Source organism: Bartonella tribocorum (genome assembly GCF_002777915.1).
Classification (GTDB): domain Bacteria; phylum Pseudomonadota; class Alphaproteobacteria; order Rhizobiales; family Rhizobiaceae; genus Bartonella; species Bartonella tribocorum_A.
Map to the genome: position 1 here is coordinate 57,672 of NZ_NJGE01000003.1, position 100,667 is coordinate 158,338.

Below are 100,667 nucleotides of genomic sequence, written 5' to 3' on the forward strand. Positions count from 1 at the left end.
CTATCCGATCAATACCCTGATTTAAAACATGAGATAAAAGAGCAAGATATGATTTCATAGGGCTATTATGTCCGATTCTTTTCATTATAGAAAATAAAAACTGTAAAATCCCTATAAACATAATTCAAATCTTTTTCCAAAAACATCTTACACAAGAAATTATCATGATCTGACTAAAATTTTGATGTAAAAGATAAAATACTATAGACAGCTTCTAAGAAAATAACATAGAGGGATAATGAACGAAAATGGATGAACGTGAAATGAAGGAAGCGAATATGGAAAAACAAGAAGCTTTAGCACCACATGATACAAGAAAACGTATCTGGGCTATTGTGTCCAGTGCATCAGGTAATCTAGTAGAATGGTATGATTTTTATGTCTATTCTTTTACATCCATTTACTTTGCATCACAATTTTTTCCCTCAGACGGCGATGTCGTTGCACAACTTTTAAAGGCCGCTGGTGTCTTTGCTATTGGTTTTCTTATGCGCCCAATCGGTGGGTGGCTCTTTGGGTTTATTGCTGACCGCTATGGACGTAAACGCTCAATGCTTATTTCTGTTTTTATGATGTGTGGAGGTTCTTTCTTAATCGCCATACTTCCTACTTATGAAACGATAGGAATGGCAGCAGCAATTCTTTTGCTTTTACTCCGAATGCTTCAAGGACTTTCTGTCGGGGGTGAATATGGTACGACAGCCACTTATATGAGCGAAATTGCCCTCAAAAACCGCCGTGGATTTTTTAGCTCTTTTCAATATACCACATTAATCGGTGGACAACTTCTAGCCAGTCTCGTTATATTTATTCTCGCCCTTTATCTCACAGAGGATCAACTAAAAGCGTGGGGATGGCGTATTCCATTTGCCATTGGTGGATGCGGCGCAATTGTTGCAATTTACCTCCGCCGCACACTTCATGAAACAACCACAGAAGAAAATCGTTCTAAAAAGCAAGCTGGTAGTCTTTTAGAGCTGCTACGCAATCACAGGAAAGCTTTTTTTCTAGTTGTTGGCTTTACAGCAGGGGGATCGCTCACATTTTATACCTATACAACTTATATGCAAAAGTATCTGATCACAACCACCGGCTTTGACAAACATACTGCAACAACAATCATGACAGTTGCACTGTTTGTTTTCATGTTACTTCAACCTGCATTTGGTTTTATGGCTGATAAAATTGGAACAAGAACTTCACTCCTTATTTGGAGTGTTTTGTCTATTATCTTTACAATTCCTGGACTTCATGTGATTGGTAATACTGATAAAACATGGATTGCTCTATCAGTCATTATTGGAATGCTATGCATTATGAGCTTTTATACGTCCATCTCTGGTATTGTAAAATCAGAAATGTTTCCCGCTTCAGTGCGAGCAACAGGTGTTGGACTCTCTTATGCTATTGCCAATGCAGTGTTTGGTGGTTCTGCTGAATACGTAGCACTTGGATTAAAAGATCTTGGACACGGATCTATCTTCTATTTTTATATAACTGGCATGATGATTATTGCATTCGTTGCAGTTCTCTTGATGCCCGATGCTCGCAAAAAAGGATATTTACAAGGGGACAACATTCATTAACTTTTGGTGTTAAAAAAGCCCAGTATTCTGGGCTTTTTTTATATCTGTTCTACAAAAATTAAAGTTTACAATTTTTTATTTTTATCCTTTCAAATACTCTAAAGAAGAAATTTTCTCTCCTGTATAGATCGCTTATCACAATAAACGGCTTTATATCGTTATGAAGAGATACTTCTTGAGCTGAATTGAGTTCACTGAAGCTAAGAAGCATTTGTTTTATTTTAATATTTCTATTCCTCATCAAAATCGAAGCCAAACGATCATCTTTCAAGAAATTTTATCAATAATAAATGACACATTATCTCATGCTTTTGTTTAATACGTTCTTTAGTAGCCCAACATACAAAACAAAGCCCCATGAAAAATAGAAAATACCACTATGTTATGAATTCTTGCACTTTTTGAAGAAATATTTCTCAAATATACTCAAGCCCATTTCACGATAGCCCCCATGAATGGCATAATGATAAAGCGCATATACAGTATAAATATTACACAACACATTGATTTATAATAATATATCTAGCATCATTCAACTTTAACTAAAACCCTGTGGAGCGTAGGATTTTCCATTTCAAGTTTGTTTTATGTTGAATCAATCAAAACCATTCGCTGACACATTACAAGTAAGGGAAAAGCCATGCGGATAAAACTGTACGAGAAAAGCCTAAAAATACCCCTTATGAACCGTTTCAATAGCTCAAAGACTGCGTAACATTGTAAACCACAATCTTTAGCTTAATAAAAATGCAAAACACGCTATCATTATCCTATTTGTTAGCGCTATACTATTTATAGCGCCCTTAATTTTTCATACTCCCTTGATATTTAAGATGATTCATAAAAAGATTTTACACATACATCAATCTCGCATGTAATCGGCAGTAACGCCATTTTACGAAACAAGATCAAGCCTATAAAACAAAGAATATCATATCCTCGCAAACGCTCTCGTATGCAAATAATTCACAATGAAACAAAAAAACAATCTTTCCTTAAAAGATAACCAAAAGCACACGATTTATGCAATACACCATAAGTTCAAAACAGTATTGATCACTCGAGAGAAAATCTTACACGAAAACCTCTGAACTTTAAGTTGCAAGTTCATTCTTTTACCATTTCAAGTTTTTAGGCTATACAAAAGGATATAATCATAAAATAAAATTCTATTTTATGCTTACCAAAAGTATAATTTAAGTTATGCTCCATACAATAATTCAATCAAAATTTAATTTATTTATTCACTGATAATATAAAAATAACATATATTAATATAAATATTATTTATGTTGTTTCATTAAAAATAAAATACCTTAAAAAATTAAAAGTATCACAAGTTTTATTAAAGTGTGTTCCTAATAAATTATCATGATACAATTGCATTTTTATGCTATACATTGTCAACAAATTTAACAAACAGAAAATTTATTTATCTAAAAGGGGAATACTTCATGAATAACCAAGCAACTTTAGATCCACATGATACAAGGAAACGTATTTTTGCTATCATATCCAGTGCATCAGGAAATCTCGTAGAATGGTATGACTTTTATGCTTATTCCTTTGCATCGGTTTATTTTGCATCACAATTTTTTCCTGAAGATGAAGATATTGTTACACAACTGTTAAAAACTGCAGGAATATTTTTTATTGGCTTTCTTATGCGTCCAATTGGAGCATGGCTCTTTGGCTTCATTGCTGATCGCTATGGACGTAAACGCTCAATGCTTATTTCTATTTTTATGATGTGTGGAGGTTCTTTTCTCATTGCTATACTTCCTACCTATAAAACCTTAGGAATAACAGCAGCATTTCTTCTCCTTTTAGTCCGTATGTTTCAAGGACTCTCCGTTGGCGGTGAATATGGTACAGCAGCTACTTATATGAGCGAAGTTGCCCCTAAAAATCGTCGTGGGCTCTTTGCTTCTTTTCAATATGCAACAACGATCTCAGGTCAACTTCTCGCAAGTTTTATAATATTTATTTTAGCCATTTACCTTAACGAAGATCAGTTAAAAGCGTGGGGATGGCGTATTCCTTTTGTCATTGGTGGCTTTGGAGCAATCGTTTCAATTTATCTTCGAAGCTTGCTTCATGAAACAACAACCCTCAAAAGCCGCTCTGAACAACACGCCGGTAGTCTTAGGGAGCTTTTTCGCAATCATAAAAAAGCATTCTTTTTAGTTGTTGGTTTTACAGCGGGTGGATCACTCACATTTTATACATATACCACTTACATGCAAAAATATCTTATCACAACCACTGGCTTTGATAAACAAACTGCAACAACGATAATGACGGCTGCCCTCTTTATTTTTGTGTTATTCCAACCCCTTTTAGGTTCTCTCGCCGATAAAATTGGAGCAAGAGCTTCACTCATTATTTGGAGTGTCTTATCCATTATCTGCACCATTCCTGTGCTTAAAATGATTGGAAATGCTCATAATCCATGGACAGCGCTCTTCATCATTATTGGAATACTCTGTGTTATGAGTTTTTATACATCTATCGCAGGTATCATAAAAGCAGAATTATTCCCTGCTTCAATCCGAGCAATTGGTGTTGGATTTGCTTTTGCCATCGGTAATGCACTCTTTGGCGGTTCTGCTGAATATGTAGCACTTGGACTAAAAAATATGGGATACGAATCTGTTTTCTTTTTTTATATCGTTGGAATGATGATTATTGCCTTCATATCTATTCTCCTTATGCCTGATATAGATAAAGGAGGATATCTCGATAAAGACCACCTTCATTAAATTTATTGACTGGAAAAAAGCCCAAGAAATTGGGCTTTTTTATCATTATTTACCCAACAACTTAATTTTTTATATTAAAACCCATTTCGTTATCGTACTTTCAACGATGAAGCTAACTCTCAATAATGAAAAATTACAGAATACCTTCTATGATTTTCAAGGGTCATTCTTATAACATATTGATTTAATTATTATTTACTGTTTTATATATCAAATAAAAAACCTCAACACCGCAAAATCTCCTCATTTTCACCCTTTTATATAAGCCCCCTCACAACGATACCTCTTGCAATGCATAAGAAGAATTAGTCTATGGGTAAAATTATTTAATAAATTAATAAAATTACATATCTATGAATTATTTAAAGTAAAAATTTAGTTTATTTTTGTAAACAATTTATAATTAATGATTTATCGTAATAAAAGTTGGATATATACAATAAAAATTTCATTGAATATTGTTAAAAGAACTTTATAATTTATTTTATACATTATTATAACATAATATAAATATTAAAAACATTAATAAAGCTATATATAATATATAATAAACAGCTAAAATTTAAAAAATATTATTTTAAATATTTTTCATAAAAAATAACTATTATACACTTGAATTTTTCTGAAAATCGTAAAGAATTAAGTTTAGAAAATATGGATAATAAATCCACAAGGGGAACAACTCATGGAAAATGGAACAATTTCAGCATCACAGGATGCAAGAAAACGCGTTTTTGCTATTATAGCAAGCGCATCAGGAAATCTCGTAGAATGGTATGATTTTTACGTTTACTCATTTGCATCGATTTATTTTGCATCACAATTTTTTCCTTCAGATGGTGATACGATTACGCCACTGTTGAAAACAGCGGGGGTATTTTTTATTGGCTTTCTTATGCGCCCTATTGGCGCTTGGTTTTTAGGATTTGTCGCCGATCGTTATGGACGTAAACGCTCAATGCTTGTATCCATTTTTATGATGTGTGGTGGCTCTTTTTTCATTGCCATACTTCCCACCTATGAAACCTTGGGAATAACATCAGCGATCCTTCTCCTTTTAGCGCGAATGATGCAAGGCCTTTCAGCGGGGGGTGAATACGGTACAGCAGCCACTTATATGAGTGAAGTTGCCTTAAAAAAGCATCGTGGGCTTTTTGCTTCTTTTCAATCAGCCACCCTTATTACAGGTCAGCTTCTTGCCAGTTTCATTATATTTATTCTAGCATCTTATCTTTCTGAAGATCAGTTAAAAGCATGGGGATGGCGTATTCCTTTTGTGATTGGTGGGTTTGGAGCACTCATTGCGATTTATCTACGTCGTGCCCTCCACGAAACAACCACGAAAGAAAGCCGCTCTCACAAACACTCTGGTAGTCTTAAGGAACTTCTCACCAAACATACAAAAGCCGTTGTCGTGATTGCCTGCTTTGCATCAGGAGGATCACTCACATTTTACACCTTTACGACTTATATGCAGAAATATCTGATCACAACCACCGGCTTTGATAAACATACAGCCACAACGATTATGACAGCTGTACTATTTATCTTCATCCTGTTCCAACCCATAGCAGGTATCATCGCCGATAAAATTGGAACAAAAACTTTACTCATCATTTGGAGTATACTTTCTGCCATCTTTACCTTCCCTGGACTTTGGATAATCGGTAACACCCATAGTATATGGGTTGCTGTATGCGTTATTATTGGCTTGCTCTTTATTATGAGCATGTATACATCTATCTCTGGTGTGGTAAAATCAGCTATGTTCCCAGCTTCAGTACGGGCATTAGGCGTTAGCATCTCTCATGCCATTGGTAATGCCTTATTTGGCGGTTCTGCTGAATACGTCGCGCTTGGACTAAAGAAGTATGGTCATGAATCACTCTTTTACTTTTACATAACCATCGTGATGATCATGGCTTTCATTGCGCTTCTTTTTGTTCCAAGTATGCGTAAGGGAGGATATCTCCAAGACGATGAAAAACATTAACACACTCTATAAACATAAACAAAAAGCCCAAGAAATTGGGCTTTTTTATCATTATCGTAAATTTTTAATAGTGTCTAAATTTTATGAAGTGCATTGAGTTCCTTAGCGACTAAATAATAAAAAGTTATACGACTTTTTCGACGCTCTCCAGCCATCATCTGAGCAACTTTTGAAACCGCCATTTTAGCACTCTGCTCATCAGCTTCTAAAACATCTTGAACCCATTTTTCAACACGTTCTAACTCTTTTGGATCCGATGTCGCAACAAGTGCTGCATCCTGCTTTTTCATCACCAAAGCTAAACGATGCTCAAGTCGTTCAACGGCTGCTGCATCGGGGTTTGAATCATAGTGTTTAATATCTGCTAGAGTATTTGTCATTTTGCATCATCTCCTCTCCAAAAATGAACGGCTGCACTTTACAGCCGCCTCATATAGCTCCATAAATAATTAGAGGATTAAAAATATTAACAACCCCCCCTTTTCCTAAGACTGTTCTTCATCTATATTTAAAGGGCTGGCTTTCCAGCTATGGTAATAAATGGACGGTGAAATAAACCTATTGGACCCGGGGGCGGTACCCGGCGCCTCCACCAAAGTATAAACAACCAAAATTATATTTTGGTGGGGGCGAAATAGGATCGACAAGGGTGTAAAGATCGCTCTTTTACTCGGCATTGTACCACCGTTATCGGGCTAAATGAGTAGTTGCAAATGACAACTATGCGGAAGCACGTCTCGCTGCTTAAGGCAGTGTGAATGTTTCAAATTGACTCTTAAACCGTCGCAGGTTTAAGCGGGGTTGGAAGGCACCTGGCAACAGAAGCCTTCACTTTTTAAAATGTTATTGTTTGATCTTTCAGACATTATCAGACATTATTTTTCGTGTTTTTTCGATTCAATGAGGTAGCTCGTAGACAAAATACTGCTCGTTTTTAAATGAATTCTCTTACACAATATCAATAGACCCATTCTGCTACGTGAAATAAAAGGAATAAACTTCGATGGTTAAAGATCAAATCCGTTACGATATTCTCGTTCAGGATGCGCTTCGTGGAGTTATCCGTAAAGTTTTATCGGAAGTTGCTAAAGCAGGACTTCCAGGAAATCATCACTTTTTTATAACTTTTTTTACAAATGCTCTAGGCGTTAAAATTTCTTCTCGGCTAAAAAATCGCTATCCTGAACAAATGACGATCGTCTTGCAACATCAGTTTAGGGATCTCAGTGTTTCAGAAACAGCCTTCGAAGTAACCCTTTCTTTCAGGGAAATTACCGAAAAACTTGTAATTCCTTTTACTTCCATTCAAGTCTTTTACGATCCTGTAGCAGCGTTTGAAGCAGCATTTGATCTCCCTTCAAAACTTCCCTCTGTAGAAAATGAAGATTCAGAAGATACCCCTTCTGCACCCATCACTCTATCAAACAAACAAAAAAAAGAAAATACGCCCACAAAAGAACAAAATCTCACGACCAACAAAGAACCTTTAAATAACGATACAAAACAAAGTGCTGATGTTGTCTCTTTAGATTCTTTTCGGAAGAAATAAATTTTCTCATGACTGAACCAATAAATCTTCGCCAATTTCGAAAACAAAAAAAGCGTGCAGAAAAAGCGCTTCATGCTGAAGAAAATCGCTATCGTTTTGGACGAACAAAAACTGAAAAGCTTTTCGAGCAACAAAAATCTTTCAAAACGCAAAGATTTCTCGATCAAAATCGTTTACGAAACGACGAATAAAAGGGAAAAAATGAACGAACGTAATTCTATTGATTGGTCAAAAGTCACGCCACAAAAGATATCTGTTCGTGTTGATGGACACGCAACAAGTGTCTCTTTAGAACCACCATTTTTAGATATTCTTAAAGATATAGCCCGCAAAAAAGGACAATCTTTAGCTTTTATCATCACTGACATTGATAGCCAAAGACCTCAACAAGTCAATCTTTCAGCCTCGCTACGCGTTTACGCCCTTCAAAGTATTCTGACAAAACGTCTTTAATACTTGCTTTTGTTGTAACATCTCTCGTTCAATTAAGATTGTAGCTTTTAAAAGAAAAGTTTTTTAAACCTAGCACTTTAATAAAAAAAAGATTACAAAAAAGGTATAATGAATAATTTTTCCGATCACATACCTTTCTTTGAAGAGGATACCCCCCCAACCCATGATGAGAAAAACTCTGGGACTTCTTTCCCTGTTCTCAAAGAGAAAAAATCATATAGCAGAGACTATTTAGAACAACTTAATCCAGAACAACAGCAAGCTGTTATGAATACTGAGGGACCTCTTTTAGTTCTTGCCGGTGCTGGTACTGGAAAGACACGCGTTTTAACGACCCGTATTTCTCACATTCTGCGCTCTGGACTTGCCTCTCCTCAACAAATACTTGCTGTCACTTTTACCAATAAAGCAGCCCGTGAAATGAAAATACGTATTGGTGAACTCATTGGTGAAGTTGTTGAAGGGATGCCTTGGCTTGGCACTTTTCATTCCACTGGTGCTAAAATTTTACGCCGCCATGCAGAGCTTGTTGATTTAAAAAGAAACTTTACAATTCTCGATAGCGATGATGTTCTTCGACTTTTAAAACAGCTTATTCAAGCTGAAGGCTTAGACGATAAGCGTTGGCCCGCACGAAACCTTGCCATGATGATTGATTCTTGGAAAAACCAAGGACTTTCACCAGGACATATCTCAAAAAGTGAGGCGCATTCCTTTGGCAACGGCATGGGACGCGAACTTTATCGCAGTTATCAAAATCGATTAAAAGATCTTAATGCTTGTGATTTTGGCGATCTTCTGCTTCATTCTATCTCTATCTTCCAACACAATCCAGATATTCTTCGCGAATACCATTCTCAATTTCGCTATATTCTTGTTGATGAATATCAAGATACAAATACAGCACAATATCTTTGGCTTCGCCTTTTGGCACAACATCCTCAAGGCCAAAATGTTAATCTTTGCTGTGTTGGCGATGATGATCAATCTATTTATGGATGGCGTGGTGCAAAAGTTGAGAATATATTACGATTTGAAAAAGATTTTCCTTCCGCCAAAATTATTCGTCTAGAACGCAATTATCGCTCAACATCCCATATTCTTAAAGCCGCCTCCCATCTGATTGCTCATAATGAAGAAAGGCTCGGCAAAGTCCTTTTTTCTGCTCAAATAAAGAGTGAGGAAGAAAAAGTCAAAATTCATTCAGCATGGGATTCGGCAGAAGAAGCACGAGCAATCGGAGAAGAAATCGAACGCGCCCAACAAAGCGGTCATGCATTAAATCATATGGCTATATTAGTACGTGCATCATTTCAAATGCGTGAATTTGAAGATCGCTTTGTAACACTTGGCCTTAACTATCGAGTCATTGGTGGTCCTCGTTTTTATGAGCGAATGGAAATACGTGATGCTATGGCTTATTTACGTGTTGTTGTCCACCCTGCTGATGATTTAGCTTTTGAGCGTATTATTAATACACCTAAACGCGGCATAGGAGATGCAACGCTGCGCATTCTTTATGAGAGTGCGCGCGCACGTTCTGTTTCTCTTTTTTCCGCTGCCGCTGATATCATTGAAACAGATGAGCTAAAACCTAAGGCACGCAGTGCTTTAAGAAGCCTTATTGAAAATTTCCGCCGCTGGCAAAATATGCTGCAATGTACGCCCCATAGAGAGCTTGCCGAGATCATCCTTGACGATTCTGGTTATACAGCCATGTGGTTAGAAGATCGCTCACCAGAAGCACCCACACGACTAGAGAACCTTAAAGAAATGATCCGTTCCATAGAACAATTTGAAAATCTTCAAAGCTTTTTAGAACATGTTGCACTGGTTATGGAAACAGAAAATAATGAAAACATGGATGCAGTCAACATCATGACACTTCATTCTGCTAAAGGGCTTGAATTTGAAACAGTTTTTCTTCCAGGCTGGGAAGAAGGGCTCTTTCCCCACCAACGCTCATTAGATGAAGGGGGACGCTCAGGCTTAGAAGAAGAACGGCGTCTTGCTTATGTGGGACTTACAAGAGCAAAAAAACATCTACATATATGGTTTGTCTCCAACCGCAGAGTTCACGGACTTTGGCAATCTGCTCTTCCCTCCCGTTTTCTAGATGAATTACCAGCAGAACATATAGAAGCCATAGCCATGGAAACATCTTATGGTGGTTATGGAAAATCCTCCTTTCAACATCATGATTTCTTTTATCATGACTATGCAACACCAAGACAAAGGCATGCACAAAAAAACAAAAATATTGAAGGGAAAGTTATCGCTCAATCAGTCTCTGAAGCACCATCAAATTTTGCAATCAATGATCGAATTTTTCACATAAAATTTGGTTATGGTCATATTACAGCGATAGATGATCATAAATTGACAATAATGTTTGAAAAAGCTGGAGAAAAGCGTGTACTGGATAATTTTGTAGACAAAGCTTAACAAAAAACAATCTATTTTTTCAAAAGACCATTTTATTCTGAATGTCCTTTCCATTTGCCAACAAAAGCTTCAATGGGTAAATTTTGCATATCAGGTAATGCGTTGTAAATTTTATCAAGCGGCCAATCCCACCAAGCCATATCTAAAAGATCTTCTATCACAGTATTGGGAAAACGCATCCGCAATTTCTTAGCAGGAACCCCAACAACAATCGTATAAGGCATAACATCTTTTGTTATAACAGCATTGGCTCCAATAATTGCCCCATGCCCAACTGTCACCCCAGGCATAATAACCGCTCCATGCCCAATCCACACATCATGTCCAATGATAACACGTTTTTCACACCGCCTTTCACGAAAAGAACGATCGAGTGCCCTATAACGAAAATATTCGTTGGGACGATAGGTTATTTTATGGGTTGAAACACGCTCCATGGGATGCTCCAACGCATTCATTCGCACATGCGACGCAATAGAACAAAAACGCCCAATATCACTATAAATAGCCTCACTGTTATGTTCTAAATAAGAAAAATCCCCAACAGTTACATCCCGCAAAATCACCCGCTCATTAATTTCCACATAGCGCCCTAATTTACAACCATGCAATCGCGCCGTCGTATGAATACGCGGTTTACTTTCATGGAATCGAAGATCGTTTTCAATATTCATAATATTGTCTTCCATCAATTGTTTTATCAAGAAATATGAAAAGACATACCAACCAAACCCACAAAATCAACCATGAAACAAACATTGCAAAACAAACCAGCCAATGCTAGAATTTTTGGGCACTTTTAAGAAAGACAAGTTATGAAAAATGTAATCCGCATCTTCAGCTTAACAGTTATATTTCTTGGGGGGATTTTTATTTATGATACATTGATAAATAAACCTTTAGGGGATGACTTTACTCTCACCGATTCAAATGGACAAACTGTTACCCAAGCTGATGTTCGCAGTAAACCTTCAATTATTTTCTTCGGTTTTACGATGTGCCCTGAAATCTGTCCTACGACATTAATGAATCTTGATCGATGGCTTACAGCCCTTGGACCAAAAGCGGATAAATTAGGAAAATGGTTTGTGACTGTTGATCCTGAACGAGACTCACCGGAAGCGCTTCATGAATATCTCAGTAATTTTACTAACAAAATTATTGGGATCAGCGGAGATCCTGAAAAAGTTCATAAAATGGTTGATTCCTTTAATATCTTTGCTGAAAAAGTGCCTAATACAGATGGAAATTACACTTATAATCATACAGCAGCAATTTTTTTGCTCAAAAAAGGTGGCAAACTAGCTGGTATTATTCCTTATGACCCCAAAGAAGACGATAATGAATTAAAAGACGAAATTGCTATTGAACGACTCAAAAAACTTGTCTCAAACTAAATAAAAAGCCGATTATAAAGAAAGAACAAGATGTCACAGCAGATTCGCCTCTATTATACTGCTTTAAAGAATGAAGCAGAACGATTTTACGCCCTTATAGAGACAGCTTTTGACGAAGAAGGGTATCCTTTGGCTCTCGTAGAAATAGATGACAAGAATGCTGTCTATGAGCTTTCTCTGTATATTGATCAAGATAATCAAGAGCGTGTTTCGAAACGTTTTGCACAAATCCTTTCTATAGATCCTGATAAAATTAACCGTGAAATTTTGCCCAATATTGACTGGGTACAAAAAAGTCTAGAAGGACTAAAACCAGTCCATGCCGGCCCTTTTTTCCTTCATGGAAATCATAACCGAAATGCCATTCCTGCAAATGTTCTCCCTATTGAAATTGATGCAAATCAAGCTTTTGGAACTGGACATCATGGAACAACTGCGGGTTGTTTGGAAATGATTGCCAAAATAATGCAACATGAAAATCCAAAAAATGCCCTTGATCTTGGAACAGGCAGTGGGGTCTTAGCCATTGGCATAGCAAAGCTTAAACCCATTGCTATACTTGCATCTGATATTGATCCAATCGCTATCAAAGTTGCTCAACACAACATTGCGCTCAATGGCGTAGAAAAATATATTACGGCAATTACAGCAACAGGTTTTGCCCATGATGAAATTGCATCACGTGCACCCTTTGATCTCATCATTGCTAATATCCTTGCCAATCCACTTATTGAACTTGCACCAGAAATGGCTCAACTCCTTCAAAAAGGTGGATCACTTGTACTCTCTGGAATTCTTGAAGAACAACACGATTCTGTATTGAAAGCTTATGTAAAACAGGGGCTGAAACACATTGAAACATACCACCGTCAAGAATGGGTTACGATACATCTTAAATAAATAAAAAGGACGTTGTTATGTATCAATCTTTTGAAACAACAACAAACCCCACCCATGCCTTCGGGCGTATTTCCTCTCTTCGTAAAGAACTCGATCGTCTTGGGCTCGATGGTTTTCTGGTTCCACGCAGCGATGAACATCAAGGAGAATATGTTCCCCCTCATGCTCAACGCCTGAGCTGGCTTACTGGCTTTACTGGATCAGCAGGGATCGCTCTTATTTTAAAAAATAAAGCGATTATCTTTACAGATGGACGCTATAAACTCCAAGTTCGCCAACAAACTGATCCTCATATTTTTGAATATGAAGATCTTATAACGTGTCCTCCCTCACAATGGCTTGAAAAAAATGGAAAACAGCTTTCTATTGGCTTTGATCCATGGCTCCACACCATTGCCGCTACAGATGCATTGAGAAAATCCTTAGAAATAAAAACAGCTGGAAAGCTGATCGCAGTTCAACAAAACCTCGTTGACCTTATTTGGCATGATCAACCACCATCACCACAATCTGCTTTATCGATTCATCCTCTTCAATATGCAGGATGGGAGAGTGATGAAAAACTATCTTTAATTCGCAAAGACATACACCAAGCCTGTGCAGATGTTTTTATTTTTACAGATCCCTCTTCTATTGCATGGATATTCAATATACGTGGCAATGACGTTTCCAATACACCTTTTTCTCTTTGTTTTGCCCTGATACCCATAGAAGAAACACCAGCCTTATTCATTGATAGCAAAAAGCTTGGTGTAGAACAAAAACAATATCTGGAACGGTATGCAAAATTATATGAACCAGAACAATTTATTGTAAAGATCAAAGATTATAATCAAAAAGGTATGATTTTTGCCTTAGATCCACAGTTAACATGCGAAAAGTTACGCACTGTACTTGAAGAGGATGGAAAATTTTTTATCACACTAACTGACCCTGCTGCTCTACCCCGTGCCATTAAAAATAACACGGAATTGGAAGGTGCGCGGGAAGCACATCTATGCGATGGTGTTGCTCTTACCCGTTTTTTTGCTTGGTTAGACAAACAAACACCAGGCACAATCAATGAAATTTCTGCTGCTCAGAAATTAGAAGAATTTCGCATAAATACGGCAGAAAATATGGGAAAAAAACTTGAAGATCTCTCTTTTGATACAATCTCAGCAGCAGGTGCAAATGGAGCGATCATCCATTACCGTGTAACAAATGAAACCAATAAACAACTCAAAGCTGGTGAACTTTACCTTGTGGATTCAGGTGGACAATACCGTGATGGCACCACAGATGTCACACGTACGGTAGCAATTGGGAATATTGGAGAAGAAGAAAAACGCTGTTTTACTCTGGTTCTTAAAGGCATGATTGCTCTTTCAACCGCTTGCTTTCCAAAAGGAACACGCGGACAAGATATTGATGTTCTAGCGCGCATTGCCTTGTGGAAAGCCGGTTTTGATTACGCCCATGGCACGGGGCATGGTGTTGGTTCTTATCTCTCTGTTCATGAAGGACCACAAAATATTTCATGTAGAGGATGCCAAGAACTCATCCCTGGAATGATTGTTTCTAATGAACCTGGATATTATCGTGAAGGTGCTTTTGGTATTCGTATTGAAAATTTACTCATTGTAAAACCAGCACAAAGAATTGCTGATGGAGAAAAAGAAATGCTCTCGTTTGAAACACTCACGAATTGCCCCATTGATCGAAGGCTCATCCTCTCAGAGCTTTTGACACAAGAAGAGCAACAATGGCTCAATGATTATCATGCGCGTGTTTATCAGATGAATGCACCCTACCTTAATGAAGAAGAAAAGGAATGGGCGAAAGAAGCAACAATGCCCCTTTAAGTAAAAAGCACAAAAATATTTTTTAACGCTTTCTAACACGCACACCCCTGCTTTTTTCCAAGCAAAAATGTGCACTGAACACGAGGAAATCTTCAAAACATTTCCTCATTAGCTTATTATCTTGATAAGGAAATTTATCTTGATAACACAATATTTTACAGCATAAAAAAATAATTATAAATGAACTTTCAAAACCAATAAATTGCATCTAATGAGAAAAATAAAGACGAGCATATTCTTCATGCTTGAGGGTCATCTCCCTAAACATTATGTTCCTCAATCAGTTGTAGCCAAGCCTCTTCATCGATAACCTCAACACCTAATTCTTGTGCTTTAGTCAATTTTGATCCCGCTCCAGGTCCTGCAACAAGAAGATCTGTTTTTTTAGAAAGTGAACCAGATGTTTTGGCCCCTAATCGCTCTGCCAATGCTTTTGCTTCATCGCGTGACATATGCGCTAAAGTTCCTGTAAAAACAATTGTCTTCTCCGCTATTGGTGAAGATGCTGCCAAAGCAGGCTCCTCATCGAGAGGGGTTACTTCTTCAAGCAAAACAGCCAAAACCTCACGATTATGTGCTTCTTGATAAAAATCAATAATTGCGCTGCCTACCTGTGGTCCAATTCCTTCGATATTGGTAAGCTCTATCCAAGCTTCATTGCCTTCTTTATTATCCTGCTCACATGGCATAAGTGCTTCCATCGCCGCAGTTTCAAAGGCTGTATAATTTTGATAAGCTCGTGCAAGGCGACGTGCATTCACCTCTCCAACATGACGAATTCCCAATGCAAACAAAAAACGGCTTAAAGGAATTTCGCGGCGAGCATTAATGGCATCATACAATTTCCGAACTGAAACAGTCCCAAACCCTTCCATATTTTCCAAACGTATCAAAGACTTTTCCTGGCGCCGTTCTAAAGTAAAAATATCGGCTGGTGTATGAATACAAAGTGCCTCATCTTGAACATGGAAAAAAAACTCCACCTGTTTTTTACCCAAGCCCTCAATATCAAAAGCATTGCGCGCAACAAAATGACGAATACGCTCAATCGCCTGTGCAGGACAAATAAGCCCACCTGTACATCGACGCACAGCTTCTCCCACTTCACGAACAGCATGGCTGCCACAAGCAGGGCAGAGATGAGGAAAAACAAAAGCAGAAGAGTCTTTTGGGCGTTTTTCCAAAATAATATCAACAATTTGAGGAATGACATCACCAGCCCGTTGTATAATCACCGTATCGCCTATACGAATATCGCGCCCTTCACGAATGAGTTCTCCTTTATGACCAATTCCCTTAATATAATCCTCATTATGCAAACTGGCATTGGTCACCACCACCCCACCAACAGTAATAGGCGTAAGACGTGCAACAGGCGTCAAAGCTCCCGTACGACCGACTTGAATGTCAATAGCTTCCAAAAGCGCTATCGCTTTTTCTGCTGGAAATTTATGCGCTATTGCCCAACGCGGTGAACGAGAAACAAACCCCAAGCGCTTTTGGAGCATCAAATCATTAACCTTATAAACAATACCATCAATATCATAGTTTAAAGAATGACGACGTTCTTCGATATCACGATAATAGGAAATAATTTCTTCTATTGTCTTAAAAACTTTTGTCAATGGATTGATAATAAAGCCATATTCTTTGAGCTTTTTCATCATCTCCATTTGACTTTCTGCAAATATTTCACTCACTTCACCACAAGCATAAGCAAAAAATTGCAGCTTTCTACTAGCAGTTATCCGCGAATCCAGTTGACGGAGTGAACCAGCCGCAGCATTTCTAGGATTAGCAAAAGTTAATTTTCCTCCTTCCTGTTGACTCCTATTAAGTACTTGGAAATCTTCCCGTCCCATATAAACTTCACCACGTACCTCAAGAATATCAGGAATTTTGCCTTGCAAAACTTTTGGAATATCAACAATTGTTCGAGCATTCGCCGTCACATTTTCACCAACAGTTCCATCCCCTCGCGTTGCTGCACGCACAAGCCGCCCCTTTTCATAACGCAAAGACAACGACAAACCATCAATTTTTGGCTCTGCTGTTATTTCCAACACTTGTGTTTCTGGAAGCCGTAAAAAACGACGAATACGCTCAACAAATTCAGTAACATCTGCAGCATTAAAAGCATTATCAAGTGAAAGCATAGGCTGTGCATGAACAGATTTTTCAAACTTTTCTGAAACCGATGCTCCAATTTTATGTGAAGGAGAATCTATGCGAACAAGTTCAGGAAAGAGCGCTTCAATTTCTGCATTACGACGACGTAAAGCATCGTATTCTGCATCAGAAATTTCAGGCTGATCGTCACGATTGTAAAGCACATCATGACGTGCAATCTCTTTTGCCAACCACTCTAATTCACTTTCTGCTTCAACTACCGTGAGGTTTTTAATTCCGTCCTTGTTCATAAAATCTATTCCAAATGGTGGGCTATAGCCATAAAAATCTCAACTCTTTCATCATGAAGTGAATTCAAATGAAAGCATGCTCGTCAATCTTTTTACCTTTTTCCAATGATGACTAGGCAAGAAGCTTCTGAGCAGCAGCCCGTGCTTCTTCAGTAATCTGTTCTCCTGCCAACATACGAGCAATTTCTTCTGCACGCTCATGCTCTTCCATTTTATGAATAGCCGTAACAAAGCGCCCTTTATCGTCACTCTCAATCTTTGAAATAAGAAAATGATTATGCGCTTTTGACGCGACTTGGGGGGCATGTGTAATAGCAAAAACCTGAATCTTTTCCGACAAACGCTGCAACCGCTGCCCAATAGCTGCAGCAACAGCGCCCCCAGCGCCTGTATCAATTTCATCAAAAATCAGCGTGGGAGCAGATCCACGATCAGATAACACAACCTTTAATGCTAGTAAAAAACGAGATAATTCACCGCCAGAAGCCACACTCAGCATGGGACCAGCCCGTGTTCCAGGATTTGTTCGAACCCAATATTCAATACGATCACACCCCTCTGCATTTCGCCTTTCAACATCAGTCTGCATTTCAACAATAAATTCTGCCTTTTCTAACTTCAATGCTGGCAATTCAGCCATAACACTTTCAGATAAATGCTTTGCTGTTTCTCGACGCTTTATCGTTAAGACTTCTGCCAATGTATCATAATTTTTCTTTGCCTGCTCTGCCTCATCTTCAAAACGTGTCAACGTGTTCTGAGCCTCTTCAAAATCCGTAAGTTCAGCATCCATTTTATCGCGCAACTGAACCAATTCATCTGCACAGACCTGATATTTACGAGCAAAACCACGAAGCGTAAAAAGGCGTTCTTCTATCCGTTCCAATTCATCAGGTTCAAAATCCAATGCCCGCATTGCCGCCTCAATTCCCTCCTGTGCTGTTGCAAGAGCATGCAATGCATCATCGATAGATTTCACCACAGGAGCAATCAGCTCCTCTGCCTCAGGAATTTTCCGCTCCAAGCGCCTTACCAAATTAGAAAGCACCGGAATTGGCGATTTTTGACCACTTAAAAGATCATCCGCTTCTTTAATATCCGTCGCTATTTTTTCTAATTTAAGCATATCTGAACGGCGAAGAGAAAGGGCATCTTCTTCACCAACTTGAACATCAAGCTTTTCAAGTTCTTGCACACACGCACGCAGATAATCCATCTCACGCGTTGCATTTTCTACTTTAAGACGCTGTTGTTGCAAACGCTCTTCACATTCATGCCATACCCGATAACACTGGCGCAAATTTTCTACTTCATCTTCAAGCCCGCCAAAAGCATCTAATAATTGGCGATGTGCAGCAACATCAACAAGCGCACGATCATCATGCTGTCCATGAATTTCAACCAACTGACGGCCAACACTCCGCATCAAGGAAACACTAGCCACCTGATCATTAATAAAGACACGACTGCGCCCATCACTTGATTGCACACGCCGTAAAATGATATCGCCTTCCTCATCAAGACCATTCTCACGAATAAGCTGACGTGCAGGATGTGAAATAGGGACATCAAAAACAGCCGTAACCTGCCCACGGTCAGTACCATGACGCACAAGCGAAGCATCCCCCCGCCCTCCAAGGGCAAGCGACAAAGCATCAAGGAGAATAGATTTTCCCGCCCCTGTTTCACCAGTTAAAACCGTCAACCCCGCCGCAAAATGAATATCGAGCGTTTCGATCAAAACAATATTATGAATCGAAAGCTGTATCAGCATAGAGAATCAACGTACCCTCTTCTTATCACCACCTAAAGCATTTGAGATCCAAGAAGATTTATGCTCATGTGGCACTATTTTATTCTTCTGCAAGAGATTATAAGAAAATTTATACCACTCACTTTTGGGATAATTACGTCCTAAAATAGCTGCTGCCGTCTGTGCTTCCGCCGTTAAACCGAGAGCAAGATTAACTTCTGTTAAACGGAAAAGCGCTTCTTCAATTTGATTTGTATCGGAATACTCTTCAACGACGGTGCGAAACCGTCTACTTGCAGCAAGATAGCGCCGCCCCTCTTCATAATAACGGCCAATCTGCATTTCTTTACCAGCCAACTGTTCGCGCCCGAAACGTATTTTATCCTTAGCATCCTTGACATATTCAGAATTCGGATAACGCTCTATAAGGAGCTGCATCGCAGCAATAGCACGTTTCGTATCACGTTGATCACGCGTAACATCAGGAATCCGACGGAAAGAAGAAAGACCAATGATATAGTACGCATAAGCCGAGTCAGTAGACCCTGGATAAAGAGTAATATAGCGTTGAGCCATACTAATTGCATCATCATACTTTCCAAGTCGATAATTTGTAAAAGCACCCATGACTAAAGATTTACGGCCCCAATCTGTATAAGCGTACTGTTTTTCAATTTTCAAAAACTTTTTCGCTGCGTCTGCAAGCCGCCCACTCTCAAGGCTAGCAAGCCCCTGATTATAGAGAACATCTGGTGGATCTATTTTCAAAACATAAGCAGATGGATCAAGGGTATTTTTCTCTTTAAAGAGACATCCCGCTAACACACAAGTGCTTCCTAAAAGCACCACCCCCAATATCCTGCGTACAACATTAGATTTTCTATATGCTATATTTCTAATGCACACATGAGATTTTTTCATAGTCTTTCCAGCCTCCAGAGAATATCACCTTGTAGCAAAAATAATTTGTTAAAAGTTTTTATACCATATCACTTTAAAATGCACATAACCAATTTAGCAGTTTAGGTCAATCATCCCCTTAAAAATCAAATAAATGATAAAAAAGCCTTGCCAATTTTCTTTTATTCTTTCCCTAAAGAGCTTTTTTCATAATATGATTCGTCTGCCAAAACAGCTTTCACCAATTGTGCATTAATTCTATGTCCACTACAATAAGAGCGAAATAATCCAATAAAAGGGCTCCCAAGCAAAGCAGTATCACCAATCGCATCAAGCATCTTGTGCCGAACACATTCATTTTCCCAATAAGGACCATCAGAATTTAAAATTTTGTCATTCAAACCGATAACAAGAGAATTTTCCAAAGAAGCACCTCTCGCCTTTCCCAAAAGCCGCAATTTTTCTACGTCTTTGATAAAACCAAAAGTGCGTGCGCGTGACAAATCATCTCGAAATCCTTGGCTGGTAAGATCAAAACAGAAATGTTGCTTACCAATAGCAGAAGAAGGAAAAGAGATCGTTACATCAAAACGACGCCCATCAAATGGCAAGAACTCTGCAAAACCATGAGCTCCTTCAACCCGCAACGGCTTTTTTATAATGAAATAAGAACGGTATGCATTTTGCTGGATAATGCCAGCATCTTCAAAAGCTTGGCAATATTGCCATGCAGAACCATCTAAAATAGGGATCTCATTCTGCGACACTTCAATAACAAGATTGTCCAAATTATAAGCAGCAATAGCTGCCATCAAGTGTTCAATTGTTTCAACCCCTACCTGTCCATCTCCAAGCATGGTTGATAACTCGGTTTCTCCCATTTGTGATGCATGGGCTTGAAACATTTTCTCTGTTCCGTCTAATCCAAAACGTTTAAAAAGAATACCACATCCAACATCAGCTGGATAAATCTTTACCATTGACAAACAGCCACTATGAACGCCAACGCCCTTAAATGTTACTGCTTTTTTAAGAGTCGACTGATATTTCGGTACCAAGTTCATCATATTATTTTATTGCATTTCTTTTACACATTTTAATAAAACTTATAAAACCATTAGAAAAATATTCATAGTAAATAATAAAAAAAACCGCTTAATATAAGCGGTTTTTAAAAAACAAAGTATTTTATCCAAAACAATAGTGTATTTTACTTCATAATTTCTGACCTATCGTAACAAAAATCATAAAATTTCTTACTTTGCCTCATTTTTTATCAATTAATTTGCCTGACGACGTAAAAACGCCGGTATTTCTAACTGATCTTCTTCACTGATAAAAGTACGCTGATCTTGTGGAACCTGAGGATGCAATTCACCAGAACGGCGTGGAACATAAACAGAAGCATCTTGAGAAAGCGCCTGAGAATTTTTATTATAAACGTGAGACTCTTGCTGCTGTGACGATCTCACAGCAGGTTCCAACCTCGCTTCTGGCTCTGCTTCCTCACGATGTGTCAAGCTCTGTTTCAAACGCTGCCAAAGGTTACGAGGACTTTGATCAGCCACAGATGCTCTTTGACCTTGTCCGTGAGCAACAGGAGGAAAATCCTTTAACTCAGGCATACGCATTGGAGAGCGCGCCTGCATCTGTTGCATTTGTTTTGGTTGCACTGGCTTTTCTTTTTGCTTCACGATCCCTGTCATCTCATCAAGATCATCAAGAACATGCGCTGTTGCTTCCATGCTCACAGGAGCCGACATAGTTTGTTGAGAAGCTCGGCTTACTTGCATACGTGGACCATTTGATATCTGATCCTGCACAGTATTTGAACCATAAGCAACCGTTTTTGTCGCATTTCGTGTCATCATTGCCTCTGCAGGCTGCGCAAAAATTTGACTTTTAGGACGAAACTGTTCTCCTGTTGGCTTCCCCTTTTCTATTTCAAGTGATTCGATGACTTCTACCATTGATTCAGAACGCAAAGGCGATGACTGAACATGAAAAGAACTGTTTGGTGTTCCAGAATCATTCTTGCGTATTGAAGAGGTTGGTCTTTGAAGCTGAGACTGAGAGGACTGAACCACATTACTAACCTCACGATCAATACCGGTAGCAACCACGGATACACGAATAACACCTTCCAATGACTCATCATCAATGGCCCCAAAGATCACATTCGCATCAGCATCTACTTCTTCACGAATACGATTAGCAGCTTCATCCACCTCAAAGAGCGTCATATCACGCCCCCCCGTAATAGAAATCAATAAACCACGTGCTCCACGCATAGAGGTATCATCCAACAATGGGTTAGCAATAGCAGCTTCAGCAGCCGCCAAAGCACGCCCTTCACCAGATGCTTCCCCCGTTCCCATCATAGCTCGGCCCATTTCGTGCATAACAGAACGAACATCAGCAAAATCGAGGTTAATCAAGCCCTCTTTAATCATCAAATCCGTAATAGAAGCAACACCAGAATAAAGCACTTGGTCAGCCATAGCAAAAGCATCAGCAAATGTTGTCTTATCATTTGCAATACGGAAAAGATTTTGATTAGGAATAACAATCAATGTATCAACAGACTTTTGTAATTCTTCAATACCAGCCTCTGCCGTTTTCATACGACGAGCCCCTTCAAACTGAAATGGCTTTGTCACAACACCAACGGTCAAAATACCCTTTTCACGCGCCGCGCGAGCAACAACGGGAGCAGCGCCTGTTCCAGTTCCGCCCCCCATACCAGCAGTAATAAAAACCATATGAGAGTCTGCAAGATGATCGATAATTTCATCAATACATTCTTCTGCCGCTGCTTGTCCAACTTCTGGTAAAGCCCCAGCACCCAAACCTTCTGTGACAGCTGCACCAAGCTGAATAACACGTTCAGCCTTTGACATAGCCAAAGCCTGTGCATCCGTATTTGCAACAACAAAGTCAACTCCTTGAAGACCAGCATTAATCATATTATTCACGGCATTCCCGCCACCACCTCCAACACCAAAAACGGTAATGCGTGGCTTCAATTCCGCGATATCTGGCCGATGCAGATTAATCGTCATTTTCTTTTCCTTCTCATAAGACACCGCAAGCCAAAGCGATGAAATTTATCCAACTAGACTTAACTAAAAACTCTCACGCAACCACTGACCAACACGCTGAAAATATCCACGTGTGCCCATCGATAAATGATTTCCTGCCACTTGCATTGTTTTTTCTTCAAAACCCACCACTTGCGGATAAATTAACAACCCAACAGCAGATGTAAACGCCGCCCCTTTTGCAAGAGAAGGAAGCCTCGAAATACCTAAAGGCCGCCCGATACGAACATTTCTTCCTAATATAGTACGTGCCATTTCCGGCAATCCCGTTAACTGGCTTGCTCCCCCAGTTAAAATAACACGCTTACCAATGATATGACCAAAACCAGACCGATTTAGACAATCACGGACCATTTCTAAAATTTCTTCAATACGTGCACGAATGATGCGCCCAAGAAGCGCACGAGGATACTGGGTTTCACGCTGATCATTCCCAATTTCCGCTACATTAATCATTTGCCGCTCATCAGCACTTGTTAAAAGTGCTGAACCATAAACAACTTTTAAACGTTCCGACTCTTCTAGAGACATAGAAAATCCACGCGCAACATCAAGAGTAACATGATGCCCCCCAACAGCAAGAGCATCCGCATGGACAAACTTTCCCTCAAAAAACACTGAGACCGTTGTTGTGCCACCGCCAAAATCAATACATGCAGCCCCTAAATGCGCCTCATCATTCATCAAGACAGCAAGACCACTTGCAAAGGGTGTAGCAACCATTGCTTCAACACTCAAATGTGCACGATTAATGCAAGTTTCTAAATTACGCAAAGAGGCTGTTTCTGCTGTTAGCACATGCACATCAACACCAAATATTTCCCCTGCCATTCCGACAGGATCAGAAATTCCTTTGTCTCCATCCAAAACATAGGAAACCGGAACTGAGTGCATGACATGACGTTCAGCATCAAAAGCTTTACGCGAAACATCTGAAAAAGCCATACGCATATCACGCTTGGTGACTTCACGACCGTTTAAATGAACCTTTCCATGAATCAAAGCACTTTGTAATCGACTTGAAGAAAAATTCACAATGACTGAATCCACCACCAAACCAGCCATTTTTTCTGCCGCATCAACAGCCAAGCGTATTGATTGTTCTGCGGCAAACATATCCATGACAACACCAGATTTAATACCGCGTGAACGCTGTACGCCAAAGCCTAGAATTTCCATAGAATGTGTACGCCCATGTAAATAGTGCGCATGCTTTAAAGGACGCAAACAGGCAATAAGACAAACAATCTTACTTGAGCCGACATCAAGAACCGTTAAAAAACGTGTCTTACGTCCCCCCCGATGATGTGATCTGAGCAACATCATGGGTTTCCTGCCTTTCGTGCCTTTAAAATACGTTCTTCTTCTGCGACACTCGCATCATAACGCTCCAACGTTTCATCGGATAAAGAAACAGTAATTCGATCAGCAAGACGTAAATCAACCCTGAGAATATCGCGCGATAAAAGATCTTGCATTGTACCGGACGAAACAAGAGAGGAAAGCCTTTCAAGAGCACCATTTTCAGGCAACATAACGCGCATTTCATTATCCAAGATAAGATCCCAACGCCGATCCCCTACCCGCACAAAAGCGCGAACACGATCATACACTTGCCGATAGACTGACAGCGCTTGAATAAATCCTTTCGCTGCATTTTGCGCACCCTGCCCAACCACAAGAGGCAAACCCCGAACAATTTCTCCTTTAAAGGGTACAATAACGCGCCCTGTATTATCAATGATATCCATTATACTATCATGTTGCCAAATAGCATAAGGTTCACGCTCCACAATAGAAATACGCAGTCTATTGGGATAAATCTTCTGAACATTCGCCGATTGAACCCAAGCTTGTTTTTCCAAAAGAGAACGGGCCCTTTCAACATCAAAAGTGAATATAGAGGGAGCAACATCAAGTTTTAAAATTTTCAAAATATCCTGCTTTGCCAATCGCTTATTCCCAGTGATATCGACATCAACGACCACAAAACCACTATCCGATATGATCGTATTTACGATCACAGCCATCTGACCACTTGATGAAAGTCCATAAAAAGCCGTAACAAAGAAAAACCATACAACAGCAAAAGAACCGAAATGACGTGGAATATGAATATTGACAAAAACAAACTCAAACATAAACCGAAGAAAACGACGATAAAGACGTGGCAAAGCCGGCACTGAAAGCACCTCCATCGGAACATTTGTTTTATTAACATTCAACGCATACATGATGCGTCCTCCACCATCCATTGAACAATATCGCCGTAAGTACGGCCGCTCGCTTTTGCAATATCAGGAAGAAGAGACGTCGATGTCATACCGGGTTGCGTATTAATTTCAAGCCAAACCAATTCTCCTGTTTTCTCATCAAAACGAAAATCAGAACGACTAACACCTCGACACCCTATCGCCTGATGGGCTGCTAAAGACATTCTTTGCACACTTTGGTAAATATTTAGTGAAAGTTGTGCAGGACAAATGTGAAAAGAACCACCCGTTTTATATTTTGCATCATAATCGTAGAATGGAAAGTGTTGATCGGGAAGAATTTCGCACACGTCTAGCACTTCATTCCCTAAAACAGCACAAGTCAATTCACGACCAGCAATATATTTTTCAACCATCACCTCATCTGCATATCCCCACTCAGCTCCCCCAATATTATGCGGCGGTACAACTTCATTTTCCTGGACAATGACAACACCAAAGCTTGAACCTTCACACACAGGTTTAATGACATAAGGAGGCTCCATGGGATGCACTTTCCCAACATCAAAGCGGTTCATAATACGAGAAGGAGCAACACAAACCCCAACACTTGCAACAATAATTTTCGCACGTCCCTTATCCATGGCCAAAGCAGATGCCATCACACCAGAATGGGTATAAGGAATTTTTAAATATTCAAGAATCCCCTGAATCCGACCATCCTCACCAAATGGACCATGCAATGCATTGAAGGCAACATCGGGCTGCAATTGTTCAAGAACAGAAGCAATATGCCCATCAACGTCCACGCGACTTACGCGATACCCCTGCATCTCAAGAGCATCAGCACAAGCTTCCCCTGAAGATAAACTTACAGACCGTTCAGAAGAAAAACCTCCCATTAACACAGCTATATGTTTATCTTTCATAATAAATCACCCTCTTTCGCATACTATATCTAGTCTATATAGAAAACACCGGCACCACATACAGGAAAAACGAAGTTTATCCTTGCGAATCAATAACCTAGCATTTTGCATAATGAATCAGACTCAAAAGCTTGATGCAAGAGATTCTTTGTTAATTTATTGATTCTTAATAGAATTTTTTTATTATCTCTTTGAAATGACTCAATTTTTTATTAACACTTTTTTAGTGAACAATAAATCAATGAAATGGATTAAAAGGAGAGACACTTCGACCTTGCTCAAATTGACCGATACGCTCTATTTCCCATTGTAAAAGGTGAGCTGAATGTGCAAAAACACGCGCACGCACTGTTTCGCCCAATGCTTCAAGATCATATCCTGTTGCTTGCCCTGTATTAATCATAAAATTACAGTGCATTTCACTCATTTGAGCACCCCCAATCCGTAAACCACGACACCCTGCTTCATCAATCACGCGCCATGCGGATGTATCTTTAGGATTTTTGAAAGTTGATCCCCCTGTCTTTTCGCGAATAGGTTGCACTGTTTCTCTGTGGAGGGCAACTTCATCCATAGCAGCACGAATAGCATCTTTATTACTGGGTTCCCCTTCCAATAAAGCAGCCGTAAAAATAAAATCTTCAGGAATATCACAATGGCGATAGGAATACTGCATATCTTTCAAACTCAAGATATGACGTTGTCCTTTGCGATCCAGCGCATAGACCTCAACAACACGCGCAGCGGTTTCAACACCATTCGCACCCGCATTCATTTTGAGAGCCCCGCCAAGACCACCTGGAATACCATGATAAAAATGAAACCCTGCAATTTCCGCCTTTAACGCAGCAGCAGCTAAATGTTTATCTGCCGTACCAGCACCAACTAAAAAGCCCTTTGGAGAAACTTGCTGCACTTGCCCAAAATTTTTTGGAGAGAGACGAATTACAACCCCAGGAACGCCCCCATCACGCACCAGAAGATTAGAACCAATACCTACAATTGTTACAGGAACAGTTTCAGGCAAATTGTGAAGAAAGAGAGCCAAATCTTCTTCATCAACAGGTTGATAAAAAAGCTCTGCCAACCCGCCTGTGCGAAACCATGTCACCTTACGCATCTCAACATTAGGGGTAAGCTTACCTCTGACATTACCCAACAACGGTTGCAATTGCGCCAATAGCGCCTCACCATCAATATGCTGAAAATTTATCATGACCATCAAGTCCCAATAACTGATGCGGCAACGCACAAGCCCATTGTGTGATATTTCCAGCACCAAGAAAAACAACATAATCCTCTGTCTGAGCAAACTTTGAGACAAGAGACACAACATCTTCCAGACTGTGTATCAAGCGCACATCACGATGACCAGCCATTTTAATATGCTCTACCAATTCTTGTGAACCAAACCCTACGATAGGCTCTTCACCAGCCGCATAAACGGGGGTAATCAACACTGTATCTGCATCATTAAAACAAGCAGCAAAATCATCAAATAAATGATACAAACGCGAATAACGATGGGGTTGTGCAATAGCAATGATACGCCCCTTTGCACTCTCACGTGCCGCACGCAAAACAGCCTTTATTTCAACAGGATGATGTCCATAATCATCAAATATTTCAATGCCACGCCAACTTCCTGTTCGCGTAAAACGCCGTTTTACGCCACCAAATTCTGCTAAACCCTTCTTTATCAATTCATTTGAAATTCCAAGTTCATGCGCAATAGCTATTGCTGCTGTTGCATTGGCAACATTATGCTGTCCTGCCATGGGCAAAAGCAAATTTTTTAACTCAATCTTTCTTCCTGTCTTGCGTGAACGAATAAGAACATCAAAATACGTTTTTTGACCATCCATCGAAAGGTTAAGAAAACGAACATCCGCTTGTGGATTTGCACCATAAGTAATCACCCAACGATCATCAATACGACCCGCCAATGACTGAACCTCTGGATGATCAAGACACAAAACAGCAAAACCATAAAAAGGAACATTTTCTACGAATTGCCGAAAAGCTGCGCGGACAGCATCAAAACTTCCATAATGATCCAAATGCTCAGCATCAATATTGGTAATAACAGCAATATCAGCAGGCAGCTTTAAAAATGTACCATCGCTTTCATCGGCTTCAACAATCATCCAATCGCCCTCTCCTGTACGAGAATTCGTACCATAAGCATTAATAATACCGCCATTAATCACCACTGGATCAAAATGACCAGCATCAAGAAGCGCTGCGACCATTGATGTGGTCGTTGTTTTACCATGTGTACCACCCACCGCAATTGCGCGCCGAAATCGCATCAGTTCCGCAAGCATTTCTGCACGTCTGACAAGTGGCAAATGTCTTTCTTTTGCAGCAATATACTCAGGATTTGTTTTTTTAACGGCAGTAGAAAAAACAACAACCTCTGCATTCCCTAAATTGTCAGCACAATGGCCTATATGAACATTAATTCCTTTTCTCCGCAAACGCTCAACATTTGCACTCTCAACTTGATCGGACCCTTGAACTTTATAGCCAAGATTATAAAAAACCTCTGCAATTCCACTCATGCCAATCCCACCGATTCCAATAAAATGGATAACACCTATATCAAGTGGCATTTTCATCAAAAAGCTCCTCTTTTATATCTGATATTGATCGCCCCTCAATCAAAGCTTCAGCCATATCCGCAAGGCAACAAGTTGCATGAGGTTTTCCAACTTTTTTCGCAGCAAGCGCTTGTTTTTCCAACAAGTGCGGAACACAACAGGCTTGCGTTAAAAGAGCCGCAAGTTTTTGTGCACTTAAATCCTTTTCTGATATAATTTGCGCCGCCCCCACACGCGCAAGAAGGGCAGCATTAGCAGCCTGATCATGATCCAAAGCATGGGGATAAGGAATAAGAAAAGCAGGTCTACCAATCACCGCTATCTCACAAACCGATGAAGCACCAGCGCGCGACAAGATCAAATGGGCATATGCCATACGTTCAGCCATATCATCAAAGAAAGAAGCAACTTCAGCTTGCACACCCATATCACGATAAGTTTTAATCAACTCTCCAGCATCACCACGAACTTGCTGTACAATTCGTAAGCGTCTACGGTTCTGATCATCGAGTAAAGCAATCGCTTCTGGAACAATGTGTGAAAAAAAAGAAGCCCCTTGGCTACCCCCAAAAATCAAAAAATTAAATGGCTCTTCCCCCACAGAAGAATGATAAGGAATTTCAACCGCCTTCAACACAGCCTCACGCACAGGATTCCCCGTCAAAAGCGTTTTATGGGCATAAGCACCATGTAGTGACAACAAACCACCAGCGATTGCACGCACAAAAATTGCCAACATCCGATTGGCACGTCCCATAACAGCATTTTGCTCATGAATAAATGTTATACGTCGCATTAAGGCCGCAATAAAAAGAGGAGGAAAACTTGGATACCCCCCAAAACCACCAACCAGAACAGGACGTAATTTATAAAATAATGCCAACGATTGCCCCATACCCCTGAGCAAAGACCAAAACGTTTTTATCAAAGCAAAAGGATGGCGTCGTGTAAATGTTGCCGATGAAACGATATGTGTATGCTCTTCATCAAAGCTGCGTACAAAAGATCGTGCTCTTTCATCTGTTATCAAATGAACATCATATCCACGCTGCCTTAATTCAACAGCAAGTGCTTCAGCAGGAAAAAGATGTCCACCTGTCCCACCCGCCGCCAAAACAATAACTTTTTTATCATTCATAAGGCGTATCCAAAACAGAAGAAGAAAAAGCTGAAAGACGCGCTTCTGGCCAACGACGTGTTAAACTGAGTAAAATTCCCATTGAAAACGCAATTGCCACCATTGATGAACCACCATAAGAAATAAACGGCAATGTCATGCCTTTAGGAGGGATTAAGTGAAGATTTACGGCCATATTAATAGCTGATTGAAACCCAATCATCATGGCTATGCCCGTAATACCAAGACGTATAAAGGAATCACGTGTATTCATAGCTATATACAATGAACGCATAACGATAAAGCCAAAAAGCATCATAATGAATAAACAAAGAATAATACCATATTCTTCAGCAGCAACAGAAAATACAAAATCTGTATGGCTATCAGGAATAATACGTTTTACTGTTCCTTCTCCCGGACCTTGCCCAAACCAACCACCATTCAAAATAGCCTCACGTCCGACATCCACTTGAAAGGTATCTCCTTCCCCTGTCAAAAAACCATTGATACGATCGCGCACATGAGGCAGAAAAAGATAAGCTAAAACAATTCCTACAACGCCCAAAATGAGAAAGAAAAAAATAACCGTAAGCGGCACACCAGCAATAAAAAACAGCCCCCCCCATGTTGCACTTATTAAAATTGTTTGTCCAATATCAGGCTGTAAAACCAGAAGAACACAACAAATGGCATAAAGAAGAGTTGCCAACATGTAACCTGGAATTCCCCTCCTTCGTAACTGTTCTGAAAAAAGCCAAGCAGACATCACCACAAAAGCCGGCTTCATAAACTCTGAAGCTTGTACAGAAAAACCAAAGAGCAAAATCCACCGCCGTGCTCCCTTTAATTCAGGCCCCCAAAATAAGGTTGCAACCATAAGAGCAAGCGTTACAATGAGCAAAAGAGCACATAAACGACGAATATTAGGAAGCGAAAAAAAAGAAATGGTAACCATCACAAAAAAGGCTGAAATGCTAAAAATGATATGCCAGCGAACAAAATAAAAACTATCAGCAATTCCGATTTTTTTTGCAATAGTGGGGCTAGCTGCAAAGGACAGCATAATGCCAATCCCCATTAAAATTAAACAAGCTGCAAAGATAGAGCGATCAATCGTCCACCACCAATTCGCAATGGGGTCTCTATCTGCACGCGTAATCATTTATATCCACCTTATCCGTTTTATAAATTGTCTCAAAGTGATAAGGTTCCCCAACCTGTTTAACAAACACTTTAAAAACTAAATTACACAAAAAAAGATTCCGGAGTCTTAACGCGAAAATATTTTTTTATAATTGATGCTTCTTTTTATTGTAACTGCATCACCAAAGAGACAAATGCTTCGCCGCGCACCTCATAATTTTTAAATTGATCATAACTTGCACAAGCAGGTGACAAAAGAACCACCACCTCCTTTGCCTTGCAATGCATAGCATCAATGGTCGCTTCACGCACCGCATTCTCCAAAGTTAAACTCATTGAAAAAGGAAAAGCAGAACCAATAATGCGTGCAAATTCTTCCGCGGCACTCCCTATTAAATAGGCTTTACGAATTTTAGGAAAAAATTCTCTAAGAGACTCAATTCCTCCCTTTTTTGCTTGTCCTCCAACAATCCAAAAAATATCATTAAAGGCGCAAAGTGCAGGCGCTGTTGCATCTGCATTCGTCGCCTTGCTATCATTGATAAACAACACTGCTCCCATTTTACGGACCTGCTGCATACGGTGGGGCAATCCTTTATAGCTTGCCAAATGCTTGTTTAGAGAGGGATCGGTTATTTTTAAAGCCTGTAACGTTGCCAAGGACATAAGCGCATTTTGCGCATTATGACCTCCACGCAAAGCAGCCATGGAAGCAAGATCTGCAAGCATATGTCGCTGTCCTTGACGAACAGAAAAGAGCTTGGTCCCCTCTGCATAAAAACCATTTTCCACAAAATGATCTTTGGAAATTGCCTCAATTTTATGCCCCTCGTGAAGCAATTGTTGATACAAAATCTCACAAGCTGCATCATCAACTGAAATAAAAGCCTGAGAAGCCTGAGCAACCAGCTGCTTTTTGGTTTGCACATAACGGGCAAAACTCCCATGGCGATCAATATGATCAGGGGTCAAATTCAATAAAAGTCCAATGGTTGGCTGAAGAGAGGGAGTAAGATCAATTTGAAACGACGAACATTCAATGACATAAATACGTTTTTTAACAAAGGGCTTAAGCGTCAGTATCGCCTGTCCAATATTTCCCCCCATCTGCACATCATAGCCCATTTTTTCCAACAAATGGGTAAGCAAAGCCGTTGTTGTCGACTTTCCATTCGTCCCTGTAATCGCAATGAAAGGAACATCCTCATCACAAAAACCAGAATGCTGTAAAAAATGATGGCGCGCACGAACAAATAATTCAATATCACCGATAATCTCTATATTTTTTTCTCGCGCTTTTTCAACAACCCAATGGGGTTGAGGATAATTTAAAGGAACTCCAGGTGCGAGAATCAGAGCAACAAATTCTGACCAATCCTCATCATGAAGATCTCTTGTTGGAATATTTTTCTCAAAAGCTGCTTGCACGCTTGCAGAATTATCATCCCACGCCACCACTTGCGCACCGCCACACATCAATGCTTGTGCCGTTGCTAATCCAGACGTTCCTAATCCAAACAGAGCAACTTTTTGACCTTTATAACACGCAACAGAAATCAAAATCTCACCGCAATTTAAGTGTTGAAAGACCAATGAGAGCAAGAACAATTGAAATAATCCAGAAGCGTATCACCACTTGGCTTTCAGTCCAGCCTTTTTTCTCAAAATGATGATGGATTGGTGCCATAAGAAACACGCGTTTCCTCGTCAATTTGAAATAACCAACCTGAATAACGACCGAAAAAGCTTCCACAACAAAAAGCCCACCAATAAGAACCAAAACGATTTCATGCTTCGTAGAAACCGCAACAGTCCCCAATAATCCTCCAAGAGCCAACGAGCCAGTATCCCCCATAAAAATAGCAGCCGGTGGTGCATTAAACCATAAAAAGCCAAGCCCTGCCCCAACCACAGCCCCCAATAAAACAGCCAGTTCACCTGTTCCCGATACATAGTGTATCTGGAGATAATCAGCAAAATTCATATTACCACACAGATAAGCAATCAGAGCAAAAGATAAGGCTGCAACCATCACAGGAACAATAGCAAGCCCATCAAGTCCATCCGTCAAATTAACCGCATTCCCCGTTGCGACAATAACAAAAGCAGAAAAAGGAATGAAAAACCAACCCAAATGGATAAGATAATCTTTCAAAAAAGGCAAAGCGAATCCAGATGAGCCAACCTGCAGAATGACAAAAGCAGCAATTGCTGCAACAAAAAACTCCAAGCTTAACCGTGCTTTCCCAGAAAATCCTTTGTCTGTTTGTTTTGTGACCTTAAGATAATCGTCATAAAATCCAATAGCCCCAAAAGAAAGCATCACTAAGAGCGATACCCAAAAATAAATATTGGATAAATTACACCACAAAAATGCCGATACAACAATGCCGGTTAAAATCATCAATCCACCCATTGTAGGTGTTCCAGCCTTTTTAAAATGTGTCTGAGGACCATCGGCACGAATCGGTTGCCCTTTGCCCTGACGCAATTTAAGAGAAGCAATGATGCTAGGTCCAAACAAAAAAACAATGAGCCCCGAGGTCAGCATCGCTGCTATCGTGCGAAAAGTAATGTAGCGGAAAACATTCACACCTGGAAGCCAATCACTAAACGAAGAAAAAAACAGCATCATGGGACAAAAAACCTCTAAAAACTAGTCAAGAAACCGCTTTATAGTGATCCAGCAATGCAGTCACAATATTTGATGAACAAAGGCTATTGGATGATTTAATCATAAGCAGATCCCCAGGAGAAATTTCTACCAAAAGAAGCGGTAAAATTTTCTCTATATTTTCAGCATAATGAACCTTAACATCAGAAGATAAATCATCGACTAAAGATTTCATCATCTCACCAAATAAAAAAACGGGATTAGCACCAGAAAGGCGGATTGGCTTTATTAAATCACGATGAAGCTTTTCGCTATACTCCCCTAACTCTAACATATCCCCTAAAACAGCAATTCGCCGCCCTTTCTCTCCTACTGGTCCTGTAGCAAGAAGTTCAAGAGCAGCACGCATAGAAGCAGGATTAGCATTATAACTTTCATCAATGAGATAAAATTCACCTCCATTTGGTAAAGACAATCGATAACGAACACCCCGCCCCTTTTGAGAAGAAAAATGGCTCAAAGAAAGAAAAACAGGCTCTAGCTCAACCCCCATAGCATCACAAGCCGCAATAACCCCTAAACTATTTTGCACAATATGGCGCCCCGGAGCTCCAATTTGGACCTCCCTATCCCCTCCTCTAATACGCACCATCATAGAAGAACGATCGGTTAAAAGATGTATATCCTGCGCCTGATAATCAGCATTTGCACTTTCACCAAAGCTTAAAATCTTTTTCACACCGCATTGCTTTGCTTTTTCAACGAGACAAGAAAAAAAAGCACTATCCGCATTTAAAATAGCAATACCTTCCTCATCCAATCCTTCAAAAATTTCAGCTTTTGCCTCTGCTATTTCTTCAAGATCTTTGAAAAAACCCATATGTCCTGCACAAATATGCGTAATGAGAGCAACATGCGGACAAACGAGTTTAACAAGAGGGCGAATTTCATCTTTATGATTCATGCCAATTTCAAAGATACCATAATCACTCTCCATCGGCATCCGCGCTAAAGTAAGCGGAACCCCCCAGCAATTGTTTAAAGAAGCGAGATTCGCATGAACGTTCCCAGCCATTGCAAGGACTTGTTTCAAAGCTTCTTTTGTCGTTGTTTTTCCCACTGATCCTGTTATCGCTATAATTTTAGCTCTTGAACGTTTGCGTGCAGCTTTCCCAAGTTTTTCTAATGCTTGCAAAACATCCGGAACAACGATCAATGGAGCCGATATCTTTTCCATATCCCTCAAACGATGTTCTGCCACAATAAGAACACCTGCACCTCGTGCATAAGCTTGCAGAGCAAAATCATGACCATCAAGATGATGCCCCTTAATGCAGAAAAAAATATCACCTTCTACAAGAGTACGGCTATCAATGGAAACCCCAGAAAAAGTTTCTGGCACGTTTCCAATAGCAATACCATCAACGGCCGCAATAAGTGCTTGTTTATCCCATAAAGCTGTCATCTCCTCCGATCCTCTAAAGCTTCTATCGCTTTCAAACGATCTGAAAAAGGATAAGCTGTCTGCCCTATAATTTGGCCATCTTCATGACCTTTTCCAGCAATAATGAGTGTATCACCAGCTTTCAAAAGCCCCACCGCATAAGAAATAGCTTCGCCACGATCTGCTATCTCTATTGCTGTTGGCACCGCCTGTAAAATATCCTTGCGTATTTTTTCTGGTATTTCTGTGCGAGGATTATCGTCCGTTACAATAACAATATCCGCTTTATCGGCTGCAATTTTTCCCATTAAAGCTCTTTTTCCTTGATCTCGATCCCCCCCACAACCAAAAACGACAACCAAACGCCCTTGCGTAAAGGGACGAACAGAAAGTAAAACCTGTTCCAAAGCTTCTGGTTTATGTGCATAATCAATATAAACAGGCGCATTATTGTCTGTCTTTCCAACAAGCTCTAACCGACCAGGAGCCCCCTGCAAAGTTTCAAGCGCAGAAAAAACCTTATCAGGAGAAAGACCTGTTGCAATGGCTAATCCTGCAGCCACAAGTGCATTGGTCACCTGAAAATCTCCAGCTAAAGGCAAATCAAATGTATAAATCTTGTTTTCCACACGACACTCAATACACTGTTTTGAACGTTGATGTTCAACACGATTAATTGTAATAAATTGCCCCTTACGTCCAATTGTCAAGACACGGCGGCGCGCTTGTGTAACTGCATCAATAACCTTTTGTGAATAGACATCATCAGCAAAAATCAAAGCAGGCGCAGATACAGGCAACAATGTATCAAACAACTTCATTTTAGCCCGCAAATAATCCTCTACGCACCTGTGATAATCCATATGATCTCGCCCTAAATTGGTAAAAGCCCCAGCCGTTAAACGGACTCCATCAAGTCGTCCTTGATCAAGACCATGTGAAGAAGCTTCAAGAGCTGCATGGGTCACACCTTCATGAGAAATTTCACAAAGAAGACGATGTAAAACAACTGGATCAGGTGTTGTGAGAGAACCATAATCATTCCGTTTAGGAGAAACAACACCAACTGTTCCTATACTCGCAGCACACAATCCAACATGAGTCCAAATTTGCCGAATAAAAGAGACAACAGATGTTTTTCCGCTTGTACCCGTCACAGCAACGACCGTTTCAGGCTGAGAACCATAAAAGCGGGCAGCTGCCAACGCGAGACTATGACGAACATTCAAAACACGCAAAATTGGAACGGATAAATCCTCAAGAACAGCCTGACAATCAGTAACGATTGCACATGCTCCACGCTTTATCGCATCATTGATATAGTGTCTTCCATCCCCTTGTTTTCCTTGAACAGCGACAAAAACATAGCCCGGTAAAACTTGTCGAGAATCTGCACTGATTCCTGTTATTTCCATTGAAGAAAGTTTCTGATCTTCAAGACATTCTGTAAAAACTGTTCCAAACAACATAACGACACACCTTTATATTCATTTTACCGTTGTTTAACGAAACTTGAATGGCTCTTTTTACCTAAAAGAGGTTCATATTCTTTTTTAAAATCGGGCTTTACACCAAGAAGACTCGCTGAGCGACGAACAATATTAGCAAGCATTGGCCCCGCATTCATCCCTGCTGTTGCGGAATTTTTCCCCTCCTCTGGCTTAGGTTCATCAATAATTGTTAAAACAACATAAGCAGGATCATCAATCGGAAAAGCCGCCAGAAAACTATTGAAATTTTTTGTTTTAGAATATTTTCCGTTTTCAACTTTCTCAGCTGTTCCTGTCTTTCCGCCCACCCGATAGCCTTCTACTGTTGCATTACGTCCAGAACCAATATCACTATTTAGTTGATAAAGGTAACGCATATTCTGACTTGTTTTGGCCTGCAAAACCTGTTTTGCATGGTGCAAAGTTTGTTCTTTCGTCCGTTTTAAAAATGTCGGCTCAATCAACCAACCACCATTCATTAAAGCAGCAGCCCCAACAGCCGTTTGCAAGGGTGTTGTTGCCATACCATGCCCAAAAGAAATTGTCATAGAATGGATATCCTTCCAATGATGTGGCACAATAGGATGAGCAACTTCAGGCAACTCTGTTGTGAGACGATCCAAAAGTCCTAATTTTTGCAAAAAACCACGATGTTTATCAATCCCTATCGCTAATGCCTCTTTAGCAGAACCAATGTTGGAAGAATAAATAAAAACCTCCCATAACGTTAAGGGACGATTTTTTCCATGAAAATCATGAATTGTATAGCCACTACTTGCTTTTATGGGCGTTGAGGCATCAATAATACTGTTTAAATGAAAAATACCAGAATCAAGAGCCATAGCTGTCGTAAAACTTTTAATGATTGATCCCATTTCAAAAGTTCCAGCCGTCATCCGATTAAGACGATCACTTTTTAAAGCTTCAGTAGGATTTCCAGGATCAAAATCTGGGAGTGATGCCAAAGCCAAAACTTCCCCCGTATGTATATTTAAAATAACAGCGCCTGCTGCAATTGCCTTATAACGTTTCATAGCCTGAATAAGTTCATCATGAACGATTGCCTGAACACGCACATCAATCGAAAGCTGAACTTGTTTTAATGATTCTTCCACAGCAAGACCAGCAGCACGCAGAGCACTCAACCCCGTATCATCGATATATTTTTCCATACCCGCAATGCCCTGATTATCCACATTGACCATGCCCAGAATATGGGAAGTTATAGGTCCATCGGGATAAAAACGACGAATTTCAGTCCGAAAACCGATTCCTGGAATACCAAGCGCCATAATTTGCGTCTTCTGCATGGGTGTTAACCCACGCTGTATCCAAGAAAAACCGGTTTTTCTTTTTAAACGCTTATAAGTTTCCTGCCAATTCAGATCAGGCAAAACTGTTGAGAGCAATTCAATTGTTTCATCCGCATCAATAATACGTCGTGGCTCAGCAAAAAGTGAATAGGTTTTAATATCTGTTGCTAATAAACGACCATTACGATCAACAATATCAGGCCGTGCCATCAATTGAAGAGTACTTGGTCCTTTAGCTTCTTCAATCTGTCCACCCTCCAACCCATAAGAAATAAGGCAAGCACCCATAATGGCGTATAAAATTAAAAAGCAGAACAATGAAAAAAGCAGCCGTGGACGACTAGAATAGGAACGACGAACAGAAACATTATAATTATTCAGCGAACTCTTTAAGCGCTTTTTTTTCTGTGATAATAAAAAGAGCGATTTCATTGCTGTACGCCTTTTTGAACAACGCGCTTAACTTGAAAAGCCCGATTATGTGCCCCAATATCCTGATTATCTTCCAAGATATTTTGTTTAATCACCTCTTCAATTGGATCGTATTCCCGTACTGGAATATCTTTAAACTCCACGATCTGACGCGGCTGTATAACTTCTAACTCAAGTTCTTTTTGATAACGTTTCGCGAGTTTTTGCATGCGTGAAGGCTTTATCATGACAGCCCACTCAGCATGAAGCAAACTCACCGTATTTTTTGCTGCAGCAATTTCATGCTCAAGATGACGAACCTCGCTCATTCGTTTTTGAACATCATATTTTACTTTATAAGTAAGCCCCGCCATACAAATCATAATCATCACTAAAATCATATCAAATGTACGGAAAACTGTCATTTTTTGCCACCTTCAAAACTGGCAATTTCTGCTAAACCAAATAATTTCATATCTTCTGCAAGAGCCTCTGCGTCAGTCCGCACCCCTATACGCAATCTTGCAGAACGTGAACGAGGATTTTGCTGTAACTCCTCTTTATTTGCCGTTATCCCCCCTTTAAACAAAGGAAAAAATGTTGCTGGCGAATGCTTTATTTCAGGCAAATAACGTGATCTCATCCCTTCTCCAGAACGCGCCGAAAAAAATCTTTTGACCATACGATCTTCAAGAGAATGAAAACTGACAACCCCCAAACGGCCTCCAGCTTTTAAAACGCGTTCAGCAGCAAATAAACCATGCGCTAATTCACCAATTTCATCATTAACATAGATACGAAGAGCCTGAAAAACACGTGTTGCAGGATGAATGCGATCTCCAGGCTTGCGCCCTACCAACGCTTCAATAGCATAAGCTAAATCACCCGTACGCAAAAAAGGCTGAACAGCACGACGCTTTTCAATCATTCGTGCAATTCGCCCTGCATAACGTTCTTCTCCTAATATCTTAAAAATATGCGCTAAATCTTTTGCTTTTAAATGATTGATAACATCGCTCGCGGTAAAACCCGTCTGAGCCATTCGCATATCTAAGGGACCATCTTTTTGAAAAGAAAAGCCTCTTTCTGCTTCGTCAAGCTGCATTGAAGAGACACCAATATCCAAAATAACCGCATCCACCTTCTCTTCAACGACACGATCGAGCTGTGAAAATTCCATATGAACCAAACGAAGTCGTGGAAAAAATTCATCAACAAGGGATTGTCCAGCACCAATGGCGTGAGGATCACGATCAAGAGCAATCACTTCCGCCCCTGCCTTTAACAAAGCACGCGTATAACCACCAGCACCAAAGGTGCCATCAATCACTTTTGCGCCAACCAATGGCATAAGCCCAGCCAAAACTGGCTGCAACAACACTGGAATATGGCGTTCAGCTCTTTGATTCTGTTTTGTCAAAATAATCCGTCTTGAAGTTATACTGTTTCAAATCAACAGCGCTCTCATGGCAACCGATACCAGAATAACTAACCCTCAACTTTCATATTAATCACCATGAAAGAAAAAAGTTAAAGATACTCCAAGACACATCCTAACGTATTATACTTAAAGAAATGTTATAATTTTTTAAAACACTCTTTAATTCAAGTGTCCATTTCAAACACAGACTCCATAAAAGTCTATATGTCATTGAGCATACAAAATATCGCGTATCATCATGAAATATCAGTCGGCCTATAAGCCGGGTTCTGTATAGTAAAGCTTGTACTTTACATGGCAACCATTCATCTGGGACGGATGTTACCATCCGCCTCGTGCAACCTACCCGAATGACTCGCCCGGAAATCGGCTGCAAATTAAATCTTGCACGTCATTTCTATTTGGTCTTGCTCCCGGTGGGGTTTACCTTGCCACATTCATTACTGAATGCGCGGTGGGCTCTTACTCCACCCTTTCACCCTTACCTATAAAAATAGGCGGTTTACTTTCTGTGGCACTTTCCCTAGGGTCACCCCCGCCGGGTGTTACCCGGCACCGTCTTTCCATGGAGCCCGGACTTTCCTCACCTGCCGCTTTTCAGCATTGGACAAGCGCGGTTGCCCAGCCGACTGACGCATTGACTTATAAAACATTTTCTGCTCCGTGAAAATAGTATCTTAAAATATTTTAGAGCCTATCTCTTTCAAAAGACGTTTTTATTTCAATGAAGCTAAATACATTTTCACTTTTGCACAATATTTTGCCGAAATGGAATTCATTTTTTTTGCAGCATGGCCCGCGTTATATTTAAGGATTGTACCACACGTACTTCCACCACTGAGTTTATAGGCCCGCGCCAAATAACGCATACCATATTCAAGATTGGTCGCAGGATCGTATAAATCTTTTACAGAACCACTAAAGCCCAACCCTCGTGCCGTAGAGGGCTTTATTTGCATCAAACCTATTTCGCCCGCTGCCCCCTTTATGCGTGCCTTATAATTACTTTCAACTTTTACAACCGCATGTGCTAAATTAACGGGAACATTATGCTTAGTTGCAAGTTTCTGAATAAGAAACTCATAAGGACGAGCAAGTGTCTTAGAAGAAACAATTACTGAGACTTCTTTTGATTCTGCAACCTTTAAGGCACTATGGGTCCAACTTATATCAAATACAAAAAATACAGCACACGCTGTATTTAACAAGATTTTCAAAAATTGCATTTTCTTTCTCTTCACAACATTCTCAAATTCTATCCGCAAATATTTTGCAAGAGCATTGTACAAAAAAAGAAAGCAAAAGAACGGCTTGAAAAAGGAAATACTAAGACAATTTCAAGATAAAATTCTGTAGCAAAAGAAAATCTCTTTATGCACAAATTATAGATTGCTCTATATCATAAAATAAAAAAAATAAAGAGAATATATTCAATCTTATAGTATATTCAATAAAATGATATACTCTATCAATTTCTGTTATTGATATTGTATCAATCAATTTTTATATTACAAAAATAGCAATTTAAATGGACATAATATTTTTTACAGATGATGATTAAATTCTTTATTGAGATTAATTCCACAAAGAAATAGAAAGAAGACAATCTTTACTGAAGATCCGCGATAGCGCAGAAGTTTCATAAAAAATCAAAACCCTTATCAACGCTTCACACACGTCAATAAATGCCCGCAATACTCTTTATACCCAATAAAACCATCAACTAAAGCCAATCGTAAAACCTATCATTGTGCATAAAGCTTATAGATATACAAAATCCTCATACTCTTTACACATTTAAAATATTACAATAGCCTTGATATTTGAGATAACTCAAAGAAGCTTTTTACTTCTTTCCGTATAAACCACACCGCTTCCCGCTTGTAATGTACAAGCAACTCGTTTTATTGCTTCACCATGAATAAATTTGAAACGGAAGAATTCCACTACAGTCGATATTCTCACTTCATATGTAAAATGATAAATGACCGTTACAAAATCATATACTTCTTTGTTCCTACAACAAATCTTAACAATTATTTTTTTCTATTTTTTTAAATTCTCTAAAATGCAATCCCCTAAAGCCTTTTGAAGGAAAATGGACCTCTCATCCTAATCCAAATATTTTTTGCTTTATCCCAGATTAATATCTTAGCAGCCTTGCATCTCATTTCTAGAAACCATACAAGTGAATCCACATCAAAAAATCTGCAAGAAAAAGAAAGCTAAAACTTTTGAGAGTCTTCTATCTTCCTTATCAAACAGAAAAATAACTGACATATAAAACGCGCTTAATGTGTTTCGTTACAACATTCATGCCTTTGTTTTTCTAAAATGAGCACTCTCAGATTATGCTCACCCTTTATCAAAACACTATCTTGATTTGAGCTGTTTTTTATTCCTTTTTTGCATTTATCATTATAGCCCATTGATAATGTGCATTAATCTGAAACACCATCGATAAACTTGCGGTCACTCTCGTAACGATCGCAACCTTATTTTATACTCTGATTGATTGCTTTTTGGATAAGATAAACTTTGCTAATTATCTTACAAATTGATTACTTCCCTCACGCTTTTCAAAACGTCACGAAAAACTCTCATCCCTCCTTTAAAATAAAACCCAAAAGCATGATTTTTAAAACAGCTAAAAATAAGAATCCAAAATGGAAGGACGAGACATCGCTTTTGAGAAAGCCATAGCAACAGCTTCACCAAACTTGTGAGCCTCTTCACAACTCTGACCGAGCTCAGAAGCAAATGAAACCGCATCGCGACGCAGATACACAATAAAAAGCTCTTGCTGCTGAGGGCTCATCTTAGAAAGATGCGTGATAATATCTGGAAAAGACACAGACAATCTCTCTAGAAAGAACCCCTCTGTTACATCAATCTTTTGAGAAGAAAAAGAAGAATGACTGAAAAAAAACTGAGAAACAGCACCACTTCGAGAAACAAAAAGGCTCGCGCTAAAAATAAAAAATACAAACAAAATAAAAATAATACGATGTCTGAAAGAATCCTTCATCTCTTACCTAAAGATCACAAAATAAAAATTCCCTTTATAGTATTTGAGACACTTCAATAAAGAAAAATTCCAATCATTGCCAATAAACACAACAACGCTAACAGCCACACGCATTCACTTAGAACTCTAAGTTCAACAATAGTAGATCTCACACCCTTTACTCCTCCCCTGTTGATACCCTAAAAAAATTCCAAAATATGCTACAAAGAGCCTGACTGAGGTAATCCTCAGTCAGGCCAGACAATCTAGGGGATCCACGCGGGGGGGGGGAGGAGGTTCCCCGATCGTCTTCTCACATCAACCACTAAGATAGCCGATGCAATATCCTTGCTATGGAATAAAATGATTTAAACAACAAGAACTTCTTATCATCTTCTACGTAAAAAAGCACAAAAGAATTATAAATTATTCAAAAATGGTGAAATTTAGGCAAAAAAAATTCAGAATGACCCAATTTGAAGCAATTTTATTCCAAGAACACATCAATTAGAATCTATAACCATTATAATTTTTTTATAATAATCTCTTTCACAACTCTAATGATCATAATTAAAATAACAGGTAATCTATAATATATTTACCCTATAAAACTAAAACGTAGATTCAGTAGAATCACTTACCCAACAACAATCAACACAAAAGAACACATTAATTATTTAAATAAAAACAACAAATTAAATAGAAAAAGCCTTATCTATCTTCATGAGAATTTCTGAAAACGCTCTTTTGAAACTATTGTCAAATCTCTTACGCAACAACAACCATGAAAAATTTAAACAGCTTACAAAAAAACGAAAACTCTGAAGATATTTATTTCGAATCATGCTCTATGATCATTCCTAATCACGATAAACTATCTTACAATAGCCAGCACATCCCTCTATGTTATTTAGAAAATCAGAGAATAAAGCACGTTAATGAGCGCAACTTATGCAAAATCTATTTGTTTATCTTTGATATCATCAACCAATAAACGAGGATCACGAGCAAGCCAAAGTGTTACCACGCACTCCTTACTGTTTTTATTTTGTATAGGAGTAAGACAAATCGTTTGTTCTAAAACAAGTCCTACATTTTTAAGCCATTGTTCTATTTGTAAAGCCGAAAATCCAAGCCCCATATACGCTTGATCAGAATGTGAAGATTCAACTTTATGATAACAAAAGTCCACAATCAATAAACGCCCATGAGGACGCAAAACACCTGATATTTCATGAAGAACCATTTCAGGTTTTTTAAGAAAATGTAAAACCCAATGAAGAATGACTAAATCAAAAGTTGTCTCTCCAACAGGTAAGTGCAAAACATCACGATCAAGCACGATTTCAATCGCATGCGTATAAAGATCAGAAAACAATTTTAAGATAGACCCTCCACCCATTCCAATATTCAGCATCGTCTGAAATGGCTTATCACCCACGATTTTAAGTAAAGCATTTTCCACCCCATGATCTGCCATATAGGACGATCGTAAGAAATCCCATTGCGATACATTTTGTAAAAAATGCTTCTTCTTTGTTTTTTTACGCTGCTTTTTGACATCCTTCAAACGTTCTAAATCATGCGCTAACAACACATCATGCTTTGGCAAAGCTGAAAGAATGCCCATCACAATATCTTTACCCCAAAAATCATGACAAAGTTTAAAATAAAGACAACCTCCCTTCTCATAACGCTCAATCAGTCGTGCTTCGTATAATAAATATAAATATCGTGATATACATGCTTGCGATTGATCAAGGATAAAAATAAAATCAGGGATTGTTAAATCTTCATGATGCAAGAGCCTAAGAACACGTAAATGGCTCACTTCTGCTATCGCTTTCAGTAACACAATCGTTGCATCTAAACTTGCACTTTTTTTCATAATCATCCCCTCAACCTTCCTATAAACATTTGTTTATAGGAAAAAAAGTCAAGCATAATACGCATATTCTTATCTATTTCATTCCAAATATTTTTATCATACTATGAAAAAAACAAGCTGTAGCAAAAGATGAACAGACCTTATCCCATTGCCCATAAATAATTCTAATAAATTGATTTATAATAATGATTCAATACTTTTAGCTTACACAAAAGACTAAAGTATTGTAATCTTTTCTCATTTCAAACCTATTCATGGTGAATCAATTAAACTATTCTCTTGCAGCTCAGAAATGGCAACCTATGAATAAAAAACACAAACGTTGAGTGAAATGCCTCTTATAGCGATCTTAAAACAAAAATTATCCAACATTAGGAGAGAATAAATAATAAGATGATTTCAGCTTGTAGCTTTTTAAACAAAGACGCTAATGCTAAACGAACAGAGCATTTATAGAATGGCCCTTCTTTCCATAAAAAGATTTCCCCTTTTTATGGCAACTTTTCAAGCAAGGACAGCTATAGATCACAAGTAGAATAACTTTATTTAGGTCATAAGCTCATAAAGAGCCTCTCCTCTTTCCAATGAATAACAACTTCCACGGAATACACACGACATTATTGATGAAACCATAAACACAAAAACACACTATTTTCTCAATAAAGTTCCTATAAGATAAGAAATTCTAGCGTGTAAGAGGCTTATAATTTGCGTGCTTAGGATTAAGGGATTCAACCCCAAGACGGCGAACTTTATCAGCCTCATATTCAGCAAAATTACCTTCAAACCATTCCACATGGCCATCACCTTCAAAGGCTAAAATATGCGTTGCCAATCGATCAAGAAACATACGATCGTGCGATATGATCACGGCACAACCAGCAAAATTTTCTAATGCATCTTCCAATGCACCCAACGTTTCAGTATCAAGATCATTTGTCGGTTCATCAAGAAGCAGCACATTCCCCCCCTCTTTTAGAAGTTTCGCCAAATGGACACGATTGCGCTGTCCTCCTGATAAATTTGCCACCTTCTGCTGCTGATCAGCCCCCTTGAAATTAAAAGCCCCGCAATAAGCACGACTATTCATTTCATATTTGCCTAACTTAATAATGTCATTTCCACCAGAAATCTCCTCCCAAACAGTTTTATCACCTGCCAAAGAATCACGACTCTGATCCACATAACTCATGTGAACTGTTTCACCAATACGTATTTGACCTGAATCGGGCTGTTCTTGTCCTGTCAACATTTTAAACAAGGTCGACTTTCCCATACCATTGGGCCCAATAACGCCGACAATGCCCCCAGCAGGAAGTTTAAAAGAGAGAGAATCAATCAACACACGTTCGCCATAAGCTTTAGAGAGATGATCAACTTCAATAACAACCTGTCCCAATCTTTCTCCAATAGGAATAATAATTTGCGCCTCTCCAGGACGGCGTTCACGTGCCGCCTGAACCAACTCATCATAAGCTTTAATCCGCGCTTTTGATTTTGCTTGTCGCCCTTTTGGACTAGAAGCAATCCATTCTTGCTCACGTGATAAAGCACGTTGACGCGCAGCCTCTTCACGACCTTCTTGAGCCAAACGCTTTGCTTTAGCCCCCAAATAAGCAGAATAGTTCCCCTCATAAGGGATACCTCTACCGCGATCTAACTCCAAAATCCACCCCGTAACATTATCGAGAAAATAACGATCATGGGTTATCAAAAGCACAGCACCAGGATATTCACGCAGATGCCTTTCAAGCCAAGCCGTGGTTTCAGCATCTAAATGGTTTGTTGGTTCATCCAAAAGCAACAAATCAGGTTTTGATAAAAGCAATTTACAAAGCGCCACACGCCGCTTTTCACCACCCGAAAGTTTTGTCACATCCCCCTCAGCTGGCGGACAACCAAGAGCAGCCATCGCCATTTCTACTTGACTTTCTAAATCCCAAAGATTCTGACTGTCAATAATATCCTGAAGGCTTGCACTTTCATCAGCCGTTTCCTCGCTATAATTCATCATCAATTCGTTATAACGCTCAAGAATGGCCTGTTTATCTGCAACTCCCTCCATCACATTGCCACGCACATCTTTGCTTGCATCAAGCACAGGTTCTTGTGGGAGATAGCCACAACGTGCTCCTTCAGAAAGCCATGCTTCTCCCGTATATTCCTTATCTAACCCAGCCATAATACGTAAAATAGTTGATTTACCTGCACCATTTGGTCCTAAAATACCGATCTTCGCATCTGGATAAAAAGACAAATGAATATTTTCTAAAATTTTTTTATTGCCGTAAGATTTGTTGAGCCCAGCCATATGGTAGATAAATTGACGTGCCATAAATTTCTCTTTATATTATGCGATATTAAAGATTAGGATTTTGAAAAAACTGCTTTCGCTTTTTGAAACTGTACAGTAAACAAGGCTTACACTATCTCAAAAGCTTTTCGCTTTAATATTGGTACATTTTTTCTCATCTCACAAGCCCCAGTATGGTTATAAATGCAAAAAAACATCCTCTCAAGAAGCAAAAAGCAAATCTTTTTAGCTGTACCTGAAACGTGTTCTCAAACATTGCCCCTCTTTTCCATACCAGGTATAACGTTGCATTTTTACCGTATTAAACCAACCTACCAATGTAATATAGGACCAAAAAGAAAAACGATTCTTTATGCTCCTTCTTTTTTTGCTTTATGGGCTTTATACTACGCAGTAAAAAATCCTTCCCTTTTTTCATCAATTGTTTGTTACGGGAAACAGTGGACTTCACCCCTTGCTTTGATGTGGCTTAAATTACGTTTACAAAACGACCGTCGTCTTATGGGATCTGACGTTCCAAGCCCAATGATCATGAAAGCTTTGCGTCAACATGTCACAACGAATGACTACAGTGCACTTCCCATAGGAATGTGGTTACATTTCGTAAAAAACTATAAAATGAATTGTAAAAACTTATCCATTCCCCTCTTTTGGCTTGATCATTGTAAAAATAAGATCAATATTCAAAAAATCATTTCAAAACTTCAGGACGAAATATAGCTTTTTTAAAATATGATAAAGCTCACCTCCTACAGGAATATATTTATGGAAAAAAAAGCCTTACTCGTCATTGATGTTCAAAATGACTTCTTACCCGGTGGAGCACTTGCAGTACCACAAGGTGATGCTATTTTGCCCGCCGTCAATAATCTTATCAATCATTTTGACCACGTTATCTTAACTCAAGACTGGCATCCCAAAAACCACTGCAGCTTTGCCTCCTGCTATCCTGAAAAAAAGCCTTATGATACCATCAATCTTGACTATGGTCCTCAAATACTTTGGCCTGATCATTGTATACAAGGAACACAAGGAGCAGAGTTTTATCCATCTCTCAGAGTGGAAAAGGCACAACTTATCCTTAGAAAAGGCTATAATCCAAAAATGGATAGCTATTCTGCTTTTCTTGAAAATGATCAAAAAACACCAACAGGTTTACAAGTTTATCTTAAAGAACACGGTTTTACCAAACTCGTTATGTGTGGCTTAGCAACGGACTTTTGTGTTGGATTTTCTGCTCTTCACGCCATACAATGTGGTTTTAAGGTCAGTGTTTCATTAAATGCCTGCGCTGGTATTGATGTAAACGAATCCCTGAACACAATGCTTAAAACCATGAACGAAGCTGGTATCGAACTGTTAATGGCCTCCTAAAATATTGTTTTCTGACGACCTATTATAACACTCTGATTTATAAGAAATAAATTATTCTCTTCCACATCAAAAAGAGGATAAATATGGAAATAAAAATCATTCAAGAAAGCAGAAAAAATGCTTCTTATGAATCGTTAAATATAAAAGCTTTCATCGTACTGAAAGCTGGTAAAAGTATAGAGACCCTTCGCACCTTGTATTTAAGTCAAAGCTATCCAAGAGATTTTAAATTATCCCCTTCATAGAAAGAATCATATCATGGCTTCAACTTTACAACAAGGAGACCAATAAGAAAAACAATAGCATTTTGTTTTGCATGAAAGCCCTCTTTTATTCAGGATATACGATAAACAAAAGCGTGAGAAAATATAAAGTTTCCATTACTTAAGATGCAACATGTTTATCCAATTGACGACGTTTAAAACGAATCGAAGAATACAGTGCCATTCCAATAATACAGACTCCCACAAGTCCTGTTAAGACTTCAGGAACCGATATAATCGTTTGCAGATACATAATCACGGCAAGAACTAAAATTGCATAAAAAGCACCATGCTCCAAATAACGATAATGCAACAATGTCCCTGACTCAACCAACATAATTGTCATAGAACGAACGTAAAATGCACCGATACCAAGACCAATTGCAATAATAAAAAGGTTGTGTGAAAAGGCAAAAGCACCAACCACACCATCAAAAGAAAAACTCGCATCAAGAATTTCTAAATAAAGGAACGCCCCTATTCCCCCTTTAGCCACTGTCGTCAAAGTCTTTTTAGGAGCATCCAGAAGATGACTGACAGCTTCAACAGCTATAAAAGTCAAAAGCCCATAAAGGGCTGCTAATAAAAAAGTGACTTTATCTTCCGCAACAATCTGCCCTGACACGAATAAGATCAAAATCAAAACAATTGCAATATCAATCCCAACAAGTGTTCCAAACTTTTGAGCAGGTCTCTCTATAACCTTAAGCCAATGGACCTCTTTTTCAGAATCAAAAAAATATTTTAAGCCAACCATCATAAGGAAAGTTGCTCCAAAAGCGGCAATTCCTATATGCGCATCGGTTAAGATTTCAGCATATCGCTGTGGTTCCCCTATCGCTAATTTAACTGCTGCCATTGGATTAATGCCAACAGCAACGACAACCACCAACAACGGAAAAATAATTCGCATTCCAAATACAGCGATCAAAATACCCCATATAAGAAAACGACGGCGCCATAACGGATCCATTCCACCAAGAACACGTGCATTGATAATAGAATTATCAAAAGATAAAGAAATTTCTAAAATCCCTAAAACACAGCAAATAAAAAAATATTTAAGAAAACCAGTAATGCTTCCCGTTTCAAACCAACCAATAGCCCCTCCTAAAAAGACACCAATAATCGTGAAAAAAAAAGCAAACCCAAAATAGCGTAATAGGGGCATGATCATTCCTCAAAGTTTATTTTATAATTCATCTACGGTACACACATAGTGCAAATCAAAAGCTTGTATCTCTTTAAAGTTGCATCCCTTAATGCAGAAGTGTATAGAATATATATGGCAAAGTTACATGAAAAATTTCTCAAAAAAAGCAAGAGACAAATGCAGTAAACAGAGAATTTTATTTTGAAATGAACATTAATCGTTAATATAATAGAGTTGAGAGATTGTTTTTTATCCATTAAAATAAAAAAATAAAGAAAAATTGAACCGATAAATATTGACATTATGTCATAGAATATTAATACATAGTGTGCTTTTATTATTTAATGATTTATACCATGATGATTTACTGAGGGAGATAATTCGTGGCACGTCCTGAAACTGAATCAAAAACCATATTTGGAAAACGTTTACGTTATGTACGTCTTGCTTTAGGCGATCCATCACGTGAAACCTTAGCTAAGAGTTTTAGCATGACAAAAAATTCCATTGCTTTTTATGAGCGTGGAGAAAGAGAGCCTAATCTTAGCGTCTTACAAACATACCGCACGTTGTATGGTGTCAACATTAATTGGCTTTTAACCGGACAAGGAAAAATGTTTGATGCCGAATATACAAAAGGTGATTTTGACTGGAATTATTTTATTAAAAAAATTGAGGGACTAGAAGAAACACTCGCCTGTAGTGATCGTAATGAAAAACTAAACCAAGAAAAAATTGACAGCTCTTATGAAAAATTGCAGCAATATTTGTCAAGACAAGGTTTATCAAATGGCCTTAACCCTAAGGCTGCAACCTCTTTGATCGATATGAAAGCCAAAATGGCTAATTCTTATACCCTTAGCTTATTCATTGATTTACTCATTCGAAGCGTATCCCAAAAAGAAGTTATAGCTAATCAATAACCGTCTATTTCAAAAGAAAAAACAAGAAATGATTAAGCACCACCAGTATGGAGAGAAGTGTTTTTCTTTTGTCTATGCTGGTGCGGTTTTGTATGCTCTATAAAATTTACTATTGTAAAAGAAAAATAATTATATTGTAAATGGGCATATAGTGTCATTAAATTAAAAAAATAATTTTATAGTATAAAATTCTCATTCACAGCTTATTGACAAGATTTTTTTTCTTGTTAAAAGAATAATAGCTCTCATAGAATTATTTTTTAAAGTCAGAAAATTTAAGGGGAATATATTGACGACTTCCTATAGAGACATACATTAGTATTCGTAAATGGGTTCGTTGAGTATTTATCCTGAAAGTTATCAGCTATTTTATGAGGTGAGAAACATGTATTTTGAGGTGTTTCAAGGAGTTCACAATCAGTGGTACTGGCGTTTAATCTCAGGAGATGCACAAAAAATTGCTTTTTCTAGTAAAGGATATCCGACAAAACAAGATATCCTAATGAATATTGAGCAAATCAAAGAAATTACCCACAAAGCTTTTATTAAAGAACTGCAGTCTTAATGTTCTTTATTATTAGGATAAAAGTTTAGTTTGTATAATGAGATCTTAATAACGTTTTTGTATTGAGAAAAGGTGACTAATTTTTTCGCAATGCGAGAGTTTTTTTTATATTATTTTTAACGCGTGCAAATAACAGTTCAATTTTCGCAGGGTATATGTTTTTTTCAAATATAATTGAATTTTGATAACATCTATCAAAATGAAGAGCTTAGTAGAAGGCAATAAATCTTTCAAGCCTTGTGTCTTTTCATAGAGAAAATGCCTATGAAGAAGAAATAAATCATAAATTAGGAATGTGATTGCTTTCCTAGATATCGATATCTCTACGTTCATCTTCCTATTCTGTATCGGATCATCATAACTGACTTATCCCCTTCGTCTTCATAAAAAATAAATATCTCTTTTTTCTATTATCATGCAATTTTCTATGCCTATTCCTTGAAACGATTGCAACATGATACCTACAAAAAGAACGCGCAAAATTGTTTTCTACAGTTATAAATCACCACAACAACTTCTAAATCGTACAGGTACGCTTTTTAATACCCTAGCATAGCTATAAACGGAAGACATTATCATAAATTTTATTTTGCCACAAATGATGACCTTTCTATCAACTTTAACGATTTTATAAATTATAGATCAGAGTGAACTTGAATATTCTCTTCCGATACAACCTTTCCACAAGCACCGTAATGGACTTTATGAAAGTCATGTCTCTCTCATTATTTGCCAATCTTTCTAACACATCTCCAATTCCTTTAATGCATAAATTCGATGCAAAATATGAATACAGTCACTCTTTATCATCTTCAAATTTAAGACCTTTTTGATATTTTTTTTCGTTTTCTTCATATTGCTTAATTCGTTTTTTCAGTTTTTCAATTGTTTTATCGCGTCTTTTAATCACCATATTTTGCTCTCTAAGAGCTCTATCCCGTTCTTCAGTCATCTTCATAGAATCCCTTAAAAACTCATGCTTTATCCTTCTAGCGTCCTCTTTTAGAGCTTTAATTTGACTGCGATAATATGAAGAAAACCGAAATATAACCCCGCTGAACAACAAAACAACAATCATTACTCCCAATAAAATTTCGTTAACATTCATTTTGATCTCCTTTGATTGCCGCTCAAGTGATCATCTTAAGCAATTTATTTTGATTCATCTTCCATCAAAAAAGAAGGCAATAAACTCCATATTCCAAGTGCGAATAATCGCCCTCAGCATTCATATTTTCTCCATTAAAACATTGATAAATGACGCAAAAACACTCTGAAAGCGGCTAAGCCCACACGCTCACACCAATTATTTGCAACATATTTATTGATCCAAAGTATAAAAAATAAGAAACTTCCAACAAAACGAACAACGGGATAAAACCAATACACGCCTTCCCCAAAAAATTCCTCTCTTCCCCTTTTACGCCATGTGGAATAGAGCTGTATATGGGAATTTTTTCATTATTATAAAAATCTTCAGTGCCCCAAAACACAACTTTTCTGTAAAATTTTGCCTTCCTACAAATTTTTGCATCACCACCAACCAAAGCATTATTATAAAAACGAGCCTTTCTATAATCACGAGTACTCCTATAAACTTCAATATATTGAGCATTCAAAGTTTGATCAAAAACGACTACATTAGTGTAAACACAGACTTTATTACAAACAGTCGTATCATCAAAAACACTGCCATCCTCATAGAAACATTTGTCGCGTGTATCCCATTCCATCAAACGACCACCTTCATGCCCTAAATTATTTTTATGTTCTATAAAAACACCAAAATCACTTTATTTACAAAATTTTTCAACGCACACATACGACATACCATCTGATAGTGACCTAATTTATTACAATAAAAGAGAAATGCGTATTTTTAACCTATGAATTTATGTTTTTTTCTCCAACCACGATCTTGTCTTTTAAGGCTGTAAAGCTTCGTTATATGCTCACATACCAACTTAACGCAGAATTTTTTACAAATGCTGATGTTGGGGTATATCTTGATTTATAATGCTGCTACGTATACTATCACAGTGAAATCTCACGAACACACGCATGCGTATCACCGTTTTCGGTATACGCACTGATTTCTTCACAACCGTGGAACTAAGGAACCATTTTTATTGATTTGAATCTAAAAGTGTATGGGGACATTTTGTTATTAGTTAAAAACAACTCTATATGCCTCATTAGCGAAGAGCTACGCATGGATATTTTCACGCTCCTTGTGTCATATATTCTGGATTCGCGATGCAATATTAACGCTATAGCGTAAATGTGTAAAGGTCTAAAAATGACAAAGACTGAAAAAGATTGGTTCCAACGCTTAATTGAATTGATAAAAAGTGACGGACGGACGATGATCGAAATAAGCAGAGCAGCAGGCTGTGGACAAAACTATGTCCAACAAATGATCAAAGGGGGAAAGAGACCTTCAGTCGATAAACTTATGGCTATTCTAAACACACTCGGAAATGCGAGCGCCATATATGTCATAACTGGCTTCAACATCTCCGATGAAGACTTAAAACTTATAGCTTTGATTTCGTCTGGAGATAAAAAGAAGATTGAAGCTTTAAATGTTCTGTTGAATGAGAAGCAGTTGTAGAATTTTCTACTCTATCCAATATCGCTTGCTTTTGAGACGTCGATAAAGACTCCCATTTTACAATAATATCCGATAAAGCCGCCTCAAATTTTTCATCATTCTTCATAGTCACACTCCGTATTGTCAAGCAATATAACGCTAAAGCGTTTAAACATATCTCATACCTTAGAAAAAAATATTTGCAATAGGCAGTATGGAAGCAATTGTGTACAAACTTATTTTATAAAATCAGATAAAATTCTATGCGTTATGTACCATGATGAAACAAAGAACATCGCTCGATCCAGACCTTCTTATGAAAATTGGTATGATCTTATCAACAACGCGAACAATGTTACGCAAATCTTGTGATTCGAACCAAGAATAAATTAATGTGAAAATATCCTTGGAGATATTTTTAAACTCTTTATAAAAGAACACGAAAAAGCTTCTTTCAAAAGAAAACCATATCACAATTTTATTCTACCTAGCGCCACCTATGTTTTTTCAACAATATTGCAAAGCAAGAATATAACAATGTTGTAGGAATAAGTTCTTATAAACAGCCGCAGGGGGCGCCCTAAAAAACCTGTAACGCATTTACAAGGCAACCTTACCTCTGAAAACACTCTTTAAATACTGATTCTCTATCATGAATAAGAAGGGCAATATTAAAAAATAAAATGAATCATCACCCACGATCTCCGTACGTAAATTGTATATAAATTTACAAAAGGGAAGAAATTTCTTTCATACACATGAAGAATAATAATCTTTGAGAGGAAGCCTAATTTTTCAACAAAAAATTACTTCCCTTACCAGTCATTTTGCAGAAAATGAAAAAACTCTTTTCACAATCAATACGAAAAAGAGCCGAGTTTAACGAAATACTGCCAATGCCTTATGGAGAGTAAAATCAAAAAAAGCCTTGTGACTTCAATAACAATTTGAATGACATAAAAATATAATTTGCGCATTATGCAGAAAAAGCACAGTGGTAAAAAACAGCATTTTAATGAATTTTCCAATCCGCAGAAAATATTCCTTACAGAATAATAAAATACCTATCACAATAAAATTTGGATAGAACAAGGCACCCACAACAATCAGTCAATTTGTATCTCAAAGAACGATTGATCAAATTCTTTTTAGAAAACACCCTACCGCTCCTCTAACAACAATTTTCAAAAATTAGAAAAAACTTTTTTCATGAGAAAAAATATCAACAACTATTACCATGATTACTCCTATAATTCCTGTGAAAGCCTATAGATTATATCCTTTCATATGCAATCTTTATTATGATGATGTTATTCGAACATCTCAAAAACATAAAGATCATTCAAAGAAAGCGGATTTACACGCATCGTTTTTTAGGACATTTGTTATGAACAAGCATAAATAAATCCATCTCATAAAGAGGTTAACTTTCTGCTTTATGAAGCAGTATCACACAAAAAAAAATGAAAAACAGCCTATGAATTAAAAACGTAAACCGCAATACATATCAAATGATATCCAGATACTGAAAATGTTGCAAATGAAAGCATTTCTTTGATGAGACCAGAAAGCATATTATTGCTTGATATATTAAAATGACTGATAGAAAAACATTTTAACAAAAAAGAACAAACAGAGAAATAAACCAAAAGAACAAAGGACGTAGAATCTTCAAAATTCTACTAAGCTATTCATTTCCTTATTGGACAATTCCCTACTGGTGGGCCCGGAGGGACTCGAACCCCCAACCAAGCGGTTATGAGCCGCTGGCTCTAACCAATTGAGCTACAGGCCCCACATAGGTGGTCTTTCTCTAAACTAAAATGCTCTATGATACAAGAGCTGACAAAGATTATAACCATCTTTTTCTCTTTTCTATTGGTTTTTTTTCTAATGCCCTAATTTCTTTACAAGAACTCTCAAAAATGAGAGAGTAATAATGAGAAATGTAAAGGAATAAATATGATAGAAAAGAAAATTCAACCACTGAAGAATTCTTTGGCTAAAATAGCGATATTAATATTCGCACTCTTAGCCGCTTCATGGACTGTCGTACATGCTTATGCTGAAGAAAATAAAAGAGATGCAACGATTACAGTGACTGCAGTCGGAGAAAGTCAAGCTGCACCGGATATGGCAATTATTAATCTCGCCGTTGTTACGGAGGACAAAACAGCTCAAAAAGCATTAGCTTCCAATAATAAATCCATGAACGATATTGTAAATGCCTTTAAAAGCAATGGCATCCAAGCAAATGATTTACAAACATCAGGCTTATCTATTTATCAGTCGTCCCACGAAAAAAAGAATAATGAAAAACTCTATCACGTTTCAAATTCTTTAACTGTACGTATTCGTGATCTTAGCAACGCTGGTAAAATCTTTGATCAAGCGATGGCGCTGGGAATTAATTCAGTAAATGGCATTACTTTTACCAACGCAGATACGAAGCCATTTTATCAAGAAGCACGTAAAAAGGCTATTACTGAAGCCATTGAAAAGGCGCAAACAATAGCACAAGCGGCTGATTTAAAATTAGGAAAAATTATTGAAATCAATGAAAAAGATGATTACTACCGCCCAACACCGCGCCTCATGAGTAGAGCGGCAGATGCAAGCTACGCAGATACAAATTTTGCAGGGGGTGAATTAAATTATAATGTGAGTGTCACTGTCGTCTTTGCGATCGATTAAATCACCAACCATTGTATGAAATACTCATATTACTGGCCTTCACATAGAAGGCCAGTAATATGAGTGAGGTAATCTTCTTCAGATGATAATTCGTTTTCGTAGATTTCTATGTATCCACGTGCAGAAACGTGTGCTTTATGGACCATCTGGCGATCTCCTGACACCAGTGGATGCCACCATGGAAGATCTTTTCCTTCATAAATTAATTTATAGGCACAACTTTCTGGAAGCCAACGCGCCGTTTTAACGGTTGTAATGTCTAACGATATACAATCTGGTACCATTGATTTACGATGAACATAGTCTCGACACTGGCAAGTTTCCCCATCTAAAAGACGACAAGCAATACTGGTCGCATACAGATCACCCGTATCATCATCCTCAACTTTGTGGAGACAACAACGACCACAGCCATCACAAAGACTCTCCCACTCAGAAAAGGAAAGCTCTTCTAATTTTTTTACTTTCCAAAAAGGAAGTTTTCCACTCATAAACTCAGGCACACCTTTTTTAATGAAGACGATCGATAAAAAAAGAAAAAATTAAACTCAATACGTACTTCATACAATTTTTTAAATATATCTGAAAAAAGGAATTATTCAAAAAATAGCACATATAAATAAATATAACCTATTGAGGAATTTCTTTGTCAACTGACAAAGAATAAAATGCCTCACCTAAAACGATAGAATAATTCTGCAAAGAATAACCTTTCTCATTACAAAGACAGTACGCTTCACTATAAATTTATTCTTGAGATATCCCATCTCTTAAAAAAACAAACCGCTCTGGGCAAAATAATATTTTATCGTTCATTTCTTGAAAGAAATCCCCTTTTACTGTCCACTCCATAACCACTCTTTGCCCTAATCTGTGCTTTTGAAACAAAGAAGTAGAAAGCTCCAAAGCTATGAAAAACGATAAATATCCTAAACCTTCTAGCTTATTCAAAATCTTCCCATATTTTTCATCCAAGCACACGGTCCCCCCCTTCATGAAGAAGAAAAGGGGAATAATTAAAATGCACCAATTCCTTTATTTAAGAATCGAGAAAACTGCGTAATTTTCGTGAGCGGCTAGGATGCTTCAATTTACGAAGTGCCTTTGCTTCAATCTGACGAATACGCTCTCTTGTAACTGAGAACTGTTGTCCTACTTCTTCCAAGGTGTGATCTGTATTCATCCCTATCCCAAAACGCATCCGCAAAACGCGTTCTTCTCGTGGTGTTAATGAAGCAAGAACGCGTGTTGTCGTATCACGTAGATTCGCCTGAATAGCAGCATCAATGGGTAATAGTGCATTCCTATCTTCAATAAAATCACCCAAATGAGAATCATCTTCATCCCCAACAGGCGTTTCAAGTGAAATAGGTTCTTTTGCAATTTTAAGAACCTTTCGCACTTTTTCTAACGGCATAGAAAGTTTGCTAGATAATTCTTCTGGTGTTGGCTCTCGTCCAATTTCATGGAGAATCTGACGTGAAGTACGAACGATTTTATTAATTGTTTCAATCATATGAACAGGGATACGAATAGTGCGTGCCTGATCCGCAATTGAACGTGTAATAGCTTGACGAATCCACCATGTGGCATAAGTTGAAAACTTGTAGCCGCGCCGATATTCAAACTTATCCACAGCCTTCATCAAACCGATATTGCCCTCTTGAATAAGATCAAGAAACTGCAAACCGCGATTGGTGTATTTTTTTGCAATTGAAATGACAAGACGTAAATTAGATTCAACCATCTCCTTTTTCGCAATGGTTGATTCACGTTCACCTTTCTGCACCTGCATAACAATCCGACGAAATTCACCAATTGAAATAGCCGTTTCTTGCGCGAGATTTTGTATTTCACCCCGTAATTTTTGAATTTCTTTCGCTTCACGCATTGAAAATTCTTTCCAACCCGGTGCAGGCAAAGTGGCAATATAATTCATCCAATCTGCATCCAATTCACGCCCTTGGTATTCTTTTAAAAAATCTTCATGGCCAATGCCATAACTGTTAGCGATTCGTTTTAACTTACCTTCATTATGAATCAATCTCTTATTGATATCATAAAGCTGTTCAACCAAAGATTCGATACGATTTTGATTCAAAGAGAGAGATTTCACAGCTTGAATTAACTCACCCTTTAATTGAATATATTTTTTCTTTTGAGAAGCTGTAAGAGCCCCCTCTTTACGCTCGGCCAAACTGCTTTCAACATGCTGATCTTGCAATTTGCGTAGTTTTACATAGGTTTGAGCAATAAAATCCAATGTTTCCATAACTTGAGGACAAAGCTCATTTTCCATTGCTGCAAGGGATAAGTTAACATCATCATCGTCTTCTTCATCATCTTCTTCAATGCTTCTCTCTCCTACATTTTCTCCCATATTACGTATACCAGAAGACATCTTTTCTTCTTTTATCTTATCAACTTCACTTCGCTCAATCACAGGAGCCTGCTTTGCTTCTGGACCAGCATAAGTCGTTTCAAGATCAATAATTTCACGAAGAAGAATACGCTGTTCTTTTAATTCATCACGCCAGATAATCAGGGCCTGAAAAGTCAAAGGACTCTCACAAAGTCCCGCAATCATTGTCTCACGCCCAGCTTCAATACGCTTGGCAATGGCAATTTCGCCTTCCCGTGAAAGAAGCTCAACAGCTCCCATCTCACGTAAATACATACGCACCGGATCATCCGTACGATCTGTTACTTCGCGCTTATTCGTTGTCGTTGCAAGTGCGTGGCTAGAGGCCTCTACTAAGTCCCCCCCCTCTACCGTAACTTCATCTTCATAATTTTCAGACTCAACTTCATCCTCATCATCGACAACATTCACCCCCATCTCAGAGAACATCGCCAAGATATCCTCAATTTGTTCGGATGTAACCTCATCGGAAGGAAGAACGGCATTGAGTTCATCCATCGTTACGTAACCATTTTTTTTGGCAAGTTTAATCATTTTCTTGATGGCATCATCAGAAAAATCAAGAAGAGGACCATCCAAACTCGCTTGGTTTGTTACTTCCGCATTATCTTTCTGTTTAACCTTTGTTGCCATACCATAACTCCACTCGATCACTTCATAGTTTCCATGTAACCATAGTCCTCATGTGACCAGCTTTTTTGTTCTCACTTAAATTGCCAATAGCTTCTCATATATACTTCCTTTTAAGAGATTACTATTGGAAAGAATACATTTTGTATACGACTTTTGTATACGCCTTAACATCCAGAAAAACTTGTCATCCAGACAAAAACGCGGGAAAACTCCAGAAGTTTCCCCGACACCTCTCAGCCCTTCTGAGATAATCTCTGTACCCTACCGTAAGAACCAATTTCCCGCTTTTCCTAAAATTTATTCTAAAATTTAACTGTCATCTTCATGAAAATGTCACTCTACATAAACTTCCTCATCTAAAATTTAAGTGACTGATTCGCATTAAAAAAGCGAATCATTTTATCGTATCTTGTGTATTCCCGTCTATTTTTTCATCTAACCAACTTCCAAATCCTTCAATTAATGCTTCTGTTGCCTGCATCTGCTCCAGCTCATTTTTTATCTCCCGAAGCAGATCAAAAACCTCACTCTTAGGATTTTCTACAAGTTGCTCTTCAATATCCTGTAACCTCTTATGTAGGTGGTGTTCTTGAAGATGCAAGTAGACAGCTTGTTTTAATATAGCACGAGCATCTTCTATAGGTGCTTCTCCAAAGATAACACGCATACCAATATTTTGCACAAGGTGTCTCATACGCTCTAATAAAACCTTTTGCCCTCTTTTTTCTAAGAACGCAACCATTGTCTCTTTATCATGAAGCGGCTGATTTCCAAGAATCTCCAACATCGTTTGGTGAAAACAAACCAATTGTGTATTTTTTAATTCTAACTCAGAGAAAATCTCAAAATTTTCATGCCATAACTCAGGATAGTAGGCTAAAGTGAGTAAAATCACAGCTTCACGCAACGGAATAGCTTGCGAAGAATTTCGGACTATTTCAGAATTTGCTAACAAAGAAAAGGATTGATCTTTAAAGATCCTATTGTGTGAAGCCTGTTCATATCGCCCTCCCTCTTTCTTTTTTGAAAAAGAGGGACGAAAAAAATCAAAAAGGCGTTTTTTTATATCTTGCAAATAATAACGACGGACATCTTCATCCTTAATCGTAAAAATTTGTTGTTTGAGTTGTTTTTCGAGCGTCGCTCGTGTCTCTGGAGTCTCAAAACGCTTTCCATAGGTAGCACGCCACCATAAAAGCTCAATCAAAGGAATTGCTTTTTGCAAAAAAGAAGAAAAAAGCTGTGCACCACCAGCACAAACGATTTCATCAGGATCTTTTCCTTGTGGCAACAAAACAAATTGGACACAAACCCCACCTTTTAAAAGAGGCAATACCCGATCAGCAACGCGAAAAGCCGCCTTTAAACCAGCATCATCACCATCAAAACACAAAATGGGCTCCTTTCCCATCTGCCATAAAAGCTCAATTTGCGCTTCCGTTAATGCTGTCCCTAAGGGCGCGACAACACCCTCAAAACCGACTTTAGTCAATGCGATAACGTCCATATACCCCTCGACAACAAGAAGTGAATGAATTTTTTCATCACCAACAAAGCGACTATTTTTGCGAGCCGCTGCCGCATTATAAAGTATATTTCCTTTATGAAATAGCACCGTTTCAGGACTATTGAGATATTTTGCGCGTGTTTCTTTCTCTAACGCACGCCCTCCGAAAGCCACCACACGTTCGCGCAAATCTTCAATAGGAAACATAATGCGATTTCTAAATCGGTCATAAGAATCCGCACTCTCTTCATGAACCGTGATAAGTCCACATTCTTCCATTTGCTTTATTGAAACACCACGAGCACTTAAAGCCTCTTTCAAAGCTGTACGCCCCAACGGTGCAAAACCAATTCGAAAACGCTCTATAAGCTTTGGCGTAACACCACGTGCATCCAGATAACGACGGGCTTGTGCTCCTCCTTTATCGCGTAAATGATATTGAAAAAAATCTGTAGCAATTTTCATCACATCATAAAGGTCAGCTTTTTCCATTTGATGTTGATAACTTTGAGGATCCAAAACGGGGAGTTTCATTCCCGCAAAATCAGCCAAACGCTCGACACTTTCTGAAAAGTGCAATCCATCAAGCTCGCACAGGAAGGTAAAAATATCTCCGCTTACCCCACAACCAAAACAATAATAACGCCCTTTATGATCATCACAATGAAAGCTGGGCGTTTTCTCACCATGGAATGGACAACAGCACCAAAAATCTCCCCGTGAAGGCTTACTTTTTCGCATGTCAAAGTCCACCCGTTGACCAATCACGGTTGAAATCGGAAGTCTGCTACGCAGTTCATTAAGGAAATCAGGCGGAAAACGCATTATCTCTCACAGAGTTTTAAAATTCTTTTTTGCATATTTAACGACTTTAGAGCATAATTCCAAGACTTCCTCTTAAACAGTTGTAAAATTTTAATCTCTCAACTGCCATAGTTTTAGAAATGGAGCGTAAAAAAAGTGATCAAATTTATTGTTCAATATCCGTGGTTAGAGGCTATTTCTTGGCTTATTATTCTTACTATAATTGCCCTTTTAATCAACTTTTTAGGACGAAAATTACTCATTCACGGTGCAAAAAAGCTCTCTTCTTTTCTTCCCAAGAATACAACAACCGATATTCAAAATGCTATTCAATACCTAGCAAATATCATTTCAGCTTTTATTCTTTCAGTCGGTGTTAATTTTATATCAATATTGCCCGATGCAGTTAGCACTGTCATCGATAATGTTGCCAACGCCTTCATTATCTTTTTTGTTGTTCTGACAATTTCTGCCTGTCTCAATATCATTAACACCCTTTACGAACAACGACCAACAGCACGACTAAAACCAATAAAAGGGTATATTCAAATTGCTAAAATTGCCCTTTTTGCGATTGCAGCAGTTTTAATGGTTGCCACATTAATTGACCGCTCCCCTCTTATTCTCTTCTCCGGTCTTGGTGCAATGGCCGCGGTTCTCATGTTAATTTTTCAAGATACACTTCTTTCTCTTGTTGCCGGTATTCAAATTTCATCCACCGATATGGTTCGTGTTGGTGATTGGATTGAAATTCCTAATCTCGGCGCTGATGGTGATGTTATTGAAATTGCCCTTCATACCGTTAAAGTTCAAAATTTCGACAACACCATCACCTCAGTTCCTATCCGTAAACTTGTAACCGACCCTTTTAAAAATTGGCGGGGAATGCAAGAATCAGGTGGCAGACGCATCAAACGCTCCCTTTTTATCGATCAATCCAGTATCCATTTTCTCACAGAAGAAGAACAAAAATATCTTTCCCGATTTAATTTATTGGAAGATTATTTCACGCAAAAAATAGCAGAAATAAATCAATGGAATGCTCAATTAGATAAAAATCATGATGTTTTGGCCAATACGCGCCGTTTAACCAACATTGGAACTTTTCGTGCTTATGTTTTTGCTTATCTAAAACAGCATCTCAACATCAACCCCAATATGACCTTTATGGCCCGACAATTACCCCCTACAGAAAATGGTTTACCCTTGGAAATTTATTGCTTTACAAACACCACCGTCTGGCTAGACTATGAACAAATTCAAGGTGATATTTTTGACCATCTTTATTCCATTCTTCCCTTTTTTGGTCTAAAAGTCTTTCAAAATCCAAGTGGTTATGATTTTAATCAAGTATTACAAGTAAAAGCAAAGTAAAAACAACTAACTTTAATTTATCAAGTTTGAGTTAAGCATATTTATAAACAAAAGAGAAAGAAAAAGTATCATGAATGGTTCATTGGTACTCCTCCATCTTGCTGGCGCTGTTTCTTTACTTCTCTGGGCCACACGCATGGTACGCACAGGAATTGAACGCGCCTATGGTGATAGGCTTAAATATAACATGCGCCACGTCATTTCAAAACCATTGTTTGCTGTAAGTTTTGGGCTTTTTACAGCGATGATTTTACAGAGTTCTACAGCCATAACACTGCTTGTTGGTTCTTTTGTTGAATCTGGTTTTGTCTCTGGAGTAGCAGGACTTATGGCTGTCCGTGGAGGAGAATTAGGATCAGCACTCGTTGTTAAAATTCTCACCTACGATCTCACACTTGTTGTGCCCCTTTGTCTTTTAATTGGCACTTGTATCTTCATGACAACGGAAAAACGTGAGTGGCGCCAAATAGGACGTATTGTCATTGGTATTGGTCTTTTGATTTTGTCTTTACAAATGATAAGTACAGCGACAGAACCTTTACGAGATAGCGAAATTTTGCCGAACATCATTCGTTATCTTTCAAACGATCCTCTTTCAACTTTTTTGTTGGCTGCGGCTTTAACCTACCTCTTACATTCATCCATTGCAGGAATCATTTTGCTGGTTAATTTTGCCAACTATAACCTTATCCATACGCAACTTTGCGTTGTCATGGTTCTTGGTGTCAACTTTGGTTCTTCTCTTATAGCCCCCCTTTTAACACGCAACGCTTCTCCCAATACCCGCCTCGTTCCCTTGGGGAATTTACTCATGCGTGGAGCCGGTTCAATCCTTGTGTTGATCCTATTTTTATCTTTTCAATTACCCATCACATGGCTTGGCAGCAACGCCCCTACGCAAGTAATCAACGCCCATATCACTTTTAACGTTTTCATTCTCCTAGCTGGAATACCGCTTTCAAAATGGGTTTTAAAATTGACCACACAAATCGTTCATATGAGTACAAAAAAAACGCAAGCCGATAAAACGCTTAATTTATCGGATCAAACAGCTCTTGATGATAGCGTTCTTGAACGCCCTGCTCTAGCGCTCTCGAATGTCATGCGTGAAGTTATTCATATTTGTGATCTTGTCGACATCATGCTAGAAAAAATCATGGGACTTTATGAAAAGCCTGATCCCAATATTATTGCTGAACTCAATCAACTAAACACCATATTGGACAAAAAACATATCGCCATCAAACTTTATCTTGCCCGATTAGCGGGACAAAAATTATCGAATGAAGAAGCTCTTCAAACGCAAGAGCTTCTAGACGCTTGTATAAAATTAGACCAAGCAGGCGATATCATTATTCACAATATGCTGATGTTGGTTAAAAAGAAACAACAAAAAAATCTAAAGTTCAGTAGCGAAGGCTGGAATGATCTCCTTCGTTTCCACGCCATTGTACTGGCCAACGCGCATATCGCATTTAATGTTCTCGTCTCCCGTGACACGCACACGGCACATCTATTGGTCCAAAAAAAAGATCAACTCCGAAACTTAGAAAAAGAGATGAGTTTAAAACATTTTAAACGCTTACGTGAAGGAGATCTCAAAAATGTAGAATCATCCAGTCTTCATCTTGATACTGTCCGCGACCTCAAACAAATTAACTCTCTGCTAACTTCAATGATCTACCCTATTTTGGAAGAACAGGGACTACTTCAAAGTTCGCGCCTACGCAATCCTGCTGAAGAACAGACAGAAAAATCTTAAACTTTTAAAATAAATCAAACAAGAAATGCATCACATCAATGATTCAATTTTGAATATTCAAATATTTGCCTAACATATTGATTTAATAAATATTTTATGCCGATTTAAATGGACTCTCTTCAATAGAGTAAATTTTTCTCGTTTTTAATCTATTCATAATGAACTCCTCAAAACCATCTGCTTGCACAGGAAAAATCGAGAATCCTGTGTAGAATAAAACTATACAAGAAATATACAAGAGAACTTAGCATACCTCTTATGAACCGTCTTAAATACGCAAGAGCTGTCACAACATTCGGGGCAAAAGTATATGATGGTGCCGGCTTGTTTTTTGCCTAAAAAGGGGGAGACCAATAAAATTACCACCCTTCACAAGCGCCGTCGTAAAATGAAGCTTGGGCATGTTAAGAAAGGTCTCTATAAGGAAATAGTGAAAAGCACCTTTGTTCCAGCCTAAATTCACCTTGTAAAAAAGCCATCACTTCACAGTAGCAACAAAATAAAGAAATACCCGATAAGGAATGCCCCCCCCACTTGCAACGTTTATGTCTATAAACAGTTATATCAATATTTGTAGAGATTGAACTTATACAGCATTTTATCACGCATTAACATGGCAAGCTCCAAAGCTTTAAATATTCATTTGACTTATTGTGTTTTAATCACAATTATTTTTTTAAACTTGAGATAGAAAAATTATTAAAAATAAGCTTATAAATAAGATTTATGCATTATTAAAATATTTTTACAATTATTTTCTTTTTTATTCATATTTTTAAATTAAATAATTTCTTTATTAATTAAAAATTATTATATATATTTAAATTCATTCGATATTATACTGATATAAATATGAATGTTATTTTAATATACAGGAAAGTAATAAGTAAAATTTCTAACAAAAATATCCTTTCCACTGGGTAAAAAGGAATAAACCTTGATCTTTACAAAGTTTACTCTAGTTACAATCTAAATTCAGGCAAAGGAGAGTATCATGGAAAATGCAAATATCGGTTGGATTGCAGCTATTATTATCGGCGGAGTTGCAGGTTGGGCTGCACAGTATATTATGAAAAGCCAAACAGGAATATTGTTAAATATTATCTTGGGGATTATTGGTGCTGCGTTAGCGAGCTTCCTTTTTAGTCTTTTAGGCGTAAGTTTTGCTGGTTGGCTTGGTTATCTTATTTCAGGTTTTATAGGAGCCTGTATTCTTATATGGATAGGACGAAAAATTCGATCATAGGGTATTATTGATTCAATCATCTTTTGGTATTCAATAAAACAACTGGAATATTTTGAATATATTCCCCCGTAATGCAATAATACCATTTAGGGTATGATGGTAAGATGCTTAAGCTATAATTTCTGACATACACCATCGTGTATCCTAACGAAGAACAGTAAAAACTTTATATAATGCACCCTTCCGTATCTATATAAGCATATCAGGAGGGGTGTATGGGTGTATGCATTATTTTAATGAAATACGAACTATTTTTGTCCCGTATTTTTGCAAAAAATGTGCAAATCCGGCTCATCGCACTGTCATAGCAATATACAAGCTTACAAAACCAATCATAATGTATTCCTATAAAATCCCATCTTATAAAAAATACAATTACTTTTCCACCTCAATTCAAAAAGTTTGAGTATGTCACTTTCTAAACTATAATATAAGATTTCTACTCCTCTTTATATCGTTTGACATAGATGAATTCTTCATCCCTTTTTCATATGCGTTACAAACCAATGTTAAAGCTCGAAATAGCCTACCTATTACCCTCGTACTATACAAAATAACTCTATAATCTATTTTCTACCCCTCTTCTTTTAAAGATCTTTTCTTTCGATTTTCTTTGATATTTTCCTGTTAAAATCTTGCTGCTTTTATACAATTGCATTACAATAGAACCATCCCTTTAGCTCATTCATCGTAACATATGGAATAGGATTTTAGATGTGGAGTAAAACGATGTCTGATCTTGAATATTCCATCTTACCACCTCTGAAGTGGCTCTTTGATCAAAATCCTCCCATACCAGAAAATATTCGCGATTGGCTCATGGAATCGGGCTCGATGACGCTTCGATTAAAAAAATATTGCACCTGCTTCCAAGTTCAACGACAACGCGAATGTTTTATTACGCAAGATAAATTAAAAGAAGAAGCAGAACATCTCCCCAAAAGTACGCGTTATTGGCTACGCGAAGTCATATTGATGGGCGATAATAAACCTTGGCTTCTCGGACGCACTGTCATCCCACAAGAAACCCTTCTACACAATCAAGCCTTGATGCATTTAGGAACAACCCCCTTAGGACACTATTTATTTAACAGTGACAAACTAACCCGTGATTACATTCATATCGGCCAACAAGGGGCACTATGGGCACGCCGTTCCCGTTTACGGCTAACAGGTAAGCCATTGTTGCTAACTGAACTGTTTTTAACAGATTCACCACTGTACCTGCACCATAAATAAAGGATATTCGTTTTATTCTGCATAATGTCTAGATTTTGCATATCCTTAAAGGGATATCTGAGAAAATAATTTTCAAAATCATTTCAAAATAAATTACAAACCAAAACTTCTGTTCGAAATATCTCTTTATCTCAGCTTAAAAATGTTCCCCATTAAAAAAGCATTTTTAAGTTCTGCTTTTCTTATCACAATCGTGAAAACCAGCGCTTGAATTAAGCAGAAACACATCATATTGATAAGATCATCTGCATTTAAACTTCTTGCGGAATAATCACCATCCTTGAAAATAACGGCAACTCTTTATCAAATAAGCACTTTAAAAACATCAAAAAAGACGACAAAACACACCCACAAAAGTTTGAAATTTTTATGAGTGAGCTTTTTCTCATCATCCTATTTTTTTATCTTTAATAGTAGAAACAATAAGTCTTTTTAACAGTAAAAAAACAATAACCTTTTTGTTTTTGAATGATGTAACAGCTTTGAAGAACAACAAAATATAAGATAGAAAAAATATTTCATTGCTCCATGAACTGCAAAAAACAGGTTTATTCATCTCAAAGGACTATTTTTTAAATAAGAGCTTTATGTATGCGATAAATACCATCAACCGATATTCTACTGATGAACAAAGGCCTTGCACAACAAAAAATATTTTCCAATTCCTGTAAATTGATAAGATTTATTGCAATTTTTTACGAAGACTATTGCACACTTTAGAAAAATTCATTTGCCCTGCATACCGTTCCTTAATCCATGCCATCACCTTACCGATATCACGTAATTTTTCAGCTTTCGTTTGTTCCAAAGCTTCACAAATAACCTGTTCTACTTCTATCTCCTTAAGCTGATAGGGAAGGAATTCACGAATAACGTCTATTTCTGCTTGTTCTTTCTCTGCTAACTCCAAGCAACCAGACTCTTTATGGGCACGCATTAATGCTTCACGCTGTTGAAGCATTTTAGTGAAAACAGACTGTATCTGCTGATCATCGACTTCTCGCCTTCCTTCATCATAATAAAGAATATCACGATCCCTAACCGCGGCATCCATTAAACGAAGTGTAGCAAGACGTATACTATCTTGCGCTTTCAAAGCAGCCTTAAGAGCCCCATCAATCTGGTCACGCAACATAAATTTATCCAATTTTGTTCAAGCGGAAAATGCTTTTTAACCAATCTTTATCCATCTTGCAATGGAGAGTAAAAAATAATTGAAATCTCGATCTTAGAAAAGATAAAAACAAGACTTTACCTCTTCATGGAATGTCCTTATACTTCTTTTTTTAAGCAAAACATGACGAAAATAATAGACACAGCATCTGTTAGAGGTATGATTTTCGCATAAAATTGATTATCGTACCTTTCAGAAAATAAATTGTGGATACACACTATGATACAAACGACTTCATCGAACAGCCCTTGGAGTGTCAGCAAACCAACAGCGCTCTTAGTCTTAGCTGATGGAACTGTCATTGAAGGAAAAGGAGCAGGTGCGACAGGTATTGCTGAAGCTGAAGTATGTTTTAATACCGCCATCACAGGCTATGAAGAAATCCTCACAGACCCATCATACACACAACAAATCGTTACCTTTACTTTTCCTCATATAGGAAATGTAGGAGCTAATAGTGAAGATATTGAAGCTCTCACGCCTCTCAACTATCACGGTGCTGTTGGTGCTATTTTCAAGGCAGATATTACACATCCTTCAAATTATCGTGCCAATGAAAACCTTCACCAATGGCTTAAAGCTCGTAAAATTATTGCACTTTGTGGTATTGATACACGTGCACTCACAATTCTTATTCGTGAAAAGGGTGCGCAAAATGCTGTCATTGCACATAATTCTGATGGGGATTTTGATATTCCTTCTTTAAAAAAACGTGCGCAAAAATGGCACGGTCTTATCAATCTTGACCTTACGAAAGAAGTGACATCTCAATCATCCATGCAATGGGATGAAGAACCATGGCGTTGGAATAAAGGGTATGGCACAAACAATGTGCACAATCTTCATATCGTTGCCATCGACTATGGTATTAAACGCAATATTCTTCGCCTTATGGCAACGCAAAAAGCGCGCATTACTGTTGTGCCCGCCCATACAACGGCAAAAGAAATTTTAGCAATGAATCCTGATGGTATTTTTCTTTCTAATGGACCAGGAGATCCAGCAGCAACAGCTCAATATGCCATTCCAACAATCAACACATTGATTGATCATAATTTACCAATTTTTGGAATATGTCTTGGTCATCAACTGCTCGCTCTTGCTGTTGGTGCCAAAACCGTAAAAATGCACCAAGGACATCATGGTGCAAACCACCCCGTTAAAGACCTTAACAGTGGAAAAGTTGAGATTGTATCGATGAATCACGGTTTTGCTGTAGATGCAGCCACTTTACCAAAAAATGTTCAAGAAACACATATCTCTCTCTTTGATGGTTCTAACTGTGGGATTCGAGTCATTGGAAAACCAGTTTTTTCTGTTCAGTATCACCCCGAAGCTTCTCCCGGACCACAAGATAGTCACTACCTCTTTCAGCATTTCTGTGATCTCATTATGAATTATAAAAAAATATCTTAAGATAAAATGCCACGCCTTATCGCTTCTCTTCTTTGAATGATATCGCTTTCTTCCACTACAAAATATTGATTTATAATGATAATTAACTGTTTTGCATATTGAATGAGAGACCCAAATATAGTAAGATTCTCTTATTCTAAACCCTCTCAGATATGAATCAATTTATATCATTTGCTTGCACGTCACAAGCGGAGCTGGTGTGTGGGTAAGAACTGTATAAGAAAGGAGTAAAAATGGCTCTTATGAACCGTCTTAATGCAAGATCTGTCGCAACATTGGGAGCTGGCAAATAGTGTGATGGTGCCGGCTTGTTACTTCATAAGCATAAAGATGGAGGTGCTCAATGGATTTATTGTTATACCATTCACGGGCGCCGTCGCGAAATGGGCTTGAGTGCCTTAAGAGATGTTTCTTTAAAACAAGCACGTGAATTGGCAACTGGGTGGCGTGCTATTTTACGTGAAGGTCATGACCCTATTAAAGAACGCGATAAACAAAAGCGTGAGGCAATAAGCAATCTCCATTATTTAAAAGATATTGCTTTAGATGCTTTTGAAACTCGGAAAGCTGAATTAAAAGGTGATGGTCAAAATGGTAAATGGTTTACACTTTTACGCCTTTATATTCTTCCCAAATTAGGCTGTCTACCCGTTTCTGAGATTACACAAACAGAGATACGTAATGTTCTTTCCCCTATTTGACATACAAAAGCTACAACAGCAGAAAAAGCACGCGCTCTCTTAGGTAAACAACGCCATAAAGCACAAAATATACCACCCATGGATTGGAAAGATGTTCCTGCTTTTTATAAAACACTTTGCCAAACAACAACCATGACACAACTGGCTTTGCGCTTGCTTATCCTTACAGGCGTTCGTACGCACCCTTTGCGTTATATTTGTGACAATCAGATTGATGGGGATATATGGACCATACCTGCTGAGAATATGAAAGGAAAACGTGATGCTACGACAGGATTTCGTGTCCCCTTATCATCTGAGGCAATGAAAGTGATTGAACAAGTCCGTTATATTTCTAAAAGTGATTTTCTTCTTTCTCCTACCGGTCGCTGTCCCATAGGTGAGAATTGTATAGCAAAATATATGCAACAGATTGGACTTGAAGCATGCCCCCATGGATTTCGCTCTAGTTTACGTGATTGGCTCGCTGAAACCATTCTAAGTCACACGGTAGGAAGACAAGTAGAGCGTGCCTATCGTCGTATTGACTATCTAGAACAACGCAGTGTCTATATGGACAAATGAGCGGCTTATGTCACTGGTCAATCTTAAGATATGGAGTGTATAACCCCATAATCTGTGGATAATTTTCTCTCTCATTCGCTCTCAATAAGACTCATAAATTATCACATCAGAAATTATATGATAAAATATTGTTTTCTATAAATAAAATACCTTCAAAAATAAACCAAAATGTGCTTAATAAATAGGCATGATTTGGTTCTATTTTTTATTATGAAAGGATTTTAAAATGACCGAAAATGATATTCTTTTAACTGACCGTGAAAGTGCAAAATTGCTTCATATGAGTGTCTCAACATTCCGCCGTCATGTTACCAATGGCTCTCTCCCAAAACCTTTAAAATTTGGTTTTTTATCCCGTTGGTTACAATCGGATCTTCTCAATGTAATCGAACAAGCAAAACAGCAACGTTATAACGACGTGGCATAAAAAAACCTTGTCACGTAAGGACGGACAAGGCTTTCTCAAATTCACAATCCTAGAGCTAGCACAATCCGTCCTATGACGCAATGTTATAGGATTAAAAATGATGTGTTCTTTTAAGAATGCGCAGGGCATTGCACGTGCCTTGCGTGGGGTTTGGCATGGGCGTTATGGACTTGCTCATTGCCCCGCTCATGATGATAGACTACCTAGCTTATCCATTAAAAATGGAAATGATGGGCGTCTCTTACTCTATTGTTATGCTGGCTGCTCTTTTAGAAAAATCATACAAGCGCTCATTAGAATTGGGTTGCTTGGAAAACAAGCCTTCTTTGATACAGCTTATGATCATACGCTTTCTTTCTCAAAACAATTGTGTGCTGATCTCAAACGAGCAAAACGGAAAGCAGAAAAAGCAATTTGGCAACAAAGCCAACCAATTAAAAATACTTTAGCGGAAATCTATTTACGCATGCGGGGGATTACGTGTGACTTATCTCCTTATTTACGCTTTTACGACAAGTGTCCACACCCCTCTGGAGTTACACTGCCTGCGTTGGTTGCCCTTGTTAAGGGGGCTGGCTCCTTTGCTATTCATAGAACCTTTTTAAAAGACAATGGCTGCAAAAGAGATCAAAAACCAGCAAAAGCTATGTTGGGATCTGTAATGGGCGGTGCTGTGTATTTAAGCCAAGCCAATCCAAAACATCTGGTCATTTGTGAGGGCATTGAAACCGGTCTGGCTCTGCTGTCTGGGTTGTTATCAGAGCCCGTGAATTTATGGGCGGCTCTTTCAACCCATGGCATGATGCATGTGAATTTACCCCATAACAAAGCCCGTCTCACCATTGCAATGGATGGCGATGATGCGGGGCATAAAGCAGGTTTTACCCTCGCTGCGCGTGCCTATAGCCAAGGATTTGAGGTCTTTATCATGCAAGCTCCAAAAGGAACAAATTTTAATAACGTATTACTTTCTAGAAAGAGGAAAATATGAAAGAAAGTGAAGTAAAATACGATAATCAAAATGTTTCATGCAATGATAACGATAATGTTTCTTTAAATGATAAGACTTGTTTAGAAGCCATTCCTTATGAAGTCGCATTGCAACAAAATGGTTGGGGGAAATTAAAACCACTTGAGTATACTCTCTTACCCGTCGAGCCTTTTCATGCTGCGCAAATGCCTTTAACTTTAAGTCGCTACGTTTATAACGTTGCTGACCGTCAACAAGCGCCTCTTGATTTTGTGGCTGTCGCTGCTTTGTGTGGCTTGGCTGCTCTCATTGACAATGACGTGCAAATTGCTCCAAAACAACATGATGATTGGAAGATTGTTCCTAATCTCTGGGGCGCTCTGATGGGTCAACCTTCAACCATGAAAAAACCTACCATGCAAGCCGCTTTAGCTCCTATCACTTGCCTTCAAGAGCAATGGTATAAAGCATGGCTAAAGCAGAAAGAAAAACAAGAAATTGAAGAGATACTTAAAACTTTAGACAAGTCTGAAAAGAAAAAACAAGCCCATAAAGCAATCAAAAAAGGAGATCTTGAAACAGCCCGTGCTCTTTTGTCTGAAACCCTCTCTAAAGACAATGCGCATGATGAGGATGTCTCTCGTTTTATTGTCAATGATACGAGTGTGGAAAAGCTTGGGGAACTCTTAAAAGAAAACCCCCGTGGTCTCTTGATGGTGCGTGATGAATTATCCGGTTTCTTAACAGATATGGAACGGAAGGAATATCAAACAGAGCGTGCCTTTTATTTGGAAGCTTTTAATGGAGATGGTCAATTTACTTATGACCGGATTGGGCGTGGAACCATTTTTATTCCCAATACAACCGTTTCTATTATAGGAGGTATTCAACTCTCGCGCATTCTGCCCTTTATACGCAATGTTTTATATGGCAAAGGCAATGATGGTTTCTTACAACGCTTTCAAATGCTTGTCTTTCCCGATGAGACAAAAGATTGGAAATGGATTGATAGACCTCCCAATCAAGAGGCATGGAAAACTTATGAAGGGGCATTTCGTTCTCTTTATGATAACCCCCTTGGTTCACCAAAACACCCTCTTGTGATGCGCTTTTCTGCTGAAGCTCAAGAGATCTTTCGTGAATGGATGCAAAAGATTTTTAAAGAAGCCAAAGAGAATAACCTTTCTGAAAGCTTACAAGCGCATCTTTTGAAAATGCCTAAGACCATAGTAAGTCTTGCGTTGATTTTTGAATTAACCGAAGGGGGGCGTTTTGAAATCAATAAAGATGCCCTTCAAACAGCCTTGCGATGGGAAAAATATTTGTTAAGTCATGTCAAAAGGCTTTATGCGGCGGCGGATAGCTTAGCAACAGAGGGGGCAAAATTGATTGTCGAGCGCTGTGATCATTTACCCGATGTCTTTACTTTACGTGATATTCATCAAAGAAGTTGGAACGGTTTAACAGATAATGGAGCCGTTAAGCAAGCTTTAGAGCTTTTATGTCGCTCTAATCATATTCGTCAAATATCAGTGGAAAATAGCTCTCAAGGCGGTCGACCGACCATACGCTATGAATGGAATCCTTTCGTTAAAAACAACTGCATAAAACAATGAAGCCATTGTAATTTTTTGTTATCCTTAAAACCTTCAAAGATCTTATCGTACCAACAAAGGGTTTACGAAATATCTTTGAGTTTCTTTGCTCTATAATTTTTTAAAGAAGAGACATACAGAGGTTCTTTTAAATCTTGTGTCAAAAATATTCAAAACACAACCTCTATAGGTTTTGAAGAGGTTTTGACGATTTTTACACCTTCAAAACCTATAAGCAAAATTCGTAATAAAACACTTCAAAATACTCATTCTGATATCTTAAAATAACATACTGCATTTGTCTTTTTTATCCATAAAACGAATAGCAGATTTCACTATTTTGCTGATTTGGAGCAGGATCATAGGTTGTGGATAAAGAGCCTTTTAAAACCCTTTTTGAAAAAATATCGGCTTTTTTAACAGTTTTCTGTATTTTTCCACCATTTATTCAAAATGTATTTAATAAGCTTCATTTCGATTCTCTAGAAAGAATTAATCTGTATAGAAGTTAGAGAAACTGAATAGACTTATGAAGTTAATATGTTTCACAAAGGGCATAGAATCTTGAACTATAATCTATACCTCTTTTGTTAAGTTAATTACCTACTATCTTAAAAGGATAGTTATATGCGTTATTCTAAAAAGAAATCATTTGCACTTTTAAACACTGCACTTTGGATTGCTTTAAGACTTTTAAGAAATCCGATCTTAAATAGAATACGCTTCTTTGGGATTGCCTTTAAGAGATTATACCGTAGTTTAAAATGATAGCTTTATTGTTTTCAAAAGCTTTGTTTTAAAAGAGTTGTGTATATTCATTTTTCTATAGGTTTTGTAGGTATAAAAATTGCCAAAATCCCTACAGAACGTATATTATTGGTTGAATTTATAGGTTGCATCATCAATATAGGTTGTTTTTTAAACGATTTAAAAATGTTAACATATTGAAAAATAATGTTTTTAATTTTTATTCATTTGAAAAAAATGATATAGGTTCTAAAAAGAACTGACAACACTGACACGGTCTATTAAAAGGGATTTTGTTAATCTCTATAATTATCAATCTTTCTTTAGATGTTTTTATAACAGTTTATAAATCGCAATTATCATATATTCTATTTATCTCTTCTCTTATGAAAATGAACAATAACGCCATGGCTATAAAGAATGCGTAAAACAGTAAGGCTTTATAATTATAATGCAAATAAATGCATTGGTTATAAAAACAGTTCCTATAAAAGGCTGTTAAGTTGCAAATGCGTTATAAACAAAATTCACAAAAAATTAAAATCCATTTAGTAAAAAACTAATAGGTTATAAATATAAAAATACGCATTATAAGAGCATTTTTAAATATTATAAATGTATATATTCAACAAATAACGCAATCGTTTAATAAATTTAATAATATAACTTTTAAAATATATAAATATAAAAGAAGAACTTTATAAGTATATGATATCATCATATACTTAACGTATTTAAAAAATACAAAAAATACGTACTTTGTTATATAAATAATCAAGTAATTGAAAATACTACCTAAAGCAGATAGGTTACGAAACAGCCTCTCTCATTTTTTTAAAATACTGACTTTCTTTTATGCTGATTGAAGCGTATAATGATTTCATCGGGTGTGGTCATGCTATAAAACCCTTATGGGGAAGGTATGGCAACGGACGTTAGGTTGTGTTTTCAATTGATACCTTTATAGGGTATCAATTGAAAACGTTGTTTACCTAAAGGGGACACTAGCATGAATGCTACTATAAATTAATACCCCCGTTATTTCTACCATTTCAAATGAAACCGCATCTGTTAATCAACAAGAGCCTGCAAAAAATACGAATTCACTAATAAAAACCTCTCTTTTGATGGTCTTACCTTACACCATATCCGTGCTCTAAGAGATTTTGATTATGTTACAAAGGTTTTGAAGTTTGTTTGATTCTCTTAAAAAGGGAAGCTAAAACCGCTCAATCCAAATTTGGATTGTCCAGTCTTAAAAGAAAGCGTTTCAAACATTATAACGATTTTACTATTCACTTACTTATCTTAAATAGCGACCCCTAATTTAGGATGTGTAAAATCACTCAGTCCATAGTTGGCCCCTGTGCTTTAAACTATATTTTAAAAAGGTTTTTTTGCTCGCTTGTTTGCTATATCATTCATAAAGATTCAATTTCATAAGATATAACATTGTGAATTTCATACTGTTGTGATAATAGTGTCTGTATAATTTCCCGCCTATCGTTTTCTAAATTTTTAGTAAGTGTTTTAAAATCGATTTTATCTAAATCTTATACACCTTTAATGAATTCAATCTATAAGCTCTTATAACAGTTTCAAACAATTATTTCTTTGAAGATTTCGCTCAAAAAAGAGCAAAGCGCGTACATTCTTTAAACGTATGCAATTTATGTTATCGATAATTTCAAACGACTAAATTTTTAAACAATGTGATTTGTGCTATGATAAAAAACGTATCATAAAATTTATAAACTGTTATGAATAATATCTGCTTTTCATTTCATTTAAACGTTTACATGCGTTATAATATTTGCATTATGATTTACTTTTTATGGTCTATTCATACATGCCAATCTTATATAAAAAAATAGTCAGATGAATCGCGTATAAAAGTGTGGTTTCATATAAAATCATTAAACACAATCTATTGATTTTATTATGTTTTATGCATTATACTTTATACGCGCTCAACTGTTTACTTAGCGCCTCCAAATACTTTTGGAGGGATTAAATTTACTTAGATGTAACATAATTCACTTCTATTTCATTAAACATCTGCTGGATACATTTATCCGAATCCAATAGAAAGCGAGAGTTTACACCTGGTCGTGGCAGAACAAAGGTAAAAAAACAAGGACCTTCAACCGGATTACCCAAAGACCACACATTTTTTCTCACACCTCCATTGAGATCGATAACGTTATAATTTCTATCAATATTCAAGCCGCCAGTATGATAGTCTCCATTTACATATTCTGTGAGAAAACCCTTACTAAAGAGGTTTCTGATCAATGGTGAGCGCTCAAGATTTATGTCAAATGGATCTATCCTTGCTTGGATAACAACATCTGCAACCTGAGTCGTTACTTCTTCTGAGAAAGTACCAACAATACGGAAAACAGAATTTTTCTCATCAATTTCTAAAATAGGTGAAGGACCAAGATCTATGCAAAGTAAACCACTATCGATTAAAGCGAGTAACTGCCTGTTTCGCACTAAAGGTGGACCGACAGCTATACGATTCATAATAGGAACAAATTCGCTTACAAAACGAGCATGCGACTCTGGTGTCAAACCACCCCATTCAACGCAATAGCGCATGGTATCACGCACATCTCTCAAGACATCGGCTGCTGCTTTGACACTGCCAGAAACATTTCCTGCGTAAGCGTTTTTGAGATCGTCTTCCAAAAATTCATAGATATAGCGTTTGTAATCAACAGCATTTTTGAAGACAACGCCTTGTAAGGGATATAATATTTCATCGATTTTCCTAAAATCTTCATAGTCAATGCACGTAGTCTTACCGACGGCATGATAGTATGCCCTCAACATTTCCTTTTTCAAGACTGGAAGAACATCTTCAAAAAAATCAAATTTCTTTTTTTCCTGTCGCAGAGATTTGAAGTAATCTAATGTAAAGAATTCAGCTGTATAAGCCTCAGAGACCCCTTTCTCATTTATGGCTCTAGAAGAAAATGGAAGTCCTTGTCTTGAGAAGAGACTAATGACTGGCTCTCGCCCTGATGGTATATATTCCAAGCGGCCTCTGTTCTCTTTATATCGGCCTCCTCTTCCAACAGTTAGCTCGGCTATAACATCATGCGCTGTTAACCCCATACCCTGCACCAGCACTCGAGCATCAGGGCTAACACTTTCTATCATGGATAAAGGATAAGGAGATCTTATAAATCCTAAGTTGGGATTTTTATGCTTATTTGAAGAAACAAAATCTATTTTTTGTTGCTCATTTTCTGTGAGTATATTAGTGCCATGCCCAGTAGTCATAAATATAAATTCAAAGGACTGCTTATAATCCCCATCTACCACAACGGTAAATTCACGCTCTGATAATGGCTTAATATCAATCACATGAGATCTGATAATGGACACATCTACATTACGCGGTCTGTTTGCTGTCAATAGATCTACAACGAATTGTAAATAATTCCCTAATTCAGCACGTGATAGATAGTCATTATCGTCTATAGGTGCTCCAACATCTGAGTCTTCAGCCATATGATAGAAGTTAGAACCTATTTTACGGATACCTGCATCTTTAGCCCATTGAGCAAATGATGGTCCGTTAGTATATGGGCCAGAAACTTCACAAGTTTTATCTAAAAACATAGTCATTTGCGATGCAACTGTGTTGACTAATAGATAATCTGCTTGTCTTGGCGAATGAGATCCACAACCATGTTCATTGGGATCAAATATTGTAAGGTTTATATGCACACTACTTATATAACGACGAGCATAGGCATTTATCCTCTCATAAAAACTAATGCCACGCGCCCCAAAACCGATGATAGCACAATTAATGGTTTTTTTTCTGTTTGTAGCCATAGTGTCCTTCCTGTATAAACCACACGCATAGAATAAAAAGAAGAAATGATGAAATAGAGAATATTAGGATATAATTCTCTATTATATAGAAAAGCCAAGTAAACATATACGCAGCTATTGCTTGTGATAAGGCGAATGCTGACACTGCTCTGCTCCAAATAATCTGCTGAATTTGTGGATCAGATGAAGACAATTCTCCTATTAACCCAAGATATAAAGGTACAATGCCAGGGGTAGCGGCACCCATAATAAGAGCCAGTAGTAACAACGCAATCTTAAAATCAGGGAACAATAGCAATAGAAACGAGGCAAATAATTGCACAAAATTCATCAAAAAGATCATTGAGCGATACGACGTTTTCTTGGCTGCCATGCCCAATATTATGGCTCCTAAAAACGCACCAAAGGCATAAACTAGCCAAATGATAGAAGCAAAATAGGTTGATGGTATTGTGCGAAGCAAAACAAAATTCACAAGAAACAATATATATGGCATCAACGCTGCAGCGTTTATGCCATATGTTAGATATATGAAATAATCTATTCGTTTAGACTTATACGACTTTTTAATATGCTCAAAATTCGTGTTGGGTATAAACCAATAGGTTATTATAAAAAATATAAGAGTGATTAAAAAAAGTGCCCCCCAATAATAATATACTTTAATACTTGCTATCATGGGTGTAAACAAAGCAGACAATAGCAAGCCTAACCCCACTCCTGAGAACATTATGCCACCAGAACGAGCCCGCTCTTTGGGATCTATAGCCGATAACAAAGTCGGAGCAGCCACAGCTGTTAAGACACCACCCGAGAAGCCTACAATAAAACGCCATATCATGAACCACAAGCTTCCATATGGATAACAACAGCATAAAAAAGACAGCCCACTCATGAAGAATGCTAATCTCAATGCATATCTTGGAGAAGTGAGGCGTAAAATATAAGGGGATGAAAAAGCACCGATGAAGTAACCTAAAAAATTTGCAGAACCTACCCAAAAAATATGATTTTCATCAAGCCAACCTTGGCTTATAAGATAAGGTGTTGCAGGCGTATAAGCAAAGCGTGATAAACCTATGCCAACCAAGGATGCCGCAAATCCACTCAATACGTACTTGACCGTTTTATTCATTGTCATATTAGCTTTAGATTTACTTTTTCTTAGCCCTGTATATAGCGAGCATACTCGTTTTCTAACTCTGCGATAATTTGTGTTGCCGAAATAAAACGCGCCAAGAAAGCATTTTGCCCCGCCCAAAAAGGACCTATATCAAGATCTCCTCGTAAGAGCATACTTTTTTGCAGTTGCTTGAAGGCATCATAACCGTAAGGATACTCCGGAATATCCTTATCAGTAATACTCATCGCCCATTGGACAAACGGTGTCATTATTGACCGCGCAGGTCGCCCAGAAATGGCTCGCGTCAAAACGGTTGGTATGGATTTATCAGACTTTAAAAGATTTTTATGACAATGACTCGCACCGCTTTCGCTACAACCTATAAAGGCACTCCCTAATTGTACTCCCTGAGCACCCATGAGCATAACGCTCGCTATATCAGCCCCAGTCATTATACCGCCCGCAGCAATTATAGGAAGTGACAAGTGCTGAGCCAAAAGCCGAGTCAAGACGTGTGTTGATAACTTCTCGTCGAATTGTGAAAGATTAAATTGTCCTCGGTGTCCTCCTGCCTCAAAGCCTTGAGCAATTATTGCATCCAAACCCTTGGCTGAAATTTCTTTCCCCTCCTCAAGACAAGTTGCAGTAGCCATAAGTTTGGCACCGGTCTGTCGAAAGATGTCAATGATATCCTCATCAGGGATACCAAAATGAAAGCTAATAATATCAGGGGCTTGTGCAGCGACTGCGATAGCTAAATCCTTATTATTTTTAATAGAGACGTATATATTCTTAAGAGGGGTATTTAGAATCGTTTCCCCACCTAAAAAATGATCGTTTAGCTTAGTTCGCCAATGAGAATCTTTTGCTGTATCCACACGCAAAAAAGGATCATGACAGAAAAGATTAATATTAAACGGTCGATCAGTTAGTGCTTTCGTTTTTTGAATTAACAAAACTGCTTCATCTGCCCCCAATCCGCCAATAGCTATCGAACCCACCGCACCAGAATTAGATACGGCAGCCGCCATCTCAGGCGTCGATACACCAGCCATAGGCGCTTGTATTATTAAAGAGCGTATATCTTTAGGTAATGTAGCGAACACAGTAGTCCTCAAAATTAATGGTTTGGAAATTCATCACCTATAATGCTTTTGAAACTATAGATGGGAAGTACGAATAACAACACCGCTTACCCTTGCTCTACACCACTTAGCATCAAGTTAGCAGCAAGAAAATTAAAGCTTCGTTCATTTTCATATCCAGCGGCGATATATATAAAAAAATGTACGATTGCAACAATCTATTATCCTGATAAATTGTGATATATACAGTTTTTCTATAACCTTAAATCTACTTCATTATGCTTGTCGTGATAAATCTTATTTGTTCAGCACAGTAGGTGGAAAATTATGAGCAGTTTTTTCGACAAAAGTATCATAATTTTAAGAAAAAAAAGAGAACCAAATCACTGTAAAAATCACCTCGCCCTTAAGTTCTGTAAACGATATTTTGTACCTCATCTTAACCTGCAAAACTTTATAGTACTAAAACCAATCAACCAAAGAAAAGAGAGACAAGAAATTGAAGAGATACTTGAAACTTTAGACAAAAGAGAAAAGAAAAAACAAGCCTATAAAGCACTCAAAGATCAAGACGAAGAACAAGACCTTGCTCTTCTTTCACAATCTCTTGAACACAAAGAAAGTGAGGAGGATGACAGTTCTATAAAACGACATCTTATCATCAATGATGTCACAGTCGAAAAGCTTGGGGAACTCTTAAAAGAAAACCTGCGTGGTCTCTTAATGGTGCGTGATGAATTGGCTGTTTTTTTAGCCAATCTGGAACGAAGAGAATATCAAACAGACCGTGCTTTTTATCTCATAGCTTTTAATGGAGATGGTCAATTCACTTATGCTCGGATTGGGCGTGGAACCATTTTTATTCCCAATGCAACCGTCTCTATTATAGGGGTATTCAACCTGTACAGATTATTCCCATTCTTCAAGCCATGCAACGTAGAATAAATGATGATGGTTTCATGCAACGGTTTCAAGTGCTGATCTTTCCCGATGGATGACAAGAGCGGTTATGGGTCGATAGACCTCCTAATCAAATCGCATAGGAAAGCTATCAAAGGATCTTTCGTTCTCTTTATGATAAACCATTAGGATCACCAAAGCATCCGATAACCGTACGTTTCTCTGTTGAAGTCCAAGAGATGTTTCGTGAATGGTGAGAAGATTTTCAAGAAAAGAGTAAAGAGAGGTCATTTCTCTGCAAATTTACAAGCGCATCTTTTGAAAATGAATAAAACCATACCAACCCTTGCGTTGATTTTTGAACTGGCTGAGGGTGGGAGTTTTGAAATTAATAGAGATGCCCTTGAAAGATCCTTGTATTGGGAAAAATATTTGTTAAGTCACGTCAAAAGGTTACAGGTTGTGGGTAAATAGCCCTAAAAAACCCCTTTTGAAGAAAATTAATCTGTAGAATATATTGTCATGGAGTTTATCCTTTATGTCTCATCCTCTTTATTCTAATAACAAACACGTCACTTTACGCTCTCTTTTACAATCCTATCATGATCAAGCGATATCAGAATAAGAAAAGCAAGCCGCTTTTGAGAAGTTTGTCATGGCTTATTTGAGTGAAGATCCGCTCCAAAAGCAAGAATACGAAAAGGTTCAAACTTATAGAAAGGCCGCAGACGAAAAGGATTGGAAAGGAAGCGATAGAGACACCGATATTGATTTGGTGGCAAAAATTCGTGATCAGAATGAATACGTTGCTATTCGCTGTAAATTTTATGAAGCCAATCATCAGATTACCCAAGACGATATTGAAAACTTTATCGCTATTTCGGGAAAAAGAGATTTAAATACCGTCTTCTGATTGATAGCACCGAAAAAGACTTAAGCGAAAATGCCAATACCATGATTGAAGGGCAAGCGGTTACAGTTTATCGGATTAATCTGTTTGATATGAACAATAGCCAAATCAATTGGGATATCTTTGATAAGACAGGCAATATTGTCCTTTATGAGCAAACGAAAAAAAGCTTTTAGATCATCAGAAAGAAGCGCTCAAGGCGGTTTGTGAGGGTTTGCAAACAGCAGACCGTGGCAAGCTGATTATGGGGCATGTGATACGGGAAAGACTTTTAACAGTTTGAAGATAGCAGAAACAGGCAAGCATGTTTTGTTTTTAGTGCCCTCTCTTGCACTGATATCACAAAGTATCCGTGAATGGACAGCCGATGCACAAGTGCCCTTGCGTTGCTTTGCGGTGTGTTCGGATAAGCAAATCGGCAAGTGTCATAAAAACCAAGACGATGATGGAGAAATATCGGCATCTGACTTAGCCCTCCCAGCAACAACCGATGCCTCTAAGCTTGTTGAGAAAGTAGAAAACTATTCTCCTCATGCGATGAGTATTATTTTTGCTACCTATCAATCGATACAAGTAATTATTGATGCACAAAAGGATCATGGTTAGCAGCCTTTGATTTGATTATTTGTGATGAGGCTCATAGAACAGCCGGTGCTTCATTGAGAACAGAGGACAGTGAATCTGATTTTATCAAGGTTCATGATAACAGCATTATTCGAGGCAAGAAACGTTTGTATATGACAGCAATGCCTCGTATTTTTAGTGATCATGCTAAAAGGCGTACCGATGAGGTTGATTCTGTTTTGGCATTTATGGATAATGAAACGCTTTATGAAAAAGTTCTTTATACCTACAGTTTTACCGATGCGGTCAAAAATGAACTGTTAACCCCTTATAAGATTATTGTTTTGAGGATTGATGAGGGGGAAATCAATAAAACCATGGAAGTGCCTACCACAAGCAAAGATTATGAACTTCTTCTCGATGATAAAACAAAAATCGTTGGCTGTTATCAAGCTTTAACCAAACTGGATCTGAAAACTGATCTTGGGGATGATACGGCTCCCATGCCCCATGCATTGGCTTTTTATACAGATATCAAGACCTCTAAACAGATCCGTGATACTTTCCAAGGAAAAGGTGTTAAGAGGATTTTCAACAGACTTTATCAGGACTACCCCGATACGCCCCCTCTGATCTGTGAAGTTGATCATATTGATGGGAAGGATGGTGTCAAGGAACGGTCAAGAAAACTGGATTGGCTTGAAAAGAATACAGGAGAAAATTATTCCGTATACTCACCAATGTAAGATGCCTCTTTGAGGGGATGAATGTGCCAACACTAGATGTGGCGATGTTTTTACATCCGCGCAAAAGCCAAGTGGATGTAATACAGGCGGTAGGACGCGTGATGCGGCGCGCTCCGAATAAAAAAGAGGCTATATCATTTTATCCGTTGGGGTATCGGCTGGGATTGACCCAGAAAAACTTTAAAGAACAATAAGAAATACAGTGTTGTTTGGCAAGTTCTCAATGCTTTGCTTTCTCATGATGAAAATTTTAGTAAAGCACCCAATCAGATGAATTTAGGACAGGATGTAAGCCCTATCTTAGAGATTATAATGGTTTCTCAAATATTGATTTACAGAATGTCACCACGGTTGTTGATGACATCCCCCTTCAAGCAAGATCAGAGCATACAAGTGCAAGAAATGTCTATCCACTGCGTAAATCGCTTTCCATTCAATAATGATATTATTCCCCCAAATTTATGGAATAAAGATGATTTTCGTTATTTTGCAACTTAAATGAGAGCACTAAATAGCGTGAATTTTCTTACTCTTCTCCTCTTCGTTCTCATGCCTCCCACTTTAGTCCCCTCCTGTTTAGGATTGCATCAATCAAAATCACTGGATTACCCTCCCAAGAAAAATGAGTATGCCCATATTTTGAGTGCCTAGCGAAGAGCTATCCTACATTGTAAACGCTCTCCTCAAAACAAGTGCTGTTCTGATCATTCTACTCTGCATCAAAAGCATCATTCCTATTAAAGGATGAAACAAACAAAAATGTGAGGTAAGGCAATAAATCTGTACTGTTTTAAAAAAATTAGTGTAATAATAGTTTTGAAAACGATAAAGTTAAATGAAAAAGGAAATACTAAAAACGGCTTTTCAACTTTATATTCTTCCCAGATAAGCTTTTCTATCGATTCTAGAAATGATGCAGATAAACATACGCAATATTTTACGTCCAATTTGATACAAAAAAATCTGAAATTATTCGCACAACACTGATGTATCTAACACTGGAGCATTTTTTTCAACATACTGCTCCATAAACAGTGAATAGTAATAAGCAAAAAACATAGGCTTTACAATACATAACTATATTACAAACAAACATCACAAAAAAACTTTCTGCCTATTAAATGTAATTTTGTGTGCATTCTCTAGCAAAATATTCTTAACCTGCCCCCTTCAACAAATTAACGTACTCGCAAGGTAAAAATGACCGTTGCAACAACAAGAAGCAAAAAGCCTCCAACAAAAGGAGCACCAGAAAAATAAAACAGTGCATTTTTATCTGTAAAACATTCAAAGAGAAACACATAAAAAAAAGAACCAAATATCAAACTCAATGAAACAACAGATGTCATGGCCCCTTGTAGTTCTCCTTGGACATTTGTCGGCACTTGCGCTGAAGCAATAGCACGGATAGGTGCATGAACAAGATATTCAAGCATTGTACACGCACAAACCATATAAACCATCCACCCCTGCGTCGCAAATGTATAACCCAGCATAGCAAGGGCTGCAAATAAAAGCCCTACTATAGTAATACGCCCATCACTCCATCGCTTAGAAAAATAAGGCAAGATAAGAACAACGACAATAAACTGGCCTATCCCAAAAACACTATAGGATAGCCCAATGGAAAACGAACTCCAATCATAGCGTTCTTTTGCAATGAATGCCCAAATACTTAGCCATATAGATTCCGCAAACCAATAAAGAAAAAAGACCAACAATACCCAAAGAACCATCGGATATTGCTTCAATTGCCAAAAAGCACCTAAGGGATTTGCCCGTTTAATATCAAAAAAGCGCCTATTCCATAAAGAAAGAGTTTCAGGAAGCATAACCCAAGCAAAAATAAAATTAATGAGTGAAAAACCAGCGGCAAAATAAAATGGAATACGCGGCCCAAACTGACCTAAAAAACCACCCATAAAGGACCCTAAAATAAACCCTAATGCGGATGCAACCCCTAATAGACCAAAATTGCGCGTACGATTTGTTTCATCCGATATATCAGCAAGATAAGCTGTACAAGTTGCAAAACTAGCACCACTTATCCCTGATAAAAGACGCCCGATAAATAACATAGAATAGCTCCATGCTATAGCACATATCAGATTATCAAGAGCAAAACAGATAATAGAGACAAGCAAAATAGGACGACGACCATAACGATCAGAAAGATTACCAATAACAGGAGCAAACAAAAACTGCATCACTGAATAAGCAGCAAGTAATTTTCCTCTTTCTACAAAAGATGTACTGACATCTTTTCCAGTTAAATGAGAAAAATATTCAGGCAAAACAGGACAAATAATTGCAATGCCAAGAATATCTAATAATAAAGTGATGAACACTAAAATGAGCCCACGCCGAACAAATTTCGGATTGAGCATGTGACCTTGCATAACATACATACTATTTTACACTCAGTTACTCATTTTACATACACAGTTACGTCCCCCGCTCTCTTTTGCTCCTCTTCTTTTTTAAGTACTCTATATCTTATAAGTTTTATATACAAAATAATAACAAATTAAAAATTACAAAAAGAGTCAATATAAAAATATAAAATTATTTTTTATATTAAATAAAAAAGTATTCATGAAAATAAATTATGAATAACTTCTCATGGAATATAGAACATGCCAATAATTTTAGAGTTATTATGATTGATTTTATCAGATATTATTGCCACTTCTCATGCCACTATTTTTAATAATCTCTCAAAAATTTTTCTCATCTTTAGAATATATGATAAGGTTAAAGAAGCATCACCAGAATAGCTTAACCACTGTAAAAACTGATCATATTTATTGAGTCCATCAATGATTATATGCTATTATTAAATCCAATGATGATCTAACGCATAAGCATGGAGAAATACCACTTCTAGTGAGAGTTGACCATAAACTGTTAAATTCAAAAATGGTGTATAAAATGCGAAAAATATCCTTATTAATTCTCACTTTAATGTTCGTGACAGGATGTGATGTTCAAAATTCTGATTCACAAGAAAGTGTTTTAGAAAATAAAATAGAAATACAACAACCAACCAACATAGAACTAGATCCTTACACTTTAAACAAATTAAATGCTCTTCTCAAAAAACGTGCAGAAACAAATGATCACGAAAAAGGAGCCCTGATTGACTTTCTTTCTGAAGCTTTTTTAGGGACACCTTACAAAGCAAATATGTTACATGGCTCAGAAAAGACACCAGAAAAACTCATCATTGATTTTAGAGGCTTAGATTGCTTCACTTATCTGGATTATGTTGAAGCATTGCGCAGATCAACATCTCCAAAAGAATTCATAAGTAACGTCATAAAAACGCGTTACATTAAGGGTAATGTTCATTTTTTAAATCGAAAACATTTTTTTACAGACTGGGCTTATAGAGAATATAAACTCGCCACTGATATTACCGCTGAAATCAGTCCTCATGCAGTCAGCATAGAAAAATATCTCAATAAGAAAGCTGATGGTGGGAGCTATCTTCCTGGACTTCCAGTTGTGAAACGCACAGTAACGTATATTCCAAGTAACTTTATTAATGAAGAGGTTATAAGCCGTTTAAAATCAGGAGATTTCATTGGTATCTATACAAAACTTGCTGGATTGGATGTAACACATGTGGGATTCTTTATTATGACAGATAAAGGACCAATGTTACGAAATGCTTCTTCACGAAAAGAAAATGAAAAAGTCGTCGATTCCCCTTTTATGGATTATGTTGCAAAAACACCAGGAATCATTGTTTTAAGAGCCCTTGAATAACATTGAATAATATCTATTTGGAGAAATGACGGTTATAATTCCCTTTACTAACTGAAAGCTGACAGCAAGAAAAACGCTGTTGTTATATTATAATTTCTTTTCATATTCTCAAGCCCCAAATTATCTATAGGCTACCACCACTCTAATCTTTATGAATATGAAAAACATATATTTTTTTGTAAGAATAAGTAAAGCCAAATATGTTATGAGTGTTGTCTCACAAAGTATTTTATATAAAATTTATAATTACGCTTCATTTTCCCTTGTTCTCAAAAACAAGAAATTTATTCTCGATAGCCCCATAAACAGTCCATCTTCTTAAGCTAATTTCAGCAGCTCACCATTTCATATGATTTATTTAAGCTTCATCGACAAGCCTTACTGCTCAATATTGCCCCCCCTATAAAAGACTTAAGAGATCAAATTTTATAGCTCTTATCTCACCACACCTTACATAACACAGTGTACGACAACAGAATAAATCTCGCCTGAAGGTACTTAATTTAACCTTCTCCTTTATTGATGCAAAAATAAAATCAACAAAGGAGCATCATTGTATTTTCAAGAGATATGAGCTCTACCCCACCGTAAAAAATTAATGTTCGTAATATGACAGCCAATTTAAAAAAATTTATATAAAAGGTATCATCGTTGTACCAGGAGGCAATTTGGCCTCATCTTCAGGCTCGACATGAATAGAAATACGCACATTATCAAATTCTTTTTGAAGAACAGCTTCAATTTTATCACAAATTTTATGGGCTTCTCCAACCTGCATAACAGCTGGCACAACCAAATGAAACTCTATAAAAGTAACCCTACCAGCAACACGTGTCCGTAAATCATGAATCTCAAGTGCACCATCAGCATTTGCAGAAATCAGCTCCCGAATCCGCATAGTTTCATTCAATTCAACGCCAACATCCATTAATCCTTGAACAGCATTCCTTATTACCTTCCAGCCCTGTAAGAGAATATTAACAGCAACGATTATCGCTAAAATAGGATCTAAAACGCCCCATCCCCCTACAAAACCAGCAATTAAACCAATTAAAATTGCAAGCGAAGTAAAAACATCGGTTATGAAATGCACGCCATCAGCTTTAAGAGCCGGTGAACGATAACGTTTTCCCTGCCCAATAAGAACCATTCCCCACATGCAATTTATAACAGTTGCAACAAGATGAATAACAAGCCACGTGCCAGGTTTCTGCAATAATTTAACAGTAGAAAGCGCTATCCATGCTTCTCTTAAAATAACAATTGCCGCAATAATAATGAGGATTCCTTCAAGAATCGCAGAAAAATATTCCGCTTTATGATGCCCAAAGGGATGATCGTGATCTGCTGGCTTCATACTCACTTTAACAGCCCACCATGCTGCCAATGACGCAAGGATATTGACTATTGATTCCAACGCATCAGAATAAAGAGCAACCGACCCTGTGATGTGATATGCCCAATATTTCAAAGCAAAAACAATACACGCAATAAAAATAGAGTATAAAGTTAAGCTTTGTATATTGATTTTCACATTCATGAACCTCATCCTTTTCTTCACAAAACCAAGGAATAATATTTTCAGCTCTATAATGATATTTTTGGCATATCACCAATATTTTCTCAATATTACATAAGCTTCATCATATATTAAACGTCTCTCAATTCACTATTGTTATCGCAAAAACTGATCAGTTACACGAAAATCAGCAATAAAGGATGAAGAAAACACGTCATAAACAAACAGCTTTCTCGAAAGACATCAAATACATTCCCTCCATTAAACGTTTTCTAAATAACGTAAATCAATCTCACATCTTATGAACGAAAGTTTAGTTTTTTCTCAAATATATCATGATTATGCATTATTTTTCACATCTTATGATGTGCCTTATAACCCACCTATAGACATCTTTTCATCACAGAAAAAATGACTGATCACTTCCCTGTAATCTTATAGCTTAAGGAAATTTCAAAATATGATTGCTAAAAAAACTAGAAAAAGCGTTATGCCCCCAAAAAGAATCTGGGCATTGGGGACCCAGATTCTTTTCCCTTATAATTTAAGGGCATACAGAACTTGGGAAATAGCGGGGACCCAAGATACTGCACCCGATACGAAAACAACACTTAATTATCCCGCATCAGTATTTTTACAATACACTAATCGATATATGCTGTCAATATAAATTCTACCATAAGTTTAAAAAATAATATTTTTTATCTTTCTTTTTAAAAATAAAGCAAATTCTAACATCTAGAAATTGAAAGAAAAAAGCATTAAAAATCTCGTATGCATTTGAATATCACAACAATCGACGAAACAAACGACCCTTGTCTGAGAGACTATCATAATATCCGTGAAAAAGATCTCGTTGGACGACAACAGCAATTTATTGCTGAAGGTAAAATAACCTTGTCCGCATTATTGCATTCAAAAGAGTTTTCTGCTCTCTCGCTGCTTATTGTCGCAAAACGCCTTCCTAGACTTCTACCGCTTTTAGAAAAAACACAGCCTCGCTGTCCCATTTATTGTGTTCCCCAAAAAGTCATGGATGATATCACCGGTTTCCATATTCATCGTGGTGTTCTGGGTATCGGTAAACGCAAAGCACTCCCATCATTACAAAGTTTTTTACAAAGTCTTCCAGAAAAGCTTTGATTCTGGTTTTATGTGGTATCTCGAATCACGATAATATGGGATCAATTTTTCGTAATGCAGCAGCCTTTGCCAGTCACGGTATTATTGTTGACAAAACCTTTTGCGATCCACTTTATCGCAAATCAATCAGAGTTTCTGCCGGCGCTGCTCTAAAAGTACCCTATACACAAAATGCTGATATCAATGATATTATAGCTGCTCTAAACAATGAAAATTGTCATCTTTATGTACTCTCCCCTTCTGCCCCGCACACGCTCAGGCAAGCACACAAAACCAAAAGAATGGCACTTATTTTCGGAACAGAAGGTGATGGCTTACCACCCCATATACTACAACAATCAAAAGCCTTACGAATTCCCATGGCTAACGGCTTTGACAGCCTCAATGTTGCCACAGCCTCAGGGATTGCTCTCGCCCATTTTACCGACTTCGATCACTAAATTTACCGACTTTAACCACTCAAGATAATAGTACTTTAAGTTGTAACAAATATCCGATGATGTGTGTCCTTTATCAACTCTAAAGCTCTCTATTCCCTAGCATTTGAGAACATTGAATAAAGACATTTTTTTAGTTCTCCCCACGATAATCCCACTTGTCATGTGCAAGAGACATAGTTTTGATGGATTCAATCATAACAGAAATTTGCAATGAGAAAATCTTGCTGAAGCCTCTCATTCAAGTTGAACGATAAAAATTATTGTTATGAATTAACTCACGACCTTTTTATGAAGCCGTTGTTTTAAGTTGAGAGGAAACAGAATTCTTTGTTTCAAGATTGCATAAAACACGCTTCAACATCATTTCAATGTCAGCCGCACGTTCTGAATGCGTTACAAATCCTCCCCCAAGAATACGTGCCTCATGACCATTTCCATCATAAAGAACACAAGCTTGCCCTGGTGCCACACCATTTTCACATTCCAACAGATCAACGGAAAAAACACCTTCTTTATAGTGCAAACGCGCAAGATGAGGCGGGCGCGTTGAACGCACCTTTACAGCCACCTCAATACCCTGAGAAGGAAATTTATCCAACGACTCATCACCAAGCCAATTCACATCACGTAAAAAAAGCTTATGCGTTTCTAACATTTCACGCGGACCAACAATAACACGAGCATTTTCCACATCGAGATAAACTACATAAAGCGCTTCACCCGTTGACACCCCAATACCACGACGTTGACCAACAGTATAATTAACAATCCCTGAATGTTTGCCTAAAATTTTTCCATCAATATGGACAATAAAGCCAGGATTAGCAGCTTCTGGACGCAATTTTGCGATAACATCTGAATATTTTCCTTGTGGAACAAAACAAATATCCTGACTATCATGCTTATTAGCAACCACAAAGCCCATTTCTGCAGCTATTTCACGAACGCGCGCTTTTGGAAGATCGCCAAGTGGAAAACGCAAATAATCAATCTGCTCTTGTGTCGTTGCAAAGAGAAAATAACTCTGATCACGATCGTTATCGAGAGGGCGAAAGAGTGCTCGATGTGCCCCATGAGAACGCGAACGAATATAATGTCCCGTTGCCAAAGCATCTGCCCCCAATTCACGGGCTGTTGCTAATAAATCAGCAAACTTAACCGTCTGATTGCACGCAATACATGGAACTGGAGTCTCTCCATGAGCATAGCTTTCTGCAAAAGGATCAATAACAGCTTCGCGAAAGCGTTTTTCATAATCAAGAACATAATGCGGTATTCCCAACGTTTCTGCAACACGGCGCGCATCTTCAATATCTTGTCCCGCACAACACGCCCCCACCCGATGCGTTGCAGCTCCATGATCATAAAGCTGCAATGTAATGCCAATGACATTATACCCTTCCTTTTTCAAAAGACCTGCAACAACCGATGAATCAACACCTCCCGACATTGCAACAACAATGCGAGAATCCTTAGGTTGTCCTGGCAAATCAAGACTGTTCAAAAACATGTATTCATTCTCTTTAGTGCTCTATTAATGGATATCCATATGTTAACATTCTGATGCGTGCTTTTTACCACCTTTATGCTATTGATTGTCTTTATATTGTTTTTTTATCCTTTCCACAACCATAGCATCACTTTCTTAAAAGCAGCTGTAAATAAAAAAGAGTGATAGAAATAAGGCAGAAAGATAATCATTTGGGAAAACTTTTTTCTCTTTTTACAAATCTAGCAAAATAAAATCTGGCAAAATTTTGCAAGAGGCATTTCTAAACAGTTCGCTTGGACCTCTTTTTACACGATCAATCACTTTATTAATTTTTCCTTTCAGCACGTTTAGCTCTTTTTTAAATTTCATGCTCTATAAACGAATCAAGTCCTTGACTAAAGGTAGAGGATACGAATGACCAATTTGATGAAAACACAAATGAAATATGTTATTGGGCCAGATGGAAGTCCACTTACAATTGCCGACCTACCGCCACAAACAACACGGCGCTGGGTGATTCGTCGCAAAGCTGAAGTTGTTGCGGCTGTTAGAGGTGGATTGTTAAGCCTTGACGAAGCGTGTCAACGTTATACTTTGACTGTGGAAGAATTTCTTTCATGGCAAAGTTTGATCGATGAACACGGTTTAGCGGGATTACGAACGACCAAGATTCAACACTATAGGCATTAAGCTGCCATTGATCATGATTCGATAACATAAAGCATTTTATAAAAATAAAAACAGCTAAACTTGATAAAAGTTTAGCTGTTTTTACATTACATTCAAAAGATAAATCTTAAAAAATTGATTTGATTTTTCAATAATTGTTTTGAACACCCAATCATTGAATTAGCCAGCCATTGAATTAGATTGAATCAAGATATCTTCATCATCTGCGGCTGTCTTTTTTTCTCGCGCTTCCAAAAGCTGCGCATGTTGTAGCTCTGTATTAGCTTCATGAAGAGCAATTTCAGCATTTGTTTTTTGAAGCTGTAAATCACGAATGGAATTGAGCAGATTATCGCGTCTTTGCCGAACTGCACGCGCAAAAGCAGAATAAGCAAAATGGTGAACATCGTTGTTTCCAGATTTACGTTCTTCATGAGAAATCTGTGTTTCCAATTCTAAGACCATTCTTTCAAATTCTGCAATCATCATCTCAAGCTGTGCAATTTCACGGCGCTTTCCACGCACTTGAAACATCCTCAATCGCACCATATTTTCCCGTGGCTTCATACTCACTACTCCTTGATTGTGCCAACTCAAAACGCGCATTCATACTCAATTCATATCGTTTTAGTTATATGTGTAGCCGAAAAAACAGTCCATTAATTGAGACCATAACTCCGCCCTTCCTTAAAGCATCTGCAAACACAACCTTCTTTAAAGAGCCATAACTATTTCTTTATTTTTCCCTCTCACTATAAAATGAAGAGGTTTAAAGCTCCGTAAATAAACACTAAAATTGTAAAAAAGTAATTTATAAGACTTTTTTACAAGATTTTTTTTAGATTAAATTTTATAGAAAAAGCCCTTCATTTCTTATTATGTTAAAAAGTCCGCGATTTTTTTAAAATAATTTTATAGCCTCTTTCAAAAATAACAATATTTTGTTAACCACTATCATGGATAGTGGGGAATTTGGTAGTGATTGTTACGCGTACTACTGAAATGTTCATAAATGCTTTATTACTAAGTGTTTGATTTCATGAATTGTTTTTATCAACAGTGGTTTTACCCACTGTTTATAAAAGAGAAATGCTCCTTGTGATTCGTGAAGGAGCGAAGTGAGGGATCTAAAATGCGCGTATTATTAATTGAAGATGATAGAGCGGTTACTCAAAGCATTGAGTTGATGCTAAAGTCAGCCAATTTTAATGTTTATATCACTGATCTGGGTGAAGAAGGTATCGATTTAGGAAAACTCTATGATTACGATATCATTTTGCTTGATCTGAATTTGCCTGATATGTCAGGGTATGATGTCTTGAAAACTCTAAGGTTGGCAAAAATAAAAACACCTGTTCTTATCCTTTCTGGAATGAATGCTATTGAAGACAAAGTTCGTGGTTTTGGCTCTGGAGCAGACGACTATATGACAAAACCTTTTCATAAGGATGAGCTTATTGCGCGTATTCATGCAGTTGTTCGTCGTTCTAAAGGACATGCACAATCCGTTATTGTTACCGGTGATCTCACTGTTAATCTTGACGCCAAAACCGTCGAAGTTGCAGGACGTCCTGTTCACTTAACGGGTAAAGAATACCAAATGCTAGAGCTTCTCTCTTTGCGCAAAGGCACAACACTGACCAAAGAAATGTTTCTCAATCATCTCTATGGTGGAATGGATGAGCCAGAACTAAAAATTATCGATGTTTTTATCTGTAAATTACGGAAAAAATTGGAAGCAGTCTCTTCGAATGTAAATTACATTGATACTGTTTGGGGACGTGGTTATGTTTTGCGTGATCCAGTTGAAGAGAACGTACGAAAAACCGCTTAAGCAGTGAAAATATACATTGTAAAATCTCGGGGTGTAGCGGGCCGAGATTTTTCTCTGTTACAAATAAAAAACTCGCAAACAATATAAAAAAAATTTGCAAACAATAAAGTCTCATATAGAAAGCGCTTAAAGCTTAAGGAGTAACACACTCTACTCGCCAATATAATCGCTCGTAAATTTAATTGAAGTTTCTTTTCCCTCAACACGGTTTAAGCGCTTCTCTCTTATTCAAAGCTTTTTCACACTTTCTAAAACAATACAATGATCCCTTTCATCAATATTTATTTTCATCTCTGTCATCTGAGCAAGTAGCGTTGTGTAATAAAATTGGATGACATGTGCATCAATAAGCTCTTCTTTAACTTCTCCATGATATAACGCAAGAAAATGAGGAGGAAGACGAAGAGTTTTACCGAAAATCTCAAATCGAAAAGAACGTTTATTTTCTTCTTGTCCAATCATAACAACAATTTCACCGCCACGAGAAACTGTTGCATTTGCAATCAATAACAAATTAAGCAAAAGTTTAACTTCATCTTTTTGTAACAAAAAAGAAGGAGCCAGCCATTTTAAAGTTGCTTTTTCTTGCTGCATATATTGTTGAGCAACCTGCTCTGCAGCCTGTGTATCTATTTGTCCTCCACTTGCACCAGCAAAACCAAAAGCCAATCGCGCAAATTGTAAACGTGCAGAAGCACTCGCAACGGATAAACGCACCAATTGCAAAGCCTCTTCTTCAGCGCCTGCGTCATCATAAAGCTCCATTGCATTTTGAATAGCCCCTACAGGTGAAATTAAATCATGGCAAATACGACTACAAAGCAAAGCAGCAAGATCCATAGGCTTCAAAGAAACAGCGAACGTCATAACGATTGAAAACTCCTAAATTCAAAAAAACAAACTTTATTTTAAAGAAAAACTCTTAACATCTGATGCATAAGAAAAAACATTAACAAGCATGCTAAAAAAATTTCAGAAATAGATTCAAGAATTTAAATAACCTTACATCTTATTTTTTATTTGAATAGAATGAAAATCCTAATATTATCTTTTTGTTTGTCACTAATAAAAGGAGAAAACTCGATGTCTCTCTCTCTGCTAAAATACTGGTACAAAAATATTATATCTTTCATCTTCCTTTTATTTATCACCATAAACACTGCACATGCGCAACTAAAACCAATAGAGAACAACGAACCCCATTATTCACTTCAAGAAATTATTGATTCTGGTCATATTTTTTTTGGAAAAACAGCCAGTGGTCTGGCGATTGCCATTCAAAATATTTTTTCAAAATACGGTTATCCGAATGCCTATATTTTAGGAGAAGAAGCTTCTGGTGCCTTTTTTGCTGGATTAACCTATGGCGAAGGAAAGGTTTTTACCAAAAATTATGGTCAACATAAAGTTTTCTGGCAAGGCCCCTCGGTAGGGTGGGATTTTGGCGGGCAAGGTTCCCGTCTTATGATCTTGGTTTACAATCTTAAAAGCATAAATAATTTATGGAAGCGCTATGGTGGTGTTTCAGGTTCGGCCTATTTAATTGCAGGGGTTGGTTTTCATGTACTCAAATACCATGATACCTTGTTAATCCCAATACGGACAGGAATCGGTGCACGCCTTGGTATCAACATAGGATATTTAAAATTAACACCAAGACCCACATGGAATCCGTTTTAAACGGTCCCTTATTTGAAGAGAGGTATTATGCTTATTCAATCGTTTCTTTTTTTTATGCTTGGAGTTGCCTCCACTTCTTGGTTACTGATACTTTTATCCCCTCTTATTTGGCGTAAAGCTGTTCATTTTGCGCATAAAGATGTTTGTGCAAAAATTCCATTATCGCTCACAGAAATACAAGCAAATCAGGATTTTGTCCGTGCACAACATGCTGTAGAATTAGCAAAAAATCAACAAAAGTATGAATCTTTGCAAAAAAAATATGCCCAACAGAAAATACACCTAAGCCAAGTAAAAGAACAACTTTATCAGCTATACCTTTCCGCACAAAACACTTTTCCCAAAGAAACAATCGCAATCAAACAAAATATCGTCACAACAAACACCTTCAAAGGAAAGCAAAACGATGCGTGAAAAAATCACACACTATCAGCAACGTTTACAAAAAATCCAAACGCATCATGGGCTTGATACAACTGCTAACCACCAACTGCTGGAAGAGCTCCGTGAAGAAACAAAAGAACTTGCCGCAACATTAGCCGCTCAAATAGCCCTACAAGAGGGAAATACATCACCCATCAACACATTGATTCAAAAATCCAAAAGCAAAAACGACCTAGCATCCCGTATTCGCAAAAAAATAACTCTTCTCTCCACAAAGCCCCGTTAAATAAGCCACCTTTTAAAACACCTTAAATGAAGAGAAAAACCAAAAAGCTTCGTTGTAACTTTTATAACCTAAATAATTTTTATTAAGCGCGACTTTTTCTTGAAGCGAAAAGACAGGATTTCTCACCCCACACCATTTATAAAAAAATCCATCTTCTTATCTAGCAATGCGACCTTTTTATCATATCACTGCCCTAAAGAGCAGCATTTTGTGAATCCTAGAAGCAAATATACTTAAAAATTTCATCACAAACTCTAACAAAAAAATACCTCCTAAGATAAACCTCCCATAAAGCTTTCATCATAAGTTTTAAAGTTAAAAGCACGCTCTCAAGAGTGATAAAAACCTCTTATTTTTTGGATAATCATATCCTGATCCGTTTGCGTCAAATAAGGATGCATTGGTAAACTTAAAACACACTCTCCTAAAGACTCTGAAACAGAAAGAGAATCTTTTACATAAGGAAAATGTTTATAAGCTGGCTGTTGATGCAAAGGAGTTTTATAATAAATCATTGTAGGGATAGAATTTTTTTGTAAAAAATCTTTTAATTTATCACGCTCTTTGACCTTAATCGTATATTGTGCATAAGCAGAACGAATATTTTCTTCTATTTCTGGAACTGTAACAACATCTCTTAAACCATTGGAATAACGTTGAGCAATTTCTACACGCTTTTCCATTTCATCTTCAAAAATCATAAACTTTTCGAGTAAAATTGCAGCCTGAATACTATCAAGACGCGAATTCATACCAATCCGTACATTATCATATTGTGTTTCACCTTTACCATGAAATAAAATAGAGCGTAAAAGTTCTGCCAAGTAATCATCATTGGTCATCATAGCGCCTCCATCGCCATAACACCCTAATGGTTTTGCAGGATAAAAACTTGTAGCAGCCACATCACCAAAAGCACCACACATAGTATTACCGCTTCTTCCCCCCATCGATTGAGCAGCATCTTCAATGACAAAAAGATTTTCCTTTGCTGCGATTTGGGCAATTTGCACATAGTCAGCAGAAAGCCCAAATAAATCAACGGCAATAATAGCCTTTGGCTTTAGCCGTCCCTCTTTTTTAACCATTTGGATAGCGTGAGAAAGTTTTTCAACATCAATATTAAATGTATCGGGTAAAACATCAACAAAAACAGGCTCAGCCCCCACCAAAGCAACCACTTCGGCCGTTGCGGAAAATGTAAAGCTAGGACAAAACACAGCATCCCCTAGACCAATATTTTTAGCCATAAGAGGCATCTTCAAAGCGTCTGTTCCATTAGCACACGCAATGACATGTTTAACGCCAAGATACTCAGCCAATTTCTCTTCAAACTCTGTTACTTTTGGCCCTAAAATATACTGACCACTCGCGACCACATGCGCAATTGCAGAATTAATTTTATCTTCAATACGCGCACGCTGCGCCCCAAGGTCGATGAATTGCATATTAACTCCATTGATCATCACAAAAATGCAAAAGCGCTACTTATCTCTTTTATTTACCATAATTGACACCAGCAGCTGTTAAAATTCGTAAAACCGCAATAGCATCATCACCATTTGTACGAGGCAATTGACGCGTTTGAATACAATAAAGAAAATGCCGTAATTCACAAGTAAGCGGAAAATCTTCACAAACATCAATGTAACTCAGCTCATCCATGCTAAAGGCCCACTCTTGATTCTCTTTCCAAACGGCAAAATGATGTATTGCCAATTTACGATTCCATGGTTCCATGTCATCAAAAACGAGCATAGCCTTTGTCCCCACAACAGTTAAACGCCTCTCACGATAAGGACTCAAGCGTGAAGCAAAAAGATGACTCCGTATACCATTTGGAAAAGTCATATGAACATGGGAAAAATCGGAAATCTGATCAACAACAGCAGTCCCCTCACCGTGAATTTTAGAAGGCTCACATCCTGTCAATGCTAAAATCATTGAGAGATCATGAGGAGCAAGATCCCATAAAGCATCGCTATGTGTGTGAAATTTTCCAAAGCCTAATCGATGAGAATAAATATATCGCACATCGCCCAATTCTCCGTTTTTCACCAATTCACACATTTTTTCAAAAGCCGGATGAAAACGTAAAATATGGCCCACCATAAAAACCCGCTTATAGTGCTCAGCCTCCTGAACTTGGCGTTTAGCATCAGCAACATTTAAGGCTATTGGTTTTTCAACCAAAACATCTTTACCATTTTTAATAGCACGCAGCACATTTTGCGTATGAAATTGTGGAGGCAGCGCTAATACTAGCGCATCAATACTTTTATGAACGAAAAGATCATCTGGTGGAATAACCTCTACACCATACATCGTTGCAAAGCTTTCAGCACGATCAGCATTAATATCAGAAACTGCTGCTAAAGCCCCAAGAGAATGGAGTGTCCGTATATGGTTTTCACCCCAATGACCGCATCCTAAAACCGCTACGCGTGGCACCATTTTTATGCCTTACCTTACTTTATCTATAAAATTGTACTTTACATATCGAGGATAAAATAGAATGACAAGAGAAAAGCTTAAAAACGACGCTTGACATCTCACTATTCTACCCCTTATATCCGCACAAGATGTAATTATTTGCAATTATAATTTTATTTTGGCGGAGTAGCTCAGTAGGTTAGAGCAGAGGAATCATAATCCTTGTGTCGGGGGTTCAAATCCCTCCTCCGCTACCATCTTTTCAGAATTGTATGTCTGTAGCTTGCCAGCGGTGTAGCTTGCCAGCGGGTTTTGTATATTTTGCCACCAGGTTTTGTACCAATTTATTTTGTTTCACATGATTTTTAAGGGGTTCTCAAAGGGTCTTCAAAGACCTTTCAAAGATCATTTAAAACCTCTGTAGCTTGTCATCGGGTTTTGCACAATTTGACAGCAGGTTTTGCATCAATTTATTTTTTTCGAAGGGTTTTTAAGGGGTTCTCAAAGGGACTTCAAAGACCTTTCAAAGATTGTTTAAAGCCCCTTTCGTGAATCGTTTTCTCTTTTCCTAATCACAATTGGTAATGATGAGCTCCTTACCAGCAATTGTGTTATTTAAAGAGTTACACGAATAAACTGTTTTCACCTCTTTTATAT

At 37.8% G+C, this 100,667-nt stretch carries 77 protein-coding genes, 2 tRNA genes, 2 other RNA genes and 4 pseudogenes (1 of these 85 only partly in view); 38 read left to right on the forward strand and 47 right to left on the reverse strand.

Going from position 1 to position 100,667, the window contains the following annotated elements:
* A protein-coding gene (locus CER18_RS01945) for a thymidylate synthase (protein ID WP_100128505.1) crosses the window boundary here: on the reverse strand, window positions 1-58 show its start. It extends 737 nt beyond the left edge of the window; 58 of the gene's 795 nt are visible here — the first part of the coding sequence; its start codon is at window positions 56-58; its stop codon lies beyond the left edge, outside the window.
* Window positions 59-248: 190 nt separating this feature from the next.
* On the opposite strand from CER18_RS01945, the gene CER18_RS01950 reads away from it, so the two are divergent.
* The 3 genes from CER18_RS01950 to CER18_RS01960 all read left to right on the forward strand — a co-directional run bounded on the left by CER18_RS01950 (window position 249) and on the right by CER18_RS01960 (window position 6,341).
* Entirely contained in the window at window positions 249-1,586 is a 1,338-nt protein-coding gene (locus CER18_RS01950) for an MFS family transporter (RefSeq protein ID WP_280951558.1), read from the forward strand.
* A 1,454-nt stretch (window positions 1,587-3,040) separates the two neighbouring features.
* Entirely contained in the window at window positions 3,041-4,348 is a 1,308-nt protein-coding gene (locus CER18_RS01955; RefSeq protein ID WP_100128431.1) for an MFS family transporter, read from the forward strand.
* A gap of 685 nt (window positions 4,349-5,033) precedes the next feature.
* Complete coding sequence (locus CER18_RS01960) at window positions 5,034-6,341, forward strand: MFS transporter (RefSeq protein ID WP_100128432.1); 1,308 nt, start codon at window positions 5,034-5,036, stop codon at window positions 6,339-6,341.
* A gap of 74 nt (window positions 6,342-6,415) precedes the next feature.
* Here CER18_RS01960 and CER18_RS01965 read toward each other — a convergent pair whose 3' ends face one another.
* Window positions 6,416-6,721 carry a DUF2853 family protein gene (locus tag CER18_RS01965; protein WP_100128433.1) on the reverse strand — a complete coding sequence of 102 codons (306 nt, stop codon included), beginning with the start codon at window positions 6,719-6,721 and terminating at the stop codon, window positions 6,416-6,418.
* 96 nt (window positions 6,722-6,817) lie between these two features.
* Between CER18_RS01965 and ssrA the strand changes: the two genes are divergently transcribed.
* From ssrA to CER18_RS01990, 5 genes are all read left to right on the forward strand, one after another.
* Window positions 6,818-7,174, forward strand: a transfer-messenger RNA (tmRNA) gene (gene ssrA / locus CER18_RS01970).
* 170 nt (window positions 7,175-7,344) lie between these two features.
* Window positions 7,345-7,890 (forward strand): SspB family protein, encoded by a 546-nt coding sequence (locus CER18_RS01975; RefSeq protein ID WP_100128434.1) that lies wholly within the window; start codon window positions 7,345-7,347, stop codon window positions 7,888-7,890.
* An 8-nt stretch (window positions 7,891-7,898) separates the two neighbouring features.
* Entirely contained in the window at window positions 7,899-8,081 is a 183-nt protein-coding gene (locus tag CER18_RS01980; protein ID WP_100128435.1) for a DUF4169 family protein, read from the forward strand.
* A gap of 10 nt (window positions 8,082-8,091) precedes the next feature.
* Window positions 8,092-8,343, forward strand: coding sequence for a ribbon-helix-helix domain-containing protein (locus CER18_RS01985; RefSeq protein ID WP_100128436.1), 252 nt, complete (start codon window positions 8,092-8,094; stop codon window positions 8,341-8,343).
* Window positions 8,344-8,451: 108 nt separating this feature from the next.
* Complete coding sequence (locus CER18_RS01990; protein ID WP_100128437.1) at window positions 8,452-10,788, forward strand: ATP-dependent helicase; 2,337 nt, start codon at window positions 8,452-8,454, stop codon at window positions 10,786-10,788.
* A gap of 32 nt (window positions 10,789-10,820) precedes the next feature.
* On the opposite strand, the gene CER18_RS01995 is transcribed toward CER18_RS01990, so the two are convergent.
* Window positions 10,821-11,462: a DapH/DapD/GlmU-related protein gene (locus tag CER18_RS01995; protein ID WP_100128438.1), complete on the reverse strand. Its 642-nt coding sequence runs from the start codon at window positions 11,460-11,462 to the stop codon at window positions 10,821-10,823.
* 141 nt (window positions 11,463-11,603) lie between these two features.
* Between CER18_RS01995 and CER18_RS02000 the strand changes: the two genes are divergently transcribed.
* From CER18_RS02000 to CER18_RS02010, 3 genes are read left to right on the forward strand one after another with little or no spacing between them, the layout of a single operon-like run.
* The gene (locus tag CER18_RS02000) at window positions 11,604-12,185 is read left to right on the forward strand and encodes an SCO family protein (protein WP_100128439.1); all 582 of its coding nucleotides are present in this window, start codon (window positions 11,604-11,606) and stop codon (window positions 12,183-12,185) included.
* 30 nt (window positions 12,186-12,215) lie between these two features.
* Window positions 12,216-13,085, forward strand: a complete 870-nt coding sequence (locus CER18_RS02005; protein ID WP_100128440.1) for a 50S ribosomal protein L11 methyltransferase — start codon at window positions 12,216-12,218, stop codon at window positions 13,083-13,085.
* A 17-nt stretch (window positions 13,086-13,102) separates the two neighbouring features.
* Entirely contained in the window at window positions 13,103-14,929 is a 1,827-nt protein-coding gene (locus tag CER18_RS02010; protein WP_100128441.1) for an aminopeptidase P family protein, read from the forward strand.
* Between the two features lie 260 nt (window positions 14,930-15,189).
* On the opposite strand, the gene ligA is transcribed toward CER18_RS02010, so the two are convergent.
* The 24 genes from ligA to ettA form a co-directional block, all read right to left on the reverse strand.
* Entirely contained in the window at window positions 15,190-17,349 is a 2,160-nt protein-coding gene (gene ligA, locus CER18_RS02015; protein ID WP_100128442.1) for an NAD-dependent DNA ligase LigA, read from the reverse strand.
* Window positions 17,350-17,461: 112 nt separating this feature from the next.
* Complete coding sequence (gene recN, locus CER18_RS02020; protein ID WP_100128443.1) at window positions 17,462-19,123, reverse strand: DNA repair protein RecN; 1,662 nt, start codon at window positions 19,121-19,123, stop codon at window positions 17,462-17,464.
* Window positions 19,124-19,129: 6 nt separating this feature from the next.
* Window positions 19,130-20,023 carry an outer membrane protein assembly factor BamD gene (locus tag CER18_RS02025; RefSeq protein ID WP_100128444.1) on the reverse strand — a complete coding sequence of 298 codons (894 nt, stop codon included), beginning with the start codon at window positions 20,021-20,023 and terminating at the stop codon, window positions 19,130-19,132.
* A 161-nt stretch (window positions 20,024-20,184) separates the two neighbouring features.
* The gene (gene lpxC / locus CER18_RS02030; RefSeq protein ID WP_100128445.1) at window positions 20,185-21,069 is read right to left on the reverse strand and encodes a UDP-3-O-acyl-N-acetylglucosamine deacetylase; all 885 of its coding nucleotides are present in this window, start codon (window positions 21,067-21,069) and stop codon (window positions 20,185-20,187) included.
* A 213-nt stretch (window positions 21,070-21,282) separates the two neighbouring features.
* Complete coding sequence (gene ftsZ / locus CER18_RS02035; protein ID WP_100128446.1) at window positions 21,283-23,064, reverse strand: cell division protein FtsZ; 1,782 nt, start codon at window positions 23,062-23,064, stop codon at window positions 21,283-21,285.
* A 63-nt stretch (window positions 23,065-23,127) separates the two neighbouring features.
* Entirely contained in the window at window positions 23,128-24,429 is a 1,302-nt protein-coding gene (gene ftsA, locus CER18_RS02040; RefSeq protein ID WP_100128447.1) for a cell division protein FtsA, read from the reverse strand.
* A complete protein-coding gene (locus CER18_RS02045) occupies window positions 24,426-25,337 on the reverse strand; it encodes a cell division protein FtsQ/DivIB (RefSeq protein ID WP_100128448.1) in 912 nt (303 codons plus the stop codon). The genes ftsA and CER18_RS02045 overlap by 4 nt, the downstream gene beginning before the upstream one ends.
* Window positions 25,325-26,245 (reverse strand): D-alanine--D-alanine ligase, encoded by a 921-nt coding sequence (locus CER18_RS02050; RefSeq protein ID WP_100128449.1) that lies wholly within the window; start codon window positions 26,243-26,245, stop codon window positions 25,325-25,327. The genes CER18_RS02045 and CER18_RS02050 overlap by 13 nt, the downstream gene beginning before the upstream one ends.
* A 238-nt stretch (window positions 26,246-26,483) precedes the next feature.
* A complete protein-coding gene (gene murB / locus CER18_RS02055; protein WP_100128450.1) occupies window positions 26,484-27,461 on the reverse strand; it encodes a UDP-N-acetylmuramate dehydrogenase in 978 nt (325 codons plus the stop codon).
* Window positions 27,439-28,866 carry a UDP-N-acetylmuramate--L-alanine ligase gene (murC, locus tag CER18_RS02060; RefSeq protein ID WP_100128451.1) on the reverse strand — a complete coding sequence of 476 codons (1,428 nt, stop codon included), beginning with the start codon at window positions 28,864-28,866 and terminating at the stop codon, window positions 27,439-27,441. Before murC ends, murB begins: the two co-directional genes overlap by 23 nt.
* Window positions 28,850-29,986 (reverse strand): undecaprenyldiphospho-muramoylpentapeptide beta-N-acetylglucosaminyltransferase, encoded by a 1,137-nt coding sequence (gene murG / locus CER18_RS02065; protein WP_100128452.1) that lies wholly within the window; start codon window positions 29,984-29,986, stop codon window positions 28,850-28,852. Before murG ends, murC begins: the two co-directional genes overlap by 17 nt.
* Window positions 29,979-31,130 carry an FtsW/RodA/SpoVE family cell cycle protein gene (locus tag CER18_RS02070; protein WP_100128453.1) on the reverse strand — a complete coding sequence of 384 codons (1,152 nt, stop codon included), beginning with the start codon at window positions 31,128-31,130 and terminating at the stop codon, window positions 29,979-29,981. The genes murG and CER18_RS02070 overlap by 8 nt, the downstream gene beginning before the upstream one ends.
* A gap of 146 nt (window positions 31,131-31,276) precedes the next feature.
* Complete coding sequence (murD, locus tag CER18_RS02075) at window positions 31,277-32,671, reverse strand: UDP-N-acetylmuramoyl-L-alanine--D-glutamate ligase (RefSeq protein ID WP_100128454.1); 1,395 nt, start codon at window positions 32,669-32,671, stop codon at window positions 31,277-31,279.
* A 4-nt stretch (window positions 32,672-32,675) separates the two neighbouring features.
* Entirely contained in the window at window positions 32,676-33,746 is a 1,071-nt protein-coding gene (gene mraY, locus CER18_RS02080) for a phospho-N-acetylmuramoyl-pentapeptide-transferase (protein WP_100128455.1), read from the reverse strand.
* A gap of 25 nt (window positions 33,747-33,771) precedes the next feature.
* Window positions 33,772-35,190, reverse strand: a complete 1,419-nt coding sequence (locus tag CER18_RS02085; RefSeq protein WP_100128456.1) for a UDP-N-acetylmuramoylalanyl-D-glutamyl-2,6-diaminopimelate--D-alanyl-D-alanine ligase — start codon at window positions 35,188-35,190, stop codon at window positions 33,772-33,774.
* Window positions 35,187-36,638 carry a UDP-N-acetylmuramoyl-L-alanyl-D-glutamate--2,6-diaminopimelate ligase gene (locus CER18_RS02090; protein ID WP_100128457.1) on the reverse strand — a complete coding sequence of 484 codons (1,452 nt, stop codon included), beginning with the start codon at window positions 36,636-36,638 and terminating at the stop codon, window positions 35,187-35,189. The genes CER18_RS02085 and CER18_RS02090 overlap by 4 nt, the downstream gene beginning before the upstream one ends.
* A gap of 23 nt (window positions 36,639-36,661) precedes the next feature.
* Window positions 36,662-38,404, reverse strand: coding sequence for a peptidoglycan D,D-transpeptidase FtsI family protein (locus CER18_RS02095; RefSeq protein WP_100128458.1), 1,743 nt, complete (start codon window positions 38,402-38,404; stop codon window positions 36,662-36,664).
* Complete coding sequence (gene ftsL, locus CER18_RS02100; RefSeq protein ID WP_100128459.1) at window positions 38,401-38,808, reverse strand: cell division protein FtsL; 408 nt, start codon at window positions 38,806-38,808, stop codon at window positions 38,401-38,403. The genes CER18_RS02095 and ftsL overlap by 4 nt, the downstream gene beginning before the upstream one ends.
* Window positions 38,805-39,803, reverse strand: a complete 999-nt coding sequence (rsmH, locus tag CER18_RS02105) for a 16S rRNA (cytosine(1402)-N(4))-methyltransferase RsmH (protein ID WP_100128460.1) — start codon at window positions 39,801-39,803, stop codon at window positions 38,805-38,807. Before rsmH ends, ftsL begins: the two co-directional genes overlap by 4 nt.
* A gap of 263 nt (window positions 39,804-40,066) precedes the next feature.
* Window positions 40,067-40,457: RNase P RNA component class A (gene rnpB, locus CER18_RS02110), an RNA gene on the reverse strand.
* Window positions 40,458-40,540: 83 nt separating this feature from the next.
* The gene (locus CER18_RS02115) at window positions 40,541-41,050 is read right to left on the reverse strand and encodes a lytic transglycosylase domain-containing protein (RefSeq protein ID WP_100128461.1); all 510 of its coding nucleotides are present in this window, start codon (window positions 41,048-41,050) and stop codon (window positions 40,541-40,543) included.
* A 1,421-nt stretch (window positions 41,051-42,471) separates the two neighbouring features.
* On the reverse strand, window positions 42,472-42,852 hold the full coding sequence (locus CER18_RS02120; protein ID WP_100128462.1) for a hypothetical protein: 381 nt from the start codon (window positions 42,850-42,852) through the stop codon (window positions 42,472-42,474).
* A gap of 928 nt (window positions 42,853-43,780) precedes the next feature.
* The gene (locus tag CER18_RS02125) at window positions 43,781-44,719 is read right to left on the reverse strand and encodes an ArsR/SmtB family transcription factor (RefSeq protein ID WP_100128463.1); all 939 of its coding nucleotides are present in this window, start codon (window positions 44,717-44,719) and stop codon (window positions 43,781-43,783) included.
* A gap of 685 nt (window positions 44,720-45,404) precedes the next feature.
* Complete coding sequence (gene ettA, locus CER18_RS02130; RefSeq protein ID WP_100128464.1) at window positions 45,405-47,054, reverse strand: energy-dependent translational throttle protein EttA; 1,650 nt, start codon at window positions 47,052-47,054, stop codon at window positions 45,405-45,407.
* Between the two features lie 162 nt (window positions 47,055-47,216).
* On the opposite strand from ettA, the gene CER18_RS02135 reads away from it, so the two are divergent.
* The 3 genes from CER18_RS02135 (at window position 47,217) to CER18_RS09950 (ending at window position 48,652) form a co-directional block, all read left to right on the forward strand.
* Complete coding sequence (locus CER18_RS02135) at window positions 47,217-47,753, forward strand: hypothetical protein (RefSeq protein WP_100128465.1); 537 nt, start codon at window positions 47,217-47,219, stop codon at window positions 47,751-47,753.
* A 45-nt stretch (window positions 47,754-47,798) separates the two neighbouring features.
* A complete protein-coding gene (gene pncA, locus CER18_RS02140) occupies window positions 47,799-48,407 on the forward strand; it encodes a bifunctional nicotinamidase/pyrazinamidase (RefSeq protein ID WP_100128466.1) in 609 nt (202 codons plus the stop codon).
* An 83-nt stretch (window positions 48,408-48,490) separates the two neighbouring features.
* Window positions 48,491-48,652, forward strand: coding sequence for a hypothetical protein (locus CER18_RS09950; protein ID WP_180299366.1), 162 nt, complete (start codon window positions 48,491-48,493; stop codon window positions 48,650-48,652).
* 139 nt (window positions 48,653-48,791) lie between these two features.
* Here the strand turns inward: CER18_RS09950 and CER18_RS02145 are convergent, their stop codons facing one another.
* Window positions 48,792-49,841: a DUF475 domain-containing protein gene (locus CER18_RS02145; protein ID WP_100128467.1), complete on the reverse strand. Its 1,050-nt coding sequence runs from the start codon at window positions 49,839-49,841 to the stop codon at window positions 48,792-48,794.
* Window positions 49,842-50,206: 365 nt separating this feature from the next.
* Here CER18_RS02145 and CER18_RS02150 point away from each other — a divergent pair, with 365 nt between their 5' ends.
* Complete coding sequence (locus tag CER18_RS02150; protein WP_100128468.1) at window positions 50,207-50,746, forward strand: helix-turn-helix domain-containing protein; 540 nt, start codon at window positions 50,207-50,209, stop codon at window positions 50,744-50,746.
* Window positions 50,747-51,131: 385 nt separating this feature from the next.
* Window positions 51,132-51,311, forward strand: a complete 180-nt coding sequence (locus CER18_RS02155; protein ID WP_100128469.1) for a YegP family protein — start codon at window positions 51,132-51,134, stop codon at window positions 51,309-51,311.
* Window positions 51,312-52,107: 796 nt separating this feature from the next.
* Here the strand turns inward: CER18_RS02155 and CER18_RS02160 are convergent.
* Complete coding sequence (locus CER18_RS02160) at window positions 52,108-52,419, reverse strand: hypothetical protein (RefSeq protein ID WP_100128470.1); 312 nt, start codon at window positions 52,417-52,419, stop codon at window positions 52,108-52,110.
* A gap of 175 nt (window positions 52,420-52,594) precedes the next feature.
* On the reverse strand, window positions 52,595-53,047 hold the full coding sequence (locus tag CER18_RS09955) for a hypothetical protein (protein ID WP_180299367.1): 453 nt from the start codon (window positions 53,045-53,047) through the stop codon (window positions 52,595-52,597).
* A gap of 563 nt (window positions 53,048-53,610) precedes the next feature.
* Between CER18_RS09955 and CER18_RS02165 the strand changes: the two genes are divergently transcribed.
* Window positions 53,611-53,925, forward strand: a complete 315-nt coding sequence (locus CER18_RS02165) for a helix-turn-helix domain-containing protein (protein ID WP_005773173.1) — start codon at window positions 53,611-53,613, stop codon at window positions 53,923-53,925.
* Here CER18_RS02165 and CER18_RS10360 read toward each other — a convergent pair.
* Both CER18_RS10360 and CER18_RS02175 read right to left on the reverse strand, forming a co-directional pair.
* Window positions 53,849-54,031: a hypothetical protein gene (locus tag CER18_RS10360; protein WP_100128471.1), complete on the reverse strand. Its 183-nt coding sequence runs from the start codon at window positions 54,029-54,031 to the stop codon at window positions 53,849-53,851. The two genes, CER18_RS02165 and CER18_RS10360, sit on opposite strands and share 77 nt — an antisense overlap.
* A gap of 1,591 nt (window positions 54,032-55,622) precedes the next feature.
* A tRNA-Ile gene (locus tag CER18_RS02175) sits at window positions 55,623-55,699 on the reverse strand.
* Window positions 55,700-55,866: 167 nt separating this feature from the next.
* Here CER18_RS02175 and CER18_RS02180 point away from each other — a divergent pair.
* The gene (locus CER18_RS02180) at window positions 55,867-56,598 is read left to right on the forward strand and encodes an SIMPL domain-containing protein (RefSeq protein ID WP_100128472.1); all 732 of its coding nucleotides are present in this window, start codon (window positions 55,867-55,869) and stop codon (window positions 56,596-56,598) included.
* Between the two features lie 29 nt (window positions 56,599-56,627).
* On the opposite strand, the gene CER18_RS02185 is transcribed toward CER18_RS02180, so the two are convergent.
* From CER18_RS02185 to dnaG, 4 genes are all read right to left on the reverse strand, one after another.
* On the reverse strand, window positions 56,628-57,089 hold the full coding sequence (locus CER18_RS02185; protein WP_100128473.1) for a YcgN family cysteine cluster protein: 462 nt from the start codon (window positions 57,087-57,089) through the stop codon (window positions 56,628-56,630).
* Window positions 57,090-57,345: 256 nt separating this feature from the next.
* Window positions 57,346-57,573: a hypothetical protein gene (locus CER18_RS02190; RefSeq protein ID WP_143242704.1), complete on the reverse strand. Its 228-nt coding sequence runs from the start codon at window positions 57,571-57,573 to the stop codon at window positions 57,346-57,348.
* 64 nt (window positions 57,574-57,637) lie between these two features.
* Window positions 57,638-59,653, reverse strand: coding sequence for an RNA polymerase sigma factor RpoD (rpoD, locus tag CER18_RS02195; protein ID WP_100128475.1), 2,016 nt, complete (start codon window positions 59,651-59,653; stop codon window positions 57,638-57,640).
* 394 nt (window positions 59,654-60,047) lie between these two features.
* Window positions 60,048-61,985 (reverse strand): DNA primase, encoded by a 1,938-nt coding sequence (gene dnaG / locus CER18_RS02200; RefSeq protein ID WP_100128476.1) that lies wholly within the window; start codon window positions 61,983-61,985, stop codon window positions 60,048-60,050.
* Window positions 61,986-62,120: 135 nt separating this feature from the next.
* Between dnaG and CER18_RS02205 the strand changes: the two genes are divergently transcribed.
* The 5 genes from CER18_RS02205 (at window position 62,121) to ubiC (ending at window position 67,585) form a co-directional block, all read left to right on the forward strand.
* The gene (locus tag CER18_RS02205) at window positions 62,121-63,338 is read left to right on the forward strand and encodes a mechanosensitive ion channel family protein (protein WP_100128477.1); all 1,218 of its coding nucleotides are present in this window, start codon (window positions 62,121-62,123) and stop codon (window positions 63,336-63,338) included.
* 70 nt (window positions 63,339-63,408) lie between these two features.
* Window positions 63,409-65,100 (forward strand): Na/Pi cotransporter family protein, encoded by a 1,692-nt coding sequence (locus tag CER18_RS02210; protein ID WP_100128478.1) that lies wholly within the window; start codon window positions 63,409-63,411, stop codon window positions 65,098-65,100.
* Between the two features lie 310 nt (window positions 65,101-65,410).
* A complete protein-coding gene (locus CER18_RS09960; protein ID WP_180299368.1) occupies window positions 65,411-65,557 on the forward strand; it encodes a hypothetical protein in 147 nt (48 codons plus the stop codon).
* A gap of 537 nt (window positions 65,558-66,094) precedes the next feature.
* Window positions 66,095-66,346, forward strand: a complete 252-nt coding sequence (locus CER18_RS02215; RefSeq protein ID WP_100128479.1) for a GlsB/YeaQ/YmgE family stress response membrane protein — start codon at window positions 66,095-66,097, stop codon at window positions 66,344-66,346.
* A 729-nt stretch (window positions 66,347-67,075) separates the two neighbouring features.
* Window positions 67,076-67,585, forward strand: a complete 510-nt coding sequence (gene ubiC / locus CER18_RS02220; RefSeq protein ID WP_100128480.1) for a chorismate lyase — start codon at window positions 67,076-67,078, stop codon at window positions 67,583-67,585.
* A 682-nt stretch (window positions 67,586-68,267) separates the two neighbouring features.
* Here ubiC and CER18_RS02230 read toward each other — a convergent pair.
* Complete coding sequence (locus CER18_RS02230) at window positions 68,268-68,732, reverse strand: GatB/YqeY domain-containing protein (RefSeq protein ID WP_245410030.1); 465 nt, start codon at window positions 68,730-68,732, stop codon at window positions 68,268-68,270.
* A gap of 246 nt (window positions 68,733-68,978) precedes the next feature.
* Between CER18_RS02230 and carA the strand changes: the two genes are divergently transcribed.
* From carA to CER18_RS02255, 5 genes and pseudogenes are all read left to right on the forward strand, one after another.
* Window positions 68,979-70,175 carry a glutamine-hydrolyzing carbamoyl-phosphate synthase small subunit gene (gene carA, locus CER18_RS02235; RefSeq protein ID WP_100128482.1) on the forward strand — a complete coding sequence of 399 codons (1,197 nt, stop codon included), beginning with the start codon at window positions 68,979-68,981 and terminating at the stop codon, window positions 70,173-70,175.
* A gap of 308 nt (window positions 70,176-70,483) precedes the next feature.
* A pseudogene (locus tag CER18_RS02240) lies at window positions 70,484-71,440 on the forward strand (tyrosine-type recombinase/integrase).
* A 226-nt stretch (window positions 71,441-71,666) separates the two neighbouring features.
* Window positions 71,667-71,867 (forward strand): helix-turn-helix transcriptional regulator, encoded by a 201-nt coding sequence (locus CER18_RS02245; RefSeq protein ID WP_007347430.1) that lies wholly within the window; start codon window positions 71,667-71,669, stop codon window positions 71,865-71,867.
* Window positions 71,868-71,964: 97 nt separating this feature from the next.
* Window positions 71,965-72,858 (forward strand): DUF7146 domain-containing protein, encoded by an 894-nt coding sequence (locus tag CER18_RS02250; RefSeq protein ID WP_100128483.1) that lies wholly within the window; start codon window positions 71,965-71,967, stop codon window positions 72,856-72,858.
* A complete protein-coding gene (locus tag CER18_RS02255; RefSeq protein WP_100128484.1) occupies window positions 72,855-74,453 on the forward strand; it encodes a YfjI family protein in 1,599 nt (532 codons plus the stop codon). The genes CER18_RS02250 and CER18_RS02255 overlap by 4 nt, the downstream gene beginning before the upstream one ends.
* A 2,742-nt stretch (window positions 74,454-77,195) precedes the next feature.
* Here CER18_RS02255 and CER18_RS02260 read toward each other — a convergent pair.
* Genes CER18_RS02260 through CER18_RS02270 form a run of 3 tightly spaced genes read right to left on the reverse strand, consistent with a single transcriptional unit; the run spans window position 77,196 to window position 81,260 of the window.
* On the reverse strand, window positions 77,196-79,031 hold the full coding sequence (locus CER18_RS02260) for an FAD/NAD(P)-binding protein (protein ID WP_100128485.1): 1,836 nt from the start codon (window positions 79,029-79,031) through the stop codon (window positions 77,196-77,198).
* A complete protein-coding gene (locus CER18_RS02265) occupies window positions 79,003-80,166 on the reverse strand; it encodes a YbfB/YjiJ family MFS transporter (RefSeq protein ID WP_245410031.1) in 1,164 nt (387 codons plus the stop codon). Before CER18_RS02265 ends, CER18_RS02260 begins: the two co-directional genes overlap by 29 nt.
* Before the next feature lie 29 nt (window positions 80,167-80,195).
* A complete protein-coding gene (locus CER18_RS02270; protein WP_100128487.1) occupies window positions 80,196-81,260 on the reverse strand; it encodes an NAD(P)H-dependent flavin oxidoreductase in 1,065 nt (354 codons plus the stop codon).
* A gap of 306 nt (window positions 81,261-81,566) precedes the next feature.
* Between CER18_RS02270 and CER18_RS10665 the strand changes: the two genes are divergently transcribed.
* From CER18_RS10665 to CER18_RS10365, 3 genes and pseudogenes are all read left to right on the forward strand, one after another.
* Window positions 81,567-82,184 carry a DUF3987 domain-containing protein gene (locus tag CER18_RS10665; RefSeq protein ID WP_280951559.1) on the forward strand — a complete coding sequence of 206 codons (618 nt, stop codon included), beginning with the start codon at window positions 81,567-81,569 and terminating at the stop codon, window positions 82,182-82,184.
* Between the two features lie 201 nt (window positions 82,185-82,385).
* A complete protein-coding gene (locus CER18_RS10670; RefSeq protein ID WP_100128488.1) occupies window positions 82,386-82,613 on the forward strand; it encodes a DUF3987 domain-containing protein in 228 nt (75 codons plus the stop codon).
* A 64-nt stretch (window positions 82,614-82,677) separates the two neighbouring features.
* Window positions 82,678-84,790: pseudogene (locus CER18_RS10365) on the forward strand (DEAD/DEAH box helicase family protein); the annotation flags it as partial.
* Window positions 84,791-85,537: 747 nt separating this feature from the next.
* Here CER18_RS10365 and CER18_RS02295 read toward each other — a convergent pair.
* A complete protein-coding gene (locus tag CER18_RS02295) occupies window positions 85,538-86,758 on the reverse strand; it encodes an MFS transporter (RefSeq protein ID WP_432417132.1) in 1,221 nt (406 codons plus the stop codon).
* 532 nt (window positions 86,759-87,290) lie between these two features.
* On the opposite strand from CER18_RS02295, the gene CER18_RS02300 reads away from it, so the two are divergent.
* Window positions 87,291-88,130, forward strand: coding sequence for a DUF1460 domain-containing protein (locus tag CER18_RS02300; RefSeq protein WP_100128491.1), 840 nt, complete (start codon window positions 87,291-87,293; stop codon window positions 88,128-88,130).
* Between the two features lie 631 nt (window positions 88,131-88,761).
* Here CER18_RS02300 and CER18_RS02305 read toward each other — a convergent pair.
* Window positions 88,762-89,670: a cation diffusion facilitator family transporter gene (locus tag CER18_RS02305; protein WP_100128492.1), complete on the reverse strand. Its 909-nt coding sequence runs from the start codon at window positions 89,668-89,670 to the stop codon at window positions 88,762-88,764.
* 753 nt (window positions 89,671-90,423) lie between these two features.
* Between CER18_RS02305 and CER18_RS02315 the strand changes: the two are divergent.
* A pseudogene (locus CER18_RS02315) lies at window positions 90,424-91,232 on the forward strand (TrmH family RNA methyltransferase).
* A 286-nt stretch (window positions 91,233-91,518) separates the two neighbouring features.
* Here the strand turns inward: CER18_RS02315 and mnmA are convergent.
* On the reverse strand, window positions 91,519-92,742 hold the full coding sequence (gene mnmA, locus CER18_RS02320) for a tRNA 2-thiouridine(34) synthase MnmA (protein WP_100128494.1): 1,224 nt from the start codon (window positions 92,740-92,742) through the stop codon (window positions 91,519-91,521).
* 396 nt (window positions 92,743-93,138) lie between these two features.
* Between mnmA and CER18_RS02325 the strand changes: the two genes are divergently transcribed.
* A complete protein-coding gene (locus CER18_RS02325; RefSeq protein WP_100128495.1) occupies window positions 93,139-93,414 on the forward strand; it encodes a DUF1153 domain-containing protein in 276 nt (91 codons plus the stop codon).
* 159 nt (window positions 93,415-93,573) lie between these two features.
* On the opposite strand, the gene CER18_RS02330 is transcribed toward CER18_RS02325, so the two are convergent.
* Window positions 93,574-93,960, reverse strand: coding sequence for a flagellar export protein FliJ (locus CER18_RS02330; protein WP_100128496.1), 387 nt, complete (start codon window positions 93,958-93,960; stop codon window positions 93,574-93,576).
* A gap of 565 nt (window positions 93,961-94,525) precedes the next feature.
* On the opposite strand from CER18_RS02330, the gene ctrA reads away from it, so the two are divergent.
* On the forward strand, window positions 94,526-95,227 hold the full coding sequence (gene ctrA, locus CER18_RS02335) for a response regulator transcription factor CtrA (RefSeq protein ID WP_100128497.1): 702 nt from the start codon (window positions 94,526-94,528) through the stop codon (window positions 95,225-95,227).
* A gap of 228 nt (window positions 95,228-95,455) precedes the next feature.
* Here ctrA and chpT read toward each other — a convergent pair whose 3' ends face one another.
* Window positions 95,456-96,094, reverse strand: a complete 639-nt coding sequence (chpT, locus tag CER18_RS02340; RefSeq protein ID WP_100128498.1) for a histidine phosphotransferase ChpT — start codon at window positions 96,092-96,094, stop codon at window positions 95,456-95,458.
* A 216-nt stretch (window positions 96,095-96,310) separates the two neighbouring features.
* On the opposite strand from chpT, the gene CER18_RS02345 reads away from it, so the two are divergent.
* Both CER18_RS02345 and CER18_RS10370 read left to right on the forward strand, forming a co-directional pair.
* The gene (locus CER18_RS02345) at window positions 96,311-96,907 is read left to right on the forward strand and encodes a DUF1134 domain-containing protein (RefSeq protein WP_100128499.1); all 597 of its coding nucleotides are present in this window, start codon (window positions 96,311-96,313) and stop codon (window positions 96,905-96,907) included.
* Between the two features lie 27 nt (window positions 96,908-96,934).
* Window positions 96,935-97,577 (forward strand): annotated as a pseudogene (locus CER18_RS10370) (hypothetical protein).
* A 329-nt stretch (window positions 97,578-97,906) separates the two neighbouring features.
* Here the strand turns inward: CER18_RS10370 and CER18_RS02360 are convergent.
* Complete coding sequence (locus CER18_RS02360; RefSeq protein WP_100128502.1) at window positions 97,907-99,025, reverse strand: DegT/DnrJ/EryC1/StrS family aminotransferase; 1,119 nt, start codon at window positions 99,023-99,025, stop codon at window positions 97,907-97,909.
* A gap of 49 nt (window positions 99,026-99,074) precedes the next feature.
* Complete coding sequence (locus CER18_RS02365) at window positions 99,075-100,031, reverse strand: Gfo/Idh/MocA family protein (RefSeq protein WP_100128503.1); 957 nt, start codon at window positions 100,029-100,031, stop codon at window positions 99,075-99,077.
* A gap of 159 nt (window positions 100,032-100,190) precedes the next feature.
* Between CER18_RS02365 and CER18_RS02370 the strand changes: the two genes are divergently transcribed.
* Window positions 100,191-100,267, forward strand: a tRNA-Met gene (locus tag CER18_RS02370).
* The last annotated feature ends 400 nt before the right edge of the window (window positions 100,268-100,667 follow it).

Excerpts from the sequence above, each read along its gene's own strand:
- CER18_RS02180 (WP_100128472.1), top strand. The coding sequence starts at position 55,867 with ATGATAGAAAAGAAAATTCAACCACTGAAGAATTCTTTGGCTAAAATA.
- CER18_RS02245 (WP_007347430.1), top strand. The coding sequence starts at position 71,667 with ATGACCGAAAATGATATTCTTTTAACTGACCGTGAAAGTGCAAAATTG.
- CER18_RS02260 (WP_100128485.1), bottom strand. The coding sequence starts at position 79,031 with ATGGCTACAAACAGAAAAAAAACCATTAATTGTGCTATCATCGGTTTT.
- CER18_RS02125 (WP_100128463.1), bottom strand. The coding sequence starts at position 44,719 with ATGAAAAAAAGTGCAAGTTTAGATGCAACGATTGTGTTACTGAAAGCG.
- ftsZ (WP_100128446.1), bottom strand. The coding sequence starts at position 23,064 with ATGACGATTAATCTGCATCGGCCAGATATCGCGGAATTGAAGCCACGC.
- CER18_RS01990 (WP_100128437.1), top strand. The coding sequence starts at position 8,452 with ATGAATAATTTTTCCGATCACATACCTTTCTTTGAAGAGGATACCCCC.
- murB (WP_100128450.1), bottom strand. The coding sequence starts at position 27,461 with ATGATAAATTTTCAGCATATTGATGGTGAGGCGCTATTGGCGCAATTG.
- CER18_RS02070 (WP_100128453.1), bottom strand. The coding sequence starts at position 31,130 with ATGATTACGCGTGCAGATAGAGACCCCATTGCGAATTGGTGGTGGACG.
- CER18_RS02135 (WP_100128465.1), top strand. The coding sequence starts at position 47,217 with ATGCAAAAAAACATCCTCTCAAGAAGCAAAAAGCAAATCTTTTTAGCT.
- murG (WP_100128452.1), bottom strand. The coding sequence starts at position 29,986 with ATGAATGATAAAAAAGTTATTGTTTTGGCGGCGGGTGGGACAGGTGGA.
- mnmA (WP_100128494.1), bottom strand. The coding sequence starts at position 92,742 with ATGTTTTTGAACAGTCTTGATTTGCCAGGACAACCTAAGGATTCTCGC.
- CER18_RS10665 (WP_280951559.1), top strand. The coding sequence starts at position 81,567 with ATGAGCAGTTTTTTCGACAAAAGTATCATAATTTTAAGAAAAAAAAGA.
- ettA (WP_100128464.1), bottom strand. The coding sequence starts at position 47,054 with ATGGCACGTCAATTTATCTACCATATGGCTGGGCTCAACAAATCTTAC.
- CER18_RS02210 (WP_100128478.1), top strand. The coding sequence starts at position 63,409 with ATGAATGGTTCATTGGTACTCCTCCATCTTGCTGGCGCTGTTTCTTTA.
- ctrA (WP_100128497.1), top strand. The coding sequence starts at position 94,526 with ATGCGCGTATTATTAATTGAAGATGATAGAGCGGTTACTCAAAGCATT.
- CER18_RS02090 (WP_100128457.1), bottom strand. The coding sequence starts at position 36,638 with ATGTTGTTTGGAACAGTTTTTACAGAATGTCTTGAAGATCAGAAACTT.
- CER18_RS09960 (WP_180299368.1), top strand. The coding sequence starts at position 65,411 with ATGATGGTGCCGGCTTGTTTTTTGCCTAAAAAGGGGGAGACCAATAAA.
- CER18_RS02345 (WP_100128499.1), top strand. The coding sequence starts at position 96,311 with ATGTCTCTCTCTCTGCTAAAATACTGGTACAAAAATATTATATCTTTC.
- CER18_RS02265 (WP_245410031.1), bottom strand. The coding sequence starts at position 80,166 with ATGAATAAAACGGTCAAGTACGTATTGAGTGGATTTGCGGCATCCTTG.
- CER18_RS02255 (WP_100128484.1), top strand. The coding sequence starts at position 72,855 with ATGAAAGAAAGTGAAGTAAAATACGATAATCAAAATGTTTCATGCAAT.
- CER18_RS02300 (WP_100128491.1), top strand. The coding sequence starts at position 87,291 with ATGCGAAAAATATCCTTATTAATTCTCACTTTAATGTTCGTGACAGGA.
- carA (WP_100128482.1), top strand. The coding sequence starts at position 68,979 with ATGATACAAACGACTTCATCGAACAGCCCTTGGAGTGTCAGCAAACCA.
- CER18_RS02365 (WP_100128503.1), bottom strand. The coding sequence starts at position 100,031 with ATGGTGCCACGCGTAGCGGTTTTAGGATGCGGTCATTGGGGTGAAAAC.
- CER18_RS02005 (WP_100128440.1), top strand. The coding sequence starts at position 12,216 with ATGTCACAGCAGATTCGCCTCTATTATACTGCTTTAAAGAATGAAGCA.
- CER18_RS02185 (WP_100128473.1), bottom strand. The coding sequence starts at position 57,089 with ATGAGTGGAAAACTTCCTTTTTGGAAAGTAAAAAAATTAGAAGAGCTT.
- recN (WP_100128443.1), bottom strand. The coding sequence starts at position 19,123 with ATGCTGATACAGCTTTCGATTCATAATATTGTTTTGATCGAAACGCTC.
- CER18_RS02010 (WP_100128441.1), top strand. The coding sequence starts at position 13,103 with ATGTATCAATCTTTTGAAACAACAACAAACCCCACCCATGCCTTCGGG.
- CER18_RS01995 (WP_100128438.1), bottom strand. The coding sequence starts at position 11,462 with ATGAATATTGAAAACGATCTTCGATTCCATGAAAGTAAACCGCGTATT.
- CER18_RS01965 (WP_100128433.1), bottom strand. The coding sequence starts at position 6,721 with ATGACAAATACTCTAGCAGATATTAAACACTATGATTCAAACCCCGAT.
- CER18_RS02095 (WP_100128458.1), bottom strand. The coding sequence starts at position 38,404 with ATGAAATCGCTCTTTTTATTATCACAGAAAAAAAAGCGCTTAAAGAGT.
- pncA (WP_100128466.1), top strand. The coding sequence starts at position 47,799 with ATGGAAAAAAAAGCCTTACTCGTCATTGATGTTCAAAATGACTTCTTA.
- dnaG (WP_100128476.1), bottom strand. The coding sequence starts at position 61,985 with ATGCGTTTTCCGCCTGATTTCCTTAATGAACTGCGTAGCAGACTTCCG.
- CER18_RS01975 (WP_100128434.1), top strand. The coding sequence starts at position 7,345 with ATGGTTAAAGATCAAATCCGTTACGATATTCTCGTTCAGGATGCGCTT.
- chpT (WP_100128498.1), bottom strand. The coding sequence starts at position 96,094 with ATGACGTTCGCTGTTTCTTTGAAGCCTATGGATCTTGCTGCTTTGCTT.
- CER18_RS02145 (WP_100128467.1), bottom strand. The coding sequence starts at position 49,841 with ATGCCCCTATTACGCTATTTTGGGTTTGCTTTTTTTTTCACGATTATT.
- CER18_RS02330 (WP_100128496.1), bottom strand. The coding sequence starts at position 93,960 with ATGAAGCCACGGGAAAATATGGTGCGATTGAGGATGTTTCAAGTGCGT.
- CER18_RS02025 (WP_100128444.1), bottom strand. The coding sequence starts at position 20,023 with ATGAAAAAATCTCATGTGTGCATTAGAAATATAGCATATAGAAAATCT.
- lpxC (WP_100128445.1), bottom strand. The coding sequence starts at position 21,069 with ATGATGAACTTGGTACCGAAATATCAGTCGACTCTTAAAAAAGCAGTA.
- rpoD (WP_100128475.1), bottom strand. The coding sequence starts at position 59,653 with ATGGCAACAAAGGTTAAACAGAAAGATAATGCGGAAGTAACAAACCAA.
- CER18_RS02085 (WP_100128456.1), bottom strand. The coding sequence starts at position 35,190 with ATGACAGCTTTATGGGATAAACAAGCACTTATTGCGGCCGTTGATGGT.
- CER18_RS10360 (WP_100128471.1), bottom strand. The coding sequence starts at position 54,031 with ATGAAGAATGATGAAAAATTTGAGGCGGCTTTATCGGATATTATTGTA.
- CER18_RS02000 (WP_100128439.1), top strand. The coding sequence starts at position 11,604 with ATGAAAAATGTAATCCGCATCTTCAGCTTAACAGTTATATTTCTTGGG.
- CER18_RS02120 (WP_100128462.1), bottom strand. The coding sequence starts at position 42,852 with ATGAAGGATTCTTTCAGACATCGTATTATTTTTATTTTGTTTGTATTT.
- ftsA (WP_100128447.1), bottom strand. The coding sequence starts at position 24,429 with ATGATGTTGCTCAGATCACATCATCGGGGGGGACGTAAGACACGTTTT.
- CER18_RS01960 (WP_100128432.1), top strand. The coding sequence starts at position 5,034 with ATGGAAAATGGAACAATTTCAGCATCACAGGATGCAAGAAAACGCGTT.
- CER18_RS01950 (WP_280951558.1), top strand. The coding sequence starts at position 249 with ATGGATGAACGTGAAATGAAGGAAGCGAATATGGAAAAACAAGAAGCT.
- CER18_RS02215 (WP_100128479.1), top strand. The coding sequence starts at position 66,095 with ATGGAAAATGCAAATATCGGTTGGATTGCAGCTATTATTATCGGCGGA.
- CER18_RS02155 (WP_100128469.1), top strand. The coding sequence starts at position 51,132 with ATGTATTTTGAGGTGTTTCAAGGAGTTCACAATCAGTGGTACTGGCGT.
- CER18_RS01955 (WP_100128431.1), top strand. The coding sequence starts at position 3,041 with ATGAATAACCAAGCAACTTTAGATCCACATGATACAAGGAAACGTATT.
- CER18_RS02045 (WP_100128448.1), bottom strand. The coding sequence starts at position 25,337 with ATGTATGCGTTGAATGTTAATAAAACAAATGTTCCGATGGAGGTGCTT.
- CER18_RS02295 (WP_432417132.1), bottom strand. The coding sequence starts at position 86,758 with ATGCAAGGTCACATGCTCAATCCGAAATTTGTTCGGCGTGGGCTCATT.
- CER18_RS09950 (WP_180299366.1), top strand. The coding sequence starts at position 48,491 with ATGGAAATAAAAATCATTCAAGAAAGCAGAAAAAATGCTTCTTATGAA.
- CER18_RS02325 (WP_100128495.1), top strand. The coding sequence starts at position 93,139 with ATGACCAATTTGATGAAAACACAAATGAAATATGTTATTGGGCCAGAT.
- CER18_RS02250 (WP_100128483.1), top strand. The coding sequence starts at position 71,965 with ATGATGTGTTCTTTTAAGAATGCGCAGGGCATTGCACGTGCCTTGCGT.
- CER18_RS02165 (WP_005773173.1), top strand. The coding sequence starts at position 53,611 with ATGACAAAGACTGAAAAAGATTGGTTCCAACGCTTAATTGAATTGATA.
- murC (WP_100128451.1), bottom strand. The coding sequence starts at position 28,866 with ATGAAAATGCCACTTGATATAGGTGTTATCCATTTTATTGGAATCGGT.
- ubiC (WP_100128480.1), top strand. The coding sequence starts at position 67,076 with ATGTCTGATCTTGAATATTCCATCTTACCACCTCTGAAGTGGCTCTTT.
- mraY (WP_100128455.1), bottom strand. The coding sequence starts at position 33,746 with ATGATGCTGTTTTTTTCTTCGTTTAGTGATTGGCTTCCAGGTGTGAAT.
- ligA (WP_100128442.1), bottom strand. The coding sequence starts at position 17,349 with ATGAACAAGGACGGAATTAAAAACCTCACGGTAGTTGAAGCAGAAAGT.
- CER18_RS02305 (WP_100128492.1), bottom strand. The coding sequence starts at position 89,670 with ATGAATGTGAAAATCAATATACAAAGCTTAACTTTATACTCTATTTTT.
- ftsL (WP_100128459.1), bottom strand. The coding sequence starts at position 38,808 with ATGACAGTTTTCCGTACATTTGATATGATTTTAGTGATGATTATGATT.
- CER18_RS02360 (WP_100128502.1), bottom strand. The coding sequence starts at position 99,025 with ATGCAATTCATCGACCTTGGGGCGCAGCGTGCGCGTATTGAAGATAAA.
- CER18_RS01985 (WP_100128436.1), top strand. The coding sequence starts at position 8,092 with ATGAACGAACGTAATTCTATTGATTGGTCAAAAGTCACGCCACAAAAG.
- CER18_RS02115 (WP_100128461.1), bottom strand. The coding sequence starts at position 41,050 with ATGCAATTTTTGAAAATCTTGTTAAATACAGCGTGTGCTGTATTTTTT.
- CER18_RS01980 (WP_100128435.1), top strand. The coding sequence starts at position 7,899 with ATGACTGAACCAATAAATCTTCGCCAATTTCGAAAACAAAAAAAGCGT.
- CER18_RS02160 (WP_100128470.1), bottom strand. The coding sequence starts at position 52,419 with ATGAATGTTAACGAAATTTTATTGGGAGTAATGATTGTTGTTTTGTTG.
- CER18_RS02050 (WP_100128449.1), bottom strand. The coding sequence starts at position 26,245 with ATGAAAGATAAACATATAGCTGTGTTAATGGGAGGTTTTTCTTCTGAA.